85 protein-coding genes (1 of these 85 running past the window's edge) are annotated in these 115,343 nt (G+C 41.7%); 70 read left to right on the top strand and 15 right to left on the bottom strand.

The features are described from left to right. On the bottom strand, positions 1-828 hold the beginning of the coding sequence (locus DK188_RS18275) for a glycosyltransferase family 117 protein (protein ID WP_111672294.1). 2,157 nt of this gene lie to the left of the window's left edge; the window shows 828 of its 2,985 coding nt (coding positions 1-828); it begins with the start codon at positions 826-828; its stop codon lies beyond the left edge, outside the window. Positions 829-997: 169 nt separating this feature from the next. Between DK188_RS18275 and trxA the strand changes: the two genes are divergently transcribed. The 14 genes from trxA (at position 998) to DK188_RS18205 (ending at position 12,596) form a co-directional block, all read left to right on the top strand. Continuing rightward, positions 998-1,318 (top strand): thioredoxin, encoded by a 321-nt coding sequence (gene trxA, locus DK188_RS18270; protein WP_111672293.1) that lies wholly within the window; start codon positions 998-1,000, stop codon positions 1,316-1,318. 174 nt (positions 1,319-1,492) lie between these two features. Further along, positions 1,493-2,917, top strand: coding sequence for an MBL fold metallo-hydrolase (locus DK188_RS18265; RefSeq protein WP_111672292.1), 1,425 nt, complete (start codon positions 1,493-1,495; stop codon positions 2,915-2,917). A gap of 106 nt (positions 2,918-3,023) precedes the next feature. After that, entirely contained in the window at positions 3,024-3,266 is a 243-nt protein-coding gene (locus tag DK188_RS18260; RefSeq protein ID WP_111672291.1) for a hypothetical protein, read from the top strand. A 38-nt stretch (positions 3,267-3,304) separates the two neighbouring features. Further along, positions 3,305-3,724 (top strand): hypothetical protein, encoded by a 420-nt coding sequence (locus DK188_RS18255; protein ID WP_111672290.1) that lies wholly within the window; start codon positions 3,305-3,307, stop codon positions 3,722-3,724. Between the two features lie 24 nt (positions 3,725-3,748). After that, complete coding sequence (locus DK188_RS18250; RefSeq protein WP_111672289.1) at positions 3,749-4,330, top strand: YeeE/YedE family protein; 582 nt, start codon at positions 3,749-3,751, stop codon at positions 4,328-4,330. A 97-nt stretch (positions 4,331-4,427) separates the two neighbouring features. Continuing rightward, positions 4,428-4,916, top strand: coding sequence for a DUF6691 family protein (locus tag DK188_RS18245; protein WP_111672288.1), 489 nt, complete (start codon positions 4,428-4,430; stop codon positions 4,914-4,916). A gap of 248 nt (positions 4,917-5,164) precedes the next feature. Then, a complete protein-coding gene (locus DK188_RS18240) occupies positions 5,165-6,337 on the top strand; it encodes an MFS transporter (protein WP_111672310.1) in 1,173 nt (390 codons plus the stop codon). Further along, positions 6,334-7,047 carry an acyl-[acyl-carrier-protein] thioesterase gene (locus DK188_RS18235; RefSeq protein WP_111672287.1) on the top strand — a complete coding sequence of 238 codons (714 nt, stop codon included), beginning with the start codon at positions 6,334-6,336 and terminating at the stop codon, positions 7,045-7,047. The genes DK188_RS18240 and DK188_RS18235 overlap by 4 nt, the downstream gene beginning before the upstream one ends. Before the next feature lie 117 nt (positions 7,048-7,164). Beyond that, entirely contained in the window at positions 7,165-8,217 is a 1,053-nt protein-coding gene (locus tag DK188_RS18230; protein ID WP_111672286.1) for a c-type cytochrome, read from the top strand. Next, positions 8,214-9,569, top strand: a complete 1,356-nt coding sequence (locus tag DK188_RS18225; RefSeq protein WP_111672285.1) for a hypothetical protein — start codon at positions 8,214-8,216, stop codon at positions 9,567-9,569. Before DK188_RS18230 ends, DK188_RS18225 begins: the two co-directional genes overlap by 4 nt. A gap of 377 nt (positions 9,570-9,946) precedes the next feature. Beyond that, positions 9,947-10,933, top strand: a complete 987-nt coding sequence (locus tag DK188_RS18220; protein ID WP_198673047.1) for a fatty acid desaturase family protein — start codon at positions 9,947-9,949, stop codon at positions 10,931-10,933. 11 nt (positions 10,934-10,944) lie between these two features. Continuing rightward, complete coding sequence (locus DK188_RS18215) at positions 10,945-12,138, top strand: DEAD/DEAH box helicase (RefSeq protein ID WP_111672309.1); 1,194 nt, start codon at positions 10,945-10,947, stop codon at positions 12,136-12,138. Between the two features lie 10 nt (positions 12,139-12,148). Then, positions 12,149-12,409 carry a cold-shock protein gene (locus DK188_RS18210; RefSeq protein ID WP_111672283.1) on the top strand — a complete coding sequence of 87 codons (261 nt, stop codon included), beginning with the start codon at positions 12,149-12,151 and terminating at the stop codon, positions 12,407-12,409. Then, positions 12,402-12,596 (top strand): cold-shock protein, encoded by a 195-nt coding sequence (locus DK188_RS18205; protein WP_111672282.1) that lies wholly within the window; start codon positions 12,402-12,404, stop codon positions 12,594-12,596. The genes DK188_RS18210 and DK188_RS18205 overlap by 8 nt, the downstream gene beginning before the upstream one ends. Before the next feature lie 61 nt (positions 12,597-12,657). Here the strand turns inward: DK188_RS18205 and DK188_RS18200 are convergent, their stop codons facing one another. Next, a complete protein-coding gene (locus DK188_RS18200) occupies positions 12,658-13,653 on the bottom strand; it encodes a 2-hydroxyacid dehydrogenase (RefSeq protein ID WP_111672308.1) in 996 nt (331 codons plus the stop codon). A 217-nt stretch (positions 13,654-13,870) separates the two neighbouring features. On the opposite strand from DK188_RS18200, the gene DK188_RS18195 reads away from it, so the two are divergent. Then, complete coding sequence (locus DK188_RS18195; RefSeq protein WP_394335852.1) at positions 13,871-14,185, top strand: Dabb family protein; 315 nt, start codon at positions 13,871-13,873, stop codon at positions 14,183-14,185. Here DK188_RS18195 and DK188_RS18190 read toward each other — a convergent pair whose 3' ends face one another. Then, entirely contained in the window at positions 14,186-14,593 is a 408-nt protein-coding gene (locus tag DK188_RS18190) for a hypothetical protein (RefSeq protein WP_111672280.1), read from the bottom strand. A 167-nt stretch (positions 14,594-14,760) separates the two neighbouring features. On the opposite strand from DK188_RS18190, the gene DK188_RS18185 reads away from it, so the two are divergent. Further along, entirely contained in the window at positions 14,761-15,366 is a 606-nt protein-coding gene (locus DK188_RS18185; RefSeq protein ID WP_111672279.1) for an alpha-ketoglutarate-dependent dioxygenase AlkB family protein, read from the top strand. Between the two features lie 67 nt (positions 15,367-15,433). Here the strand turns inward: DK188_RS18185 and msrA are convergent, their stop codons facing one another. Beyond that, entirely contained in the window at positions 15,434-16,546 is a 1,113-nt protein-coding gene (msrA, locus tag DK188_RS18180; protein WP_111672278.1) for a peptide-methionine (S)-S-oxide reductase MsrA, read from the bottom strand. Between the two features lie 208 nt (positions 16,547-16,754). On the opposite strand from msrA, the gene DK188_RS18175 reads away from it, so the two are divergent. The 3 genes from DK188_RS18175 to DK188_RS18165 all read left to right on the top strand — a co-directional run bounded on the left by DK188_RS18175 (position 16,755) and on the right by DK188_RS18165 (position 21,507). Beyond that, positions 16,755-17,357 (top strand): outer membrane beta-barrel protein, encoded by a 603-nt coding sequence (locus tag DK188_RS18175; protein ID WP_111672277.1) that lies wholly within the window; start codon positions 16,755-16,757, stop codon positions 17,355-17,357. An 86-nt stretch (positions 17,358-17,443) separates the two neighbouring features. Then, entirely contained in the window at positions 17,444-20,107 is a 2,664-nt protein-coding gene (locus DK188_RS18170) for a PQQ-dependent sugar dehydrogenase (RefSeq protein ID WP_111672276.1), read from the top strand. 254 nt (positions 20,108-20,361) lie between these two features. After that, entirely contained in the window at positions 20,362-21,507 is a 1,146-nt protein-coding gene (locus DK188_RS18165; protein WP_111672275.1) for a DUF4221 family protein, read from the top strand. 179 nt (positions 21,508-21,686) lie between these two features. On the opposite strand, the gene DK188_RS18160 is transcribed toward DK188_RS18165, so the two are convergent. The 4 genes from DK188_RS18160 to DK188_RS18145 form a co-directional block, all read right to left on the bottom strand. Beyond that, positions 21,687-22,220, bottom strand: coding sequence for a hypothetical protein (locus tag DK188_RS18160; protein WP_111672274.1), 534 nt, complete (start codon positions 22,218-22,220; stop codon positions 21,687-21,689). A gap of 191 nt (positions 22,221-22,411) precedes the next feature. Beyond that, positions 22,412-22,927, bottom strand: a complete 516-nt coding sequence (locus tag DK188_RS18155) for a hypothetical protein (RefSeq protein ID WP_111672273.1) — start codon at positions 22,925-22,927, stop codon at positions 22,412-22,414. Between the two features lie 96 nt (positions 22,928-23,023). Next, positions 23,024-24,376, bottom strand: coding sequence for a sensor histidine kinase (locus DK188_RS18150; protein ID WP_111672272.1), 1,353 nt, complete (start codon positions 24,374-24,376; stop codon positions 23,024-23,026). Next, complete coding sequence (locus tag DK188_RS18145; protein WP_111672271.1) at positions 24,366-25,754, bottom strand: sigma-54-dependent transcriptional regulator; 1,389 nt, start codon at positions 25,752-25,754, stop codon at positions 24,366-24,368. Before DK188_RS18145 ends, DK188_RS18150 begins: the two co-directional genes overlap by 11 nt. Before the next feature lie 91 nt (positions 25,755-25,845). Between DK188_RS18145 and DK188_RS18140 the strand changes: the two genes are divergently transcribed. The 3 genes from DK188_RS18140 to DK188_RS18130 are packed head-to-tail and all read left to right on the top strand — an operon-like array spanning position 25,846 to position 28,079. Next, complete coding sequence (locus DK188_RS18140; RefSeq protein ID WP_157963277.1) at positions 25,846-26,064, top strand: hypothetical protein; 219 nt, start codon at positions 25,846-25,848, stop codon at positions 26,062-26,064. Positions 26,065-26,078: 14 nt separating this feature from the next. Then, positions 26,079-27,329 (top strand): efflux RND transporter periplasmic adaptor subunit, encoded by a 1,251-nt coding sequence (locus DK188_RS18135; RefSeq protein ID WP_111672269.1) that lies wholly within the window; start codon positions 26,079-26,081, stop codon positions 27,327-27,329. A gap of 51 nt (positions 27,330-27,380) precedes the next feature. Next, positions 27,381-28,079 carry an ABC transporter ATP-binding protein gene (locus DK188_RS18130; RefSeq protein ID WP_111672268.1) on the top strand — a complete coding sequence of 233 codons (699 nt, stop codon included), beginning with the start codon at positions 27,381-27,383 and terminating at the stop codon, positions 28,077-28,079. Between the two features lie 26 nt (positions 28,080-28,105). Here the strand turns inward: DK188_RS18130 and DK188_RS18125 are convergent, their stop codons facing one another. Beyond that, positions 28,106-28,516: a four helix bundle protein gene (locus tag DK188_RS18125; protein WP_111672267.1), complete on the bottom strand. Its 411-nt coding sequence runs from the start codon at positions 28,514-28,516 to the stop codon at positions 28,106-28,108. Positions 28,517-28,655: 139 nt separating this feature from the next. Here DK188_RS18125 and DK188_RS18120 point away from each other — a divergent pair, with 139 nt between their 5' ends. The 8 genes from DK188_RS18120 to DK188_RS18085 all read left to right on the top strand — a co-directional run bounded on the left by DK188_RS18120 (position 28,656) and on the right by DK188_RS18085 (position 44,789). Beyond that, positions 28,656-31,037, top strand: a complete 2,382-nt coding sequence (locus DK188_RS18120; RefSeq protein WP_111672266.1) for an ABC transporter permease — start codon at positions 28,656-28,658, stop codon at positions 31,035-31,037. 116 nt (positions 31,038-31,153) lie between these two features. Next, on the top strand, positions 31,154-33,556 hold the full coding sequence (locus DK188_RS18115; RefSeq protein WP_111672265.1) for an ABC transporter permease: 2,403 nt from the start codon (positions 31,154-31,156) through the stop codon (positions 33,554-33,556). A gap of 203 nt (positions 33,557-33,759) precedes the next feature. After that, positions 33,760-36,180 (top strand): ABC transporter permease, encoded by a 2,421-nt coding sequence (locus DK188_RS18110; RefSeq protein WP_111672264.1) that lies wholly within the window; start codon positions 33,760-33,762, stop codon positions 36,178-36,180. Between the two features lie 154 nt (positions 36,181-36,334). Continuing rightward, complete coding sequence (locus DK188_RS18105) at positions 36,335-37,861, top strand: alpha/beta hydrolase (RefSeq protein WP_111672263.1); 1,527 nt, start codon at positions 36,335-36,337, stop codon at positions 37,859-37,861. Between the two features lie 243 nt (positions 37,862-38,104). After that, positions 38,105-38,797 (top strand): head GIN domain-containing protein, encoded by a 693-nt coding sequence (locus DK188_RS18100; protein WP_111672262.1) that lies wholly within the window; start codon positions 38,105-38,107, stop codon positions 38,795-38,797. A 113-nt stretch (positions 38,798-38,910) separates the two neighbouring features. Continuing rightward, entirely contained in the window at positions 38,911-41,337 is a 2,427-nt protein-coding gene (locus DK188_RS18095; protein ID WP_111672261.1) for an ABC transporter permease, read from the top strand. Positions 41,338-41,355: 18 nt separating this feature from the next. Then, complete coding sequence (locus DK188_RS18090) at positions 41,356-43,782, top strand: ABC transporter permease (RefSeq protein WP_111672260.1); 2,427 nt, start codon at positions 41,356-41,358, stop codon at positions 43,780-43,782. A 311-nt stretch (positions 43,783-44,093) separates the two neighbouring features. Then, entirely contained in the window at positions 44,094-44,789 is a 696-nt protein-coding gene (locus DK188_RS18085; protein ID WP_111672259.1) for a head GIN domain-containing protein, read from the top strand. Positions 44,790-44,966: 177 nt separating this feature from the next. On the opposite strand, the gene DK188_RS18080 is transcribed toward DK188_RS18085, so the two are convergent. Further along, the gene (locus DK188_RS18080) at positions 44,967-45,953 is read right to left on the bottom strand and encodes a bestrophin family protein (RefSeq protein WP_111672258.1); all 987 of its coding nucleotides are present in this window, start codon (positions 45,951-45,953) and stop codon (positions 44,967-44,969) included. A 217-nt stretch (positions 45,954-46,170) separates the two neighbouring features. On the opposite strand from DK188_RS18080, the gene DK188_RS18075 reads away from it, so the two are divergent. From DK188_RS18075 to DK188_RS17995, 17 genes are all read left to right on the top strand, one after another. Continuing rightward, the gene (locus tag DK188_RS18075) at positions 46,171-48,615 is read left to right on the top strand and encodes an ABC transporter permease (protein ID WP_111672257.1); all 2,445 of its coding nucleotides are present in this window, start codon (positions 46,171-46,173) and stop codon (positions 48,613-48,615) included. A 155-nt stretch (positions 48,616-48,770) separates the two neighbouring features. After that, entirely contained in the window at positions 48,771-51,197 is a 2,427-nt protein-coding gene (locus DK188_RS18070; protein WP_111672256.1) for an ABC transporter permease, read from the top strand. A gap of 134 nt (positions 51,198-51,331) precedes the next feature. Then, on the top strand, positions 51,332-53,854 hold the full coding sequence (locus tag DK188_RS18065; protein ID WP_111672255.1) for an ABC transporter permease: 2,523 nt from the start codon (positions 51,332-51,334) through the stop codon (positions 53,852-53,854). A gap of 167 nt (positions 53,855-54,021) precedes the next feature. Further along, the gene (locus tag DK188_RS18060) at positions 54,022-56,400 is read left to right on the top strand and encodes an ABC transporter permease (protein WP_111672254.1); all 2,379 of its coding nucleotides are present in this window, start codon (positions 54,022-54,024) and stop codon (positions 56,398-56,400) included. Positions 56,401-56,526: 126 nt separating this feature from the next. Continuing rightward, entirely contained in the window at positions 56,527-58,983 is a 2,457-nt protein-coding gene (locus DK188_RS18055; protein WP_111672253.1) for an ABC transporter permease, read from the top strand. Positions 58,984-59,219: 236 nt separating this feature from the next. After that, positions 59,220-61,661 (top strand): ABC transporter permease, encoded by a 2,442-nt coding sequence (locus DK188_RS18050; RefSeq protein WP_232825765.1) that lies wholly within the window; start codon positions 59,220-59,222, stop codon positions 61,659-61,661. Between the two features lie 247 nt (positions 61,662-61,908). Beyond that, entirely contained in the window at positions 61,909-62,853 is a 945-nt protein-coding gene (locus DK188_RS18045) for a DUF4097 family beta strand repeat-containing protein (RefSeq protein ID WP_111672251.1), read from the top strand. 177 nt (positions 62,854-63,030) lie between these two features. Then, positions 63,031-65,448 carry an ABC transporter permease gene (locus tag DK188_RS18040; protein ID WP_111672250.1) on the top strand — a complete coding sequence of 806 codons (2,418 nt, stop codon included), beginning with the start codon at positions 63,031-63,033 and terminating at the stop codon, positions 65,446-65,448. 570 nt (positions 65,449-66,018) lie between these two features. Continuing rightward, positions 66,019-68,490 carry an ABC transporter permease gene (locus DK188_RS18035; RefSeq protein WP_111672249.1) on the top strand — a complete coding sequence of 824 codons (2,472 nt, stop codon included), beginning with the start codon at positions 66,019-66,021 and terminating at the stop codon, positions 68,488-68,490. Positions 68,491-68,752: 262 nt separating this feature from the next. Further along, positions 68,753-71,161, top strand: coding sequence for an ABC transporter permease (locus tag DK188_RS18030; protein ID WP_111672248.1), 2,409 nt, complete (start codon positions 68,753-68,755; stop codon positions 71,159-71,161). 229 nt (positions 71,162-71,390) lie between these two features. Next, positions 71,391-73,802, top strand: a complete 2,412-nt coding sequence (locus DK188_RS18025; protein ID WP_111672247.1) for an ABC transporter permease — start codon at positions 71,391-71,393, stop codon at positions 73,800-73,802. A gap of 114 nt (positions 73,803-73,916) precedes the next feature. Further along, on the top strand, positions 73,917-76,328 hold the full coding sequence (locus tag DK188_RS18020) for an ABC transporter permease (RefSeq protein ID WP_111672246.1): 2,412 nt from the start codon (positions 73,917-73,919) through the stop codon (positions 76,326-76,328). Between the two features lie 314 nt (positions 76,329-76,642). Beyond that, entirely contained in the window at positions 76,643-77,317 is a 675-nt protein-coding gene (locus tag DK188_RS18015; protein WP_111672245.1) for a 3-keto-disaccharide hydrolase, read from the top strand. Positions 77,318-77,328: 11 nt separating this feature from the next. Then, positions 77,329-78,678 carry a Gfo/Idh/MocA family protein gene (locus DK188_RS18010; protein ID WP_111672244.1) on the top strand — a complete coding sequence of 450 codons (1,350 nt, stop codon included), beginning with the start codon at positions 77,329-77,331 and terminating at the stop codon, positions 78,676-78,678. A 330-nt stretch (positions 78,679-79,008) separates the two neighbouring features. Continuing rightward, complete coding sequence (locus tag DK188_RS18005) at positions 79,009-81,411, top strand: ABC transporter permease (RefSeq protein WP_111672243.1); 2,403 nt, start codon at positions 79,009-79,011, stop codon at positions 81,409-81,411. Between the two features lie 90 nt (positions 81,412-81,501). Next, entirely contained in the window at positions 81,502-82,182 is a 681-nt protein-coding gene (locus DK188_RS18000) for an ABC transporter ATP-binding protein (protein WP_111672242.1), read from the top strand. Continuing rightward, positions 82,163-83,506: a TolC family protein gene (locus DK188_RS17995; protein ID WP_198673046.1), complete on the top strand. Its 1,344-nt coding sequence runs from the start codon at positions 82,163-82,165 to the stop codon at positions 83,504-83,506. Before DK188_RS18000 ends, DK188_RS17995 begins: the two co-directional genes overlap by 20 nt. Positions 83,507-84,592: 1,086 nt before the next feature. Here the strand turns inward: DK188_RS17995 and DK188_RS17990 are convergent. From DK188_RS17990 to DK188_RS17975, 4 genes are all read right to left on the bottom strand, one after another. Then, complete coding sequence (locus tag DK188_RS17990; RefSeq protein ID WP_111672240.1) at positions 84,593-85,009, bottom strand: GxxExxY protein; 417 nt, start codon at positions 85,007-85,009, stop codon at positions 84,593-84,595. Between the two features lie 119 nt (positions 85,010-85,128). Further along, positions 85,129-85,971 carry an OmpA family protein gene (locus DK188_RS17985; protein ID WP_111672239.1) on the bottom strand — a complete coding sequence of 281 codons (843 nt, stop codon included), beginning with the start codon at positions 85,969-85,971 and terminating at the stop codon, positions 85,129-85,131. Positions 85,972-86,193: 222 nt separating this feature from the next. Continuing rightward, on the bottom strand, positions 86,194-86,778 hold the full coding sequence (locus DK188_RS17980) for a DUF4136 domain-containing protein (protein ID WP_111672238.1): 585 nt from the start codon (positions 86,776-86,778) through the stop codon (positions 86,194-86,196). A 227-nt stretch (positions 86,779-87,005) separates the two neighbouring features. Continuing rightward, positions 87,006-87,917 (bottom strand): NAD-dependent epimerase/dehydratase family protein, encoded by a 912-nt coding sequence (locus tag DK188_RS17975; protein ID WP_111672237.1) that lies wholly within the window; start codon positions 87,915-87,917, stop codon positions 87,006-87,008. Between the two features lie 118 nt (positions 87,918-88,035). Between DK188_RS17975 and DK188_RS17970 the strand changes: the two genes are divergently transcribed. The 21 genes from DK188_RS17970 (at position 88,036) to DK188_RS17860 (ending at position 112,355) form a co-directional block, all read left to right on the top strand. Continuing rightward, positions 88,036-88,446 carry a class I SAM-dependent methyltransferase gene (locus DK188_RS17970; protein ID WP_111672236.1) on the top strand — a complete coding sequence of 137 codons (411 nt, stop codon included), beginning with the start codon at positions 88,036-88,038 and terminating at the stop codon, positions 88,444-88,446. A gap of 763 nt (positions 88,447-89,209) precedes the next feature. Then, the gene (locus tag DK188_RS17960; protein WP_111672234.1) at positions 89,210-90,019 is read left to right on the top strand and encodes a polysaccharide biosynthesis/export family protein; all 810 of its coding nucleotides are present in this window, start codon (positions 89,210-89,212) and stop codon (positions 90,017-90,019) included. A 2-nt stretch (positions 90,020-90,021) separates the two neighbouring features. Continuing rightward, the gene (locus DK188_RS17955) at positions 90,022-92,469 is read left to right on the top strand and encodes a GumC family protein (protein ID WP_111672233.1); all 2,448 of its coding nucleotides are present in this window, start codon (positions 90,022-90,024) and stop codon (positions 92,467-92,469) included. Between the two features lie 670 nt (positions 92,470-93,139). Beyond that, on the top strand, positions 93,140-93,526 hold the full coding sequence (locus DK188_RS17950) for a four helix bundle protein (RefSeq protein WP_198673045.1): 387 nt from the start codon (positions 93,140-93,142) through the stop codon (positions 93,524-93,526). Between the two features lie 86 nt (positions 93,527-93,612). Beyond that, positions 93,613-94,608, top strand: coding sequence for a mannose-1-phosphate guanylyltransferase (locus DK188_RS17945; protein ID WP_111672231.1), 996 nt, complete (start codon positions 93,613-93,615; stop codon positions 94,606-94,608). 19 nt (positions 94,609-94,627) lie between these two features. After that, the gene (locus DK188_RS17940; RefSeq protein WP_111672230.1) at positions 94,628-95,011 is read left to right on the top strand and encodes a four helix bundle protein; all 384 of its coding nucleotides are present in this window, start codon (positions 94,628-94,630) and stop codon (positions 95,009-95,011) included. Between the two features lie 103 nt (positions 95,012-95,114). Next, a complete protein-coding gene (locus DK188_RS17935; protein ID WP_111672229.1) occupies positions 95,115-96,059 on the top strand; it encodes a UDP-glucuronic acid decarboxylase family protein in 945 nt (314 codons plus the stop codon). 75 nt (positions 96,060-96,134) lie between these two features. Continuing rightward, positions 96,135-97,007 carry a glycosyltransferase family 8 protein gene (locus DK188_RS17930; protein WP_232825767.1) on the top strand — a complete coding sequence of 291 codons (873 nt, stop codon included), beginning with the start codon at positions 96,135-96,137 and terminating at the stop codon, positions 97,005-97,007. 177 nt (positions 97,008-97,184) lie between these two features. After that, complete coding sequence (locus DK188_RS17925) at positions 97,185-98,150, top strand: GDP-L-fucose synthase family protein (protein ID WP_111672307.1); 966 nt, start codon at positions 97,185-97,187, stop codon at positions 98,148-98,150. Between the two features lie 133 nt (positions 98,151-98,283). After that, entirely contained in the window at positions 98,284-99,507 is a 1,224-nt protein-coding gene (gene gmd, locus DK188_RS17920) for a GDP-mannose 4,6-dehydratase (RefSeq protein ID WP_111672227.1), read from the top strand. Positions 99,508-99,605: 98 nt separating this feature from the next. Next, entirely contained in the window at positions 99,606-100,916 is a 1,311-nt protein-coding gene (locus DK188_RS17915) for a nucleotide sugar dehydrogenase (RefSeq protein ID WP_111672226.1), read from the top strand. 78 nt (positions 100,917-100,994) lie between these two features. Further along, positions 100,995-102,509 (top strand): oligosaccharide flippase family protein, encoded by a 1,515-nt coding sequence (locus tag DK188_RS17910; protein ID WP_111672225.1) that lies wholly within the window; start codon positions 100,995-100,997, stop codon positions 102,507-102,509. A 5-nt stretch (positions 102,510-102,514) separates the two neighbouring features. Then, positions 102,515-103,063 carry an acyltransferase gene (locus DK188_RS17905; RefSeq protein ID WP_111672224.1) on the top strand — a complete coding sequence of 183 codons (549 nt, stop codon included), beginning with the start codon at positions 102,515-102,517 and terminating at the stop codon, positions 103,061-103,063. Further along, positions 103,063-104,262 carry a hypothetical protein gene (locus DK188_RS17900; protein ID WP_111672223.1) on the top strand — a complete coding sequence of 400 codons (1,200 nt, stop codon included), beginning with the start codon at positions 103,063-103,065 and terminating at the stop codon, positions 104,260-104,262. Before DK188_RS17905 ends, DK188_RS17900 begins: the two co-directional genes overlap by 1 nt. Next, a complete protein-coding gene (locus DK188_RS17895; protein WP_111672222.1) occupies positions 104,250-105,449 on the top strand; it encodes a glycosyltransferase family 4 protein in 1,200 nt (399 codons plus the stop codon). The genes DK188_RS17900 and DK188_RS17895 overlap by 13 nt, the downstream gene beginning before the upstream one ends. Positions 105,450-105,785: 336 nt before the next feature. After that, on the top strand, positions 105,786-106,805 hold the full coding sequence (locus DK188_RS17885; RefSeq protein ID WP_111672220.1) for a glycosyltransferase family 2 protein: 1,020 nt from the start codon (positions 105,786-105,788) through the stop codon (positions 106,803-106,805). After that, positions 106,777-107,928, top strand: coding sequence for an EpsG family protein (locus tag DK188_RS17880; RefSeq protein WP_111672219.1), 1,152 nt, complete (start codon positions 106,777-106,779; stop codon positions 107,926-107,928). Before DK188_RS17885 ends, DK188_RS17880 begins: the two co-directional genes overlap by 29 nt. Positions 107,929-108,079: 151 nt before the next feature. Continuing rightward, complete coding sequence (locus DK188_RS17875) at positions 108,080-109,237, top strand: glycosyltransferase (RefSeq protein WP_111672218.1); 1,158 nt, start codon at positions 108,080-108,082, stop codon at positions 109,235-109,237. A gap of 45 nt (positions 109,238-109,282) precedes the next feature. Further along, complete coding sequence (locus DK188_RS17870) at positions 109,283-109,921, top strand: CatB-related O-acetyltransferase (RefSeq protein WP_111672217.1); 639 nt, start codon at positions 109,283-109,285, stop codon at positions 109,919-109,921. Between the two features lie 8 nt (positions 109,922-109,929). Continuing rightward, complete coding sequence (locus DK188_RS17865; protein ID WP_111672216.1) at positions 109,930-110,685, top strand: glycosyltransferase family 2 protein; 756 nt, start codon at positions 109,930-109,932, stop codon at positions 110,683-110,685. Further along, the gene (locus DK188_RS17860) at positions 110,682-112,355 is read left to right on the top strand and encodes a capsule assembly Wzi family protein (RefSeq protein ID WP_111672215.1); all 1,674 of its coding nucleotides are present in this window, start codon (positions 110,682-110,684) and stop codon (positions 112,353-112,355) included. Before DK188_RS17865 ends, DK188_RS17860 begins: the two co-directional genes overlap by 4 nt. A 684-nt stretch (positions 112,356-113,039) precedes the next feature. On the opposite strand, the gene DK188_RS17850 is transcribed toward DK188_RS17860, so the two are convergent. After that, a complete protein-coding gene (locus tag DK188_RS17850) occupies positions 113,040-113,444 on the bottom strand; it encodes a helix-turn-helix transcriptional regulator (RefSeq protein WP_111672213.1) in 405 nt (134 codons plus the stop codon). Between the two features lie 360 nt (positions 113,445-113,804). On the opposite strand from DK188_RS17850, the gene DK188_RS17845 reads away from it, so the two are divergent. Both DK188_RS17845 and DK188_RS17840 read left to right on the top strand, forming a co-directional pair. Next, complete coding sequence (locus DK188_RS17845; RefSeq protein ID WP_111672212.1) at positions 113,805-114,059, top strand: hypothetical protein; 255 nt, start codon at positions 113,805-113,807, stop codon at positions 114,057-114,059. 328 nt (positions 114,060-114,387) lie between these two features. Further along, positions 114,388-115,035 (top strand): DUF6266 family protein, encoded by a 648-nt coding sequence (locus DK188_RS17840; protein WP_111672211.1) that lies wholly within the window; start codon positions 114,388-114,390, stop codon positions 115,033-115,035. Positions 115,036-115,343 lie beyond the last annotated feature (308 nt).

Raw genomic sequence — 115,343 nt, 5'->3', positions numbered from 1 at the left:
GACCAAAGCTCCCAGGAAGAGAATAATAAAAAAGATAATGCCTGATCCGAATGGCAATCCGATGCTGTTGACAAAGAAAATCTCAATAGAAGCAGCAAGGCTTGGTAGTCCAGGGATGATCAAGTTATTGATGACGATCAAAGCGACACCACCGAGGAACATGGCATAAATAGCTCCCTTCAGTGTGGCGTTTTCGTATTTTTTGAAATAATAGATTAAAGCCAGAGCAGGTAATGTCACCAAGTTCAACAAGTGAACTCCGATTGAAAGACCAACCAAATAAGCAATGAAGATCATCCAACGGTTTTCCAATTTTGGATCCTTGATCACTTCCCATTTCAAAAATGCCCAAATCACAATGGCAGTGAAGAAGGAAGACATCGCGTACACTTCAGCCTCTACAGCCGAAAACCAAAAACTGTCTGAGAAAGTGTAGATCAACGATCCCACAATGGCAGAGCCCATCAGCGCGATGGTTTGACCTTTGGTTTCTTTGCCTTCTTCGATTGCAAAAATTCTTTTTCCAAAAAGTGTAATCGACCAGAAGAGAAACAGGATAGTGAATCCTGAGAACAAAGCACTGCCGATATTCATCCAATAGGCAACCTGCAATCCATCTCCCATAGCCAGAAATCCAAACATCCGGTACACCAAAAGCATGAATGGTGCTCCAGGAGGGTGTGGTACCTGTAGTTTGTAGGAAACCGCAATAAACTCTCCCGGATCCCAGAAACTTGCGGTTTGTTCCACCGTGAGAATGTATACCAAGGTCGCAACGGCAAAAATTACCCAGCCGGTGACATTATTGATCTGCTTATAATTGAGCATTAAACGGAAAATTAGTCGGGGCGAAAATATGAAAATTTACTCCATTTCAGGTTTTTTTAGCACTTTTTAAAGTTTTTGACCGAGAGGTAAATCTTCTCCTGTGACAAAAATTACTGTGGAATATTGCCAGCTGGTCTATTTTTGTGTCAGTTATAAATCTAGATAAGCCATGAGTACCCAACCAAAAACATTTCAGGAACTAATTGATGGGGAGATTCCCGTTTTGGTAGATTTCTTCGCCACATGGTGTGGGCCATGTAAAATGATGCAGCCTGTCTTGGAAGATACCTCCCGTCAACTTGGTGATAAAGTCAAGATCATCAAAGTAGATGTGGACCGTAATCCACTGGCAGCTGGCAAGTTTCAAGTGAGGGGTGTGCCGACCTTGATTCTTTTCCATAAAGGAAAGACGATCTGGAGACAATCCGGAGTTGTCCCGGCGCATCAGTTGGTACGGCTCATCGAATCCAATTTGTTGACAACTGCCTGATTCCAATGTGACAAAAGTCATTTTGAATTCGGGTGACAGAAAATAACTTTGATCAAGTTAAAAGCAACCAAAAAACCAAGTCAATAAATCGAGCCTATCTGAAAGGATTGACGGAGGGAGACCTTTCTGTAATGCGAGATTCCAAATGGCCATAAAAAAATAAAATATACACCAATGAAAATCGAACAAATCTATACCGGCTGTCTTGCCCAGGGTGCTTACTACATCGAGTCTGATGGAGAAGCTGCGATCATTGACCCATTGAGAGAAGTTCAGCCCTACATCGAAAAAGCGGAGCGTAGAAATGCTACGATCAAATACGTGTTTGAAACCCATTTCCATGCAGATTTTGTCTCTGGACACCAAGATCTGGCAGCCAAGACAGGTGCCAAAATCGTATTCGGCCCTACAGGCATGAAAATGGGATTCGAAGCGGTCATCGCTGAAGACAACCAGTTTTTTCAACTCGGAAAAGCAAAAATCCAAGTGATCCATACCCCCGGACATACTATGGAATCTGCCTGCTATCTACTCTACAATGAAGAGGGTAAAGCGGAGGCGATTTTCACTGGAGATACCTTGTTTATAGGTGATGTGGGTCGACCGGATCTGGCTCAAAAAGTAATCGCTGACTTGACTCAGGATAAACTAGCCGGTCACTTGTATAATTCCCTGAGAAATAAACTTATGCCTTTACCGGATGACTTGATCGTATACCCGGCACATGGAGCAGGATCTGCCTGCGGTAAAAATATGAGCAAGGAAACTTCAGATACTTTGGGTAATCAGAAGAAAACCAATTATGCACTTCAGCCGATGAGTAAGGAAGAGTTCATCAAAGAAGTATTGACTGGACTGACTCCGCCTCCGGCCTACTTCCCGCAGAATGTGATGATGAATATCCAAGGATACGACAGCATCGATGCGGTATTGGAGCGAGGAATTCGTCCTTTGACTCCCGCTGAGTTTGAGGCAGCGGCCAATGAAACTGGAGCCTTGATCTTGGATACCCGTGATCCGCAGACTTTCGCCAAAGGATTCATTCCAAACTCGATCAATATTGGTATCGATGGAAGCTTTGCAGTCTGGGTAGGAGCGATGATTCCAGACCTAAAGCAGGAAATTTTAGTCGTAGCCGAAGAAGGTCGTGAGGAAGAAGTAGTCACCAGGCTGGCCCGAGTGGGCTATGATTATTGCTTGGGATATTTGAAAGGTGGGTTTGCAGCCTGGAAAAATTCTCCGGACCACGAAGTGGACGCTATTACTTCCATCACAGTGGATGAACTGGCAAAAATCAAAGCAGGAGATCCTGAAATTCATATCCTTGACGTACGAAAAAACTCCGAATTCCTGTCAGAGCATGTCGTAGATGCTGAAAATGCACCATTGGACTACATCAATGAAAGCATGCTGAAAGTAAATAAAAACAACACTTATTACGTGCATTGTGCCGGAGGATACAGATCTATGATCTTCAACTCTGTACTTCGTGCCCGGGGTTTTGACAATCTGATCGATGTGGCTGGAGGTTTTGCAGCGATCAAGGCTTCTGAGAAGTTTAAGGTTTCGGACTACGTATGTCCAACTACCCTGCTGTAAGTAGCGTCACCAACAATTATCAAACTAAATGGCAAGCTTTCGAGCTTGCCATTTTTAATTTAAGCCAACCCGATGTGATCAAAGTCACAGGAATAAGTAAATAAACATGGGCAAATTTGAACTTTCTTTGGAAAAGCTAGGACTGATGACGGTTTCGCTAATAAACCTTGCATTTTCTGGAATTTCTCAGCATCACGAAGGAATATCACAGGATTTCTCCTCAAACGAAAAGTTGTTTGGGGATCAATTGAAAACCGGAAGTTTTGGATTTCACCTACGATCCTTTTACAGACATACTGAAAACCAACCGGGACATATACCCTGCCTGGAGAACAAACTCATGGAATAGGGCTTCAAACTGGAATCCATTTGGGAGATTTTGAGTTAATGTTGAATTATCTGGGGATTTCGGACAATGGCAGGTTTCTATTTCCAAGAGAATGGGGAAGGGAAAAGTTCTTCGTAAGTATGCAAAGGGAGCGATTCGAAGGGATAGGAGGAGATCTTGCAACCAGCGTTTTGTTTGACCAAAACTTTGTTCAGGACAAACTCAGCATCACACTTGGAGCCAGCCATGTGCATACGCCTGATTTAGAAAATGTCCTATTGAATAAATATGGTTTACCATCCTACTATCATTTCACCGAATTAATGGATTACAAATTTGGTGGGTTTTTCAAGGGACTGAATTTACAGGTACTGATTGCCGCCAAAAATGAGGATTTCACCCAAAAAATTCCTAAGAAATATGTGATCAACCGGGTCAATATGACCAATTACAAGTTGATTTTAGACTACAGATTTTAAAATAGAAAAACAAGCAAACTACCTATGAACCAATTTATTGAATGGATTTCTCAGCCTTGGCCCTGGTATGTGGCTGGACCGATGATAGGATTGACCGTGCCAGCACTATTGATTTTGGGGAACAAAACCTTCGGAATTTCATCTTCCCTGCGCCATATCTGCGCAGCTTGTGTGCCTGCTGGTATCCCGTTTTTTTCCTACAACTGGAAAAAGGAGACCTGGAACCTTCTCTTTGTATTGGGAACAGCAATAGGCGGTTTCATCGCAATGAATTTCCTAGCTAACCCAGAGACCATCGTCATCTCTGAGGCTACGCAATCCGACCTTGCCGCTTTGGGAATCACTGATTTCAATTCGCTACTTCCTTCTGATATTTTCTCCTGGAGCAACCTGTTCACTGCCAAGGGACTTCTGTTCTTTGTCGTTGGAGGTTTTCTGGTTGGATTTGGAACTCGATATGCAGGAGGCTGTACTTCCGGCCATGCCATCATGGGAATTAGCTCCCTTCAATGGCCATCCTTAGTAGCAACAATTTTCTTTATGGTCGGGGGCTTTCTGATGACCCATGTATTGTTGGAGCCATTGATGAAGTTGGTAGGATTTTAATAGCAAGGGATGGTGAAATACCTGCTTCGAAAGCCGAAATAGTGGATTTTGATAGGCGAGGTACTTTCATTTGACAAAAAAAATAACACAGATTGACATGAAAATAGCAGAAAAAACAATTGTTCAGGATCCACATTGCGTAGCTCCCAATCTTAGCGAGAATCACGACAAAGGGCTCGAACTTCTCAAATATTTAATTTTGGGAACAATCTTCGGGATAGTTTTCGTGAAGGCTGAGATTATTTCCTGGTTTAGAATTCAAGAGATGTTTCGCCTTCAGTCTTTCCACATGTATGGCGTGATCGGGTCTGCCATCGTTACCGGGATAATTTCAATCCAGCTCATTAAGCGATTGAATATCAAGTCTATTAATGGTGAGCAGATCGTGATTCCTGATAAGGTATTCAAAAAAGGACAAATCTACGGAGGGTTTATTTTCGGCTTGGGATGGGCATTGACCGGAGCATGTCCGGGTCCTCTTTTTGCTCAGATCGGCAGCGGATATACGGTAGTTTTGGTGACCTTGATATCCGCTCTGGCGGGGACTTGGACGTATGGTAAATTTTCCGACAAGCTACCAAATTGATCTGATCACAATAAAGTCAAAGCCACTTTCTACAGGAAGTGGCTTTTTTTAGCTAAAGACTTTTTTGATGATGATTCGGATGAAAATGATGATGGTGATCAGTATCACGCCTACTATTACAAATTCCATAAGCTTTGCTTTCAGGCAAAACTCCATCTGAAGCGCAATAGTTTTTGCAGAATCCAAATCAGTCCAAAAACCATTCGATTATTTTTAAATTTGCCAGCCTATTAGACCAGACCAACCATATGAACTACCTTTCCAAACGCCGAACTGCACTGGGCGCTATGTTTTTTTTCGTGGGACTTTGCTTTGCCACTTGGGCGGCCCGAATTCCTGATATCCAATCCAGATTTGACCTCTCAGAAGGGGAGTTGGGTACCCTTCTGTTGTTCTTGCCAATAGGCTCGCTACTAGGATTACCTTTGGCAGGATGGGCCGTACATCACTATGGGAGCAGACGAGTGATCATGATAGGGGGTATTTGCTATGCATTGACGTTACCTTTGATCGGATTGAGTCCCTCGATTCTAATCCTTATCCCGGTATTGATCACCTATGGTCTTTTAGGAAATGTGATGAATATTTCACTCAATACCCAAGCATTAGACCTGGAGGACCAAATGGGGAAAAGTATTTTGGCCTCTTTTCACGGGCTATGGAGCATGGCAGGATTTGTGGGCGCAGGACTGGGCGCAGGCATGATTTTCCTCGATTTCTCTCCTGAACTTCATTTTGCGATCGTCATGGGAATCGCCTTGACGATCATCCTTTCTTCCCATCGATTCATCATCAAAGAACAAAAAGTGAGCGAAGGAGGGGGATTGGTACTGAAGCGTCCAGATGCCTTATTGCTTCGGATTGGGATGATCGCCTTTCTGGGAATGATGTGTGAAGGATGTATGTTTGATTGGAGTGGGGTTTATTTCAAAAAAGTAGTCATGGCAGATCCTTCCCTTATCGCTTTGGGGTATGTGGCATTCATGGGAAGTATGGCTTCAGGCAGATTTATTACTGATAAAATCGCAGCCCGATACACCAAAGTAGCAGTGATCCAAATCAGTGGGATTTTGATTTTTAGTGGATTAGCACTGTCTGTGGCTTTCCCGAGCATTGTGACCGCGACAATTGGGTTTTTATTGGTTGGTTTTGGAATCGCATCCATTATCCCGCTTTCCTACAGCATTGCCGGAAGGTCAAAATTATACAGTCCAAGTGTCGCACTGGCTTTGGTGTCTACGATCTCATTTTTTGGTTTCTTGCTTGGGCCTCCTTTGATTGGATTCATCGCTGAATTATTTGACCTTAAGACATCTTTTGCTTTGATTGCAATCAACGGTCTGGGAATCACCTTGCTTTCAAGCTTCCGAAAAGGGGTTTTTCTTATTCCTCAAAAATTCAAAACATCAACGGTCTCATGAATTTTCCCGAGGGTCTTCAGTTTCGATTAGACAGTGAGGTAAGTTCCTTTCTGGTCAATCCTGACGGCTATTGTTCTTTGACTGCAATCGCGGATCTTTTGCAGGAAATCGCCTGGAAACACGCCGATTCAGCTCATTTTGGTCAAAATCTGAGAGATTCCAATCAAATCTGGATCTTATCCCGATTGGAAATCAAAGTGGATCAATTTCCGAAATGGGGAGATAGGATTCAACTTTTCACAGGAGGAAGAGGAGCAGATAAGCTGTTCGCTTTTCGGGAGTTCTTGGTCAGGGACCAGCAAGACCAGGTTTTGGTCAGGGGCATGTCCTCTTGGTTGTTGGTGAATTCCGAATCAAAACGGATCTTGAAACCTGAATCCGTTCTACCTTCGGAGCTCTTTGATCCTGCTGAGAAGCCAAGCTGGCAACCTGTGAAAATCATTGCCTCAGGAGTTGAAATGGCGTCTGAGACACTTAGAGTCAGGTTTTCTGATTTGGATTTGAATTACCATGTCAACAATACCAGCTACATCCGATGGGTTGAAAATTTGCTTTTCGATCAGGGAATAAAACCCACTACACTTGCCATCAACTATCTGGCTGAATGTCTGGTTGATGATTTGGTCGTGATCACGCTGTTCAAAAATGAATCCGGCTTTGTAGTGGAAGGGAAAGTCGGAAAAAAGCTTGTCTTCACGTCAAAAGTTTAACCTAGAAAGGAGTCTTTTTAATTTTGGCTTTTGTATTTTTTTTCATGTGACCCCAGTCACAGTGTTGGACTCCCGGTTTTTCTGATTTTTGTATATTACCACGTGACTAATATTCCGATGATGCAGCCTTTTGTCAAACTGATCACTTTGTTGGTAGCCCTATTGGGTTTAGCCACGGCTCTAGTGGGAGTGGTTGGTTTTGTTTTATTCTTGTCCTATTCCGGCATTTCACTTCCCACGCTGAATGAGCAAGAAAATGTACTACCTCAAGCCCTTGCTGACCTTCCAGCCGTCAAAGCGCTTATGGATCCTGCAGGAATGTGGCAAGCACCTGATTGGGTTTCTGTAGATTCTGAACCCAACGCGGAGGACATTAAGTACGGAAAAGAATTGGTAGCCAACACCTCGGAATATCTTGGTCCCAATGGCAAGGTTAAAGCAATCTCCAATGGAATGAACTGCCAAAACTGTCACCTGCAGGCAGGTACAGTGCCACTGGGGAATAATTATGGCGCAGTCGCTGCTACCTACCCAAAAATGAGAGCTCGCTCAGGTACTAAAGAAGACATCACCAAACGAATTAATGACTGCTTTGAGCGAAGTTTGAATGGCAAACCACTGGAAAAAGATTCAAAAGAAATGATTGCTATGGCGGCTTACATCAACTGGTTGGGCAAAGATGTGCCGAAAGGTGAAGTCCCAAAAGGAGTGGGCCTCTACGAAGTACCTGCGCTTGATCGAGCTGCCGATCCCCTAAAAGGCAAGCTAGTCTATGACAATCAATGCCAAACCTGCCATGGTCCAGAGGGACAAGGCATGGCCAAACCAGATGGCAAAGGCTATATTTATCCTCCATTATGGGGGAAAAACAGCTACAATCATGGTGCTGGACTCTATAGATTGTCGCGTTTTGCAGGCTATGTCAAAGCCAATATGCCACTGGGAGCTACCTTTGAGAATCCCATGGTTTCCGATGAAGATGCATGGGATGTTGCGGCCTATGTCAACAGTATGGAGCGCCCTGCCAAAGATCTCTCCGGAGATTGGCCTGACATTTCCAAAAAGCCGGTGGATCATCCATTTGGGCCATTTGCTGATGAATTTTCAGAGGAGCAGCATAAGTTTGGCCCCTTTAAACCTATCCGGGAGGCCAGAGCAAAATCCCAATGATCCAGCGAATAATTCTGAGTATCCTTTTCATTTTGGTTTCTTTTTTCCAAGGATTTTCCCAAGATGAAGAGCAGAAAATCATTGTACGTCCTGATCTGCATTTCCGCACTTTCTGGATGAATACAAATTATCCTGGACAAGATTTCAAGGAAGATTATGCCTTAGGCATGAGCTTGAATCTAGGTGCGCTGATCAGCTACCAATCCCATTGGAAATTGAAGTTTGGGTACCGGTCTTTTGGCAATGTGACCAGTTCGGAAATCTGGCTACCGGATCCTACGAGCGGTCAGGCTAACCGGTATGAGACTGGACTATTCGATCTTTTGGATACGAGAGATAGATTTTTCGGTAAACTGGAAACCCTTTCCCTAGAATATTCCACTGCAAAAGTTGGGATCAAGGCAGGCAGAATGGGCATCAATACAGACTGGATTAATGCCCAAGATGGGAGACTTTCTCCTACAGTAGTTGAGGGGCTGCATGTCTGGTTTACGCCTCATTCGCATTGGAGATTTTCCGTGTGGGGAATAGGGCGAATGAGCATCAGAGGGAGTAGCGCATGGCTGGATGTAGGCAGTACAGTGGGAATTTACCCGGCTGGAAGGGCTGTTTCTGGGAAGCCTGCCGAATATTTTGGCAACACAGCAAGTGATTGGCTGAGTATCTGGGAGGTGGAGCGGAAGCTTGGAGAAGATGCGAAAATTCATTTTTCCAATACAATTGCCCAAAATCTCTTTTCGACCTATTGGCTAAGCCTAGAAGAAAACCCACAGTTGAAATCAAGTACTCTCATTCTTGGTTTTCAAGCTGGATTCCAGCATGGATTAGGTGAGGGAGGAAATGAGAATGTTGATCTGAAATACAAAGAACCCGACGATAAGAATTTTGCGCTATCGGGTAGAGTGGGATGGAAGAATTCACGGTGGACGACCCATCTTAACTTTACCCACGTGGGAGGGAAGGGACGCTGGCTTAGTCCTCGAGAATGGGGAAAAGATGCTTGGTATACCTTTATCCCCAGAGAACGAAACGAGGGCTTCGAATCAGTCAATGCCCTAATGGCCTATGCTGAATATCGAATCGACCAAAGTCTTGTCTCTTTATACGGGCATCTGGGCTTTCATTGGTTGACTGATACGCAGGATTCTGCAGGGAATAAATACAATTTCCCAAGCTATCGTCAGGTAAATTTGGGTGTAAAATACCTTCCCAGAAAGGTAAAGAACCTGGATTTTCATCTAGTATTGGTAAGTAAAGAACCCTTGAATGATGAAAATCTCAGTCCAAATCAAATCTATAATAAGGTGGATCTCGTACATTTCAATGCCATAGTAAATTGGAAATGGAACTGAGAATCCGAAACTAAATTAGGAATTCCGGTTTCCTTTCATCACCTTTGTTTCGTCGAAGAAATGTTTTCGGCACTTGGTGACAAGTCAGCATTGGTGTTACACCTGCTTAAGTAGCAAATCAAGAGTTCTCCACTACAGGTATTAATTCTTCTTCTTCTACTTTTTTAATTGCTTAAATAACCTGTGTTATTTTCGGATTAAAACCTGCAGTTTACAATCATTACGAGAACCTTAGATTTCATTTTACCCTAAATACATTTATTATTAAGACGATCCGATTCTCGGAATCAGAATTATCTGATTTCTCGATAACTCTTAAAAGTAGAGTCAATAACTACTTTAAAACAACCCAAAAATCCAAGTTTGCAAATAAAGAAATGGTCATCAAGTCCATTGTGATGATCTCGCTTTATTTTGTCCCTATTGTCCTCATTTTTACCGGAGTAGCAAATCAAACCTGGCAACTATTTGCTTGCTATATCATCAGTGGCTTAGGAATGGCAGGCATAGGTATGGGAGTCATGCACGATGCGATCCATGGATCATTTTCCAAGAATCCCACGGTCAACAAATTACTGGGCTATACCCTTAACATGGTCGGTGCTAACGCATTTGTGTGGAAGATTCAACACAATGTTCTCCACCATTCCTACACCAATATCTCTGAAGGCGATGATGATATCAATGCGCCTTTCTTTCTGAGATTTTCTCCCAACGCAGAGAAAAACGCCTTGCATCCCTACCAGCACTGGTATACTTGGTTTTTCTATGGTCTGTCTACCGTCTCTTGGGTGACTTCCAAAGATTTTATCCGGTTGAAGCGCTATTATGACATGGGACTGATGAAAGGCAAAAATGTCTATAGAAATTCAGTGTTTAAGATTATCGCCTGGAAAGCAGTTTATTTTGCATTTATTCTAGGACTTCCCATCGCATTCTCTCCCTTTGGAGTAGGTCAAATACTACTGGCCTATCTGATTCTTCACTTCATCACCGGTTTGAGCATCTCATTGGTGTTTCAGACGGCACATATTATGCCTGATGTGGAGTTTCCTGGATTTGACGAAAATGGAATTGTAGAAGGTGAACGCATGGTTCACCAGTTGGTTACTACCTCAAACTATGCCGAGAAAAGCAGGATTTTCGCCTGGATGATCGGTGGGTTGAATCATCAGGTAGAGCATCACTTGTTTCCCGATATTTGCCATGTGCATTACCGGAAAATTGCCCCGATTGTAAAGGCCACGGCGGCCGAATACAATATCCCTTATCATACAAAAAAGACATTTTTTGATGCTTTGAAGTCTCATTTTGAAATGCTCAAATTCTTGGGCAATTCTGAAATGGTTCCGGTCAAAGCTTGATTTCCAAAACCATGAATAATACTAGAAAAAATACCGCGCCTTCCACTACTCCCCGAGGCGGGAATATTGATCGTCGGCAGGTAAAAAAGAAAAAAGAATCCACACTGGACCCTAGGCTTTTTGTCAAAAAGGCAATGCCAAGTGGTCAGGCGGGTTTTCGAACAGAGAAGTCTTTCGAAGATCTACCCTTGAATGCCAGACTTTTGGCTAATATTCAGAAAAAAGGATACGAAACACTCACCACCATTCAGGAACAATCCATTTTGCCCCTTCTAGATGGACGGGATATGATGGCAATTTCTAAAACAGGGTCTGGCAAAACAGCAGCGTTCTTGATCCCCATCATTGAACATGCACTGAAGGATCCCAGGAATTATACAGCATTGGTAGTGACACCGACCCGGGAACTTGCCCTTCAGATTGAAGAGGAGTTCAAAAGTCTCACAGCCGGACTTCAATTGTATTCCGCCACCTTCATCGGAGGAACGAATATCAATTCGGATTACAAACAACTGGAGCGCAAACTTCAGGTGGTAGTAGGCACACCGGGGAGATTGTTGGATCTGTCAGACAGGAAGCTCCTGAAGCTGAATCAAGTCAATACACTTGTGTTGGACGAATTTGACCGAATGCTGGATATGGGTTTTGTCAATGATGTCAAAAAACTGGTGAATCTCATCGGAAAGCGAGATCAGACACTCCTATTCTCAGCAACACTCGAGCCCAACCAAAAGCAACTTATTTCTACACTACTGCATAATCCAATTGAAGTAAAAGTGGAAAATGCCGGTGGAACTAACGAAAACATTGAACAGCAAACCATCAGAGTGCCTGAAGGAGCTGACAAATTTGATATTCTCGCAGGGCTGGTGAAAAGCCCAGAAATGGAAAAAGTAATCCTTTTCACAGAAACCAAACGACTGGCCGATAGGCTGGCAAAGAAGCTGAATCAGGTCGGTATAGCTGCTGGCCAGATTCATGGGGATAAATCCCAGAATTTTCGAAATAGAATGATCGAAGAATTCAAAAAAGGGGATATCCGAGTACTGGTAGCCACTGACGTAGCTGCCAGAGGAATCGATGTAGCTGATGTCTCCCACGTGATCAATTATCAGCTACCGATGACCATGGATGCTTACATCCATCGTATCGGCAGGACTGGACGGGCCGGCAAAGTCGGTCACGCCATCACTTTTGTAAACTAAAAACTGGCTAATGTCAAAAAATCAAAACACGTTTATCAAAAAACAAAAGGCAGAGCTTAAGAAGCGGAAACAAAAAGAAAAACTCGAGAAAAAGCTGGACCGCAAGAACCAGCCCAAAGACGGAAGCCTCGACAACATGATCGCTTACGTCGACGAGTTTGGAAACTTTTCCGATACTCCTCCTGAGCCGCCAATTGTTAAAAAAACAAATTCAACACAATCAAATCAAAACCGAGTAAAATCAAATCAAAATTTCAGAAATCATGAATGAAGGAACAGTAAAATTCTTTAACACAACCAAAGGCTTTGGATTCATCACACCAGCAGACAACAGTGAAGACGTATTCGTACATCACAGTGGCTTGGTTCACGAGATCCGTGAAAATGACAAAGTGAAGTATGACCTGGTTCAGGGCAAAAAAGGCATCAATGCCGTTAATGTTAAAGTTGTAGGTTAATAACCTCTACCCCCCCCCATAAAACATCCCTGCTGGTTTTCCAGTAGGGATTTTTTGCTTTTCAGGAAGCTTTGATTTCGTTGGTCAGGGATTCCCCTTTTTCAAATGAGGTGATATTCGATAGGGTGACGCTTGCGATTTGCTCTAAAGCTTCCTTGGTGAGGAAAGCCTGATGCCCTGTGATGAGTACATTCGGGAAAGTCATCAAGCGTGCGATCTGCTCATCCTGAATGATTTCTTCAGATAGATTTTTGAAAAAGATATGCTCCTCCTGTTCATAAACATCGATTCCCAGAAATCCAATTTTCCCTTTTTTTAGTGCTTTGATTACTGATTTGGTTTCGATCAGAGCGCCGCGGCTCGTATTGATGAGTGCGATTCCATTTTGCATATAGGTAATCGTCTCAGTATTGATCAGGTGTTTTGTCTCTGGAGTCAAGGGACAGTGCAGCGAAATGATGTGACTTTTTGCCAAAACTTCCTTTAGTGGGAGGTACTCCACTCCCAAGTCCTTCATCTCATCATTTTCAAAAATGTCGAAAGCCAGAATCTTACACCCAAAGCCTTTGGCAATTCTACAGAAGGCCCTTCCGATGGCTCCTGTTCCGATCACACCTACAGTCTTGCCATGAATATTGATTCCTGTAAGGCCTTCGAGTGAAAAGTTGTTTTCCCGGACTCTGTTGTAAGCCTTATGCGTTTTTCTGCTCAAAGTCAAAATCAAAGCAAAGGCATGCTCTGCCACCGCCTCAGGACTGTAGGCTGGTACACGGACGATTGGGATCCCCAGTTCTTCCGCTGCCTTCAGATCTACCTGATTGTATCCCGCACAGCGCAGGGCTATTAATTTTATTCCAAGCTGATCCAGTTTTTTGAGAATTCCCGCATCTATTTGATCATTGACAAATGAACAAACTGCTCCATGACCCTCAGCTAAATGAACAGTATGCTTGTCCAACTTCGAATCGAAATAGGTGATTTCATGTCCAGATTTTGACAGAAATCGGTCAAAGCTTTCGCGGTCGTATGACTTAGTACTGAAAAATGCGATTTTCATGGTTGAAACTTTTTGAAGTTTAGCTTGGATAAAAATGAAGCTATTCCTCCAATTTAGTTGAGAATAAAGCTGAATTCTTTCTAGTTTCGGAAAAAAAACAACCATGAAAAAACTCAGCTATCTGCTGTTTCTTGCGTTGATTTGGTCCTGTAGCCAGCCCAAATCAGCCGAAGTAATTGAAGAAACAGAAACCGAAACCATTCAAGAAGAAGTAATTATGCCAGATTCCGTACTCCGCCATGTCGTCCTGTTTGGATTTAAAGAAAGCTCCAAGCCAGAGGAAGTGCAAGCAGTAATTGACGCTTTTAAAGCTTTGCCTTCACAAATTTCAGAAATCAAAGGCTTTGAGTGGGGAACAAACTCCAGTCCAGAGGGACTAAATCAAGGGCTAACCCATGCATTCACCCTGACATTTCACTCAGATGCTGACCGGGATGCCTACCTACCCCATCCTGCCCACAAAGCATTCGGAGGAATTGTAGGTCCACACTTGGACAAGGTGACTGTAGTGGATTATTGGACCAAACCCTGATTATTTGTCGTAGGGTAGGGCTGAGCTATCAGCTTTTCCAGGTTCACTTGCGTTGATCACTTCGGTGACTACAAACACACTTGTACCTCTCCAGGGTAGCATTCCATTGTATTCTTGGTAGCGCAGTTCCAGGTGTTTGCCTGAATTGCGCTCCAAAACTGCTGCTACTTCCGGATCAGTGACGCTGAATCGAAATTCATTGCTCTGTAGCGCTCCTGAGGTTGGACTTTGGAAACCCTCCTGGACCATTCTACCTTCCCAAGTTTTGAAGACTACACCTTTTTTTACAAAGTAATTCAAGCTTCCGGCCTTGACCCCTTCACCAAAGACAAAGTAGAATTTCCACCAAAAAAAGATCCCTAGTACTAAGACCAATATCAAACCGGTGATCCAAGCAAATTTTTTCATGAGTTTTGAGCGTTTTTTAAAGTAATCTGGTCAATTTCAAAACAAGAAAAATAACCTGTTTCGATTTCGTGTTCTTGAATTGTTGGACTAAATATAATGCGCTGCAATTTCAAAAATGAGCGCCGCAAAAAAATAAACCTGTTGAATTTTATTTAGTTCTTAGTCCTATGCAACAGTCGATTTTCAATTCAAATGAATCCAATCTCTTGCCTTTTCAGGGGGAGGCGATTTTTTATCCTGAATTTTTCTCCAAAAATGCTTCAGATCATTATTTCGATTTTTTGAGCAAAAGTCTGCATTGGAAAGAAGAACCTATCAGAATGTTTGGCAAAATGGTCATGCAGCCCCGATTGACGGCTTTGTATGGAAATGAAACCAAGCCCTATGGCTATTCCGGAATCTCGATGACTCCTTTCCCTTGGACTCCTGAATTAATGGAAATAAAAAGGAAGCTCTTAGACTTCACCGAAGTCGAATTTACCCATGTACTCTGTAATTTTTATCGAAATGGGCAGGATAGTATGGGATGGCACCGAGACAACGAGTCTGTTTTAGGAAGGAATCCAACCATCGCTTCAGTGACTTTTGGGGCCACTCGGATGTTTCAGATGAGGCACTACGAGACAAAAAAACAAAAAGTCCAAGTTCCTCTCACTCATGGCAGCTTACTCATCATGTCAGGTGAAAGTCAGCATTATTGGGAACATCAGATTCCTAAAACCAAAAGGAATTTGGGGCCCCGGATTAATCTGACTTTTAGAAAATTGCTTTAGGGTAGCGGATGCTTTTTTTCCTGAAAAAAGAAAAGGCCACCAATCTGGTAGCCTCTTCTTGCACTAATTAATCCACCAACCATAAAAATTCTCCATATCCGGCAGCTTCCATTTCAGTTTTTGGAATAAACTTCATGGCTGCCGAATTCATGCAATATCTAAGATTTGTAGGAGCGGGACCATCGTAGAATACGTGCCCCAAATGACTGCCCCCCAGTTTGCTTCGGACTTCTACCCGAGTCATTCCAAATTCTTTATCGATAGGTTTGTCAATTACCCGTGCATCGATAGGTTTGGTAAAACTTGGCCAGCCTGAACCAGACTCGTATTTATCTTTTGAGCTGAACAGCGGCGCTCCAGACACAATGCAGACATAAATGCCATCCTCTTTATTTCCGTTGTATTCATTTTGGAATGCATATTCCGTAGCATCTTCCATCGTTACCTCATACTGCAGCGGAGTAAGCGTTTTCTTAAGCTCAGCTTTTGGAGTCGCCTCGTATTTTTTTGCACTCAACTCAGGCCAATGTGCTTTGATGAAAGCATCTCTTCCGCTTCCATTTCTATAGGCGTAGTATTCAGTCGGGTTCTTTTTGTAGTAATCCTGATGGTAGTCCTCAGCTGCATAGAAATTAGTGTATTTGATCACCGGAGTGGCGATAGGCTTCTTGAATCTTCCTGACTTATCCAATCTGGCTTTAGATTCTTCTGCTACTTTCTTTTGCTCTGCATCGTGGTAGAAAATAGCAGATTCATATTGGGAACCTCGGTCATAGAATGAACCCCCTACATCGGTAGGATCATAGGTCTGCCAGAAAATATCTACCAGCTCAGAATAGCTGATCACTTCAGGGTCAAACGTGATCTGAACTGACTCTTTATGCGAAGTCTTTCCTGAAGAAACTTCACTGTAAGTCGGATTTTTTTCTTTGCCGCCGGCATAGCCTGAAATGACTGAAATCACCCCGTCAAGATCCTCAAATGGAGCTTCAACACACCAAAAACAACCTCCTGCAAAGGTCGCGAGCTGCGTTTTGGATGAAAAAACAACATTCTCATTTTGATCTTCGGAGACCTCAGTCTCAACTACCGAGGATTCGGTGGCAGTATTTCCGCACGCCATCAAAAGGCTTATTAGCAGTGTGATCATCATATTGGGTATGGATTGCAAGTTTTGCATTGAGTGTAAGTTCTACAGTATTAATTCAAAGTTTGGTCAGCATTTTGTTAAGTCATAAACAAACAAGTTAAGGCTTATGTTCGCTTGGAGTTCTTAATAACCCTTAAAATTGACCTGCTCAAATTACGCTTCTTACGCAAGTTTGGATTGTCAGCTGGGTTACATTTTGGAATCCTATTTCGACAAAACCCAAATAACTCTAGATCTTATGAAAGGCTCAGTAAAATTCCCGCTTATTATCTTGTTTATTTTCAGTGCTACCTCCTTCAGCTTTGCTCAGCAGGGTTCTGGTTTTGGTTTTAAAGGTGGATTAAACTACAATACAAGCGGGAAATACTTCAAAGATGCGGGTCAGATTTTTACCAAACCCGGAGAAAACATGGGTTACCACTTGGGGATATTTTTTCAGTTATCCAGTTATGACATTGCAGTGCGTCCCGAATTGATTTATACCAAAACCAAATTTGAAACTGACCTTGGAACTGTAGATTTCCAGAAAGTAGATCTTCCGGTGTTGGTGAAAATGCGCTTTTTTCAGGTAATCGGATTCTCTATTGGACCGTCTTTGCATTATACCTTCGAAGAAAATTTTTCCATTCCTGAAAATTTCGAGAAGACAGATCCCTTTGGTCTAGGGTACCAGCTGGGACTGGGGGTTAATCTCGGTCCTTTAGGTTTGGACCTGCGGTTTGAGCGGGAATTGAATGAAAGAAAATACACTTTTGAAAATGTCCTGGGAAAGGAAGATTACAAAAACCAGCAGTTGATACTCGGTCTTTCATTCCTGATCCCCGGCAAAAAAGTCAAGTAAAATCTTCCAAGGCTTTCAAATAAAAAGGCATTTTGGTTTTCTCCGTTTTCTTTAACTTGAGCAGACCAAAATAACCTATTTCGTTCATGTTCAAGGAAATTAAGGCACTTGGAATCCTCTGTTTGATTCTGTGGAGTTGTGCCAAAAAAGAAGAAGATCCCTTTGCTTCCATCCGACCTGATGAAAGCCGATTTACCAAAATCACCTTGGTAGAAAAACTCAACGAACCCATGGAACTTGAGGTCCTGGACAATCTGGACGTACTTTTTATCGAACGTGGAGGGAAACTCCGAAAATATCTGGCAGAACAAGGGTCAATAGAAGAAATCGGTCAGCTTGAAGTCAATATAAATGGTGAGGACGGTCTTCTAGGTTTGGCCAAAGACCCAAATTTTGCCGAAAACCAATGGATCTATCTCTATTACGCTCCGATCGGTGTTGTTCCAGAGATCAACCGGCTCTCTAGATTTACGTTGGTCGAAGGACTTTTGGACAAATCCACTGAGAAAACCATGCTCGAGGTACCTATCTTCAGAGGATGCTGCCACTCGGGTGGTTCGCTTGAGTTCGACTCAAAAGGCAATTTATTCTTGAGCATGGGAGATGATACGACTCCCTTTGAATCAGCTAATTACAATCCAATCGATGAAAGGTCCGGTCGACCAGCCAATGTCGATGCTCAAAAAACTTCAGGAAATTCCAACGATTTGCGTGGTTCCATCATTCGGATCACGCCTCAGCCAGATGGGACCTATACTATTCCAGAAGGGAATCTCTTCCCAGTTGGTACGCCGAATACGCGTCCTGAAATCTATGTCAAAGGCAACCGTAACCCCTTCCGAATCGGGGTAGACCAACGCAATGGAAACCTCTTCTGGGGTGAAGTGGGGCCGGATGCCTCTGTCGATAGTCTGCAGCGCGGACCAAAAGGGCATGATGAATTCAACATGGCCACCAAAGCAGGATTTTTCGGCTGGCCGTACTTTGTGGGTAACAATAAGCCCTATTGGAAATATGATTTTGAGAAGCAGGAAAGTCTTTTTGAATTTGATCCCAAAGCACCAAAAAATACCTCTCCCAATTCTACCGGGATCGAAATCCTGCCGCCTGCGACTCCAGCGCTGATTTGGTATCCTTATGACGAATCTGAAGAGTTTCCGATGCTGGGAGCAGGTGGCAGAAATGCGATGGCAGGCCCCATTTATTACCGGGAAGATTATCAGGCCTCGGAGGTTCGTTTTCCTGGCTACTTTGACGGAAAGCCGATTTTTTATGATTGGATGAGAAACTGGATTTTCATGGTCAAGCTGACCGAGGATTTCCAGTACGATACCATGGAGCGATTCATGCCTTCCACCGTTTTTGATAAGCCGGTGGATATGCAGTTTGCCAAGGATGGATCACTTTACATTTTGGAATATGGTACCTTTTGGAGTGCGCAGAATGACGATTCGGGAATCTACCGGATAGAATTTGCTCCGGGCAATAGAAAGCCAACTGTGCAGGTCTCTGCTGATAAGTTGGTTGGAGCAGCTCCTCTTACGGTTAATTTTTCATCGGATGGAACTGCTGACTTGGATGCAGACGATTCGCTTACCTTTTCTTGGGATTTCGGAAATGGAGAAAAATCATCCGATCCCAACCCCCAATTGACTTTTGATAAACCGGGTATCTATGCTGTAAAGTTGGAGGCAAAAGACAAATCCGGTGCTAGTGCTTCAAAATCTCTTGAGATCAAGGTGGGTAATGAAGCTCCGAAAGTAGCGATTGATTGGAATGCGAACAAAAGCTTCTATTTCGGTCCCGAATCAGTTTCGTATCAAGTCATCGTGAGTGATTTGGAAGATGGAGAAGTGGATGCATCCCGTATTAGTTTTAGTATTGACTACCTGCAAGGTGGCTATGATTTAATTCAGATAGGACACCAGCAGGAGCAGATTCACCCCGGAGAAAACTACATCACCCAGGCTGGTTGCAAGGCCTGTCATGCGATGGAAAAGGAATCTGTGGGGCCAAATTATACAGCTGTCTCCCAGAAATACCTAAATCAGCCAGATGCCAAAACCTATCTGGCCGGCAGGATCATCAATGGTGGAGGAGGAGTATGGGGAGAGCGAATCATGCCCGGACATCCGCAGCTAGCGGCCGATCAAGTGGAGAAAATGGTAGACTTCATCCTCAGTCTTGCCGATCCCAATATCAGTGGAACTAAGTTGCCGCTTTCGGGCAAATTCAATGTTGACAAAACCCAAAACCGGGAAGGCTACTATCTCATTCAGGCTGGATACGAAGATCAGGGAGCAAACGGAATCGCACCCCAAAAATCAATCACCCAGCTGACCTTGAGGAATAGCCTTATTCCTGCATCAAGTGCAAATGAACTTCAGGGCGTTGCCAAGGCCAATGGAGCTCAAATTTCATTTGTGAAGTTTACTGAAAACAGCGCATGGATTAAGTTTGAAAAGCTGGATTTGACTGGGATAAAATCACTCGACTTGGCTTTGAATCCTGGTAATGTGAAAGGAAAACTTGAGGTAAGAGTTGGAGCTCCGGATGGCAAGCTGATAGGTGAAACCAAGGTCTTGAGCAAAACCGATCGACCAAATAATTCAGAAGGGGGCTATTTCAGTACTGATGTCAAACTGGAGCAGCTAAACGATTTTCAAGACTTGTATCTGGTCTTTATCCCCGAGAGTGAAGTTTCGATCTGGAATACATTTAATCTGAGTACAATTAAGTTCAAACAATAACAAAAAAGCCCGAAACTAACTGATTTCGGGCTTTTCTGCTTTAAGTAATCCTGTATAATCAATAAGCACGGGCTTTGGTAACCAAGAAGTGAATGTATCAGTAGTGGAAGGCCATGGGAAAACATCCTAAAACTTGGCATCAAGTCCTTCTTGCTGAAATACAGAACTTTTAACTTAAAGAATCTTATATCTTTTTGCGAACACATTGAAGGTGAATAGTTTTAGTGGTTCATTTTTCATAAAACCACCTCACCATGAAGAACCTCTACCTAATTGCTTTTACCTTACTTTTCTCCTTTTGCAGTGAAAAAACCGAAACTAAACCCGAATTTATTGATCAGTTTTCTGTTTCCTTTGACACAGTTATAGTCGATTCTAAAGGCGAGTTTATTGACCTTAGAGATAACCTTTTTTTCTCGGGACTTTCCCCTAACAAAAGCTATCTGATCAATTTTAATCGGACAGATGTGCAATCCGAGCGGATTAATTTGAACGAATTGGTTTTTGAGAAACGAATCGAGTATGAAAAAGAGGGGCCTAATGGCATCGGTACAATGATTAGCTCTTTAAATGTGTCTGATAACGATCAGGTTATGGTTTGGTTTTATGGACTCTATGCGTTTTTCGACCAAAATGGTTTAAAAACCAAAGATTTGGCATTGGATAATATCGCGCCAGATCTCCTTCAGGGTTCAGATGTTTATCCTCAAACCATCTATGAAGTTCCCCGAAATAAAGATCGGGTGATTGGGCTTTTCAACAGTTGGAAAGAAAATGACTTCTTCCTTTTAGAATTTGATTTAGCCAATCGCACCTCAAAACGGATTGAGTTGCCGGAATTAGCTAAAATCAACGCGTACAAAACGGAAATCACGGTTAATGGAAATTTTGCTGGTAATTTAGCAGGATCAGTTTTTTCAACTCAAAGTTCTGACAAATTGGTGATTTCTTCCTCTCTTATCAACGAAATTCAGATTTTGGATCTAGTAAACGATAGTTTATATTCTAAAAATTGGGACACTCCATTACTTGGAGCCAAGCGTCAATTTATCGGGCCAAAACAATTTGAATATAACCCTGAGCAAATGGAGGAAATTTCTAAAAACTCAGAAGAAGATATTAATTATGGTGAATTGATTTGGGATGAGGTCAATGAGAAATATTACAGATTTTCCTCCAAAAAGAAATTAACGGAAAGCAAAAATGAAGAAGGACAATACACCATTATCAGTGCAGAGGTGTTTCTCAGTGTCTTCAACAATGATTTAGAACTAATTGGCGAAGCCTTAATCCCTGAAATCACATCAGCTCCTAAAAAGCATTTCGCTAAAGATGGAAAAATCTGGATTTTCGAAAATTTAGATGATGAATTAGCCTTTGTTAGGATGGTTTTGAATTAAAAGGCTTCTATGATTTTATCATCAATCAACCGACTCAAGCATTTAAAAGATTAGCAATCCAATTTGAAGCGAGAGCATAGAAGTTTTCGTTTTTCCAGTTTGATCACTGATTGTACCCTCACTATCAACTTCAATTGATCCTCTTTTTACATAATTGATTCTGTCACCGTATTGATACATCAATTGATAGAAAAAGCAGCCCTTCCATCTGAAGGTTCCTTATCGAATTTTCGCCTATAAAAACCTAATCCAATTCCATATCCCAGGCCTTCATAATTGGTGGATAGAAGTAATGCTAGGTATTCTTGGTCCAGAATAGTATCCAGAATTGAATTGTCTACTTGAGTTCTGCTGTTAAGAATTTTCATCCCTACAAATCCATCCAAAAATGGCACAAACCCCTCTTCGCGCTCACTTAAAACTACTCGGATAACAGGCCCTAGATTGAAATAATTAAAAGTCGTTTTCAATTGAGGAAGAAAAGCTGATGCCGGAGTTTTATCCCTTCCCAAATTCATATAGTTACCTTCAATTCCAATTAATACTGGGCTATATGCACCCCCACTTTTGGGATTAAGGAAAAAATTCACTCCCAAGCCCCAGCCTGTTCCTCCAAAAGAATTACTGACATTTTCCCGAAACTCACCGACAGGAAAACCGATATTTCCATGCAAGCCAAACTGAAATTTCTGAGCTTCTTGAGCTAAGGACACTTTCTAAAAAAGAAACAGAAAGAAAAGCGATTGGGAAGCTTTCATACCCAATTTTTAGCGAAAAATACGGTTTGAATTCTGTTGAGATCCAAAAAAAACAACAGAGTCCCCAAAAATCAAATTTTATTTTCTTGAGAATCAGTAATTCGGGAGATTTCAAATGAGAATTTTTCAATTAGGCCTTGCAGTCCCTATTTCACTAGCTTTGAGAAAAATTCCTTCAACTTCAAGGCTTCTGCATCATCTACTTTTTTGTCCTCTAATACTGCCGAAATGACGGCAAACATTTCAGTGAAAGGGGCCGCGTTTTTCAAGTGTTCGTTTTTTTCCAGCCATTGATTGAGCTTGTATATTTCATAGGTGTTCACATCCCCGCTGGCAAGGATTCCTTTGAAGATTCCGTTTAGAAAATACAGATTGGGAGCCTCCTCATTTTTGGCGTCATTATCTTCCAGAAAATCATTGAGGATTTGTTTTAAATCTTCAATTTCTTCGGAATTGACCTTGCCATCGTCAATGATTGGTTTGATTTGGCTGTGAAGCTTCTGGAAAGCCTCCAACTCACAGAGTGGTTCATTTTCCATACACCAGCTTTTCAGAGCTTCGTACTCATTTTTTGTAACGATTCCGTCTAGGGATACTCCGTATATCAAACCTGCAAGTTGATACGCAGCATTTTTAATCTCTTGGTTAGTTGGGTTTTTCATGGTTTTATTTTTTCAAAAAAATACAACCAATGCGCTGAAAAACAGCGGCAATACCCAATTATTTTTGTGTTAAAATCCGAAAGATTGGAATGGAAGCTATTTGAAACTCATCGTAAAAACAGTCTTCTCACCGGGCACAGATGTGACTTGTAAGCTGCCTCGATGCAAATTCATGATCTGCCGGGAAATAGCCAATCCGATGCCCGATCCCGTTTTTTTGGTCGTGTAGAACGGTACAAAAATACGCTCCAATGCCTCTGGGATGATCCCTGCTCCGTGGTCCTCGACCTGGATCAACGTACCCATATCTCCCTGTCCGATTGCCCGCAGTGTAATGCTGCGGTCAGCTTGATTGAGCACAGATTCAGCGGCATTTTTGATCAGGTTGATCAGGATCATGGAAATCTGATCAGGATCGCATAGGACCTCGAGATCCAGCGGGACGATCTCTAGTTGGATGTCAATCATATTTGATCTCAACTCTTCCCGCATCAGTCCGGTCACATTTTCAAACAGCATTTTCACCTCCACCAGTTCTTTCTTTGGCTCTGGAATATTGGTGTAATCCCTATAGGCATTCACAAAGGTGACCAAACCCTTACTTCGGTTGGCAATCGTGTCCAAGCCTTCCTGAATATCCTGAAATCCGTCTCTTTTGATCAAAAATCCTTCTTGCTGCACATAGCTATCCTCATCGAGGATAGTCCGAAGCGACTCCACCAAGCTCGAAATCGGAGTTATCGAATTCATGATTTCATGCCTCAGAACTTTGGTTAGATTTTGCCAAGCTTCCAATTCATTGGACTGTAGCTCGGCATTGATGTTTTGAAGGGAGAGTAGGGTCCAGCTTTGGCCGCCCATTTTGAGGGATGCAGACTGGACTATCAAATGTAGACCCGAGTTTACCTTAAATGATATCCGCTGCCCGGGTTTCATTTCGGTCACTTCCTTCAGGAGTTTCGGAGAAAGCTTTCCCAAATCTCCGATGTCACGAAACTGTGGAATCTGCAGCAAATGCTTTGCGGCATTGTTGATGATGCCGATTTTGCCATTGGTGTTGAAGGAAATTATGCCGGTATTGATGTGCTGAATGATGACTTGGAGGAATAGCATCTGTTCTTCCTTTTCCGCCCGGGTTTGTTTGAAAACCTCCATGACTTCGTTGAAAGCAAGATTTACTTCACGAAAAGATCCGCCCATTTTACTGTCAGAAGTGAAGGAAGAGGAAAAGTCCGTGAATCGGATGGAATCAAGAAAGCGGGCAAGTTTATGATTGATCGAATTGACATAATAGATCATCTCTCCCGTCAGGATCAGAACTACCAAAAATAAAATCCCTGGGGCAAGCCAAAGTCCCTGTGAATAGTACAGCCATACGATCAAAAACAAACAGATCGTGATCCCAACAATTCTCAGCGAAATCCCGATCGAAAACCGCTTATAGACCATATTTTTCCAGTCTTCGGTAAAGCGAGGATCGGGTCAGCCCGAGTTCGTCGGCAGCCCTTGTGATATGGCCGTTATGCTTTTGGAGGGCTTTTCGGATCAGAATTCGCTCCACATCTTCGATATTCAGATGCTCCAGACTGACAGATTCTTCCTTTTGGTCAGGCTGAGCCATCTTTTGCAAAAACAAGTCCTCAGGTTGCAATACGCTGTGGTTGCTCATGATGACGGCCCGCTCGATGCTATGCTGCAGTTCACGGATATTGCCAGGCCAGTGGTATTTTGACATCCGCTTGATCAGCGGCTCGGACGCTTTGCGAATGTCTTTGTTGTACTTCTTGGAATAGAACGCGATAAAATGATCGGCAAGCACAGGAATATCTTCTACCCGCTCACGCAATGGAGGAAGCTGAATTTCTATGGTATTGATGCGGTAGAGTAAATCCTGCCGGAAGCCGTTGTCGTAGACCATGTCATGGATTGGCATATTGGTAGCTGAAATCAGCCGGATATTCACATCTACAGGTCGATTGGCCCCGACACGTGTCACTTGGCGATTTTGCAAGACGGCCAAAAGTTTAGCCTGAAGGGGGAGGGGAAGGTTACCGATTTCGTCTAGAAAAAGCGTCCCCTTGTGCGCCTGCTCAAATCGTCCCGCCCGGTCTTCTTTGGCATCGGTAAAGGATCCTTTTTTATGACCGAAAAGCTCTGATTCGAACAGAGTAGAAGTGATTGACCCTAAATCCACCCCGACAAAAGCCTCACGATTTCGTCTAGAATGCCGGTGAATTGCGCGGGCGATGAGCTCCTTCCCGGTACCATTTTCACCCAAAATCAACACATTCGCATCCGTCGCAGCTACCCGTTCGATGGTCTCGAAGACCTTTTGCATGGCGGGACTTTGACCGATGATGTCTTTGAATTTATTGTCCAAATCCTGCTGAAGCGTATTTTTTTGATCGGTCAATAAGTTGACTTCAAGCTTTTTTTGGCGAAGATTCAGTGCTGAATTCAGCGTGGCTAGGAGTCGTTCGTTTTCCCAGGGCTTCAATACAAAGTCCGTAGCCCCTTCTTTGATGGCCTTCACCGCCAGATTGACATCGCCATAGGCCGTGATCAAGACGACTACCGCTGCCGGATCTAATTCCAAAATTCGGTCCAGCCAATAGAACCCTTCCTGTCCTGAACTCACATCCTTGGTAAAATTCATGTCCAGTAGGATCACATCGTAGTTTTCATTGTGTGTCAGGATCGGTAGCAGATCAGGATTGGATTCGGTATCCACCTGAGCAAAATGCCGCTTGAGGAAAATCTTTGCTGCTTTCAGCAGATCTTCGTTGTCGTCTACGATGAGGATTTTACCAAATCTTTGATCATTCATAAAATTTCGATTTTAAGGTTTAGCCATGATTCCAAACCTATTCTTACTTGTTCCAAAAGTTTGCCGATTTTTCAAATTAAACCGATTGAAGATGAAAGTGCCATTTTCGGACGATTTTGGCCGTTTTTTACTGCTTCCAAGTACTCAAAAAGATAAGAAGAAAAATTCGGCTATGGACCACTTTTGTTCGGTGGCGGACGAAATTGTTCGAGACTTGAAAATGCAATTTTCTGCAAATCCCAATTTGGAGGGTCCAAAGGCTATTTTTTGCATGGCACATCATTTGGCATATAGGCAGCAAGCCATTTAGGGCATTTTCACACAATGGATAGAAAAATAGAAAAGAAAACCTGGACTCCCCGTAGGATCGCTGCCGTCATCGGTGGTGCAGTTTTATTGGGGGGAATTATTTACCAAATCGGATTTGCAGATCATCGCTCCACAATGAATGTGGACAAAGACCGACTCAGCATAGCTACCGTATCTACAGGAGAATTTACAGATTACATTCTCGTCTCCGGTCAGATCGAACCTGCACGAACTGTATTTCTAGACGCAGTAGAAGGAGGAATGGTCAAAGAAGTGATCAGAGAGTCCGGCGCATTGTTAAAGAAAGGCGATACCATTCTGGTCCTGACCAACTCCAACCTTCAGCTAGATGTGATGCAGCGGGAGACTATGCTTTATGAGCAAATCAATAACCTCCGCCAAACGCGACTTTTACTCGACCAAAATGACCTCAGCCAGCAAGGACAATTGGCAGAGATCGATTACCAGATCAGTTTACTCGAACCTCAATACAAGCGATTCAAAGAACTCCACGAGAAAAAACTGGTCTCTGACCGGGAATTTGAGGAGGTCAAAGAGCAGTATGAATACAATGTCAAACGCAGAAAGCTCACCTATACCTCTTATCGGAATGATTCGATTGCCCGATCTTTTCAATTAAATCAACTTAGGCAGTCGGAAGGAAGAATGAATGCATCGCTCAATGGAGTGGGAAATATCCTTAATAATCTGGTCATCACCGCTCCCATAGCGGGACAACTTGCTACTCCTGAGCAGCTCGAAATCGGTCAGGCCATCAACCCAGGCCAGCGGTACGGGCAGATCGATATTCTGGATGAATTCAAAGTCAGGGTGCCTATCGATGAGCTTTATCTTCCCCGGATCAGCCAAGGTCTGAGAGGGAAATTCACGCTGAGTGGAGCGGATTATGAATTGGAGATATCAAAAATCTATCCGACAATCACCAATGGCCGATTTGAAGTGGACATGGTGTTCACAGGAGAAAGCCCTGCTGGAATTCGCCGCGGTCAAAGTGTGAGAATCCGACTGGAACTCGGTCAGAAAGAACAAAGCCTGCTGTTGCCCACTGGGGGATTCTTCAAGGACACCGGAGGAAATTGGGTGTTTGTCCTCAATGCTGCAGGCAATGCCGAGAAGCGAACCATCCGACTGGGAAGAAAGAACCCTGAATTCTATGAAGTACTCGAAGGACTGGTGGAGGGCGAAAAAGTCATCGTCAGCGGCTATGAGAATTTTGGAACCAATGAAGTGCTTCAACTTAATTAATGCAACGAATCTTTCAAAAACTGCATCTTAATAAAAATCATTCAACCCACTATGGAAAACGTAATCAAAACTGTAAACCTTCGGAAGCTCTATGCAACTGAAGAAGTGGAAACTACCGCGCTGGATGGAATCCAAATTGAAATTAAAAAAGGTGAATTTGTCGCCATCATGGGCCCATCAGGATGTGGTAAATCCACCCTGCTGAATATCATCGGCCTCTTGGATAATCCCGATGGTGGTGAGTATTATTTTCTGGATCAGGAAGTTGCCAAATTCTCTGAAAGACAGCGTTCATCCCTCAGAAAAGGCAACATTGGGTTTGTATTCCAATCGTTTAACCTGATCGATGAATTGACGGTATTCGAAAATGTCGAGCTGCCTTTGCTTTACCTGAAGATTCCTTCCGACGAGCGCAAGAAAAAAGTAGAAGAAGTCCTAACCCGCATGAATATCATGCACCGAAGAAACCACTTTCCTCAGCAGCTTTCTGGTGGTCAGCAGCAGCGTGTAGCCATTGCACGGGCGATTGTGGCTAAGCCCTCTGTGATCCTTGCCGATGAACCTACAGGTAACTTGGATTCTACAAACGGGGAAGAAGTGATGCGACTTTTGGAAGAATTGAATAACGAAGGAACTACTATCGTGATGGTTACGCACTCTCCGCACGATGCGAACTATGCCCACCGAATCATCAATCTGTTTGATGGTAAAGTGGTGACGGAGAATATCCGGGAGCAGTTTCATGTTTGAGGTTGGGGAGTAGGGGAGTATGGAGGCTAGGAAGTTGGTTTATCCTTGAAGTTTTCATTGTCATTTTCGGTAGCCATTTTAGTTTTTAAAGTTGCCCGAAATGCTCCCATGCTGTTCATTAGAGTATATGCCTGAGTGTAAAAAGAGGAAAATTCAGATTCGGTTAGATATTTTCTTCTTTTTGCCTTATGCAAACAAGTAACAAACTCAGCTAGTGATCTTAAGGAATAGCCAATAAACTTTCGGAATTCTTTCGTCGATTGGCCGGTAGATCCTTCTGCGATGTTTAAGGCAATTGAGTCAGATGCACGTCGTATTTGAGAAATCAAATTGAATTTCTCATCCCCTGGGAATGTGCCCGAAGCTTCAAAAATCAACTCCCCAAAATCCATTGCAGAATGCCAGATTCTTAGTTTTTCAAATTTGAAATTTTCCATATAAGGAGGATTTTAACCGGATAAAAATATGAAAATCAATTTATTGAATTGGATTAGATGATCAAAATCTCTCTTTAACCTTAGAACACTTCTTCTTACAAACCTTCAAACTCCCACACTTCCTAACCTCCCAACTCCCATGCTAACCAACTATCTAAAAATCGCATTTCGGGGTTTTGCTAAAAACAAACTCACGTTTTTTATCAATCTGTTCGGACTCGCTCTGGGTCTTTGGGCTGCGATCCTGATCGGACTATGGATCAAAAGTGAATTTGAGGTAGGAAAAGGATTGGCAGAGATTGATCGAGTCTATCGGGTGATGGAGCATCAGTCTTATGGAGATCAGATTTTCACCACCAATTCGACTCCTGGGATTTTGGCAGAGAGCATGAAAGAAAACCTTGCCGAGGTTGAGATTGCTGCAACGTATTCCTGGACTGAGGAGCATCTCTTTGTGCAGGAAGACAACAAAGTGAAGCTCAATGGATTTTATGCAGGAGCAGATTATCTTCAAATCATGCAGTACCCTTTACTGTATGGTAGCCGAGAAAAAGCCCTAGCAGATAAATCTTCGATCATTTTGACGGAAGAAGGGGCAGTGAAACTTTTTGGGAAAACGGATGTGATCGGAGAATCAGTAGAATTGATTTCCAATGAGGAAAAGGAATTATATATCGTTCGGGGAGTGTTGGCAGATTTGGGAAATTCGGTACCATCCCGGTTCGAATATATTCTGCCATATCAGGTGATGTTTGATAAGCCCTACAATGAATGGCTGAAATACTGGGGAAACAACGGCCCCAGCACAGTGATTAAACTTCAGGAAGGAACCGATCCTGATCAGTTTTCTGCCTCGATCAAGGACTATATTCAAAAACAGCGAAGTGCAGATAATGAAGATAGCAATGTGGAGCTCTTCGTATTTCCTCAAAGTCAACTTTACCTCTATGGATCTTGGAAAGATGGATTGCTGCAGGAAGGGAGAATCAAGACGGTCAAGTTGTTTGCCATGATCGGCTTTTTCATCCTGATTATTGCCTGTATCAATTTCATGAATCTCTCTACTTCCAAATCACAAAAGCGGGCCAAAGAAGTAGGGGTTCGCAAAGTGTCCGGCGCTGACAAAAGTTCTTTGGTTTACCAGTTCCTGAGTGAATCGGTTTTGGTGACGATGTTTTCTGGTTTGCTGGCCTTGATTTTAGTACAGGTGACGATCCCTGTTTTTAATAATCTGACCTCCAAAACACTGGAGATTCCTTTTGGAGACCCCGTCTTTTGGCTGCAATTTCTTGGAATTTTGGCTTTCACTGGCCTGGTTGCGGGTAGCTATCCCGCTTTTTATCTCTCAGGCACCAAGGTTGTTTCGGTGTTCAAAAATCACCTGACAGGAAGCAAAAATGTCGTTTTTGCCAGAAAGGGGTTGGTTTTTTTCCAATTTATCTTGGCCTCAGGCATGATTGTATCTACGGTAGTGATCTTCAAGCAAATCAATTATGCGCTCAGTCAGGATCTTGGATATGAAAAGGATCAGTTGCTTCTCGTTCCTTTAGAAGGGGAGCTTTTCTCTAAATATGACATCTTCAAGTCCCGATTGGAATCCAATCCAGACATCGAGTCCGTCACCCGATCCACACACAGTCTTTTGGGAAGAAACAGCAATACTGGCGGAGTGGACTGGGAGGGCAAAGACCCCGATTTCAGTGCATTGTTTGAGCGAATACTGGTGGATTATGACTTTGTGGAGACCATGGGGATGAAGTTGATCGAAGGAACTGATTTTTCGATAGCTAAAGGGGCAGATTCTATCCAGTCTGTAATCATCAACAGAAAAGCGCTTGAACTGATCACTCAAAGTGACTCTGAACTTCGCTCCATTACCATCAATGGTGAAGAAAGACAAGTCACCGGAGTGGTGGAAAATTTTCACTTTCAAAGTTTTCATGAATCCATGGAGCCAGCTTTCATGATCTTGGATCCAACTTTTAGCGCCAATGCTTTTGTAAAAGTGAAACCTGAGCAAATGGAGTCCACACTGTCATTTATTCAGTCGGTCAGTGAAGAATTAAACCCACAGTTTCCATTTACATATCAGTTTGCCGATGAAAATTATGCCAGACTGTATCAGGATGATGTCCGCCTCAGAGATCTAGCCCAATATTTCAGTATTCTTACGATTCTCATTTCCTGCTTGGGACTCCTCGGATTATCTGCTCATATCGCGGAGCAAAAGACCAAAGAAATCGGCATTCGCAAAGTGCTCGGAGCATCCACGCTTTCCATTCTTCAGGTGATCAACCGAGAGTTCATCATCATCGTAACCATATCCATTTTAGTGGGTTCTGGATTTGCCTATTGGTTTATGAATGATTGGCTGGAAGGATATGCCTACCGTATTGATTTTGAGTGGTGGTTTATTCCTTTGTCAGCAGTAGTGATACTCGTTTTGGCAATGGTTACTGTGACAGCCCAATCTATCAGGGCAGCTCGGTCCAACCCTGTCCAAGCGATCAAATCCGAGTAACCTATTTTGCGGGAAGGTGAAAAGCAACCCGATACGAAGGATGGTTTACAAGGTGCCAAAAGAGGATTCAACATTATGCTTAAAAATTACTGCTCACCTTAAACTTGCGCTAACCCATGTTTCTTAACTACCTGAGAATTTCTATTCGTAGTCTGCTGAAGCGTAGACTTTTTTCCTTGGTCAATCTGCTTGGCTTAGTGCTGGGTTTGGTGACTTTCCTAGTCTTGTTTGCTTATGTGGCTACCGAATGGAGCTACAATGACTTTCATGCTCGCAAAGACGACTTATATCGAGTCGTGGTCACCGAGGGAGAGGGTACTTATGAAACTTATTTGCCCCCGGGATACGCATCCATTATCAAAAATAACTTTGATCAGGTAGAATCTGTCAACCGATTTGCAGAAGGGATTGCCAGTGGATTGATCGCTGTGCCGGATACAGACCTCGCGTTTACAGAGGAGCAGATCATTTTTGTAGAAGGGAGTTTTTTCCGTGATTTTTCATTTCCCAAGAAAAGAGGGGAGGCAGATTTGTCAGATCCAAATACGGCCGTGATTTCGGAACAGATAGCGCAAAAACTTTTTGGATCGCAGGACCCCTTGGGTAAAGTTTTTACGCTGAGTAATCAGTTTGGAAAAGTGGAATTAACTGTCAAAGGCGTGCTAGAGGCTATTCCAGATCGCTCAGATCTGAAGGGAGAAGTCTTTGTGTCAATTCATACCCTAGAAAATCCAGCCTACCGCAGTGGAAATGACTGGGCAGATCCCAATGGCCTCGAATCAGGATTTGTTAATCTGTATTTACTCGCGAATTCAACAGGAGCCGCTGAAGATTTGTCAGCCCAATTGACCAGCTTTATTCGTAAAAATCCGGGGTCTGAAAAGGTTGAAATCATCCTCCAGCCGATCGAATCAATTCATTTAGGAAGCAGTATCAGTGATCCATTGCCGACCTTTTCTCGCATGGGTTCGGTTTTGGTATTCTTAGCCATCGCGGTGTTGATCTTGGGGATTGCCTATGTCAACTACCTTAATCTATCCTCTGCCTCCATTCTGACCCGAATCAAAGAGGTCAAAATGAGGAAAGTCTTAGGTGCCCAATCCTGGCAATTGGCACAGCAGTTTATGACTGAAACTCTGGTATTGCTTACTTCGGCAGCCTTGATTTCAGGTCTTCTGATTTATCTTTTTGGCCCGCTCCTGAGCCAAGTATTTGGTCAACCGATCTGGTTGGGATCTTTGGTGCAGCCCCAGATTATCCTGTTGATTTTTGGAATTATGCTGACCTGTGCTCTGATTTCTGGGATTTATGTGGTGGCAATTTCAGGGAGCTTTGACAAAAAATCAAAGCTGAAATTCAAACCTGACTCTCAACTTTTGAGAAAATCCTTGGTGGTTTTCCAGTTTGTGATATCCGTGGGTATAATCATCTGCACCCTGGTCATCAAAGACCAACTTTCATTCATGCAAAATCAAAATCTGGGCATGAATGTGAATCAAAAAGTGGCTATCGCAGGACCAAATGATGCCGGCGAAAACAAGGGATCGAAAATGAATGCCTTCAAAGAAACGCTCCGGTCCAAGGCTTACATTGATCAAATGGCCGGTTCCAACAACATTCCCGGAATTGGTTTCAATTTCTCTGCAGGTGGGATCACTCCGATGGTTCCACGACCTGAGGATGAAAACTACAATTATTCAATGTTGATTATAGACGAGCAGTTTTTTCCAGTGTATGAAATCGATTTGCTGGCCGGAAGAAACTTTACCACTGAAGAAACGGAGGCGAGCTGGAATTCCATCAACAAAGTGATTTTAAATGAAAAAGCTGCCAAGCAGTTGGGATTTCAAAATCCTGAATCGGCTGCAGGACAAAGTATCCTTTGGGGTCAGCCTTTTGAAGTAGTCGGGGTAGTGAAGGATTACCACCACATGTCACTCAGAGAAGAGATCAAACCAACCATCTTTTTGGCTAGTCAGGCGGATGGATTCTTCACCCTGACCATGGAGTCTACCAATATGAAAGCTAATCTTGCAGATATTCAGGCGATCTACCAGGAAATTTTTCCGGGCAACCCCTTCAATTATTCCTTTATTGATGAAGTTTTTGCCAGGCAATATCAGCAGGAAGCGCAATTGAGTCTGGCCTTCAGTATTGCTGGAATTTTGGCGATTGTGATTTCCTGCTTGGGACTTTTTGCACTGGCTGCATATGAGGTTCAGCAGCGAACCAAAGAGATCGGAATCCGAAAAGTACTGGGAGCCAGTAGTCAAAGTCTGATCAAATTAATCAGTGGGGATTTCATGGTTCTGGTGATTCTGGGAATTGTACTGGCAGTTCCGATTTCTTGGTATTTCATGGACGCTTGGCAGCAGGAATTTCCCTATCGCTCAGGCTTATCGACCATGACCTTTGTGCTTGCAGGTTTTTTGAGTCTGCTTACAGCCATATTGACTGTAGGGATTCAGGCCGTTCGTGCTGCTTGGTCCAATCCTGTGGAGGCTATCAAAAATGAATAATATTTCCCATGAGCTAGGAAGGTTTTAAGGAAATAACTAGTTAATAAATTGGTTGACAGGGTCTTTGGGAATTTTCCAAAGACCTTTTTTTTTAAAAAAACTCTGGATATCCGATGCAACCCTTTGGCTTAGGCCTGCATCCAATAGAAAGAAAACTAAACCAACTCTTTTTTTTAAATCTAAACCAACGCCTTACCCAGATTATGTTCAAAAACTATTTCAAAATCGCCTATCGGACACTGCTCAAAAACAAATTTTATTCAGCCATAAATATTCTTGGGTTGAGCCTTGGAATGGCAGCCAGTATTCTGATTGTTATCTTCATTGTCGATGAGTTAAGCTACGACAATTTTCATCCCCAAAGTGAATTGATCTACCGGGTCAATATGCAGGGCAAAATGAACGGCAATGAATTCAATATGGCCTTGTCTCCCGCTCCGGTAGCGCAAGCGCTAAAGGATGAGGTTCCTGAAGTCGCCGATGCAATTAAACTGGGCGCTTTTCGTACTACACCGATCCGTTACGAAGAAAAGGCTTTCACTGAGCCAATGATGCTGGTGTCCGAACCGAATTTTTTTGATTTTTTTGGATTTGAACTGCTTCAGGGCGATGCCAAAACAGCTCTGGTTGGTCCGGACAAAATCGTGTTGACTGAGAGTGTTGCGAGGAAATATTTTGGAGATGCCGACCCGATTGGGCAGCTAATATTTCGGGGATCAGATAAAAAGCTCACCACAGTATCCGGTGTGGTTGCTGATCCGCCTCACAATTCCCACCTTACTTTTGACATGATCCTCTCCGGTGACAGCTGGGAATACATGAAGGATCTACAGTGGTCATCAAATAACCTGTACACCTACTATCGAATCCATCCCGGTAGTGACCCCACCAAGGTTAAAGTTGCTTTGGATTCTTTCATTCAAAAGTATTTCGGACCGGAGATCGAGAAATATCTGGGAATTACGCTGGAGGCATTTGTTGCCCAAGGCAATCAGTTTGGCTACCATACCATGCCGATGAGCGAAATTCATCTGCATTCTGAACTCAGTGATGAGCTCAAACCCTCAGGAAGTATCCAGTACTTGTATGTCTTTGGAGCCATTGCAGCCTTCATCATCGTCATCGCCTGTATCAATTTCATGAATTTGTCAACAGCACGGGCTTCAAATCGGGCGAAAGAAGTTGGCGTCAGGAAGTCTGTGGGTGCAGGTAAAGGCAGATTGATCGGTCAATTCATTTCTGAATCAATGGTCTATAGTTTTGCTTCTGGGTTTTTTGCATTGGGACTGATCTTGCTCGCCTTGCATCCATTCAACTCCCTCTCTGGAAAAGACCTGGGTCTGGAGATTTTCCTCAATCCATTTGTGCTTCCTGGGTATTTGATTTTCATCGTGGCTATTGGGCTTTTGGCTGGTTCTTATCCGGCATTCTATCTGACCTCATTTTCACCGGTCTCAGTCCTAAAGGGGAAAATCCGAAGCGGTGTCAAACGATCCAAGTTCAGGAATGGGCTTGTCGTATTCCAATTTATTATTTCCATTTCCCTAATCATCAGCAGCATGGTGGTCTATAAGCAACTCCGCTACATGCAAGAGATGGATTTGGGTTTTGAAAAAGAAAATGTCCTAAAACTCCTCCATACACGGGCCCTTGGAACCAATGCAGAGGCTTTCAAACAGGAGTTGCTCAGCAACTCGGGATTTGTGTCTGCTAGTTTTGCCAATGCGCTGCCTCCTAATATCGATTGGAATTCGGTTTTCAGAACCTCCGATACCGAGCAGGATTTTCTCTGCAACATCAATTTTGTCGATCATGACCAACTCGAAACCATGAAATATGAATTGGTTCAGGGTCGGTTCTTTTCCCGCGAGTTCCCCAGTGATACGGGAGCAATTCTCGTCAATGAAAGTGCATTTAAACAAATGGGATGGACCAAACTGGACGGAACCCAACGGCTGGGAGGATTTTGGAATGTAAACTCCGAACCTGTAGAGCGGACAGTTATTGGCGTACTTCGGGACTTTAATTTTGAAAGTTTAAAATCCTCTGTCAGACCCTTAATCATGACCCTGGGTTCGATTTCCAATCAGGAAATGGCGATCCGCTTCGGTCCGGGAGAGCTTAAGCCCAAACTGGATTTTCTGGAAGCCACTTGGAGGAAGCATTCCGACGGCGCTCCATTCGAGTATTCCTTTGTTGACCAGAATTTTGAGGCGCTCTTTATTGCAGAGCAGAAAATGGGAAATATCATTCTGATTTTCACGATACTCGCTATCGGTATAGCCTGCCTTGGTCTTTTGGGGCTGGCAGCGTATACCACCGAGCAGCGCTCGAAGGAAATTAGCATTCGGAAAACTTTAGGTGCCTCGATGGCGCATTTAGTCACCATTCTCAGCAAGGATTTTACGATTTTGGTATTGGTAGCTTTTGTGATTGCAGGGCCTTTGGCCTACTACTTTATGACCAATTATTGGCTGGTGAATTTTGCCTATCGGGTAGAGGTGGACATGCTGCTGATCCTATTAGCAGGACTTCTTTCAATTGTTATTTCTTGGTTGACGGTGAGTTATCAGAGTTTCAAAACAGCTGCGAATAATCCTGTTGATTACTTGAAAAATGAATAATCCAGAGGTCTTGGTTTAAAAAAGCATCGACTCCTGTCAGGCCGAGCGAAGTCAAAGAGCTTACCAGAAGGTTTTATCCATCTGCTTAGGCTGGCCGACGTGTAGGGAAGTCGATGCTCCAACTGTAAATTGTACTTGCCAAATGAGAATACTTATGAAACTTCTATTCTGTACCTTCCTTATCTATTTTTTAATAAATCCTTCGTTTGGACAGACCTCTTTGAAAGAAATTGACCTTCAACGTGGGCCGTATACGGTGGGATTCCAGCACTACTTGGCCTCTGACAGCACAAGAACGTATTCGAGAATTTACGATTACACCAATCGGACAATTCCCCGTCCCATTTCAATCAGCATGTGGTATCCTTCCGATCAAAAAATCACTGTTGAGAAGCCAATGTCAATTTTGAATTATTTTGAAATTTTAAAAGAAGAGGAGGAATGGGAAAACCTGCCCAACGAGCTGATTTTGAATTGGTTTACCTATACCAATACTCCTGAAAACCAACAACATCTTACTGAAAAATCATCAGCCTATCCCAATATTGATTTTGCGGAAGGGCAATTTCCAGTGATTGTTTATGCTCCGAGCTTTCAAGCCTCTTCGATAGAAAATTTTGAACTCTGTGAATTTTTGGCCAGTCACGGATACCTGGTTATCTCGAGTACAAGCAGGGGCTCAGAAAACCGCTGGTTTAGCACAAATTCTTTGAAAGAACTAGAAACTCAAGCCAGAGATATCGAGTTTTTGATGAAAGAGGCAGCAAAACTTCCTGTTGATTCGGAAAAAATCGCCTTAATGTCTTTCAGTTTTGGAGGTCTATCAAGTGTAATCACCCAAATGCGAAATGCAAATGTGAAAGCAGTTGTCAGTCTTGACGGTACCGAGCGATATCAATATTCCTTATTGTCGAATGCCCCATTTTTTGAATTAGCAAAGTTTGACGTGCCCTATCTTCATATGGCTCAAAAAGATATTCCTGAAAAAGTTTTGGAGGAAGATAAAATCAATCCGGAGCTCAATACTTCATTTGTTTTTTATGAAAGGATATCAAAAAGTAAGGCGTATCAATTAAAATTTCACAAGCTATCCCACTCCTATTTCAGTACACTAGGAGTGCTTTTCGAAAATAGAGACCAAAGACAAGATAAAAGTGATGCGGAGATAATGGAGTCTTATAAACTTGCTTCAAAATACACGCTTAATTTTTTCAATGCTTATTTAAAGAATGACCATGCTGCTTTAGCTTTTGTGGAGAAAAGTCCTTCGACAAATGGTATCGAAAGCGAGCTTCTTTCTCACAAATCTAAAAATCCCGAAGCACACCTTTTCACATTTCAAGACTTCAATGAATTGGCTTCGGCGCAAAATTATGAAAACTTGGATGCACTGGTTGATTCATTATCGATTCAAAACCCATCCCTGAAACTGCCTGAAGGTAATCTCAATACACTTGGTCTTCAACTTGTTTTCAATTCAACTGCACCAAGTCAAGGTATAAATGTCTTTCTCTTAGCAACCAAAATGTATCCCGGTTCTTCCAACCTTTTTGACAGTTTGGGGGAAGCGTATTTACATACCGGAAATAGGGACATGGCCATTCAAACCTTTGAAAAGTCCTTGACATTGAATTCCCAAAATCAAAATGCAATCGACAGGCTAGACCAGCTTCGGCGATAAAGTGTATAATTAATTTAGAATAGAATCTCGCTCAAATTCTAAACCCTGAATACCAACTTACTACTGAGACTGCAAACTGTGACTGGTAACTGATCACTAAAATCGTTCGCTGACGGTCAAAACTGGCTTTACTCGGACATTACAAAAAGTAATAATTACACTCTGGAGCGCCTAATCAGGTCATTTGACCTTGGCACAATCTCTGGCTTAAATAAATCTGAAAACTATTTCAACCCAAACACTATGCAAACTTCAAAAATTTCCGCACTTGTATTTGCCTTCCTTCTTCTGGGATTTGCTGCTTTCGCACAAAATACCCAAGTCCGAACCCCTGGCTCTTTCACACAAATCGAGAATAACGGTAGCTGGGATGTGGAAATCACCAAAGGATCCAAAGATGAAGTTAGACTGGAATCCCAAGGTTTTGACCTAAGCAAAGTCATCACAGAAGTCGATGGCGATAAACTCAAAATCAAACTTGAAAAAGGCTCCTATAAGAATGTCAACATCAAAGTCTATGTAACTGTCCGCGAACTGGAATCTGTAGGAAACGGAGGCTCAGGGGATATGCAGATCAATTCTGACTTTGGGGCGTCGTCTTTTGCCATTGGGCTATCAGGTTCCGGAAACATTTTCGCCCAGAATATTAATGCAGAAAAATTATCTGTAGGAATGAGTGGCTCTGGCAAAGTGGTCATCAAAGGAGGAAGAGCTGAAGTGGCCAATATCGGCCAGTCTGGTTCGGGGGACTTGGATGCCCTGGATTTCACTGCTGATGATGTCAAAATTGGAAAGTCGGGATCCGGCGATACCTCCATAGGTGTAGTGGAATCCTTCACCGTTGGCTCCTCAGGTTCTGGAAATATCTACTACCGTGGCAACCCGGAAAAGCAGAGTATCGGAATCTCCGGTTCGTCACGAGTGATCAAGCAGTAAGTTTGAGTATCAAGTATCTAGATTTTAGTATCAAGAAAATTAGAGACAAGAACCAAGAGCCAAGAACTAGGATTTGAGAATCTTCAAATTTTCCAATCTTTCAATTTTAGAAAATGTTCAAAAACTACCTGAAAATCGCCTATCGGAATCTGGTCAAAAACAAGGTCTATGCCTCCATCAATATTTTTGGACTGACGCTGGGTTTTGTTTGTTGTATTCTGATCATGCTTTTTGTCAGGGATGAACTTTCTTACGATAAGTTCATTCCCAATGCATCCACCATCCATCGGGTAGCTTTGGAGCGGATTTATCCGGATCATGTCAGCTTTTATGCGATCATTCCGGATAGCTATTCGGAGGTTTTTGCAGAAGAAATCAAGGGAGTGGAGGAGTCTACGCGGATTTTTGGATTGGGAATAGGAACTGTTTTCGAAGTTGGTGCAGAAAAGTTTGAGGAGGATTTTGCAGCTGCGGCCGATTCAAATTTCTTTCGGGTGTTTGACTTCGAAATTCTCCAGGGAGCTTCCAAGTCTACAGCTTTGAATGAGCCGAATACAGTTGTTCTCGCTCAATCGGCGGCTCAACGACTTTTTAAATCCGAAAACCCAGTTGGGAAATCTTTGAAAGTGTTTGGGATTGATTTTGAGGTTTCGGCAGTCATGGCGGATATCCCTGAAAACTCCCATTTGCAGCTGGATTTTCTATTTTCTTCTGTGTCTTTCCCTGGTTTGGATCAGGAGAATTTTACGGGATTTTCTGCGTACACCTATCTCAAGCTCAGTCCTGAGGCTGATCCCATGGAAGTGGAGGCTCAAATTCCACCTTTGGTCGACAAATATGCTTCGGGACAAATTGAGCGGGAATTGGGCGTCTCATTTGCAGACTATACTGCGGCCGGCAATGGCTATCGTTATTTCCTTCAGCCTGTCACTTCCATTCACCTCAATTCCAATCTGGAGGGAGAACTCAAGCCTAACGGCAATTCCCTTTACGTTTATATTTTCATTTCCATTGCCATTTTCATTTTGGTTTTGGCCTGTATCAACTTCATCAATCTAGCCACAGCCCGATCTGCGGATCGCGCCCGTGAAGTTGGCGTCCGAAAAGCCATGGGATCGGATCGTGGTCAGATTATCATTCAGTTTCTTCTGGAAGCCTTGCTTTTGACTTTCATCGCGCTTTTGCTAGGGATTTTATTGGTGAATTTGGCGCTGCCTTTCTTCAATGATTTGGCAGAGAAGTCACTGCGCATAGACTTTGGCTCGGTAGTTTTTGCCCTCCCGATTCTGCTTGGTTTTGGTGTGATGGTCGGGGTTTTGGCAGGTTATTACCCTGCTTTTCACATATCCAAACTGAATACGATCAGTATTCTGAAGGGAAAACTTGACGTGACGGGAGGAGGAAACTGGCTGAGAAATGGTCTGGTTGTATTCCAGTTTGCAATTGCAATCATCCTAATTGCCGGTACCCTGATTATCAATCGCCAGATCAATTACATTCAGTCCACTAGTTTAGGTTTTCAAAAGGAAAATGTCCTCGTCTTGGAGCGCTTTGGATTGCAGGAGAAGAAAGACGCCATCAAATCCGAATTGGAAAAAATCCCTGGAGTGCTGTCTGTGGGTATTTCCAGCAGCCTTCCTGGCAAGGGAACGACAGGGATCCAATTTATCAAACCCGGAGGAGGAGATGTCATGACTGCCAAAAGCTTTGCCGGCGATGACCATTTCTTCGAAACGATGGGAATTCAAGCCTTGGAAGGAAGGGTTTTTAATGAATCTTTCAACGATTCGCTTTCGCTGATCATCAATAAAGAAGCAGTGAAAGTATTTTTTGGAGAGCAATCGGCCATAGGACAACAACTCAAGACCAGCACAGATATCAATGGTCAAATTCAGGAAGTTGTGTTCACGGTTGTCGGTGTGGTAGACAATTTCAACTTTGAATCCTTGCACACACAGGTCACACCCTTGGCCATCTTCCATACAGACAATCCCAGGGGCTTTGAAAATTTTCTTACCATCCGATTCACATCCGGTCAACAGACTTCCTTGGTCAATGAACTGGAAACCAAATGGGCTGAACTTTCGGACGGCAGTCCTTTGGGATACTTCTTTTTGGACAATGACTTAGCGCAATTGTATCGCAGCGAGCAGGTTTCCGGTAAAATTCTGGGGATTTTCTCCATTTTGGCCATTCTGATAGCCTGTATTGGTCTATTTGGACTGGCAGCTTATACGGCTTTTTTGAGAACCAAAGAAATCGGCGTAAGAAAAGTCTTGGGGGCTTCAGTCGGAAGCATCGTCCTGCTGTTAACGCTCAATTTTGCCAAATTGGTAGGAATAGCCTTCCTTTTTGCCATTCCTATTGCTTGGTATGGAATGGATTCCTGGTTAGAATCTTTTGCTTTCCGAACTCCTCTGGATCCGCTTGTTTTTTTGTTAGCAGGTGGAATTACCCTACTCATAGCTATCCTCACCGTCAGTTATCAAGCCATCAGTGCAGCAGTCATCAATCCGGTAAAAAGCCTGAAATCTGAGTAACCACTAAACCAACCTATTATGTTCAGAAATTACTTCAAAATCGTCTTCCGAAACGCCAAAAAACATCCGATGTATGTGCTGATTAATCTGATCGGTCTTGCGATCGGTATGGCGGTGAGTATCGTGATTTTGCTCTATGTGCAGTTTGAGCTGAGCTATGACAAGTACCACCCGGATGCAGACCGAATCTACCGGGTCTCCCGTGCCTGGTTCAACCAAGACGGAGAAGAGAGTCTTCATTTGGGACATTTGGCTCCTCCTTTTGGCCCTTTGATCAAATCGGATTTTTCGGATGAAGTGGAAGCATCTGCACGGTTGTTCAACTTTGACGCCTTGATCAAAAACGGGTCAAATGCCATGGTCGAAGAGCGGTTCTTTTTTGCGGATCCGGAGGCTTTTGATCTTTTCTCTTGGGAAATACTCGAAGGCGAAGGGCAGGCCGCACTTTTGGAAGCTGATGGAATTATCCTGACACAAAGTACCGCCAAACGATACTTTGGCGATGAATCGGCTATTGGCAAGGAATTGCAGGCAGAATTGGCCGGACAGGAGTTTACTTTTCAGGTACGTGGAGTGATGGAAGATATGCCTGAGAACTCCCACTTTCATGTGGATTTTCTGGGTTCCATGATTCCTGTGGTCCAGTTTTACGGAGGTCAGGAGGCATTCATGGGTAACTTCGGATCTAATAATTTTTCCACCTTCGTCAAGCTCGCCGAAGGAGTGGACGGCAAAGCTTTTGAAGCAAAACTCCCTTCGATGATCGATCGGCATATGGGCGAAAATCAAGCTGGAATTCCTGCTTCTAAGGGCACGAAGCTATTTCTCTGGCCGATTGCGGATGTCCACCTCTATTCTAATCTGGCTTCTGAAATCGAAGCAAACGGCAACATCGATTACGTATTTGTGTATCTCGCTGTGGCCCTTTTTATTCTGATGATTGCCTGCATCAATTTCATGAATCTGTCGACCGCAAGATCCTCTTTGCGCTCCATGGAAGTAGGGCTTCGCAAAGTTATGGGTGCGGACAAGATGATACTGATCCGTCAGTTTATGGGTGAATCCTTTGTCATGACGCTGTTTTCCATGATTTTGGCACTCATCTTAGTCTACCTGTTTTTGCCGGTTTTCTCTGATTTTACAGACAAGTCACTCAGTTTGAATTTCTTCAATAATCCGGAATACCTCTTGGGGATTTTCGGTTTGATGGCATTTGTGGGTTTGATTTCAGGAAGTTATCCGGCTTTGTTCCTCTCTGGATTTATGCCTGCAAAAGTGCTCAAAGGTGCTTTTAAGGCTGGAAAAGGCCATGAGAATTTCCGCTCACTGCTCGTAGTAGGTCAATTCGCGATTTCAGTCATTTTGATTGTCGCTGTTTTGGTAGTGGTGCGGCAGTTGGATTATATGCAGAGCAAAGACTTAGGCTTCCAAAAAGAAGACATTGTGATCCTGCCCACCAGTGCGCAAATCAATGAGAATTACCTGATTCTCAAAGATCGACTTGAAAACCACGCCGGCATCAAAGAAGTGAGTTTATCCAGTAGGGTGCCCTCGGGAAGATTGCTCGATTCTCAGGGAACTACTGCCGAAGTCAACGGAGAATTGACCCAACTCAATGTGCGGATTGCAGATATTCATGTCGCGCATAATTTCTTGGATACTTATGGGATTTCGCTTGAGGCAGGAAGGGATTTTGACTTTCTCCGGGCCAGTGACTCTACAGAGGCATTTATTCTCAATGAGACAGCTATACGGGCAGTGGGCTGGTCAAGCCCTGAGGAAGCCATTGGCAAGCAATTCCTGTATGGTGGCAGAAGGGGTTTTGTCACGGGAGTGATGAAGGATTTCCATTTCGAAAGTCTCCATCAGCCCATCGTGCCCATCGTGTTTATGATTTCTCAAGACAGAAATAATCTCGTGAGTATCAAGATTGATGCTGCGCAGCGGGAAGAAGTTTTGGCTTACCTGAAAGGGGAATGGACCCAACTGAGACCGGATTTTCCATTTGAGCCGTACTTCGTGGATGAAGGATTCAACCGGCAGTATGAAGCCGAAGCCAAAGTCAAAACGGTTTTCACCTTCTTCTCTGTACTGGCGATTGTAATTTCTATTCTCGGCCTATTGGGCTTGGTTACTTTTGCCACCGAACAACGCACCCGCGAAATCGGAATCCGAAAAGTCATGGGTGCGGAGACCGGAAATATTCTGGTTTTGCTGGGCAAGGACTTTCTCAAACTCGTCGCCATAGGTTTCATCATCGCCATTCCAATTTCCTGGTTTGGAATGAGTTCCTGGCTGGAGGATTTTGCGTACAGGACCGGGATCAACTGGACAGTTTTTCTCTGGGCTGGCTTGATCGCTGGAATCATTGCCGCAGTGACGGTGACTTCTCAGACTCTCAGGGCCGCATGGGCTGATCCAGTGAAGAGTATAAAGAGTGAGTAATAAGTATCAAGTATCAAGCACGAAGTATCAAGATTCGGAAGCGAGATATTAGAACCAAGATTAAATTAAATACAGTGGAAATACACTAGAAATAGGCTCCCTGCGGTCCCGAAATAGGCTTCGCTAATAGGGTCAAGATATATCAAGAAAAAAATCTTTTGGAATCTGAGGGCAGTAGGTCTAGACCTTCGTAGAACCATTATTTCGCCCGCAGCAGTCAAGCTTATTTCACCTGTATTTCGCCGTATTTCTAACAGATCACCAGTTAAAAAAATCAATTCTAAACCAGATTTTAAAACTTAACCAAACCAATGAAACACTACACAAAATTTTGGGCATTTGGGCTCCTCATTTTCACTTTTAGCTCATGTCTGCAGGCCCAACAGACCGAGACTAGGACTCCTGGATCTTTTTCGGAAGTCCATTCTGGTGGAAGCTGGGATGTAATACTCGAAGAAGGCAACACGGAGAAAATATGGATTGAAGCCAAAGGCGTGGATTTGGATCAAGTTCGGACTGAAATCGACGGAGATGTATTAAAACTGGGTTTAGTTCCTGGAAATTACCGAAATGTGAGTTTGAAATTTCACGTGACTTACAGGAGTTTGGAAGGAATTAAATGTTCTGGGTCCGGGAAAATCATGGTGAAATCCGATGTCAGTTCAGATGATTTTTATGTTTCGTTGTCTGGCTCAGGGGATGTTTTGATGCAAAGTTTAATTGCAGATGACTTAGAGGCAGTCCTTTCAGGTTCGGCTAAACTTTCCATCAAATCAGGTCAAGTGGATGAAGCTGAAATCAAGCAATCAGGCTCCGGGGACTTTGAGGCAGAGTCCTTAGCCATAGGTAAATTGGAAGTATCCAAATCCGGCTCTGGAAATACCTCAGTAGGTGATTTGGGAGAAGTTTCGGTTCATTCCTCCGGTTCCGGTGATTTGATCTATTCCGGATCTCCAAAAATGGGAGATATCAAGGTTTCTGGGTCAAGTAGGATCCGGAAACGATAAGTTGGTTTTAAGAGATATGTTCCTTCGACATTCAATATTCGATGTTTGAAATTCGATATTTAATATGGTTCAAGCTTTCAAACTTGGACCATATTTTTTTGTCTCCAACTGAGTCGGGTATAAACCTTCGAGGTTTCTAAAGACCTCAAAGTTTTTCATTTACGTCGTAAATCAAAATCACATCAAAAATCCATTCTCCACAGGATAGGGGGCTGGTATGTCCTTTTCTCCCAAAAGTTCCAAGAGATCAATTTCAATCACTCGGGTGATCGAAGAAATGGGGACATCGTTGTACGCTCCCTCAAATGGATTTTCAGAATAGTCTCCGATTCGGTCCACCAAAAAGAAAATCCAGATAATCACTGTAGAAAATGGCACGGTGAGCCAATAGTGCAAAATGGAAGATTGGGAGAAAATATCCAGGAGGCCAAAGGGGATTAAGGCACAAAAGATGTAATTGATAAACAAGCCCGTGGAGGCATATTGACGAGGAAACGGGAAGTTTTTGATCCGCTCAGACATGCCCTGATTGTCCGTCAACTTGGCCAAAAGCTGCTGCAGCCAGACATGCTTGTATTCAGTGATTCCGCCTTCTTCTTCGAGTTTTTTTAGTTCCAGACTCTGATTTTTTAAGAGTTGAAAAGGAATATTGGTATAGGATTTAAGCTTTTCGATTTGTGCTTTGCTTAGGTATTTTTCCAATTCGGGATCCAATCCACGCATCCCTTCCTCTCGATAATAGGGGGTGAAAACAAGGTTTTCGACTTTGGCTCCATGCTCCCAGGTTTTCATTTTTCGCATGGAATGCTTCAGTGCAATCACCCACGCCAAGTGTTGAAAGATGAATTCCCTTTTCCATTCCTCTGATACATTCGAGCCTGGTAAACTGAGTATGCCCATAGCCAAAGATCGGCTGTCATTGATGATGGCTCCCCAGATCTTTCGGGCTTCCCAAGCCCGGTCGTATGAACTGTTATTCTTGAATCCCAAATAAAACGCCACTGCAATACCGATCACAGAAATCGGCTGCCAAGGCAGTGAAAAAGGCAATCCTGTGATCTCGTACAGTACGATAACAGCTGCGGAATACAGGAATGCATTGGTGAGGGGTTTCTTGGACCACCGGATCGTGCTCCAAATATGGTAATGCCTATTGACGTACATGAAGGTGGTTTTTATGACAAACTAATCAAAACTTGTTGATTTTCCGCCTCCGGAAAATCGAATTTTGATTTTGCCCGAGAGCGAACAAAAATGTACGGGCTAGAAATGAGCGAAATTCCAAAATGGCTGAAATGCTTCATTTTAGGCCGTATTTGTATGGCATGAAAGTGGAAAAGTAGGATCTGTATCATTCCAATCAATTCCTGTTCACTTAGCTATGCTGAAAAATTACTTCAAAATCGCTTTTCGAAACCTGACCAAAAACAAGCTCCATACAGGAATCAACCTGATTGGACTGTCTCTTGGATTTGGCGTGAGTATTCTGATTTTTTTCTTTGTTCAGTTTGAATTGAGTTTTGATTCCTTCCATTCGGATCAAGACCAGATATTTCGCCTCAAGCGCCTGGAAATGGAGGAAGGTGAACTCCTGTCTTCTTTTTCGACTCCGGTCATTACTGCACCCACTTTTAAGTCTGAATTTTCCCAAGTCACCCATGCTAGCCAATTGATCAATGGCTCAGCACAGGCATTTTTAGATGAAAAAACCACCCAGAATCAACGGTACATGATGGTCAGCCCTGATTTCTTGGAAATTTTTGACTTTGAATTCATCCAAGGGGATCCAGCCGTTGCGCTGAAAGATAAATTCAGTGCGGTTTTGACTGAAAGCACGGCTAAAAAATACTTTGGCGACGCAGACCCCATTGGCAAGGTCATTCGCATGAAAATGGGTAAGGACTTTGAATCCTACCAGGTTACAGGACTTTTAAAAGAACTGCCAGACAACTCAAGCATCCGCTTTGAGCTGCTGATCAACAACCAAAATATGGATTACACCATTGATCAGGAGAATCAAACCTCCTGGTACAATGTCTTCGGGGATACCTATATCAAAACTACCGATCCACAGGCCAAAAGTGGTATTGAGTCAGGTGTGGAAGCCATGATGAAAAATGCTTTGGGCACCGATTACGAGCAGGGTTCTTATGGCTTTGAGCTGCAGCCACTCCGCGAAATTCATCTGGATGAAAATCCCAATTCCGGCATGGCTGAGACCACCCGACCTTCTTTATTGTGGATTCTTTCAGGTATCGCAGTTTTGATTTTGCTCATTGCCAGTATCAATTTCACTACCATGGCCATTGGAAAGGCCACCACTAGAGCCAAGGAAGTAGGGGTGCGAAAAACCATGGGAGCGGAATTTAAGCAGCTTGTCATCCAGTTTATGACTGAAGCTTTTTTGATCACATTGGCTGCATTGGTGCTCGGAGTAATTTTATCCGAGACCTTACTTCCGGTATTCAATGGGCTTTTTGAGAAAAATCTGGATTTGAGCTACGGGCCGCAGCAAATCTTGATCTTGGCTGCTCTGGTGTTTGGCATCACGCTTTTGGCAGGTGCTTATCCGGCTTTTTTCATGTCAAATCTGCGTCCGATCAAAGTCCTGAAAGGAAATCTATCCATGAAATTCGGGAAACAAGCCTTGCGTAAAGGTCTGGTGGCCCTTCAGTTTTTCATTTCCTTTTTGCTGATAGCCACCACCCTGATCATGGTCAATCAGATGAATGCGATCCGAAATTACGATTTGGGCTTTAATCAGGACATGGTGATTTTGGTAGATGTGCCTGAAGTGTCGGATACGGATTTTGTAGTATCGATCAGGGAAGGCTTCAATCAGGCCGAGCTTTATAGACAAGCGCTCACTGCTAGATCTGAGGTAAGCACTGCAGCGATCACCATTTCTACTTATGGGGACAATGCATTCTGGTATGGTGGATTTCCGATGGAGGATGGCAAACAGTTTGAATTTCGGGTCAATTTTGTAGGTGGGGATTACATCAAAACCTTGGGCCTAGAGATGTCCAAAGGTCGGGAGTTTAACCCATTGCCCGGTTCTGATAGCAGCGCGGTGCTGATCAATGAGACTTTTGCAAAAGCCCTGAATTGGGAAGACCCATTAGGGGAATTGCTTCCGAATACCAGATTTAGTCCACATCAGATTGTCGGGGTGGTGAAGGATTTTCACCATAACTCGCTCTATAAAGAGATCGAACCTGTCCTGCTGGCCAAAGATCCCGCGATAGTATTCAGTGGGATCAATTCGCTCATGATCAGCTCCGCTACCAACCCCAAAGTAATGGTCAAGGGGACAGGAACTGATTTTGAAGTATTTAAAAAAGTACTGGAAGAGGAGTGGATGAAGACATTTCCACAGGAGGCATTCAGTTTTAGTTTCATGGATGAAACCGTCGAGTCAGAATATCGAGCCGATGAGCGACTGGGGAAAATGGTGTTTTTCGCCGCAGGGATAGCCATCCTGATCGCCGCAATGGGACTATTTGCCATGGCTGCGCTGAGTATTGCAGGGCGAACGAAAGAAATTGGCATCCGCAAAGTATTGGGGGCATCCAGCCTGAGTATTTCCTGGATGTTTAGCAAAGAGTTTCTCCTCATCACACTCGCAGGCGTGCTGATCGCTCTTCCCCTGAGTGGCTATCTGATGCAGGATTGGATTTCGCAATTTGCGGTGAAGGAATGGCCTTCCTGGGTGAGCTTTCTGATTTTGGGAATGGTGGGAATAGGTTTTACGCTGCTGATTGTCTCTGCCCAATCTTTCCGTGCAACTCAGATGAATCCGGTAGATACGCTGAAAGATGAATAGAGGTCAGTGATACGAGGTATCAGATACGAAAAACGAATTACGAGTTCTCGGAAAGGGATAAAGTCCTTGGCTTCGGGAAACCTAATTCCATTAAAACTTTAGAATCAATGAACCTTAATTTCCTAATCTTCCAATTTTAAAACCTTCCAATCCCGATGTTCAAAAACTACTTAACCATTGCCTGGAGGACACTTCGTAAAAACAGACTTTACACTGTTTTGAATGTTTTCGGCTTGACCCTCGGGATCAGTGGCTTTTTGATGATCATGCTTTTTGTCCAAGACGAAAGGAGTTACGATCGTTTTTATACAGATTCCGAGGATGTCTTTCGGGTCACTTCGCATTGGGGCGACTTTGCCACCGCTAGCTATGCCACTTCACCGCCACCCTTAGGGCCTAGGATTCAATCGGATATTCCTGAGATAGAAGCGGTCACGAGATTGCTGAAATGGAACGATTTTACAGTGCAACCAGCAGAAGGGATAAATAAGGATCAAGTCTTTCGCGAGGCCAAGGTTTTCTATGCAGAACCTAGCTTCTTTGAGGTTTTCGATATGCCTTTGGCAGCAGGAAGTGTGGAAAAAGCCCTTTCTGGACCGGATCACATTGTGATCACGATAGCTTCTGCAAAAAAATACTTTGGGGACCTTAGTCCGCAAGAGGTGGTTGGGAAAGAGCTGCTGATCGGGAGCAACAATCCCGTGCCGAGACAAGTAGCCGCTGTGATAGCAGATATCCCGGAGCAATCTCATATGGAATTTGATATGCTGGTCTATGAGCCCAATATGCATCGTGAGATTTTTTTGATGGACAATTGGAGTTGGGCTATCCTGTATACTTACGTCAAGTTTCCTCAGGAAAAGGAAAATGTGGTCGCTTCAAAACTTGATCAACTGGTCGCCGATTTTGCCCTACCAGCGTTGGAAGGGGATGGGGAAAACGCTGATTACAACCTGAGGCTTATGCCTGTGCAGGATATCCACCTGCAGTCACATCTGCTCAGGGAAATCAAGCCCAATGGCTATGAAAGTTATGTCAAACTGTTTGGTCTGGTAGGGATTTTCATCTTGCTTCTGGCCTGTATTAATTTTATGAATTTGGCTACCGCAAAATCTGGACTTCGGAGCATGGAGGTAGGAGTCCGGAAAGTCATGGGCTCGGGCAAATGGCAGTTGATCTGGCAGTTTATGACGGAGGCCTTTCTTTTGGTTTTGGGTTCAGTGATCGTGTCCTTAATTCTTGTTGAGTTGTCCAACGGGATATTTAACCAGCTTTCAGGAAAAAATATCGATTTCAATCTGCTTCAAAATCCCTTGATTCTGGTCATTGTGCCAGTTTTGATCGTGGTGCTGACTTTCCTCTCAGGGTTCTATCCGGCGTTTTATCTTTCTTCTTTTCGACCGATTTTGGTTTTGAAAAAGCAGCTTACAGTCGGCAAAAACTCCCATAGCTTCAGAAATGGGCTGGTGGTGTTTCAATTTGCCACGACCATGACACTGATTATCTGTACGCTGATCGTGCAGCGCCAGCTCAATTTTATCCAGCAGAGTGATCCGGGTTTTTCGCGTGAGCAGCTGCTGATCATTCACAATGACGGGGAAATTCAAAATCACCAGCGGGAGGACTTTGCAGGAAGATTGGCTTCCAGTACCAGTGTTCAAAATTTGAGTTTTTCCACGGGGATTCCCATGGCTTCGCAATTTCAGATGCGCTCCTTCAACCTACCGACTACTACGCAGCAGCAAGGGATGAACTGGTACGAAGCGGATCATAACTACTTGGAAACGTACAAGTTTAGATTATTGGGCGGAAGGAATTTCACGGCTATATCAGGTGCTGATGCACGCAAAGTAATTATCAATGAAAAGGCTGCCGAAATCCTTGGAATCAGCGAAAATCCAATCGGTCAGCTGATCGTCAAGAACCAGGGAGCTGATGATGAAGCCACACTTGAAGTCATCGGATTGGTGGAGGATTTCAATTTTGAGTCATACAGAAATGAAATCAAACCCTTAGTGATCGAATACCTGCATGAGTATTTTCTCCGGGATTATATCTCTGTTCGCCTACAGGGAGAAAATCTGAAAGCGGGGATCGCAGAACTTCAGGCCGCTTGGAAACTATACGAGCCACGGGTTCCGATGAATTATACTTTTCTGGATGAAGATTTTGGAAAGTTATACCAATCTGAACAGCGAATGGAAGGGCTGCTATGGGCATTGACTATGGGTTCGATTGCCATAGCAATTCTCGGGCTGTTTGGATTAACTTCTTTCACTGCCCATTTGCGGGTCAAAGAAATCGGTATCAGAAAGGTGTTTGGAGCATCTATGCTGGAAATATTTGGACTCTTGTCCAGTTCTTACATCAAGCTTATTTTAATAGCGATGCTTTTCGCTATCCCGCTTTCTATCTATGTAATGAAGGGTTGGCTGGCTGATTTTGCCTACCAGATTGGAGTTGAAATTTGGGTTATTGTACTGGCGGCTGGTTCCTGTCTAATTCTGGCATTAGGGACGATCTTTTTCCAATCCTATAAAAGTCTGCAGGCTAATCCGGTGAAGAGTTTGAAAAGCGAATAAATGTACCAAGTACTAAGTATCAAGAAACAAGAAAGCAGGAATCAAGAGATTGGAGAAAGGAGATAACTGGAACTTCCTAACTTCCAAGTTTCCAGACTCTTAAACTTTCAATTTAGAATTTTCCATTCCATTGTATGTTCAAAAACTACATCAAATTCGCCTGGCGATCCCTGCTAAAAAACAAGGTCTTTTCAATCATCAATATTCTTGGTTTAGCGACAGGCATGGCCGCATGTCTGTTGATTTTTCAGTATGTCAGTTTTGAAAAGAGCCACGACTTGTTTCACGAAAATGCCAATCGGACTTATCGGGTTGACCTGACTCAATATAAATACGGGGAATTGGAAACCAGTCTTGCCACTACTTTTCCTGTTGTAGGAAAGACTTTGGTGGAAAGCTTTCCGGAATCGGTTGAAACCTTTGTGAGGCTAATGCCCCAGCCGGGAGTATTCTCTATTCAAAAGGGAAAAGAACAGGTTGTTTTCGAAGAGAAAAAGGTTTTTTACACGGACAATTCCTTCTTTCAGGTCTTTACATTCCCATTGGTATTGGGAGATTCTAATGGTGCACTGATAGATCAAAATTCAGTCGTAATTTCTGAAACAATCGCGGAAAAATATTTCGGAAAGGAATGGAGATCAGTTAATCCGGTCGGAAAATCTATTCAGTCCAAAACTTACTTTGGCTCCACCGATCTTCAGATTACAGGAGTGGCTGCTGATTCACCTGAAAATTCCCACCTGAAATTTGATTTTTTAGTTTCTTACCCCACAATGTATAATTGGGATGACGGACAAACTGACTATCGCGATGAAACAGAAAATGCGTGGTTCTGGGAAAATTTTTACACCTATATTCTTCTAAAACCAGAAATTGATCCTCATCAACTCGCCGCATCTTTTCAACCCATTATTGATTTCCATACGGCTGACCGAAGAGAGCAAGGCTTTGCTTATGAAATGAATTTCAACCCTGTACCAGAGCTTCATTTGAATTCAAATCTGAAAAATGAGTTGGAAGTAAATGGAAATGCTCAGACTGTCTATAGTCTTTCAGTAGTTGCCATTTGCATTTTGATATTGGCTTGGGTGAATTTTGTGAACCTTTCGACAGTTAAGTCAATGGAAAGGGCCAAAGAATCTGGACTTAGAAAAACAATCGGAGCATCCCGGATTCAACTGGTTTTACAACATATGATGGAGGCATTTCTCTATAATGTTTTAGGATTGGGGTTGGCAATTTTTCTTTCCCACTTGAGTATGCCCATTTTTTCGACTTTGATTGATATCCCATTTGAAAATTCAATTTTGCTTGAGCCAAAAGTAATTTTCGGGATCGTTTTGATTTTCATTTCGGGAACACTCTTGAGCGGATTTTATCCTGCATTTATACTATCAAGCTATCATCCAATTGCTGTCCTGAAGGGAAATCTTTCAAGTTCAGGACAGGGACAATGGATGAAAAAAGGTCTTGTTGTATTTCAGTTTATGGTAGCAGCCGTCTTTATGATGGTGGTATTTACAATCAACAGGCAACTTTCCTTTATGAGAAATTACGATTTGGGAGTGGATATTGAACAGAAACTGGTGATTGAAGGAGCAAGATTTGCCAATAGTTTACCCGAGTTTCAAACAAAAATGTCTGCATACAAGACTTCTCTGAAAAGCTTCAACATGATTGAAAACGTAACCCTTTCACGCAATGTGCCTTCGACGGAAATCAGGGGAAACAATTTTGTGAGGAGGCTTGATGAACCTGAAAACGCAAAATTTTTTCACGTAATGGGCGTGGATTATGAGTATACTTCGGCTTTCGGAATGGAACTGGCAGCAGGAAGATTTCTTGAAGAAGACCAGCCGATAAGTGGCAATGAAATCGCGAAATCAAATGAAAATGCTCCTGATTTCGGGACGCAGGATCATGCGATTCTAATCAACGAAACTGCCGCTAAGCGCCTTGGTTACGAGAAAGCAAGCGACGCAATTCACCAGCAAATCGCTGTTTTTGGCGGGGTAAAAGAAATAGTAGGGGTGGTGAAGGATTACCATCACAAATCCCTGAAGAATGATTTTGAGCCAATCATCTTTTATCTCCAGCCTAATTACAGTGAATACATCACTTTGAATTTTACCAAAACTGGGGACGGTCCGAAAGATCTCACGACGTTAATTGATTTTGCTGAATCCGAATGGAAAAAGTTTTATCCGGAAGAACCCTTCAAATACTTTTTCCTCGATGATTTCTTCAACAGCCAATATAAAGCTGACCAACAATTTTATTTGATTTTCAACTTTTTCACAGGTTTAGCAATTTTTATTGCCTGCTTAGGATTGTTTGGTTTGTCCTCTTATGAATCAATCAGAAGGACAAAAGAAATTGGCATCAGGAAAATCAACGGGGCTTCTGAACCGCAAATTTTAAATCTTCTTACAAAAGACTTCTTGAAACCTGTTCTATTGGGTTTTTTGATAGCAATTCCAATAGCATGGTATTTCATGGAATTTTGGATTCGGGATTTTGCTTTTAGAATTTCACTGGAGTGGTGGATGTTTGTAGTGTCTGGAGGTGCAGGATTGTTGATTGCTCTCTCAACGGTCAGTTTCCAATTGATAAAAACTGCTCGGATGAATCCAGTGAAGAGTCTGAAAAGTGAGTGAAGTGCTGTGACCAAGTACCAAGTACAATGTACAAAGTACTAAGTATCAATAAACAAGAGATTGGAGAAAGGAGATAACTGGAACTTCCTGACCTCCAACCTTCCAAATCCTCCGATTGCCAATTTTAAAATCTTCCAATTTTCCAATTTTAAAATCCTTCAATCCCCGTGCTCAAAACCTACTTAAAAATAGCCTTAAGAAGCCTAAATAGGGGCAAAGTTTTCTCTTTCATCAATATTGGAGGACTGGCTCTAGGGCTGACCTGTTGCATTTTGATCTTGTTGTATGTCAAGGATGAAAGATCATTTGACAGATTTCATCGTAATGGAAATGACCTTTACCGGATCAAAGTGACGATGGTTTCGCCCAATGATTCGGTGACAATAGCCAGTACCAATACCATTCATGGCCCCTCATTTCAGGACGGGATTCCTGAAATCCGAAAAGTAATTCGAACTCAAACACAGCCTTTCGTTGCAAAAAAAGGAGAAGACCTATTGAATACGGATGTACTTTTTGCTGACCCTGAATTTTTTCAGATTTTTTCATTTCCCTTGCTTCATGGAAATCCAGAAACAGTTCTTTCTGATATAGGATCTATTGTGATTTCGGAAGAAATGGCTTTGAACTATTTTGGTAGAACCGATGCCGTGGGTCAGGTGGTGGAATTGAAAGTCAATGATGAATTTGTTCCATTTACCGTCTCTGGAGTTTCTAAGTCAATCCCTCAAAACTCCACGATTCAATTTGATACGATGATTTCTTTCGAATGGCAAGAAGTCAATGGATGGACCAATGAAGAATGGCTGGGCTTCTACATGAATACTTTTGTCCTTTTGGATAATCAGGCAGATTATAGACAGGTGGGGCCAAAAATGGATGAAATTTTTCTGCTTAATGCAGCAAATGAACTGGATGCTGCTGAGGGATTCAATAGTAAGGTTGGGTTTTCATTGCAGCCATTTATGGACATCCATTTGGATAATGGTACGGATAATGAGCGAAATGGAATCACCAGAACCAGCAGTCCAATATACTCCTACATTTTGGGTGGGATCGGTCTTTTTATCTTGTTGATAGCCTGTATCAATTTTGTCAATCTATCTATGGCCAGATCGCTGAAGCGAGCCAAAGAAATTGGCATCAGAAAAGTAATCGGCGGGCTAAGAAAGCAGCTCATTCTTCAGTTTTTGACTGAATCTTTTTTGATGACTTCGATCGCTTTTGTTTTGGCAATTCTCTTGAGTCAATTTGTTCTTCCAAAGTTTAATGACTTGTCCAATAAGTCCTTGTCATTGGATTATCTTTTTGATTTAGAATTGATTCTGGTGTTTGTTGGGCTGTTTTTGATCACAGGGATACTTTCTGGATTTTATCCAGCCTTGATACTTTCGGGATTCAGTCCGTCCAAAAGCCTTCAAAAAAGAGGAAAATTCCTTAAGCAAAGCTTTCTAACCAAAAGCCTGGTAATTCTACAGTTTACGCTTTCAATTTGTCTGGTGGTCGGGACCATTCTGATTTTCTCCCAATTTAATTTTCTCACCTCCAGAGATCTAGGGTATTCTGACGAGAATGTAATGAAAATCGACGGTTTTCGGGGGAATCACCAAGTCAGGGAAATAGTCAAACAAGAACTTTTATCGTTGACCGAAATTCAGTCTGTAGCTGGATTTAATGGGAATTACAACGGGACATTCGCCAAAGTCAATGGTGAAAATGTGGGGTTTCGATACATCGGAATAGATGATGACTTTCTTAAAACGCTGGAAATTGAGTTGGTTGAAGGACGGAATTTTTCAGCTGACTATGCAACGGATAGAGACGAGGCTATCTTGGTAAATGAAGCATTTTTGAAAAAAGTAGGCTGGACCGAGGGAGTAGGCAAGGAAGTGGATTTTGAATGGAAAAACCAAAAAATGAAGATTATTGGAGTAGTAAAGGATTACCATTTTTCCTCTTTAAAAGAAGATATCGAGCCCTTGGTACTTACCCAAGATCCGAAATATGGGTTGAATTCACTTTTTGTGAAATTGAAGGAGAACCAGGCGGCTGAAACTGTCAAAACCATCGAATCTGTCTTCCGAAAGCATATTCCGTATATACCTTTTGATTACAGTTTCGAAAGAGAGACCAATCTGAAGCAATACGAACGCGAAGCCAAATGGAAGCAAATGATCACTGCAGGTGCAGTCCTGTCTATTTTCGTTTCCTGCATAGGTTTGTTTGGATTGGCAGCATTTACTGCTGAATCACGAGAAAAAGAGGTAGGGGTGCGAAAGGTCATGGGAGCCTCCGTTCTAAGTATTGTCAGTCTGCTTTCTTCCGATTTTATAAAGTTGATCCTACTGGCCATGGGGATAGCTTTTCCGATTGCTTACTATGCTGGGTCGATTTGGCTGAGTGAATTTGCCTATCAGGTGGAGATTGAATGGTGGTTTTTCGGTATCGCTGGAGTTTTTGCTATTGGAATAGCCATGTTTACCGTGGGAGTGGAAGCTTTTAAAGCGGCGGTGAAAAACCCTGTGGCTATACTGAAGGATGAATAGAAGTGGGATATACGAAATTTAAGGGACTTGGCCCTGACTAGTGTTTAGGTCCTTGACACTAAGAAACCTTACCACTTTACAACTCATAATCTTCCAATTTTCCAATTTTAAAATCATTCAATCCTCATGCTCAAAACCTACTTAAAAATCGCCTGGAGAAGTCTCATGAAGAATAAAGTGATGTCATTCATCAATATTCTGGGGCTTTCATTGGGAATTGCTACATGTCTGGTGATCGGCTTGTATGTATTCGAAGAGTTGAGCTATGACCGCTTTTTTACAAATTCGGATCGGATTTTCCGGGTGAATTTGGATGCTAAAATCGGAGAGGAATTTCTGAATGAGGCCAGTGTAATGGCTCCGGTGGCCCAGACTTTCAAGGATGAAATTCCTGAAGTCGAAGCAAGTACCCGCGTAATCAAGCTGAATTCAACCACCAAAATCAGAATCGGAGAACAAGTAATCCGTAAGGGAAAGACTGCCTTTGTCGATCCAAATTTCTTTGAAATCTTTGACCTCAATTTTGTCAGCGGAGATCCTGCTACCGCACTGGACAAACCAAACACATTAGTCATCACTGTAGATCAGGCAAAGGCACTTTTTGAAGATCAAAATCCGATCAATCAGGTTGTCAAATTGGAGGATATCGGATATTATACCAGTGAGTACCAAAATTTTGCCGGTGATTATACCGTCACAGGCGTGATTGAAAACATTCCGGAAAATGCACATTTCCACTTTGATATGTTGGGGTCCATGCTTGGAAATCCGGATGCAAAAAATCAAAGTTGGTTGTCCGGTAGCTATGTAACCTATCTGCTTCTGAACGAGGGAGCTGACGAATCCCAGATGGAGTCTAAGCTTCTTGCCCTTTCAAAGAAATACATGGAGGGCCAGATGAAGCAGGGATTGGGGATGGGTTTCGACGAGTTTTTTGAAAAAGGAAATCACGTCTACTTTAAGCTCCAACCGATCACAGCGATTCATCTCAATCCCTTGTATGCGGGGAAAGGCGATTTTGAAGCGGGAGGAGATATGCAAACCGTGATGATCTATTTGGCCATTGCGGTCTTTATGCTGCTGATTGCCTGCATCAATTTTATGAACTTGTCCACTGCCGGGGCTTCTCAGCGTGCCAAAGAAATCGGAGTCAGAAAAGTGATGGGTTCGGATCAGCAGCATCTGGTCTTTCAGTTCTTGTCCGAGTCTTTTGTGGCGGTTTGCATCGCGATGATTTTGGGAGGGCTGATGGCCAAGATCGCCATTCCGTTTTTCAATGATTTTGCTGACAAATCGCTGTCCATGTCGGTGTTGGTACGACCCGGAATCCTGATTTCTCTCGGTGCACTTCTTCTCTTGGTGACTATTCTGGCAGGAGGGTATCCGGCATTTTTTCTTTCCGGATTCAAGCCCATCGAGTCGCTGAAGAAAAAAGTTTCGAAAAGTAGTCGAGGGGCATTGCGAAGCACCTTGGTGGTGTTTCAGTTTGCAGTATCTGTTGCGCTGATCATCGGTGCGCTGGTAGTTTCGCAACAGATGAATTACATCCAAGATAAAGACCTTGGCTATGATCGCAGCCAGCTAATAGTTCTGCGGGATGCAGGTTTATTGGGTGAAAAATTGGATGTATTCCGGGATAGATTGAAGTCTGATCCAAGAGTCAAGAATGTGACCAAATCAGCCTATATCCCTTCAGGCCCTACAGATACAAGTAATGAAAATCTCACTTCGAAAGATGATCCTACCGTCACTTTCCGGATGATTCGATACGGAATTGACGAAGAATATGTGCCTACCATGGGAATGGAAATTGTCGCAGGAAGGAACTTCTCCCTTGATTTTGGCTCCGAGGAAAACAATATTATCATCAATCAAACTGCCGCCAGGGAACTGGGAATTGCCGAGGATCCAATTGGAAAAGTCTTCGAAAAGATGACTGACAATCAAGGTGGGAGACAAGAAGTCCGAGTCGTCGGTGTAGTGAAAGACTTTGTCTCGAAATCGCTCCGTGAACCGATCAGACCGCTGATGATGGTCTATAATCCCTACTATAGCCTGATTCTAAAAGTGGATAGCAGGGATATTCCTGGTTTGCTTTCCGATATGGAGCAGACTTGGGTTGGCTTCAATTCGGGAGAAGCTTTTCACTATGCCTTCCTGGATGAGCTTTACAATGAAACCTACCTGCAGGAAGCCAAAATCGGGTCTTTTCTTACCCTGCTTGCGCTGATGACCATCTTTGTCGCTTGCCTTGGATTATTTGGCTTGGTCACCTTCACCGCAGGGCAACGCATCAAGGAAATAGGTATCCGAAAAGTCCTTGGGTCCACAGTCCCTCAGATCGTGGGTATGCTTGCCAAAGACTTCATCAAGCTGGTGGTGATCTCTTTTTGCATTGCCTTTCCGGCAGGCTTTTTCTTCATGGATCTTTGGCTGCAAAACTTTGCCTACCACATTGATATTGCCTGGTGGATTTATGCACTAGCTGCGGGGATTACCTTGGTAATCGCTTTTGGAACGATCGGGCTTAGGAGTGTCAAAGCTGCTTTGATGAATCCGGTGGAAAGCTTGAAGAGCGAATAAGGCATCGTCTTCATTGCGAGAGAGGCACGAGATAAGCAATTTCTTGAGAGTAGCAGGTTACGAGTATCAAGTAGTAAGAATTTGATGTCAGGAGTCAAGAAGCGAGAATCAAGAGCCAAGAAGCTAGATCCAAGATTCAGGATCCACTCATTTTTTCCAAACTGAGATTGATCACTGACACTGCAAACTGAGACCTCGATTTGTAACCTTTTTCAGCCAATGTTTATCTAATGGATATGCTCAAGAACTACATCATCATCGCCTGGAGGAATCTGTTCCGAAACAAATCATTTAGCCTGATCAATATTTTTGGTTTGGCAGTCAGTATGTCGGTATGCTTGCTTATCCTGATGATCGGGATGGATCAGTACAGCTATGATACCTACCACTCCAAAAAAGATAGAGTCTATCGGGTCCATACCACGCGTTATCAGGTAAACAGCGGGGAGTCTGCTAGCTCTGCTTTGCCTCTGGCTGAAAAGCTAAAAAGTGAATTTCCAAGCATCGAAGCAGCCGCGGCGATCAACAGTGAAATCGGTGGAGATGTAATCTATGCGGATAAATTTGCGACGGGAGGAGGCTATTTTGCCGATGGCAACTTCTTTCAGATTTTGGATTATAGTTTCAAAGAAGGAAACCCCAGTACCGCATTAAATGAGCCCTTTTCCTTGGTGATCAGCTCCGAAGTAGCTCAAATTCTTTTTGGAACGGAATCGGCTTTGGGCAAGTCGGTAAAGTTTCAGGATAAGGACATGCGGGCCATGGATATCGAAGAAGGGAATACAGTGACAGATTTCGGTTACTTTACGATCACCGGGGTATTGAATCCCAATCCGGGCAAAACCCACCTTCCTTTTAAGTTTCTGGCTTCCCTCAGCACCATGAAATCTCTGCCTGAAGGGGCAGTACTCAGTCGTGGAGATGAAGATTGGGATAATGTCTGGAGCAATTACACCTACGTCTTGCTAAAAGAGGGGCAAAGCAAAGGAGATCTTCAGGCTAATCTGGATCAGATCTCGGAAGAGATCTATGGTCCGCGATACGACGACAAACATTCCTTCAAAGCAATGGCTTTACGCGATCTTTCACCGACCGCATTCATCAGCAATACGACGCATGTATCGGTGCCAAAAGTGGTGCTGTTGATTTTGGGTGTATTGTGTTTGGTGGTGATGTTTTCTGCCTGTCTGAATTACACCAATATGGCTGTAGCCAGATCTCTCACACGACTGAAGGAAGTCGGTGTCAGAAAAGTATCCGGAGCGAATAAAGCACAGATTTTTATCCAATTCATTACCGAAGCGGTTGTGATTTCCCTTTGCTCCTTGTTCTTTGCTTTTCTTCTGCTTCAGGTCCTCGAGCAGGGATTTTTGGGCTTGACATTCAATCAGTACTTGAGAATTTCCTTCAGTCAAAGTCTGCCTGGGATTTTCATTTTTATCGGATTTAGTATTCTGGTGGGGATCGTGGCAGGCATCCTCCCTGCTAGCTATGTGGCAAAACTTAACCCAGTCAGCCTCTTCAATAATCTCAGTAACGTAAAGATTTTTAAAAGCCTGGGAATCCGGAATGTCCTTCTGGTTTTTCAGTTTTCCATTTCACTGATCTTCATCATTTCGATCATTTTGATCCAGTCGCAGGCGCGCCATATGTTGAATTTCGATTATGGATTTGACAAGGAAAATATTGTTTCAGTCAAACTTTACGACCCAGCCAATTACCAGCGATTTGCTCAAGCTGTAGTATCCAATCCTCAAGTCTCGGAAGTAGGAGCCACATCCCTGATTCCCGGGGGTGGATGGAATTTGACCTTGGATGCAGTCAATCTCGATTTTCCTACCGATACGATCCTGACTAATTATTTTGACATCAATTCCTCGACATCAGCGGTACTGGATCTGAAACTTATTGCCGGCCAAAACCTTCCGATGGAGGGTAGCGACAATCTGGTTCTGATCAATGAGTTTGCCGTAAAAACCTTCAATCTAGGGAGTAACGAGCAGGCTGTAGGCAAGCAATTGGTATTGGATGAAAATGGAGAATTTAAAAATATACAGGTTGCAGGCGTGGTGCGGGATTTTCAATTTCTTTCCCCTGACCGTGCCATGGAAAGTCTGGTGCTCCGCAATCGAAATGATGCCATGGCATTTGCGCTGGTGAAAGTATCCGGTCAAAACCAACAGGAAACTCTTGCTGCTCTGGAGGCAGTCTGGAAAGAGGTAAATCCGGATTCCAAGTTTTCCTACAAATACCTAGATCAGGAGCTTTTATTTATTCATCAGGTTTTGGGAGATGTCATGAAAGTGATTGGGCTGATTTCTTTTTTGGCCATTTTTGTTTCTTTGCTTGGCTTGCTCGGAATGGCGATGTACACGGCTCAAACCCGCGTCAAAGAAATCGGAATCAGGAAAACTTTAGGTTCAAGCATTCCACAAATCATTTATTTACTCTCTAAGGGTTTTCTGAAACTATTGGGTTTTGCCATACTTTTGGCAGTTCCAGCGGCCTTTTTTATCAATAACCTATGGCTGAATTTCTTTGCTTCCAAAGTGAGTATTGGATTGATTCACATCGGAATAGGTGTAGGATTTATCCTGCTGATTAGTCTTGCCATTATTCTGTCCCAGGCTTATCGAGCTGCCGTGATCAATCCTATTGATAGTCTGAAGAATGAGTAGGGGGATTTCGGATTTTAGATTTCAATGCTGGAAATTCAGAACGTATTCCGCTTTTCATTCCTAGGCAAAATAATCCAAGCTAATTCCCCAGAGCTAGCTTGGGATTTTCCCCTTTTGCCCGTTGGCGAACAAAATTGTCCGAGAACTTTTAAACTATTGTCAAAATACCTTTGAATTGAGATCATAGAGCCACTTTTTCACTGGCACAGAAGTAGGAATAGGAAGGTTGACTATTTCCAACTTCATCATGAAAAATTCAAAATCCCTAGTAATCGGCTTATCGCTTGCCATGTTTTTTGTCTTTGTGCAGCAGGTATCCGCATTCATTCAGACTGATCCCTACCTAAGCAAGGAGTTCACCCTCAGCGGAAAGGGAAATCTCGAAGTGGAAACTTCTGGTGCGAGCGTGGCCGTCACCGGAGGCAGCGGCAATCAAGTCAAGGTGGACATGTTTGTCAAACGAAATGGTAAGGAAATCGGCTCCACAGACGCAGAAGTGGAGAAACTTTTAGAAAACTACATTTTGGATATTTCCAAAAACGGAAATACCATTTCCCTGAGAGTCAAAAATAAAAGCAGTGATAGCTGGAGAAATGGCAACAACCTCAGCCTTTCTTTCAAAATCCAGGCACCGATAGAAATCTCCTCCCAATTTCAATCCAGTGGAGGTTCCATTTCCATTGAAAATCTTAACGGAACTCAGCAAATCTCCACCAGCGGAGGATCTATCCGAGTAGTGAATTCTTCAGGTACGGTGACTTCCAAAAGCTCCGGAGGATCTTTTTCCCTAACTGACTTTGATGGTCAAGTAGAGGCGCAATCCAGCGGTGGTGCAGTGAAAATAGCTGACCTGAGAGGCAGTGTAAGCGTCAATACCTCCGGGGGAAGTGTCACGCTTGAAGACATTACCGGGAAAATCACAGCAAGTACCAGTGGAGGTTCTATCCGTGCCAAACTGCTGGCAGTCGAGGAAGACTTGTCATTCAGAAGCTCAGGAGGAAGTATTTCTGCTGAAGTTCCTGCTGGACTTGGCCTCAACCTAGACCTACGCGGTGGAAGGGTAAATACACAGTTCAGCAATTTCGACGGTGAAATCAAAAAAGATCTGATCGTAGGAAAAATGAACGGAGGAGGCCCCTTGATCTCCATGCAGAGCTCGGGTGGAAGCATCAATCTTGAGTTTATGGATTGAATTGTAGAAACTACGGTTTAGGAAATAAAAGCACGAAATACGAGTTACGAGGACTTGAATAGCATTTGGTCCCTTAGCACTTGGAAGTCGTCATTCAACATTGAACCCTTTACTCTTAACATTTCAACTTACCAACCCATAACTTCCTTACTTCCCAACATCCTTACTTCCAAACCTATGCTCAAAAACTACATCAAAATCGCTTGGCGTGGACTTACTCGAAGCAAATGGATTGGTCTGATCAATATTCTGGGACTGACCATCGGGATTACTGCCGCCTTATTACTTTTTGTGGTAGTGGACTATGAACTCAGCTACGACAAATTTCAAAAGAATTACGATCAGGTCTATCGCATTTACACCCAAAACAAAATAGAGGATGGATTGGAATATACTCCCGGTGTAGCCAATCCCTTTCCCGATGCTTTGATGAGCGAAAAATTGGCTTTTGAAAAAGTAGTCCCGGTGATTGAGCACAATGAAGTCCAAATCAATGTAAAGGATGAAAATGTAGACCAAAGTCAAGGCAAGTATAAAGCGGAGAAAATCTTTTTCTCCACAGCAGAATATGCTGACTTATTTAACATGGAAGTTCTCAGCGGTGACGTAAAAGTGCTCAACCAGCCAGATATGGTTCTGTTGACGCAGACGGAGGCTGAGAAGTATTTTGGAAACTGGGAAAAAGCACTCGGAAAAAGTATTTCACTCAATCAGGGGGTCTTTCTAGAAGTTGGCGGAGTAGTCGCCGACATTCCAGAAAACAGCAATTTCGGCTTTGATCTGCTGGCCTCCTATGAATCACTTCGATCCCATCCAGAGGAATTTGGATACGATCTAAAGGAGTGGGGTAGCACGGGCAGTAATTTTCAAGTCTATGTCTTGACTAACCCGGATACGGACCTTAGCCTGGCTCAAAGCCAGTTGGATGGCTTCTCAAAAAAGCATTTCGATGGCAGAGGTAATTCTGTTACTTCCCATCTCCTGCAGCCGCTCAGTGAGATCCATTTCGGTACAGACTTGGAACCGCTCAGTGGGCGCTTGGTTAGAAAATCTACGATCAAAACCTTAATTCTGGTGGGGGTATTTATTCTGATCATGGCCTCCATCAACTTCGTCAACCTGACTACTTCGCTTGCTATTGGCAAAAGCAAGGAAATCGGGGTAAGAAAAGTGATGGGTAGTTCACGGTCTCAGTTGGTGATTCAATCCCTCGGAGAGACCTTTTTATCCGTACTGATCTCCACGGGTTTGGCGTTGATTTTCGCCAATATTTTGCTTCCTTTTTTGGACAAAATCGCGGATGTTCCTGCAGGGATCAGCTTTTTTGAACCCATCATCCTTGGTTTTATTTTGGTATTGGTGATCATGCTTACTTTTTTCTCAGGATTTTATCCTGCCATGATTATCTCAGGTTTTAAACCTATTCAAGCCTTAAAAAATAAATTTCAGCGGGCTGAGCTCGGGGGAGTTTCCATTCGAAGAGGTCTTGTGGTCTTACAGTTTGCCATTGCGCAGATCCTGATGATCGGTACCTTGATTGCTGTCCGTCAGATGAACTTGGTGCAGGAGACTGACTTAGGATTCAACAAGGAAGCGATCTATTACATGGAAGTGCCCCCAGACAGTCGGGAAAGCGGCAGAATCGAAAGCTTCAAACAGGAATTGCTACGTATCCCCGGAGTAAAAGGAGCAAGCATGGCATCCGATGCCCCTTCCTCAGGCAATAACTCCGCTTCCAATTTTTACTTTGACCAAAAGAACGAGGGAGTGCCCTTTCCGGCCTTTCTTAAGTTTGCCGATGCAGATTATTTCGACCTCTATGAAATGGAATTTGTAGCAGGAGCAGCATATCCCGAAAGCGATACCATTCGAAATGCAGTCATCAATGAGACTATGGCCAAGAAGCTTTTGATTCCCTCGCCAGATCAAGCCATCGGCAGATTGATTCGATTGGGTGGGGGGAATTGGGTTCCCATTACCGGGGTAGTGAAGGATTTCACGGTCAATTCCCTCAGAGAAGATATGAAGCAATTGCTGATCAGCAGTAATAAAGAGCTCTATTTTCAAGTAGCGGTAAAACTCGATCAAAATGCGGGGAAATCTACTTTGGATGCGATTCAGGCAAAGTACGAGCAGATATATCCCGAGCAGATCTTCACCGCCAACTTCTTGGATGAATCCATTGCGGAATTTTATGAATCCGAACAGAAACTTGCCTTGGTGTATAAAATCTTTGCTGGACTGGCCCTGTTGATTTCCTGCATAGGGCTGTATGGTCTTGTGTCTTTTATGATTGGACAGAAAGTGAAGGAGATCGGGATTCGTAAAGTGCTGGGTGCCTCTGTGGGTCAAATTACCTTTATGCTATCCAGAGAGTTTCTCGTCATGGTTTTGGTTGCCTTTGGGCTAGCGATTCCTCTTGCCTATTTCATGATGAAAGACTGGCTGGAGACTTTCGCTTACAAAACTGAATTATCCGCAGGTCTATTTCTGGCAGTTATGATCGCATCCCTTGCTTTGACATTGCTGACGGTTGGTTCCAAAGCCATTCGCGCAGCCGTAGCCAATCCGGTAAATAGCTTGAAGGACGAGTGAGTGATTTTGAAGGAGTAAGTATCATGACATAAGTATCAAGATTGGAGAGGCGAGAGATTGGGATTTACGAAGGACGATTTACGATTTACGAGGTTTTGACTAGTGTTCGGGCTCTTGACACTGAGAAACCTTGCAGAGAAATTACGATTTACGAGTTACGAGGTTATGCCTAGTGTTTAGGCTTCTGGCACGGGGCAACCTCACTGAGAAATTACGATTTACGAAGGACGATTTACGATTTACGAGGTTTTGACTAGTGTTCGGGCTCTTGACACTGGGAAACCTTGCAGAGAAATTACGATTTACGATTTACGAGGTTATGCTTAGTGTTTAGGCTTCTGGCACTGGGCAACCTCACTGAGAAATTACGATTTACGAAATACGATTTACGAGGTTTTTACTAGTGGTTAAGGCTCTTGGTATTGGGAAGTCGTCATTTAACAATTACTCAATTCAATAAATCAACAATTAACCTTTAACGCTTAACTATTAACGCTTAACTATTAACGCTTAACCTTTAACCTTTAACGCTTAACGCTTAACCTTTAAACATCCCAACCTCTAAACCCCATGCTCAAAAACTACATCAAAATCGCCTGGAGGAATCTGATTCGACAAAAATCATTTTCACTGATCAATATCATGGGTCTGTCGATTGGTTTGGCTTGCTGCCTGATCCTTTTGGCTTTTGTCAAGCATGAGCAATCCTATGATTCTTTTCATCCTGAATCGGACCAAGTATATCGTGTGGTTCAAAATGTCCAAGGAGATGAATCTTGGGCTTGGACAGGCGGGGCTGTAGCGCCTATGCTTCGAAAAGAATTTGGAAATGAGCTTGAGGAAGTCGTCAGTGTAACTCAGATCAGTACGTATCTCTATGCGGTAGAAGGCAACTCGCCTGAAGAGCAATTCCGTGAGGATCGCTTTATCTTTTCTGATCCGGGTTTTGATAAAATTTTTGGGTTTGAACTGAGTAAAGGGTCTTGGGAGGGTGTGTTGGAAAACACCTACCAGGTGGTGATTACGGAAGAAATTGCCCAGAAATATTTTGGGGATGTGGATCCGATTGGAAAGACCTTGATTTCAACAGGTGATTTTGCTTTCGAAGTGAAAGGAGTATTGAAGGATCTTCCTAAAAATACGCACATGGCTTTCGACTTCATTGCCAGCATGAACACCTTTAAGTCATTCAATGAATTCCCGGTAACCGCTGATTTTGGAAGTTTCTGGTGGCCACAGACCTACACGTATGCAAAGGTAAATCCAACGCAAAACCCAATAGAAATCAGCAAAAAAATCCCAGAAATCACCCCCAATTACAGAAATCCTGAAGAAGCGAAGTCTTACATTCACTTCCTTCAACCTATCACGGACATCCATACCAACGCCGAATTCTCTGGTGAATGGACTCCTCCGATTTCCAGACAAACGCTTTGGATATTCCTTTCCATAGGAATTTTTGTGTTGGTCCTGGCCTGCATCAATTTCATCAATCTTGCTACAGCGAGAGCGATCAAACGGATGAAGGAAATTGGAATCAGAAAAGTAAATGGTGCCAAGAGAGGGCAGTTGATCGCACAGTTTTTAGCCGAGTCTTTCCTGATCAATGCGATTGCAATCTGTATCGGTTTGGTATTGGTCTACTTGGTGACGCCCTTAATCCAAGCAAGTATAGGATTCAACTTCCCTGTAGACCTAGTAAATGACAGGCAACTTCAAGGATTATTGTTCGCAATTTGGATTAGCTCCTCTCTTTTGGCCGGGATTTTCCCTGCATTCTATCTTTCTGGCCTCAAGCCCGAAATGATCCTAAAGCAAACACCTCTGGGAAGAGGAAAATCCCTGCTTCGAAAAAGTTTGGTGGTCTTTCAATTTGTTCTTTCCACTGGGCTGATTTTTTGTGCTTCTGTGGCTTTTTTTCAGCATCAGTTCATGACCAATTCTTCCATGGGTTTTGATTCTCAAGGGTTGATTTCTGTGAAAATGGGAGAGCGGGCTAAAGAAAAAGGAGAGGTCTTGAAGCAGGAGCTTTCGCAAATTCCGGGTGTAAGTTCAGTTAAGTTTTCGAGTGTCCGTCCCGGAATAGATTCAGGGTGGAATCCCTCGGCAGATTATCCGGGCATCAAAGAAGGACAAACAAAAAACATCAATGTGCAATACGTGGATGCAGGTTATTTCCAGAGTCTCGGCATTCCCATGGTTTCAGGTAGGGAATTTAATGAAGAGGGTTCGGATCGAGGCGTATCGCAATTGATGCGAGGTAGATTTCCCGAGCTTAATCATGTCGCAATGATCGTGAATGAAGCAGCGCTGTCCTGGTTGGAAAAAGATCAGGTTTCCGCTCTTGGATCAGATTTGAGGGTGTTTACCGAGGAAAATGGGGAGCTTTTTTCTAACTATACTGGAAACATAGTAGGGGTCGTTCAGGATTATCATACCCGCGATCTTCGGTATTCCATTCCACCAACGATCTACCTTCCAGTAAAAAATGCAGCCTTTGACGGGACAAATAATATCTTGATAAAGGCTGAAAATGGAATTAATTCTGAACTCTTGGCAGCTTTGCAGTCCAAGTGGAAAGCGGTGAATGAAGGATTGCCTTTTGATTACAGTTTTTTGGATGAAGCTATCGCAATCCAATATGAGCAGCAGGCTAATACCAGTTCGCTACTGGGGACTTTTGCCTTATTAACCTTACTGATTTCCTGCTTAGGACTTTTGGGTCTTTCCATTTTCACTTCAGAATCCAGAAAAAAAGAAATCGGAATCAGGCGGGTGCTCGGTGCCTCAGCCATGACAATTGTCAACAAGCTTTCCGCAGAATTTCTACTGCTTGTCACCATCTCATTAGTGATTGCATTACCCTTAGGCTATTACTTCATGCAGCATTGGTTGGATCAGTTCGCCTTTAAAATTCCAATTTCAATAGGGTTTTTCGTGGCTTCAGCTGCCATATCGATTGTGTTTGCCTATGTGACAGTTTCACTTCAATCAATGAAAACAGCCTACGCCAATCCAGTCGATAGCATTAGGAGTGAATGAGGAAAAATATGAAGGGCGAAATACGAGTTACGGGGGCTTGACTAGTGTTTAGGCTTCTGGCACTGGGAAACCTTGCAAAGAAATTACGATTTACGAAATACGATTTACGAGGTTTTTGCTAGTGGTTAAGGCTATTGGTACTAGGAATTCTTCATTCAACAATTCAACAAATCAACAAGTAACCTTTAACAATTAATCCTTAACCCTTAACTCTTAACATTTCAACTTTCCAACATCCCAACATCCTAAACTCCCAAACCAAATGCTCAAAAACTACTTCAAAATCGCATTCCGAGGATACCTGAGAAATGGGAAGTTTACCGCCTTGAATCTTCTCAGTTTGGTCATTGGACTATTTGTGGCGTATGTGGGGATTTCCTACCTGCTATTTGAAACGGGCTATGAGCGTTTTCACCAAAATTCGGATCGTATCTATCGGGTTGCTTGGTCCTATCGCTCACAGGACTACAGTGTGGTAGGTTTTCCATCTTCGGTTGAGACAGGGGAAGACCAACTTCGTCATGCCGAAGCCATAGCTTCTACGCCCGGAGTAGAGGGGGCTATTCAGTTTATAACTTCTCCTTATCCCGAATTCATTCAGGCTGGTGACTCAAAAATCCAGCAGGAAGGGATCCTGACCACCAATACAGCAAAGTCTTTCAGTCAAATCTTCTCCTGGCAGCCAATCTTAGGGTCGCTTGACAACTTTGGGAGTGGTGTCCGCAAGGTCATGCTCACCGAATCGGTCGCCACCAAACTTTTCGGTCCAGAATTCAAAATCGATTCCCAACTCATCGGATCGACCCTTAAGGTAGGAAGTGAAGACTATGAACTGGCTGCAGTGATCAGGGACGTACCAGTCAATTCCCATTTTGACTTCAAAATCGCACTCAATTCAGAGCAGATCAATTATTGGGGAAGCCGAATCTATATTTTGGCGGAGCCGGAAGTCAATGCATCTGTGCTCACGTCACAGATCAATCAGACATTTGCTAAGATCAACCCAAGGATGGCGCAGGATGAATTATACAGAGGACATTTTTTACAGCCCATTCGCGACATTCACCTTCACTCTTCCCTGCTTTACGAGTCCAAATCACCGGGAAATACCGATTACTTGCTTTTGATCGGCTTTTTTTCCGCCTTTATCCTGATCATCACATTGTTTAATTACACCAACCTGACCCTAGCTATCAAATCCAAGGAAAGCAAAATGATAGGTGTCCGCAAAGCCATGGGAGCGCAAAATTCGATGATTGTTTCCCAGTTTTTAATGGATGCCATTGTCCTTTCGTTGATGGCAGTTCCGCTGGTGGGGATTCTTGTTTCGTTGTTGGTGCCCCGATTCAATTCACTGATGGGTACAGATTTGGCGGATAACCTGCTCTTGGATCCCAAGAATTTCATGCTGCTAGTTGGTATGGCAGTATTTCTTGGGCTTGCGGCAAGTATTGCTCCCTCCATTTATCTCAGTCTCCGAAAGACTGTCAGCCTTTTCAAAGAAGATTCCAAGCAGGTCAGTTTCCAGCAATTTCCGGTGAGAAAATATTTGGTCATCAGTCAGTTTGTGATCCTGATTGCAATCAGTTGTGTATCGGTATTTATTTCCTCCCAACTCAGATTTGTGGCCGAAAAAGACCTGGGCTATCGGAAAGACGGAATTCTCTTTGCCTACACCTCACCGGAGAAGCTGGGTTATTTTCAGGAAAAAATAAGACAAATTCCAGGAGTACTCTCAGTGGGAAATGGCAGTTCCTTAGGAATTGAAACCTTCAATCAGGGGACCTATCGGCTGGAGAATTCGGATCAGGTTTTTGATGATTCCAATCAACTTTATTTTGATTTTGAGGCCTTGAAAGCCTACGGAATTCAGGTCACCCAAGGAAAATTGGAAGGAAGTCGTATGACCCTGATCAATCGGACCGCTGCGGAGCGATTTGCCACGCTTCAAGGCATCAGCACAGAAGAGCTTATCGGCCGACAAGTCATCACCGAACCCGAATACGTCAATGAAGAAACCGGTGAAGCGGGAATTCCCTTCACCATCGGAGGTATAGTTGAGGATATTCATTTATTCTCCCTTCGGGAAAAAGTAGGTCCGTACTTCCTCTCCATTTCTGATTCGCTGGTCATGGACGGAAGGAGTATCGTGGCCTTTGAACCGGAAAACTCCGCCGCTGTGATGCGTTCAATCGCTGAGATATATGCGGGAATGGATGAGGAATTTCCGCTGGAACTGGAGTTTATGAGTGATAATCTCAGCCAACTCTATGCTCAGGAAAGTCAGCTTTCTGAACTTCTGAGCTATTTCAATCTGGTGGCAGTATGCCTTGCCGGACTGGGAATCATCGGAATTACACTATTCATGACCATCTCTCGAAAGAAGGAAATCGGCATTCGGAAGGTCCTGGGCGCGTCTGTGTTGTCTATTATCCAATTGGCGACTAAAGAATACCTGATTATGGTTGGGGTAGCCTTTTTGGTGGCAATCCCTATTTCCTACTACACCATACAGTCATGGCTTGATAATTTTGCCTATCGAATCGGCATCAATCCGCTGGTATTTGTGGGAGTGGGACTACTCACGCTAGTATTTACCGCAGCTTTGGTTTCCTTTATTTCCTATCATGCTGCGAATGCCAATCCGGTCAATAGCCTGAAAGAGGAATAGTGTGAAAAGAAATTATGATTTACGAAATACGATTTACGAGGTCTCAGATAGTGCTAAGGCTCTTGACACTGGGTAACCTTGCAGAGAAAATACGAATGACGAAATGCGATTTACGATTTACGAGGGCTCGGATAGTGTTTGGGGCCTTGGAAGTCCTCATTCAACATTGAGTCTTTAACAATTAACATTTCAACCTTACCAACTTCCCAACTTCCCAACATCCAACCCCATGCTCAAAAACTACTTCAAAATCGCCTGGAGGAACCTACTTAGAAATAAGCTCTATTCCTTTGTGAATATCTCAGGTTTGTCCATTGGCATGGCGGTCTGCATCTTGATTATGCTTTTTGTGAATTTTGAGCGGGATTTTGATGGATTTCATTCTAAAAATATCTACCGGCTAAATGAAGTTCAGAACTGGGAGGGAATGGTTGCTCCCCAAAAGGTAGCGCTTTCCATGTATCCCATGGGGCCAACGCTTTTGGAAACATTCCCCGAGATCAAAAATTTTACTCGACTTAGTCTGGCGGGTGAACTCAAGGTTAAAGATGAAAATAAGGAGACCATTCTTTCAAAAACCGTTTGGGCGGACTCTTCCTTTTTCCAGCTTTTTGATTTTAAACTCATTGAAGGAAACCCGGAAACTGCACTCAAGGATCCTTTCAGTATAGTTTTGACTCAGGAAAGTGCAGCGAAAATCTTCGGAAATAACCCTGCTCTCGGAGAGCTACTTACGCTGACGGATCAAGACACCATTTCCTACAACGTGACTGGGGTGATGGAAGATTTTCCGAAAAACTCCCATTTGCAATTTGATGCACTGAGCTCATTCAATAGCTATGTTGGCCCACAGGCAATTGAAAACTGGGGAGGCAATTGGTTGACTACTTACCTGGAATTGGGAGAGGATGTGAATACTGAAGAGCTAGAGAAGAAGTTTCCGGATTATCTTCTTTCCCACATGGAAGAAAGTGAAGCAAATGGCTACGAATTATTTCTTCAGCCCATATCGGATGTTCATTCCGGATCCTCGGACATTACGCATGATTACATCAATTTTCAGAAGTTCGACAAAGCTTACACCAGCATCTTTTTTTACATCGCGATTCTGGTCATGGGGATTGCTGCGCTCAATTTTGTCAATCTCTCCACCGCCAAATCCATCAATCGTGCCATGGAAATCGGGGTGAGAAAAGTGTCAGGCGCCACAAAATCCAATCTGTATCTTCAGTTCATCGGCGAATCGGTATTTATCAGTTTGATAGCGATGTTTTTTGCCTTGGTTTTGGTCGGATTTTTCCTTCCCTCACTCAATCAATTCAGTCAGCGATCCCTCGTGTTACCGATTCTATCGGAACCATTAACTTTGATTTATATCTTTTCAGGGGCGGTTTTGATAGGGATCTTGTCTGGACTTTACCCAGCCTTGTACTTATCCGGTTTCAGACCTGCGGGAATATTGAAAGGGGCAGACCTGAAGATTGGGAAAAATTCAGGATTCAGGACTACGCTTGTGGTGGTGCAGTTTTCAGCCGCAATATTTTTGATTATCTCCACCATTTTTGCAAGCAGGCAATTGAGCTATATGCAGGAGAAAGACTTGGGTTTTGCCTACGACCAAATTGTGACGATCCCTTTTGGCAATCAGCCGATCGAAAAGTATGAACCTTTCAAACAGCAATTGCTGAGTAATACTTCGGTCCAAAGTGTATCAGCTTCAGGTCAAAGACTGGGAAATAACCTTCACCAGACCTCCATGATTTTTGAAGGAAAAGAAGATACCCGTGAGCTATCGACTTCCCATCTAGTGGTGGATCCTGACTTTGTCAGTCTATATCAAATGGAAGTGGTAGCTGGGAGAAACTTTACCCCCGAAAACAAGGCCGAAAGCGGTAAGGGTTTTATCATCAATGAATCCTTAGCCAAAGAATTACTTTCGGCGGAAAGCGAAAATGCAACCCTGGAATCGTTAATCGGAAAGCCATTTGGCTTTGGTTGGACCGATTCTTTGGGTCAGATCGTCGGAGTAGTCAGAGACTTCAATTTCAATTCACTTCATCACAAAATCGAAACGCTATTTATGGTCCGTGAGGAAAACTGGGGCTATGCCGAGATTTCTGTCAAAATCAACGGCCCACAAGCCCAAGAGGCAATTGCGGCTATCGAAACTGTTTGGAACCAGCATTTTCCGGAAAGAGAATTCGAATATAGTTTTCTGAATACCCATTTTGAGGAATTGTATCGAGCCGACCGCACGGTGAATTACATCGTTGGCTTGCTGACCATACTTTCCATTTTGATTTCCTGCTTGGGCTTGTTCGGTTTGGCCTCATTCGCCACCGAGCAGCGGGTCAAGGAAATAGGAATTCGAAAAGTATTGGGAGCATCAGTCACTAAAGTGGTGATGCTGCTTTCCAAAGACTTCGTTAAACCGGTCTTTTGGGCAATTATCCTGGCTGTTCCGGTTTCATGGTTTGCAGTCAACCAATGGCTGGAAGACTATGCCTACCGGATAAACTTTGAATGGTGGATCGTAGGAATAGCAGGAGGTCTCGCCTTGCTTTTGGCTTTGCTTACTGTGAGCTTTCAATCCATCAAAGCAGCCATTGCTAATCCGGTGAAAAGCCTGAAAAGTGAATGAGAAAAATACGAAATACGAAATACGAGTTACGAAGTCTCAAAAAGTGCTAAGGCTCTTGACAACCTTACAACTTCCAAACTTCCCAATTTCCCAACATTCCAACCCCCAAACCCCATGCTCAAAAACTACTTCAAAATCGCCTGGAGGAATTTGACCCGAAATAGACTCCGAACTGCCATTCATGTCCTTGGACTTTCATTGGGGATTTCGATATGCTTCCTGATCTTCAATGTGGTCTGGCATGCCCATAGTTTTGATAAGTTTCATCCAGATAGGGACCAAATTTTCCGGATCAATACCCTTACCGAGTATGTAGGGGGAGAAAGTTATCCTAATTCAGGAACTCCCGGCCCACTTGGAGAAGTGATCGACTCGGAAATTTCTTCAATTGAAGTCAAAGGAAGACTCTACACCATGTACCAAACTTTGGTGACTATTCCAGAAGGCAACAAAGTCATGGGGAGAACCAATCTGGCGACTTTTGCAGATCCGGGTTTTTTCAAAATTTTCCCAAGAAAATGGCTCGCAGGAAATCCTGAAACGGCCCTCGAAAAACCCAACTCGGCAGTACTGACGCAAAGCCAGCTTGAACTGTATTTTCCGGGAGTCAAAGCAATAGATGCATTAGGAAAAGAAGTCAACTGGATCGATGCGGATACTTTTTCCGCTCAGATCACAGGAATCGTGGAGGACTACACAGCGAATACGGATCTGATTTTCAAAGATTTCCTCTCTTTTTCCACCATTCAGACTGAGGAACAAAAAGAATGGATGGGGCTTCATCACTGGGGAAATGTGAACTCGAGTTCACAACTTTTTGTGAAAATGCAGCAGACAGATCAAAAATCTGATTTGGAAGAATCCCTAAAAGTGATCGCTGACAAAAATTACAGTAAAGAGGCCGATGCTACGACCAGCTTTTCGGTAGAGCCTCTGGAAGATATCCACTTTGGGCAAACCTACAACGACACTTCCGTTTCCAAGGTATTTTTGAATGGATTGATCTATATCGGCCTGATTATCCTCATTTTGGCGGTGTTGAATTTTGTCAATCTCGAAACAGCCATGGCCATTGGCCGAAGCAAGGAGGTAGGCATTCGTAAAACACTGGGAGGAAGAAGATGGGAGCTGGTTTCACAGTTCTTGTCAGAGACGTACTTGCTTGTTATCTTCTCCACACTTGTCGCTCTGGCGTTTGCAGAGATGATTCGGAACCTGTTTTCTGCCTATCTGCCGGAAGGGTTTTCGCTGGATTACCTTCAGATTCAGAATTTGGGATTTTACCTGCTTTTTCCGCTGCTTTTGACGGTTTTATCGGGAGTTTACCCAGCCATAAGTCTATCATCCTACCAGCCTTCCCGAGCGATCAAAGGGGAAAAGAGAGGCAGCACGGGATTTTCCTTGGGTGTCTTTCTGAGAAAAAATCTGACAGTCATTCAGTTCTCTTCTTCCATTGCATTCATCATTCTCGTTTTGGTACTACAAGCTCAGCTACGCTATGTCTCAAGCCAACCCTTGGGCTTTGAAAAAGACGCGGTGCTTTACTCAGGTCTTCCTTGGATGTCTGAAGTAGACAAGATGGATCGATTGCAGCAGATCATAGGACAGGAAAGTACCGTGTCGGGAGTAAGTCTCAGTGGGAGCTTGGTTTCTTCTACCAGTCTGTGGACTTCAGACGCCTGGATTCCGGTGGATTCGACCGAAAAGCAGATTTTCACCCAAGTGATGAATGTGGATTCTGCATTTATCCGGGTAAATGGAATCCCGCTTTTGGCAGGAAAAGTCGCCTCCAACCGGGAAGAAGAACTTGTGGTGAATGAAAATTTTCTCAAGGAAGCGGGATATGCGGACGCGCAATCCGCCCTGAATCAGCGTTTAAAATTCGGGGGGTCCGAAAGGACAATCGTAGGCGTGATGGCAAATTTCCACTCGAGGACCCTTCGGGAGGAAATCAAACCTTTGGTTTTCACCTATAATCCCAAATACTTCCAGACGATCTCGGTGAAGTTGGAGCCAGGTCAAAATCTTGCCTCAGTCAAAATGGCTTTAGAAAGTAAGTACAAAGAAATTTACCCATTTGAGGCTGTCGAGTTTCAATTCTTGGATGAGGTGATCGCCAAATTCTATGAGGAAGATGCACGAATCAGAAATGTGCTCAGCGCGGCCACTGTTTTGGCCATTCTGATTTCAGGCATGGGGCTATTTGGACTTTCTTCGTTCACCATAGCGCAGCGAACCAAGGAGATCAGCATCCGCAAAGTATTGGGAGCCTCTGTAGCACAGATTCTAGGATTGATTTCTAAAGAGTATGTACTCTTGGTAGGCATATCCTTCTTGTTGGCTATTTTTCCTGCGTATTATTTCCTCAGAGACTGGCTCAACGAATTCACCTATCGGGTGGATATGCCTTATCTGTTGTATGCGGTTGCTGGTTTGGGTGTGATGGTTCTTTGCTTGCTGATTGTAGGACTTCATTCGTATACTGCTGCCCAAACCAACCCAGCCAAAGTGCTGAAAGATGAGTAGGTTTCGAAGACGGCAAGCAAAAGTGAGAAAGCTGAAAGGAAGTGGATGAAAAAGCCTTTCCGGGCAACTCCAGGTTAAATTCAATTCCTCGTTTCATTGGAATTCGGGAGTTGGTTTCACTTCCTTGCCAAATTAAACCGAAACTCTTGGGCAGAAACTAGAGTCTTTGGACCATCACTAGGCTACGATTCATGGGGTAATCAATTCAACAAATTACCAATCCTATAAAGCACAAGTATTTCAAAACAAAAACCGGTGAAAAGTCAATTTGTCCAATAGATTTGTATTACTCACATTTCTAAACCCAATTGAAAATGCAATTCCGGTTTTGGCCAAAGCTAATTTTCCTTTTTGTTGTTTTTGCACCTTGTTTTTACTCCTTTTCGCAGGAGACTGAGCAAGGATTCACTCCGCTTTTCAACGGAAAGAATCTTGATGGCTGGGTAGGAAACAAATCCTCCTATCTCGCCAAGGATGGGATCATCGTCATCGAACCCAAAGGTGGGGGAGGCGGAAACCTTTTTACAGCAAAAGAATACGGAGATTTTGTGCTCAGATTTGAATTCCAACTCACTCCGGGAGCCAACAATGGGCTCGGATTTCACGCCCCATTGGATGGAGATGCAGCATATGTGGGTAAAGAACTGCAGATTCTGGATAACGAGGCCGAAAAATACGCAGGGCTTCAAGTCTACCAATACCATGGTTCAGTCTATGGAGTCATGGCTGCGAAAAGAGGATTTCTAAAGCCTGTGGGGGAATGGAATCAGCAGGAGGTCATTGTCCAGCATCCTAAAATCAAGGTGATCCTCAACGGAGAAACCATCTTGGAGGGAGATTACTTAGAAGCAAGTAAAAACGGAACTTTGGATAAAAAAGAACATCCCGGTCTAGCTAGAAGCCGAGGACATATCGGCTTTCTTGGACATGGAGATGTCGTCCATTTTAGAAATATTCGAATCAAAGAATTGACACCAACCACTAAATAATCATCAACGCAATGCATAAGAAAATTCAGTTTATCGACCGGAGAGATTTCATCAAAAAAACTGGTCTCGGAGCTTTGGGTCTAGCTCTGGCACCGTCCATTTTGGCAAAGGCTGCTGCAAATGGCCGCTTAAGAACTGCCCATATTGGCCTTGGGGGAATGGGGATGGCAGATTTGGATGCGATTTCTTCTCACAGCCTGGTGGATGTAGTGGCCCTCTGCGATGTGGATAGCACAGCTCTGGCAGGTGCAAAAGCCCTCCATCCCAATGCCAAAACCTACACGGATTATCGGGTGCTGCTGAAAGAAATGGAAGATGAGATCGATGCGGTGATCGTGTCCACTCCGGACCACACACATGCTCCTGCGTCTCTGATGGCGATGAAGAAGAATAAGCCGGTTTATTGCCAAAAGCCTCTCACACATCATGTGACAGAAGCACGGGAAATGAGGCAACTGGCAGCCAAGAAAAATCTGGTTACCCAAATGGGCATTCAGGTTCATTCTTTTTATGATTACAAACTTGCCACACTCCTGATCCAATCTGGAATCATCGGAAAAGTAAATACCGTCCGCGCTTGGTCTCCTAAAAACTGGGGGTATGATGGCCCTGAGCCTACAGGCAGCGATCCCGTTCCAGCCAATCTCGATTGGAATCTCTGGCTCGGTACGGCCCCTGACAGAGCGTACAAGGAAGGCGCTTATCATCCGGGCAATTGGCGGAAAATCATGGATTTTGGCTGCGGTACTCTGGGCGATATGGGAGTGCATATTTTTGATACTCCATACAATGCACTGGAACTAGACGTACCGGAAACCATCATCAATGAATGTCGACAGCCTACAGGATTCGGGTTTCCTGAGAATAATATTGTCACGTATGAGTTTCCTGGTACCAAACAGACCACCGAGAAATTGAAATGGGTCTGGTACGATGGTCCAGGGGCCCCATCTGACCATGAAGATCTCAAGCTTCCGAATGGAGACAAGCTTCCGGATCAAGGTGCCATGTTTATGGGGGAAAAAGGAAGACTGCTTCTTCCACACTTTCAGCAATTGCCCCGTCTCATAGTGGATGGAAAATACGAGGAGTTTGATGTGACTCCATTCAACCTCGGTGCGCCGGTAAAAGACTATGATGGGGAAAGCAAAAAACACTACCATCAGTTTGTTGATGCTTGCCTAGGTAAAGACGAATGCAGCGCACCATTTGAGTATTCTGCTCGACTCACAGAGACGATACTTCTCGGGGTGATTGCGGGACGGTTCCCGAATCAAATGCTGCACTGGGACTCCAAGAAGGCAAAATTTGCCGAAAAAGAAGCCAATGAGTTTTTGGATGGAAAGTATCGAAAGTTTTGATTGGTTTACGAAATACCAAGTACTGACACTCGAAAATTGAAGATCGATCATTGATCATAGATTTGTTCGCCAGCGAACAAAAATGTTCGAGAAAACCATTCCATCAAAATTCAAAAAATGCCTCTGGAGCTATTTCAGAGGCTTTTTTTGTGGCATAATAGTGGAAAAGGTAATGGCAGTACTCAGTCTCAGTTTACAGTATTCAGAAATTTAGGTCACACCTATTTTTGAGAATATCAATAAACGCTGAATGGATAATTGGATTAGGTTAATCTTGCAATCTTTCAATTTTCCAATATTTCAATTTTAAAATTTTCCAATCGAAAAGTTATGTGGAAAAATTACCTTAAAGTTTCTTTTAGAAACCTCCAAAAGCGGAAGCTTTACACAGGTATCAACTTGCTTGGTTTGACCATCGCTGTGGTGAGTTTTTTGGCAATTAGTCTCTACATCCATCACGAATGGAGCTATGATAAGATGTATGCCGATTACGACCGGATCTACAGATTGAATCAAGAGTTCAGATCAGATGGACAGGCACAACTTGTCTCTTCCACTCCCTCGAGTTTAATTCCTACCTTGATCGATGAAGTGCCTGAAGTAGAAACAGGCACCCTGATTTTTGATATCAGTATTTTTTCTACCGTAATGGTGGATGCAGGGGATGGCAATCAGGAAGAAAAAGCCTTCGCCTATGTGGACGAAAACTTCTTTAATGTTTTTGATTTCGAGCTCATTTCCGGAAATGCAAATCAGGTTTTGGCCGAACCCAATCAAATGGTGTTGACCAAAAGTACTGCGGAACGGTACTTTGGGAATGCCATAGCTGCTGTAAACAAAGCCATAAAAATCGACGGGAAAGACTATCAAATCACAGGCGTAATGGAAGATTTTCCATCCAATAGCCATATCAACTTCGATTTTTTAGCCTCCTTCAAGACCCATCGTCATGGTAAAAATCCCGAATGGTCCCCAAGTAACTACTACACTTATGTCAAGCTGAAGCCGGAAGCGGATCCTACTGTTTTTGAAGGAAAACTGGGGCAGCTTGTCGATAAATATCTTGGTAAAGAACTGGCAGAATATGGCTATCAGACCGATTTTTTCCTGCAACCTGTCACACAAATTCATTTGGGGGATCAGACCTTAGGCGCGATCAAACCCGGTACAGACATTCGCTACCTGTATATTTTCGGAGTTGTCGCTTTGCTATTGATCGCTATCGGCATCATCAATTATGTAAATCTTGCCACAGCAGAAGCCACTGAAAGAAACAAAGAAGTGGGTCTGAGAAAAGCAATGGGAGCGGGGAGAGGGCAGCTCTTTGGGCAGTTTGTTTCGGAGTCTATGCTGTTGACCTTTGCTTCCACGGCCTTGAGTGTTTTGGTCCTTTACCTGATTGCACCACGTTTTTCATCCATCAGTGGCGTTCCCCTCAGATTGGAATTGATCATTTCGCCCATAGGTCTCACCATGATCACAGTATTTATTCTCACCATGGGAGTTTTGGCGGGATTATACCCTTCACTGATTCTGTCAGGAATGGAGCCAATCAAAGCCTTGGCTAACAAAACCAAAATAGGAGGAGGAGCATGGGTCAGAAAATCGCTGGTGGTTTTCCAGTTCTTTGTATCCATTGGTTTATTGATCGCCACCTTTGTCGTGAAAAGCCAGTTGACCTACATGCAAGAGGTCAACCTAGGCTATGAAAAAGAGCATCTCGTCTCGCTCAGTTACCATTACTCTATGCGGGATGGAGTAGAGACGATTAAAAATGAAATGCTGCGCACCGGAGCAGCCACCTCCATCTCCAGAGCTTCAGATATGCCGATTCATGTCAAAGCCGGGTATAAGGTTTTTCCCGGTGGAGATAATCAGCGGGAATTCATGATCACCGGCTATGCAGTGGATCCGGATATTTTGAAGACGATCAATCTTGAATTGATGGCAGGTAATAATTTTTCCCTGACAGATATCAAGCGGAGTGACTTGGAAGACGGGACGGAGCGATTTCCGGTACTACTCAATGAAACCGCAGTGAATGAAATGGGCTGGACAGCTGAGGAAGCTATCGGCAAAACGATCAATCTAGGCTTCAGTTCCAATTCGGAGGTGAAAGGTGTGGTGAAGGATTTTTACTTTAATTCCCTTCACCATCAAGTGTCTCCTATGGTCATTTTCAATGATCCTGACGAAACCAATGTCTTGTTGGTCAAATTGCCGGCTGGAAATCCATCCGACCACCTCGCAACTTTAGAAGGAGTCTGGAAAAAATTGGTACCGGAAAGACCCTTCAACCCTGTATTTGTGGACCAAGCTTATGCTCGGATGTATCAGTCAGAACAGCAGGCTGGGGTGATATTCGGACTCTTTTCCGGAATTGCCATCTTCATCGCCTGCATGGGATTATTTGGACTGGTGAGCTATGTCGCACTTAGAAGAACCCGAGAGATCAGCATCCGGAAAGTTTTGGGCGCAACGCAGCAAAATGTTATTCAGGTGTTAGCTTCCGATTTTCTGAAATTATTGAGTGTGTCAGCTGTCTTGGCCATTGCTTTCGGAATTTGGTTTTCCATCACCTGGCTGCAGGATTTTACATACAAAACCAGCATCACAGTTTGGCCTTTCTTAATTTCCATTTCACTGGTCTTCCTTTTGGCGATTTTGACGATTGCCTACAGAAGCTGGAAGGTCTACACTCTCAATCCCGCCAAAACCCTTAAAACTGATTAATGGCCAGATACCTGGAGTCCACTGACTGAGCTCCGATGATTTCAATCCTGAACGCTTAACCTTTAACTAGCTAACCTTTACCCTTCAAAAATGATCCAACTTAAAGAAATTGATAAATACATTGAATCCCGGTTTCAACGGGTATTCATCCTCAAAGGAATCAACCTGACTATCAACGAAGGCGAATTCATCACCTTGATGGGACCTTCGGGCGCAGGCAAATCCACTTTACTCAACATCTTGGGGCTGCTGGATGAAGACTATGCCGGAGAGTATTTTTTCGGGGATCGTAGCATCAAATCCATGCGGGAAAAGGAGCGCTCCAACCTGCATAAAAGTGAATTTGGATATATCTTTCAAGCCTATCACCTGATCGACGAACTCACAGTGTACGAAAATATCGAGACACCTTTGCTGTATCGTAACGTGTCATCTAACGAAAGGAAATCAATCATTGCCAACTTGCTGGACCGATTCAACATGGTGGCGAAAAAGGATCTCTTTCCGGCTCAGCTATCCGGTGGGCAGCAGCAGCTGGTAGGAATTGCCAGAGCTATTGCCGGCCGGCCACGTGTGCTTTTGGCGGATGAACCAACGGGTAATTTGCATTCGGCTCAGGCACGAGAGATTATGGAGATATTTCAGGAATTGCACAAAGAAGGGACCACCATCATTCAGGCTACCCATGCCCGTGAAAATGCCGATTTTGGTACCCGATTAATCAATTTAGTAGACGGAAGAATAGAAACTGATGAAGTTATTTCAAAATAAGGTCGCCCTTTTCGCAGTATTGGGATCCCTTCTCTTTTTGGGGAAAGTTCAGGCTCAAGACACCATTCCCTTGAGTTTTGACATGGCCGTGGATCTTGCACTGAGTAAAAACCTGGAGTATAGAATTCAGGAAAATAATATGGCCATCCTGCAAAAAGAGAAGCAAGTGGCTATGCTTTCACATTTTCCTTCGGTCGGAATCTCCTCCAATTTTGCCCGACAAAGCGGTCAGCAGTTTCAGCAGATCGAAGGGGAAATCGTTGTGACCAATGTGACCAATGAGATCCTCAGTGGCAACCTGAATGTAAATCTTCCTGTGTTCAATGCAGGACGGAGAATCCTTGATACCCAATCTGCAAACCTTGCACTCGAAGCCGGCGAGAAAGGCCTCAATAGAGCAAAACAACAGGTGATTTTCGATGTATCCAGGAGATATCTTCAAGTGCTTTTAGATCAGGAATTGTTGAGGATTTCTGAACAAAATCTTGAAAATCAGAAAAAGCAGCTGATCCAAATTGAAGGATTTGTGGATGCTGGACTTCGGACTATTTCTGATTTGTATAATCAGCAATCTGAAGTGGCGCGATTGGAGTCGGTCAAAGTGGATGCTGAGATTCAGTTGGAAAATGACCTCTGGCTCTTGACTGAATACCTTCAACTCGAACCGGGCGTGGTGCCTGAGATTGAAGCGGTAGAGCCTATTCGCGAAAGCAGCTCATTCGAAGGGATGGAATTGGCCCAACTTTATGATTTGGCTAAATCCAACCGTCAGGATTTGAGTCAGCAAACCTTACTTGCTACCTCATTCAAAAAGGATATGCAGGCCATGAAGGCAATGTACTTTCCCAGACTCAGCGCTTTTTACAACTACAATACTTTCTTTACCTCCCTGGATGAAAGAAGTCTGCAGGAGCAGTTTTTGAAAATCTATCCTCAAAACACCCTCGGCGTAGGCTTAACCATTCCTATTTTCACCAATTTCCAAACCCGCCTTGATGTAAGCAGAAGTAAAGTGGCTTACCAAAACCAATTGCTTCAAAAGGAAGCTTTGGACCGAAGAGTGTACCAGGATGTCCGGCTTTCTTATCAAAACTACCTGGCGGCAATGCGAAAAGAGAAAAACGCGCAAGTTCAGGTATTGGCGGCAGAAGAGGCCTTTAAAGCAGTCAATGAGCGGTTTAGGCTGGGCTTATCCAGCTTCGTAGATGTTTCCACGGCAAATCAAACCATGGTTAGAGCACAGGCTGATCTGGCTCAAGCTGTATATACCCTTTATTTTCAGGAAGTCTTGATGAATTTCGCTTTGGGAACATTGGAATATTAACTTGGTCTTTACCCGACCTAATTGAATCACAAGCTTTGTTCCCTTTGTGGCTTTTTTTAAGGAATAGAAACACAAAGAATCAAAGCTCACAAAGGAATAGATTCAGAGTTCAGACGGTCTATGTGCCCTTTGTGCCTTTGTGTTTTCAGGAATATAAACACAAAGAATCAAAGCTAACAAAGGAGTTGATTCAGAGTTCAGACGGTCTATGTGCCCTTTGTGTCTTTGTGTTTTAAAAAATGCAAACACAACGAATCAAAGCCCACCAAGGAATCGGTTCAGTATTCCGGAGGTCTATGTGTCCTTTGTGCCTTTGTGTTTTTAAGGAATAGAAACACAAAGAATCAAAGCTCACAAAAGAGTCGGTTCAGAGTTCATACGGTCTATGTTCCCTTTGTGCCTTTGTGTTTTTAAGGAATAGAAACACAAAGAATCAAAGCTCACAAAAGAGTCGGTTCAGAGTTCATACGGTCATATGTTCCCTTTGTGCCTTTGTGTTTTTAAGAAATAGAAACACAACGAATCAAAGCCCACAAAGGAATAGATTCAGAGTTCAGACGGTCTATGTGTCCTTTGTGCCTTTGTGTTTTTAAGAAATAGAAACACAACGAATCAAAGCTCACAAAGGAGTTGGTTCATTATTCCGGAGTTCTATGTTCCCTTTGTGCCTTTGTGTTTTTAAGAAATAGTAACACAAAGAAACAAAGTCCACTAAGGAGTTGGTTCAATATTCCGGAGGCCTATGTGTCCTTTGTGCCTTTGTATTTTTAAATAATGAAACACAAAGAATCAAAGCCCACAAAAGAGTCGGTTCAGGATTCAGGCAGTCTATGTGTCCTTTGTGCCTATGTGTTTTGAAAAAATCTGAACAAAACGAATCAAAGCTCACAAAGGAGTTGATTCATTATTCCGGAGTTCTATGTTCCCTTTGTGTCTTTGTGTTTTGAAAAAATGCAAACACAAAGAATCAAAGCTCACAAAGGAATCGGTTCAGGATTCAGGCGGTCTATGTTCCCTTTTTGCCTTTGTGTTTTAAAGAATAGAAACACAACGAATCAAAGGTTCAACATCTGTTTAAAACAAATATTAATGAGGAGGGAGGTTTTGAAATAGCTTGGTTACAAAGGTCTTCGTTCCTTGAGTAAAAAGATTTACAACAAAGAAATTGTAAAGGATGCCTTTAGGGAGGTTCAGTAACTTAAGATAAGTCATTAGTTGGGCTTCGAAAATCGGTTGGTGTTCCTTTACCGCTTTTAGCTCAAGGCAAATCAAATCTTCAATTATAAAGTCGCACCGAAGATCGGCATTGACTTGAATTCCTTTATAATCAACAGGTATTAAAAGTTCCTGTTGGTAATTAATGGATCTGAGTTCAAATTCCCTGGCAAGGCAGGATTTATAAACTTTCTCCAAAAGTCCAGGACCTAGGCTTCGATGAACCTCAATCGCTGCACCATTGATTTCATAGGTTAATTCGTCGAGAAATGCTTTCGTAAGTTTCATACTGAAAAATTAATAATGAGTTAAAAATCAATTAACTAAAATAATATTTTCTAATAAACAAAAAAAGGCAGGTCTAAAAGACCTGCCTTTTTTATAGGGTTGAATGTGGTTTTGTTTTTTTACAACATGGAGAAAAACATATCCAAATCAGGAATAAGGACGATTCTGGTTCTTCTGTTTAGCGCCATATTTTCTTTGCTGTCATTTTCGACTAGGGGCATATAAGAAGCTCGTCCCGCGGCGATCATTTTTTCAGGCGCAACTTGGTATTTCAACTGCAATTCTCTGACAATAGATGTTGCTCTTTTTACGGATAGATCCCAGTTATCTTCCAAAGCTGGAGTAGAGATGGTTCGCGGGTCGGTGTGACCTTCGATCATGACCTGAAGACTAGGTTCGGCATTGATAACTTCCGCAAGTTTTTTTAGTAGCGGCTCAGCTTTAGAGTTGATTCTATAGCTACCTGTGTTAAAAAGAAGCTTGTCTGATACTGAAATCATCACCACAGTTTGATCAATGTCTATTTGGATATCATCCGGATCACCACCTTGCTCGGTGATGTTTTGTTTGATATTGTGTCCGATGGCAAGATTTACCGAGTCTTCCAAAGTCTTCGCCTGAGCCAATTCAGCAGGGTCTACTTTGGCTAAGGTCTCATTCATTTTGGCTTTAGAGTTTTTGGACATCACCGCTGCACCTTCCAAGCTCAACATGCCATTGTTGGTCTCGGTAAGTTGATCATTGGTTTCTCTCAAGGAATTGATTCTTGAGTTGTACTCAGCTACTCTAGCCTCGATTGCAGACATTTTTTCTTCCAATTCAGCCTTTTCTTGATTAGTAGAGGCTAGTTCGGACTGGGTTTTAAAGAGATTACTCTCCAGTTCAGTGTATTTTTTCTTAGAAACGCAGGAAACCGTCAGTCCCATTCCTATAAGGGTGGCAAAAAGAATTGATTTTTTCATTGGTTTTGGTTTTTGATTTCCTTTTTAAATCCAAATCATTCGCCAGTTCCATAAAAATGAATTGTTGTGGTATATTAATTCTGCAAAAAAGACCTATATGGCTCACTATGACATTATTTTCCTTTTTTTTCAGAAGTTAGAAGACAAAAAAAAGTCCTGACTTTTCAGGACATTCTTGGGAAGATTGTTGCCAATCTCCCCAATTTGAGGTGTAGAAAAACTTTATTCCGATAGCCTATTGATGATTTTGAACTCATTCATCACGCGATAGGCAGCCCGGGTGATGTCAGACTGGAAAGTCGGGGATTCCAAATCAAAACTTGCAGCAGTATATCCCTGCCAAATGGTATTTCCTTTTTTGGAATCGATCACGTAGATGACCAACATTCCATTATTTTCGGCATATTTTACCTGATTGTAGGTTTCATCTTTTTCTTGTTCCCGTTCGATCTCACCTTCCTCATTTCTATAGGTCATGCCTGTGCGATTGAGCCAATAGTCAAACTCTGGCTGCACATAGCCACGGTAGCGAATCGAATCAGAAAAAATCTTGTAACTCACCAGCATATCAGGCTTGTTTTCCTGCTCTCTATATCCTTGGGAACCAAGCCTAGCACCAATAGTTGAATTTAAAATACTCACCAAGGAAGATGAGGTATTTTCACTAGTCTCCACAAAGGCAAAGGTCTTGTACTTTTTGAACGAACCGGTGTAATTGTAGTCGTAATCTGTCACGTAATCCTTTGAAGAAAAACAGGAGGAGGCAATTACCACAAGCAAAATCAGGAGTGTAGAGGAAAATTTCATGGTTGACTTTGGTTTTTTTGGTTATTCGATAAAAAGGTTCTTTGTCTAACCTTAGGGTCTTAATTATTGTTTGCTCAAGTGCTTATTTTTCAGGTTTATACCAGTTCTAATTTATTAAAATGTGATCAATAATTCTGATTTTTTTGATGAGTTCGTGGAAAAAAGTCTTTTCGCCGACTTTTGGGGAATGATTTTTCCGAAAATCAAACCACCAATAACAGGGAATCTCAAAAGCAAGCCTTCAGTCCAACCTCTATTTTTGTTGGCTTGAGGCCATAGACCCGTTCTATTTTCGATGAGTCAAAACAATAGTCCTCGGCGGTTTGATACCTGAGTTCTTGAACTTCACCGAGTACCGGAATAAATAGACCTAATATGGAAACAAGCCATGCAGGCATCACTTGCAGCTTCTTTTCGGTTCCAAGAAGCTGGTTTAAGATGTCCGTAATTTCCTGTCCGCAGGGATAACTTGGAGCGGTGGGTAGATTCCAGGTTTGGTTCCATGAGTCCTCCTGTAGGGCAAGAAAAGCGGTTGCCTTTCCTGCATCAGGAATATAAGTGAAGGAGTGTTTCTTAGATCCGCTATAGAGCCACTGCGGTGATTTTCCTGCTTTCATCCGATTGATGACCAGTTCATTTAAAAAACTATTGCTTGCATCAGGACCGTAAAAATCTCCAGCTCTTGCAACTAGGGCCTTCAGTTTTCCTGCATTCACATCAGCCCAGAGCATTTCCAGAATTTGTTTTCTCACTTTTCCTTTGACGCTTTTGGGGTTCATGGGGGTTTCTTCAGTAAGGTGGGCCACGTGATCAGGATCCAAAGCATACATATTGTCAAAAAAAACCAGCTTTGCCCCGGTGGCAATACAGGCATCCAGCGTATTTCTCATGATAATCGGCCAATCACGCTGCCAGATTGCTTTGGAATATTTTATACCGGCACACAAGAAAACGATAGTAGAGCCCCTGACTGCTTCCAAAACCTGGTTTGCATCGGTTAAATCTGCTGCAACCAATTCATCGCTTGGATGGACAGCCTTTGGATTTCGACTTACTTGTCTTAATTTTTTATCTGCTAATTCTTTAGAAATCGCTTTGGCAATATTTCCATTTGCACCGAGTAAGGTAAATCGCTCCATTTTTTTTCATTTTGGTAAAATTTACAGAAGATCTGATGATTTACCGCACACTGGACGTAAAGGATAACACTGAGGAAATCTTCTTTTATCTTTTGAAAAGAAAATCCCATTGAAAGCCATGAAGGAATTTTGGAATTCATGGTATAGCGCAGAGGATTTTGCTTATGGAATCTTGCCCAATCACTATTTTGCAACCCAAATTCTAGAGTTAAATCCCGGAAAGGCACTTTTCCCAGCGGAGGGTGAGGGGAGAAATGCGGTTTTTGCTGCGGAAAAAGGTTGGGAAGTTTCCGCCTTCGATAGCAATGAAGAGGACAAGGCCAAAGCAGAGAGACTTGCCAAAGATGCTGGGGTTCAGATCAGCTATGCGGTAGCAGCTGTGGATGAATATTCGACCGAAAAGGAATCAATTAATTTATTGGCTTTGATTTTTGCTCATTTTCCGGCAGAAAGCAGGCAAAAGCTTCATCCGCATCTGGTCCAATTTCTCAGACCGGGAGGAAAGTTGATTTTAGAAGCCTTTTCATAAGGATAAATTCAGTTCAACTCGGTCAATGAAAAGGCTGGGGGGCCTAGAGACCTAGCTATGCTGTACTCATTTGAGGAATTGAAGGATGATTTTCATGATTTCAGTTTATTGAAATCTAGAAGAATCAGGTGAAACTTAATGAAAGTCTGTATCATTCGGGTGAATCATCGGTCATTCGGATTCACGCTGAAAAGAAGTGATTTTGACGAATTGTTTTTTTAAACTAATTATGTAAATTCCCTTAAACTTTTTCAATATGGTACAGATACAAAGAACTTGTCTTCATTGCGGCAAACCGATTCAAGGACGATTAGATAAGAAATTCTGCGATGATAGCTGTCGAAACACATATAATAATCAGCAAAATGCAGATAATGTAAATTTGATCAGGAGGATTAATCATGCTTTAAAAAAGAACCGAAACATTCTCCAAACTTTGATACCACAAGGAGAGGAATTGGTTAAAATTCCCAAAGATAAGCTGATCAGGGAAGGATTTGACCTCAAATTCTTCACCCATGTATACCAAAATAAAAAAGGGAGTTTATACCATTATTGTTACGATTATGGATATCTGGAATTGGAGGGGGATTGGTTTTTGATTGTGAAAGGGAAATAGAGATAATTAAAAAAATCTAGAAATAAATGCCGAATAGACTGAGTTTTGCCATAGTAGATTTCCATTTTGTTAAAAAGTGGGACTTTTTTAAGGAAAACTCTTAAGTTTGCTCAGTTTTTGAGAAGAGGGAATAAAAATTCATATATGCGTAGACTGACCAGTTTATTAAGTCTTGGACTTATTTTTTGGGCTTCAATGGCCTGTGTTTCAAATGAGAAAATCATTTATCTGCAAAATTTAGAAGGAAATCAGGCGATACCTGAAGGTGAACTTATTTCCTATGAAATTCCTGAGTATAAGCTTCAGTACAATGATATCGTGGATGTGAATATCCAGACGGTAGAGGACCTTTTACTTAATGGTTTCAATAATAAGTCTGTCAGTGGAAACCAACAAATGCAGGTGGCAGGTCAAAGTGGTGGGGATATCTATTACATGACAGGTTATACCGTGGACATGAATGGAGATATACGATTGCCTATCATAGGTACAGTGAATGTAAAAGATAGAACAATAGAAGAGGCCCGAATTCAAATAGAAAAGCAACTTCGGGAATATGTGACCACTGAGGTTTACGTAAAGGTAAAGCTGGGAGGTATCCGATATTCTGCTTTAGGGGAATTTAGAAGGCCGGGAAAATTTGTAGTGCTTCAGGACAGAATGACCATTTTTGAAGCAATTGCCAATGCAGGGGATCTGACCAATATCTCCAAGCGGGATGAGGTCCTTTTGATCCGTCAATATCCTGAAGGGACGAGATTACACCGCTTGAATCTCAACGATCGCCAACTGATCCGCTCTCCTTATTATTTCATTCAGCCAAACGATCAAATCTATGCAGAGCCGATGAAGGTAAGAGAGATCGGAGCTGGAGAAAATGCTGCCCAATCTTTGGCATTAATCATTTCTGCGATTACAGCAGCTGTTTTGATTATTAACACAGCGACTCGATAACTATGTATCCCAATTCACCACAGGTAAATCAATCCCAGCAATCTCCATTCATGGTCAATCAGGAAGACGAGATTGATTTGAAAGTAATCTTATTCAATTACCTTCAGTACTGGCCACTGATCCTCATTTTTGCGTTTTCTGGCCTAATTGCAGCGTTCCTTTTCAACAGGTTTGCCACTCCGGTTTACAAAGTTGAATCTACAGTAATTGTAGAAGATGAAAATGCCGCTTTGGGTGCTGACTTATTTGAGTCTGCCGGACTTTTGGGTCTTCAAGGTAAAAGCAATATTGAAAACGAAATTGGAATTTTGAAGTCCTTTTCTTTAGCCCAAGCCACCTTAGATAAGCTAAACCTTAATGTCAGGTATTTCAAAGAAGACTTTTTTAAAAAAACAGAGGCTTATGCAAATTTTCCAATTTTTGTAAAAGTAGATTGGTCCAAGCCTCAGGTAGTGGGTGGACTTTTCAAAGTGGAAGTAATCGACGAAAATTCATTTCAGCTTTCGATTGAAGAGGATAAGTTTTCCATTTTTAACCCAAACGATCCCTATTACAAGACAGAAGTTGAAGAATTGATTCTGCCGTCTCAAGTCTATAGCTATGGAGAATTGATCAAGGGAGATTCCTATGAATTTTCAATCGAAAAAGTATCAGCACTTACAGACGAAGTATTTTATTTTCAATTAATGGATACGCCAAGTCTCGCACTTGGATTAAGAGAAGATCTTTCGGCTGCTCCTTCTAACAAGCAAAGCTCTATTGTAAATTTAAGCTTGGAAACCCCCCTCCGAAGAAAAGGGGAAGATTACCTAAACACCCTGATGGAGACCTATTTGCAGCGTGAATTGGATGATAAAAACCGGACTGCTGAAAATACCATCAATTTTATTGACCAGCAGCTAAGCGGCATCACAGATTCGCTCAGAGGTTCAGAAAATAAGTTGGAGAAATACCGTTCCGAAAATAAAATCTTCAACCTTTCTCAGGAAGGTTCCATCATTTTTGAAAAGCTCTCTGAATACGAGAAAGAAAAAGGACTGAATGAAATTAACCTAAAATATCTCCAAACACTCCGGGATTATTTATCCAGCGGGAAGGCTGGAGAGTTGGTAGCACCTTCGGTAATGGGTACAGCCGATCCACTACTCAATGCCCTGGTACAAAGCTTATCTGAGATGCAGGCTGAGCGGGTTAGAATTACCGCAAATTTCTCGGAACAGACTCCACAGGTACGGGATATCAATTCCCGAATTCAAAATACCACCAAAGCATTGCAGGAAAACGTCAATTCCGCTATAACCAACACACAAAATGTATTGGCCGATTTGAATAGCAGAATCAGAACCATTGAGCGAGAAATCAATGCCCTTCCGCAAACCGAACGGGAACTGCTCAGCTATACCCGACAGTTTACCATCAACGAGAATATCTACATTTACTTTTTGCAGAAAAAGGCCGAGGCTGAGATTACCAAAGCCTCCAATATGCCAAGCAATAAAATCTTGGATTTTGGTAAATCTGGACAACTTCCAATTGCACCCAAGCGCTCCCTGAATTTGCTGATTGGTTTGATTTTAGGTCTGATTCTCCCAATTGGTTTTATCACAGTTAAGGATTTCCTTAACACCAAAATCGAAGACCCTAAAGAACTCGAAAAACAAATCAAAGTTCCGCTGATCGGTATGATCGGCCGAAATAATTCCGAGGATGCTCTGCCGGTCTTTAATAACCCGAGATCAACTGTAACAGAATCATTCCGTTCTTTAAGGGCTGACCTCGCATACCTTAGTCCTCAGCGTGAAAATCTGACCTTGCTTTTCACCTCTTCGATTTCTGGGGAAGGAAAAACTTTCGTTTCACTGAACATGGCTTCTGTTTTCGCCTTGATGGGTAAGAGGACCATGTTGATTGGACTTGATTTACGGAAACCAAGAATTGCACAGGATTTTGGTTTAGTCAATGACAAGGGAATGAGTACATGCTTGAGCTCTGATGTTCCTTGGCAATCCGTAGTCAAACCTTCTGGGTACGAAAACTTGGATGTTATCCTTTCCGGTCCCATTCCACCTAATCCTGCAGAATTGCTTCTTCAGGATAAATTCAAAACTATAGTTGAGGACATCAAAGCAAACTATGATGTAATTGTATTTGACTGTCCTCCAGTGGGTTTGGTTTCTGAGACTAAAGAACTGTTTTCCTTTGCTGATGTGAATTTCTTCGTATTCCGACAGGGCTATTCAATGAAAGGAAATAGCCAAATTTTGAATAATCTGGTTGAAAAAGGAGGAGTCACTAAAATCTATGGTATCCTTAATGATCTCCATATTGATAAAGGGTATGGTTATGGCTATGGATACGGCTATGGATACGGCTATGGAAGTAATTCCTACGGATATCACGAAGAGGTACAGCTTCCTTGGTGGAAGCGTGCCCTCCGAAGACATAAATAGCTTTAATCCTGAATCAATAGTCGCATTTAAAAAATGTAATCCCACTAGGGAGTTTGTTCCATTTCCGAAATTGAAACCAATAATGGGGCATGTTTTTCCTGATCATATCCAAAAATTTAAATTAAAATTGATCTGGCTGCATGTGTTGATGTCTGTTTGATCGGAGAGGCAGCTTTTTATTTTTGAATAAAAAAATCAGATCAAATGCATTTTTTTTTATATGAAAAAACAGGAAAAATATAGGATTAAAAATGAGTACAAAAACTACTCAGTTTTGTACCTTTACCAAGCCAACTGATTCAAAAACGGCTAAATTTTGAATCTACGGCCTTTTTTGATTACGATTAACCCAAAATTAACTGTAAGTCTTTCAAAGATTTGCATCTAAAATTTTAAAAGCTAAGACCAGCAGGAAATAGGTAGAGTTAGCAGATTAGGTCGCATTTTTTGGGTCACTCCAATCTTCCCACTTTTGCGATTTTGATCCACTCTCATTCCAATGGGACTGAAAGGGCGAAGCTATGTTTAAGTTTTAGTTTCTGGTTCCTTGTAAATAGATCATTCATTTTTCTTATATGTTCAAAGTTCAGGGTTCAATGTTGAAACCTAATCCTTTAATCAACAATTCAAAAGTTTTGCATCTTTTCTCTATTTTTTTAAATAGAAATTGATGAAAATAAGTCGATTTGAAGATTTAGAAATTTGGAAAGAAGCTAGGGAGCTTTGTAAAGTGGTTAGAAGAATCACAAAAAAAGACAAATTTTCAAAAGAATTTAGGTTTGTTTCTCAGTTAAATAGTTCATCTGGTTCAATTATGGATAATATTGCAGAGGGATTTGATCGAGATGGAAACAAAGAATTTATTCAGTTCCTCTCAATTTCTAGAGGTTCCAAAGCAGAAACAAGATCCCAAGTCTATAGAGCATTTGATGCGGAATATATCACAATAGCAGAGCTTGAAGATCTTTTGATTCGAACCGAAAGTCTTAGAATTAAAATTAATAATTTGATTATTTATCTAAGGAATTCAGATAAAAAAGGCAATAAATTTAGCTGATAAGATTAAAGGGTTACTTTTTAAGTTTCTTTGAACCATGAACATTGAACTTTTAACTTTTTACTTCCAATTTTTACCTAAAATATATGAAAACAATTAATGTCATCCTTTCGGGCGGAGTAGGCTCCAGGCTTTGGCCCTTATCGAGAAAATCCAGGCCGAAGCAATACCTCCCAATTTTTGGAGGACAAACCTTATTTCAAAAAACTGCTCTCCGGAATAATCCTTTTTGTGAGAAGGTTATAGTAGTAGGGAATCGCGATAACTACCAGCTTTCCCGAAAGGATTTAGAGGCCTCCAAAATCTCCGATTTTAAAGAAATCATTGAGGCTTGTCCAAGAAATACAGCCGCTGCAATTGCATTTGCGGCCTTTGCAGCTGATCCTAACGATATTTTGTTTGTTACACCTTCGGATCATTTGATTGATTCCACGAAGGAATACCAAGCATCGGTAAATCGGGCTGTCCAATTGGCAAGCGAGGGTTTCATTGTAACATTTGGACTCCAACCAACCAAACCCGAAACTGGCTTTGGCTATATCGAAGCAAGTGGGGAAGAAGTGAAAAGTTTTCGGGAAAAACCCAATCTGGAGACTGCCGAAGAATTTCTTAAAAAAGGAAATTTCTTCTGGAATTCGGGAATGTTCTGCTTTAAAGCTGGAGTCTATTTGGAAGAGTTATCCAGATTCGAACCTGAAGTTTTTGAGGCTTCAAAAAAAGCTTTTGAAATCTCCGATTCAGGGAAATTGGACTTTCACCTATCGATGGCTATTCCTTCTATTTCAGTAGATTACGCAGTGATGGAGAAAACGGATAAAATCAAAGTCGTACCCTCAAATTTTCAATGGTCGGATATGGGATCTTTTGAATCCATATATGAATACCTGGAGAAAGAAGGACATCCCAAAGATGAATTTGGAAATTTAGTTATCGGTACTGATATCCATACCGAGTTTTTGGGAATGACAGACACGATTCTTATTCAGACACCAGATGCTATTCTTTTGCTGAAGAAAGATAAGGCTCAGGACGTCAAAAAAATTTATGAACGTCTAGAAAAAGAAAGGCCTGAATTGGTCTGAAAAAGTTAAAAGTTAAGAGTTGGCTAGAATCGAAAATTTTGAAGACCTAGAAATTTGGCAACTTGCTAGAGAGCTTTGCCAAATTATTAGGAAACTTTCGAGGGTAGAAATTTTTGCAAAAGACCTGAGGTTTGCTTCTCAAATAAATTCAGCATCTGGATCGATTATGGATAATATCGCCGAAGGATTTGAAAGAGATGGAAATAAAGAATTTATCAATTTTTTGTATATCGCAAAAGGTTCGAATGGTGAAGTTAGATCCCAATCATACCGAGCATTTGATGCTGAATTTATTAACAAGGCATCCTTCGAAGATATCCTTGCAAGAACAGAAACATTGAAAAGAAAAATAAACAATCTCATTCTCACTTTGAAGTCAAGTGGCCCCAAAGGTTACAAGTAATATTAACTTTTTTGACTTATCTTTTAGTATTTAACTACTTAACCCTTAACCCTTAACCAATTAACTCCATATCCCAATAACCCTTAACCTTAAACCCCAACCTATGAAACGAATTCTTGTTACCGGAGGAGCCGGATTTCTAGGCTCTCACCTTTGTGAGCGATTGCTTAATGAAGGCAATGAAGTTCTTTGTGTGGACAATCTGTTCACAGGAAGAAAGTCTAATATCCATCACCTTTTGGATAATAAGAATTTTGAATTCATGCGGCATGATGTCACCTTCCCACTTTTTGTAGAGGTGGACGAGATTTACAATTTGGCCTGTCCTGCTAGTCCGGTTCACTATCAGTTTGACCCGGTTCAGACGACTAAAACCTCCGTCCTTGGAGCGATCAATATGCTTGGTTTGGCCAAAAGATTGAAAATTAAAATTTTGCAGGCCAGTACCTCAGAGGTTTACGGTGATCCTGAAATTCACCCTCAGCCTGAATCGTACAAAGGAAGTGTCAGCACCACAGGAATCCGTGCCTGCTATGACGAAGGGAAGCGCTGTGCGGAAACCCTGTTTTTCGATTATCACAGACAGCATAAGGTCGCCATCAAGGTCATGCGAATCTTCAATACCTATGGTCCACGGATGCATCCCAATGACGGAAGAGTGGTGAGCAACTTTATAGTTCAGGCCCTCCAAGGACGCGATATTACAATTTTCGGAGATGGAAAACAGACGCGTAGCTTCTGTTATGTAGATGACAACATCGAGGGAATGTATCGCTTGATGAATTCCAGAGATGGATTTACCGGACCAGTCAACATCGGTAATCCAGGTGAATTTACCATGCTGGAACTTGCCGAAATGGTCATTGAAATGACAGGGAGCAAGAGCAAATTGATATTTCTTCCGCTTCCTCAAGATGATCCGATGCAGCGAAAGCCAGTGATCGAACTAGCCAAAAAGGAATTGGATTGGGAGCCAAAAGTAGAACTTAGAACGGGTCTTGCTAAAACGATCCAATACTTTGACCAACTCTTAACCCTTAACCCCTAACTTTAAACTATCCACTTTAAACTTTAAACTCCCGAATTTTTTTTGAATCCATTTATTCCTTCTGTCCTGTTCACAGTGGATATAAAATTTATCCAACCGTTAACAGTTACCATTTTTTCTCTTCTTAAATCAAATCCAAGTGTAAGTTTTAAGATTTATCTCATCACTGAAATAGAGGATGAATCAAGATTGGATTCTTTGAAATCGCTTGTCCTTTCCAAAGGGAGTCAATTGATTACGAAGAAAATCGGAGCCAGCTCCTTTTCGAATCAAAAAATAAAATACCATTACTCAATTGCTAATTATTATCGCTTATTGGCAGCTGAGATGATTCCAGAAGAGCAAGTTTTGTATTTGGATTCAGACATTATAGTTCACGGACCCATTCAAGAATTATACGCAACAGACCTTGCAGAGTACCCTCTCGCAGCAGTTTACGATCCTCAGGTACAAGACCTGGATCGATTGGAATTAAGTGCTGAACAGGGCTATTTTAATTCTGGAGTAATGTTGCTCAATTTGAAAATTTGGAGGGAACAAAACCTCGGATACAAGGTAATCGAGTATTTGACGAATTTTCCTACCCGAATTCAATATGCTGATCAATGTGGTTTAAACGCTGTCCTCCAAGGTAACTGGCTTCGCTTAAATCCCAAATGGAATGTGATGACCTCCTTTTTCAATCCAAAACATAGAAATACTGCTCTAAGGTATTTTGGAGAAGCATTCGATTTGGCTGTTCAGAAACCAATCATTCTTCATTATTCTGATTCCCCAAAACCCTGGGAGTTCAGAAATAACCATCCCTTAAAGAAATTGTATTGGGATTATCTGAACCAAACAGAATTCAAAAGGAGATTTCCAAAGGACCTGACTTTCTCCAATCTTCTCCGTTGGGCAGTACCGAATAAACTGAAGAAGAAATATTGGAAGTTGAGGCAAAAGTAAAGTCTGTGAAACCCATAAAATTCAGGTTAACTGACCACTGAAGCTCAACGATTAACCCGAATCACTGTCGACTGAGACTGAATACTTTAACCAGCGCCTGACTACAGGAACCTTAAAAAATTTTAGACTTTGAAGTATCACTTCACCGATTAATCAATTCAACCTACTATTTTGAGCATTAATCACAATTCCAAAATATACATCGCTGGTCACCGAGGAATGGTAGGCTCAGCGATTTGGAGAGCGCTGGAAGCCAAAGGATATTCCAATTTGATAGGGAAAACATCCTCCGAATTGGACCTAAAAAATCAGCTGGCGGTTTCCGATTTTTTCGAAAATGAAAAGCCTGAAGTTGTAATTGATGCAGCTGCAAGAGTAGGGGGCATATTGGCAAATAATAACTTTCCCTACCAGTTCTTGATGGAGAATATGCAGATTCAAAATAATCTCATTGACTACTCCCTCAAGGCAGATGTTAAAAAGTTTATCTTTTTGGGTTCATCTTGTATCTATCCAAAGCTTGCACCTCAGCCTCTTAAGGAGGAGTATCTTTTAACAGGTCCTTTGGAACCTACAAACGAATGGTACGCAGTAGCTAAAATAACTGGGGTAAAAGCTTGTGAGGCGATTCGAAAACAATTTGGAAGGGATTATATCTCCTTGATGCCTACCAATTTGTATGGACCATTTGATAATTTTGATTTGACCTCATCCCATGTTTTGCCTGCTATGATTCGGAAGTTTCATGCCGCTAAATTGAAAAGTGAAGAAACTTCGGTTGCTGAGCCGGTCGAATTGTGGGGATCGGGTAAACCGATGAGAGAGTTTTTGTTTGTGGAAGATTTAGCAGACGCAGTTGTTTTCGCTTTGGAAAATGAATTCAGAGACAACCTCTACAATGTGGGTACTGGAGAAGACCTGACGATAAAGGAATTGGCCGAAACAATCCAAAGAATAGTAGGACATACCGGAGAAATTAATTGGGATTCCAGTAAGCCAGATGGCACTCCAAGGAAACTTATGGATGTATCCAAAATGACCCATGCAGGTTGGAAAGCTAAAGTTGGACTAGAGGAAGGAATTCAAAAGACCTATCAATGGTTTTTAGAACACCAGAACTCATATAAGGAAGTAAAAATCTAAAAATTTTTAGGGGTTCGATGTTCAAAGTTCATCAACCCCGAAATCCCAACTCGAAACAACCCCTCAATTCGACAATTAAACAGTTTCCCAGTTCGGCAACAACCCCGAACTTCGAATCCTGAACACTCAAACAATGACATCTTTTAAAAACGATAAGGTCGCACTTATCACCGGTATCACCGGCCAAGACGGATCATACTTAGCTGAACTTTTACTTGAAAAAGGTTACCAAGTTCATGGAATAAAGCGTAGGGCTTCTTCATTTAATACGCAGCGTATTGATCACCTATATCAGGACCTTCACGAAGGTTCTGTCAATTTCAAATTGCATTACGGGGATTTGACTGATTCCACCAATATCATCCGGATCATTCAAGAAGTCCAACCTGACGAGATATACAATCTCGGTGCAATGAGCCATGTAAAGGTTTCTTTTGATTCCCCAGAGTATGTCGCCAACGTAGATGGTATAGGAACTTTAAGAATTCTAGAAGCAGTTCGGATTTTGGGTTTGGAGAAAAAGACCCGAATCTATCAAGCCTCAACTTCTGAGTTATATGGAGGAATGCCTGAAAATAAGAATGCGGCAGGATTCTATGATGAAAGCTCTCCATTCTATCCCCGTTCCCCATACGGTGCGGCCAAAATCTACGGGTTTTGGATCACTAAAAACTACCGGGAAGCCTATGGAATGTTCGCCTGCAATGGGATTTTGTTCAATCACGAATCCCCAAGAAGAGGGGAAACCTTTGTTACCCGGAAGATCACCATGGCGACTGCAGCCATCGCTTTAGGCAAGCAGGAATGCTTATACCTAGGAAACCTAGATGCACGTCGAGACTGGGGACATGCCAAAGACTACGTCAAAGCCATGTGGATGATTCTTCAGCAGGATAAGGCGGAAGACTTTGTGATCGCTACAGGTAAAACCACCAAAGTGCGTGACTTTGTCCAAATGTCCTTTGCCCACGTGGGCTTTACCCTCCGCTGGGAGGGAGAGGGAGTTGAGGAAATTGGGGTTTTAGTAGCTGTAGATGAACAAAAGTACTTTGAGGCAACAGGCCTACAGTTCAGGGTTCAAGGTTCAGAGTTAAGCACACTGAACACTGAACACCGAACACTTGTCAGCCTGAGCACCTTAGCGACAGGTGTCGATAAGTTCGAAGGCCTTAAAGTAGGTAGTATTCTCGTTAAAATCGACCCCGCCTACTTCCGACCAACCGAAGTAGACCTCCTTCTCGGCGACCCAACAAAGTCCAAAACTCAATTGGGTTGGGAACCGGAATATGATCTGCAAGGGTTGGTGGAGGATATGATGGTAAGCGATCTAGATTTAGCCGCAAAAAATTTCAAATGAAGAATTAATTATAACTATTAACTATTAACTATTAACTATTAACTATTAACTATTAACTATTAACTATTAACTATTAACTATTAACTATTACTTTTTTTATGTTAAAACCAATTTTCGAAAATAAAATAGCCATCATAGGCCTAGGATACGTCGGCCTACCATTAGCAGTGGCATTTGCTGAAAAATTCAAAACTATTGGTTACGATATCGACCCAAAACGGGTAGATGAACTCCAAAAAGGACATGATAGAACCCTCGAGGTAGAGGATACAGAACTTCAATCAGTTCTAGTAAAAGCATCCTTGGACCTTGATCAAAAAAGCAAAGGCCTTTTAATTACAGATGCTGTCCTGCCGATTTCCTCAGCAAATATCTTTATCGTCACAGTTCCTACTCCTACGGATAAGCATAACCGGCCAATTCTTACTCCGATGCTGAAAGCTTCGGAAGCCATAGGCAAAATCCTTAAAAAAGGTGATGTGGTGATCTATGAATCGACTGTATATCCCGGTGTTACGGAAGAAGAGTGTGTTCCTGTACTCGAAAAAGTTTCTGGTTTAAAGTTTAATATAGATTTCTTTGCAGGTTATTCACCGGAACGAATCAACCCAGGAGATAAAGAGCATACAGTCACAAAGATCTTGAAAGTCACATCAGGCAGCACACCTGAAGTAGCAGAGTACGTGGATCAACTCTATAAGGCAGTAATTACTGCAGGCACGCATAAAGCATCCTCCATCAAAGTAGCCGAAGCTGCCAAAGTAATCGAAAATTCCCAACGGGACATCAATATTGCCTTTGTCAACGAACTGAGCAAGATCTTTAATTTGCTGAATATTGACACCCAGGAGGTGTTAGAAGCTGCCGGTACCAAATGGAATTTCTTGCCATTCCGTCCAGGGTTGGTTGGAGGGCATTGCATTGGCGTAGATCCGTTTTACTTGGCACAAAAAGCCCAGGAAGTAGGATACCATCCGGAGATTATCTTAGCAGGTCGTAGACTAAATGATTCGATGGGCAAGTACGTCGCCACTGAGACGATCAAACACATGATGCGGAAGGACTTGAAAGTAATCGATGCAAAAGTCTTAATACTTGGTTTTACTTTTAAAGAGGACTGTCCCGATGTGCGAAACACCCGTGTAATAGATATCTACAATGAGCTGAAGTCCTTCGATATGGATGTAGATGTGTATGATCCTTGGGCTGATGCTGCTGAAGTCAAACATGAATATGATATCGATATTATTAATGGTGGTTCCAAGCCAAATCTGAGTGATTATTCAGCAATCATCCTTGCGGTAGGTCATCAGGAATTTAAGTCATGGGATATCCGAAAGTCTGATTCGAAGGTTGTGTATGATGTGAAATCGGTATTGAACAAAGAATTGGTGGATTCTAGACTTTGAGAACTTTTTGAAAAAATTATTTTATAGCACAACTTCAAAACCGTCTTTGATAAAACGATTTAGTTATTTTCATAATAAATGGTAGGGAAGAATAGAGGGTTATTAAGTAGTGGAGTATGGAATATCGTAGGCATAATAGCAACTGCATTAGGAGCTTTTGTGTCTATGCCGGTGGTTATCAATGGTATTGGAACCGACAATTATGGGTTATTTAGTGTGATTTTGATGATTGGCGGGTTTGCGGCATTGCAGGATTTTGGATTAGGAGAAGCAACATTAAGATTCATCTCATTTTATTCATCTAAACGAGATTTGGTAGGGATTAATAGGGTTATGCAATCAACATTGGTTGTTTATCTTATTACATTAGTTCTATTTTTCTTACTATTACAACTCTTTTCTAGTCAAATTATCGGTTTATTTAAGTTAGAAAAGTCTCAAATTGCCATTGGTATAAGATCATTCAAAATCGCAAGTATAAGTTTTCTGTTTGGAACCTTAGGACAAGCGTTACAAAAAGTTCCAGAAGCAGTTCTTAGATATGATATTTCGAATATTGTAAATATAGGTTTTACAATTTTTAGATTTGTGTCTATGATTTTGGTGGTAAACCACGGATTTGGCTTAGAAGGCCTCGTCTGGGTACTAGTGGTTGTCTCTATCTTACGATTAATAGCCTTTTATATTGTTTCCATTAGATTAGTTCCAGGGATTACAATATATCCCAAGTATAATAAAGATGGTGTTAAAGAGGTGTTTAGTTTTAGTGTCTACTCGTTTTTCAATCAAATTATATCGCAAGTTTCCCAAAACACTGATAGAATTGTGTTAGGAATGTTTTTCAGTGTAACTTCTGTTGGATTCTTGTCTGCTCCCAAGGATATTATTCAGAGAGTTTCGGGAATTACAGGGGGCGCCGGACAAGCGCTTTTTCCAAAATTTAGTTCAATGAGTGTCAATCATGAAATGGCTCAGTTATATCAACATAGCCTATGGATACTCTCTTTTTTATCACTCGTATTGCTTATCCCCCTAGCGATTATTATTCCTGGATTTTTGAACGTCTGGATTTCTCCGGAATTCTCAGAAAATAGTGCTGATTTCGCCAGTCTTTTTTCATTGGGAATGGCTTTTAATGGGGGAGTTGTGGTGTATTTCTCCCTTTTGAAGGGGATTAATAGAATAAAATGGCTGACCAATATCATGTCCACCTTCACAATTGTATCGATTATAGCTACTGCTATCTTGGTGTATAGGTATGGAGTCGTTGGTTCAGGAATAAGAACTATATTGTTTTCTTGGATAGGGACTATTATTTGTATTGTAGTTGGAAAGAAGGTTTTTAGGGAATTTTTCAATTACCGGTCAATTTTTGAATTTGCAATAGTTTTACCTATAACTGGGATATTAGTATATCTTTTGGGAATTAAATCACTCCATTATTACTCAATCGACTCGTGGATAAGTGTGATTGTTAGTTATTCGGTATATGCTATCGTCACGTGCTTCGGTATTTCATCTATTAATTATTTAATTTTTCGAGAAACTGGCTCCAGCTACTACTGTTGGATCTTACTTAAATCTAAAATTTGAAGATAATGATTGTCTTATTAAAAAAGCTTTATATTTTATTCAAACTTTCAGGAACGTTTTTATTTGATACTCTTTTTCGAATTCTGGAAATTTCTTCTCAAGTTTTTCCATCATCAGCCTGGGGTTGTAATATTAGAGGTTGGGTATATAAGCCATTCCTTCGAAAATGCGGAAATAATTTTCAAGTTGCATTGGGTGCGAAACTTGAGCATTGTAGAAATATTGAAGTAGGAAACGATGTATATATAGGACATGGTTGCTGGATAAGCGGTGTTAGAGGTGGTATAATCTTTGGTGACGAAGTTATGTTAGGCCCTGGCGTTAAAATGGTGAGTAGCAATCATACTCCTGTTAATGGAAGTTATCGATTTGGACCTGGAATTGGTAAAGAGATTAAAATAGGGAAGGGTACATGGATAGCGGCAAATGCGGTAATCACAGCGGGTGTATATATAGGTGATGGCTGTTTAGTTGCCGCGGGCGCTGTAGTTACAAAGAGCTTCGACTCCAATTCTGTTATCGCAGGAATCCCTGCGAAAAATCTCTCAAAGTAATGAAAAAGATAATTTTAAGTCTCGCATCAAAGCTTTTTTATAAACCTTTATTTGTTAGATATTGCAGTCAAACGATCTATCAGGTATTAATTGGCTGTATTCGGCTCTACGAAGCAACGAATAAGGATATTTGGTTAAAACGCGCTCATAGGGTGTGTATAATCTTGGTTTCAACGCAACAGGAAGACGGTGGGTTTGATATCGGATATGAATTTAACTTTGGTCTTTTACATAAAAAGGGGGAGAGTACTTCTCCGGAACTAGTAGGTTTGTCTGCGTTAGTGCGTTATTACAAAATTTCTGGAAATCAAATAGCCGCGGAGGCTGCTCATAAAGCAGCAAACTGGATTAAAAATAATGCCGTAAAAGTTGATCAGAACAAATGGATGATACCTTATGCACCTCGTACCATCAACCAAGTTATGGTTTATAATGGAACTTCATTCGCTGTGGGGGCATTAGGAGAATATCTTTCAGTTTTCCCAGATGTAGAATTAGATGTTATTTATCATGGTATGGTAGTATATTTGGAGTCTGTAATGTCTTCGGATCAACATGGCTTAGGGAAATTTTGGTTTTATTCTGATCAAATGCGTGATGATCTTTCAGAGGAAGCACTAAACAAGATTGATTATTATCATCAAATGCAACAAGTTGAAGCACATTGTGAATCTCAATTTGTCAAACCCACTGATGAACAACGTAGGATAATTGCTTCAGCAAGCATCCATGTGTCCTCCAAACAAGAGGACGATGGTAAAATACCCTATCTGAATAAGAGAACTGATATTCATCTGTGGGGCTATTGTTCTTGCGCTTCGGGGTTTCTTCTGGCTGGAAAAGTTGTAGAAGATATGAATGAAGAATTCAGGAACAGAGCGAGGCTAATTTATGCATGGATAGAAAAGTACTCTTGGAATGGGAAGTATTTTTTTCCTATTGTTTCTCATAGGAACCAAATTGTAGATAATTCTTTTTATGTGAGAAGTGACGCTTGGGTATTTAATTCATTTGCACTTGCAGTGAAGGAAAATATAGAATATGATAAATACTATAGTATTTGCGAACTAAGTTATCAAGCTATGTCTGCAGCTGATTTTTCTGGACCTGAAAATCATGCATCTAATCGAAGTAAAAGACTATATATTTACGTTCTGAATAGTCTGGGTAAAATCAAAAGGACTTTATGGCGAAAATAGCAATTCTTCATGAGCTGCTGGGGAGATCAAAAGGGGGCATTGAAGCTTGGATCTTTCATTGTTCGGAGGAACTTGTCAGGCAAGGACACAAGGTCGTTCTAATCCATACGATGGGTGATAATATTCCAGATGATGCTGCTCCAAGAGATGTAGAAACTGTAAGTCTTGACACGTCAAAAGTGAGACCTTCAGTTTTCTTTTTAAGATCTGTTTTTAGTTACAAAAAACAATTAACTGGAGTATTAGGTTTGTATGATCAAGTCTGGTCGCGTTCGTTCGGAATGGCATGGGCAGCGTCGAGATTGGTCAAAGAAAAATCAATATATATTAACGCTGCTCCATATTCCTATTATACCTATCGTTCAATCTGGTCTTTATTAAGACGCGCTAGGAGTGTCAAAGATATAAGAATAGCAATATCTTCCCAGTTTTCATATATCGTAGCATGGTACTTTGAGAAAAATGCGATTCAAAGTAGCGTTAATATCTTCCTTAGTAAAAAAAGGAAAGATCATACCCTCAACTTTTTTAAACTGAATGAGTCAAGAATGAAGGTTGGAGTTGTACCGGCTGGAGTTGATTACAATCGATTTCACCCAAGAACGTCCTCGACAGATATACTCGCAAATAGTGTCTTTAATATTATAAGTGTTTGTCGCATTGACAAATTGAAAAATATACAATGTGTTATTAGAGCGGTAAAGATCCTTACAGATGAAGGCCATAGTATCAATTATTCAATCGTCGGGGATGGAGCCTACCAAGTGGAACTACTGAAGCTGGTAGAAGATTTGACCCTAAAAGAGTTTGTTTCATTCGAAGGGAAACAGAAGAATGTCGAGAGGTGGTATCAAAATAGTCATTTGTTTGTACTTCCTTCGTTGTATGAAGGATTTGGTAGTGTATATATAGAAGCTATGTCCTGCGGTTTGCCCTGTATCGCTATTAGTAACAGCAGTGGGGAGTTTAGCGTTGCGTCCGATGAAATTATTTCACATGGGTTGAATGGTTATTTAATGACAAAAAACTCCGAACATGAGTTGGCGAATTATATTAGGAATCTTATGGTTAACCGAAAATTGTTAGCTCAATTTGGCGTTTCAGCTCGAGAGACTGTGTTAAGGGAATTTACATGGGAAAGGACTATTTCTCAAATTTTGGAATCCATTAAAGTGAATGAAAATTAAGATTGGCCAACAAACTATCAATTATTATTTCCGTTTATAATACGGAATAGTATATAGAAGATTGTTTGAATTCTGAACTTATTATAACTGATTCTTTTTATGATATAGTATTTTTGATTTTTTTAACAAACCTTTCATAGCTATTGTCAAGGAAATGCGAAGGCCTGCAAGGTTTCAGTCACTATTGAGGGCTTTTGGTCTAGAAAATAGGGTAAGCACTCAAGACGAATCAATAATAATGCATATTCTATCGAAAAATAATAACTTTAGTAAAGTCAATAGTGTTTTAGAAGCTCAAAGAGAGAAAATTTTCTATATTTTTACAAAAGCATTTAAATGACTAGACCTAAAGTTTCTATAATAATTCCGGTATTTAATGTTGAAGGCTATATTTCCGATTGTTTACAATCAATTTTAGGCCAAAGTTATAGAAATTATGAATTGTTGTTGATTAATGATGGCAGTACAGATCAATCGGGTAAAATTTGTAATAATTTTGCTTCAAGTGATAGCAGAATACAGATATTTAATCAGGAAAATAGAGGTGTTAGTGAGGCTAGAAACTTTGGTTTAAAAAAGGCTCTTGGGGACTGGATTTGTTTTGTAGATGGAGATGATGAACTTTACCCTAACTGTTTAGAAGGTATATTTGGAAGTGTTGATAGTCTTAAATCCGAAGTAATTGTAGCACGTTCCTTCACATTTAAAGATGGAGTGGTTCAGAATGAGAGATACAGTTTTGATGATTCCTTTTTAATCGTCCAGTATGACGGAAATCACCTAATTTCTAAGAAGAGCTATATAAGAGGTTCTGTATGTGGATGTTTATTTAGTCGGAAATTTTTATTTGATAATGACGTGGTCTTCCCCATTGGTCTAAAGAACGGAGAGGATAGCATATTTATGTTTTTAGCATATATATATGCGAAAGAAATTCAATTTATCGACCAGATATTTTATTTGGTCAAGGAACGTGAAGGTAGTGCATCAAGAAAGAGATCGGTTAACAATGTGTACCGAATGATAGATAATATTAAGTATATCTATCAATATATCTATTTACATCCAAAATTAAATAGTCTTCAAATAAATATTTTAAATTATAGTATTTATTTGGTTGTTTCTTCAATTTTTAACAAATTATATTATTGTTTTAGTCTAAAAAACTATTTTGGGGTTTTTAATTCTGTTCGAAATGAACTTTTAACGAAATTGAATATAGGCACTATTAAACAAAGTAAAACAAAAGTAAATCTATTAAATTGTTCTTTGTTTCTATTTTCAATTTCGGTTCTTTTAAAAAATTTTATTAGGGACTTACAAAACAATGGTTTTTCAAAGTCTAATAGTTTATAGTATATTAGTGGCAGTAATGGTTGCATTTGCTTGGCTATACTCCCTGCAACGAAGTCATCAGTATGCTTATTTTAATACTAGAGTTTCTAACGATAGTAAGCGAATATACTTGATTTTAATTATTTGTATTTTTTCTTTGGTTATGGGTTTGCGTTATAAGGTAGGAGCCGATTATTTAACCTATTACGAGGGATATTTTTATAATATTGATGTCGGAAAGGGAGAGGTATTTTTTGTTTGGATTAGAGAGTTGTTTAATAGCTTGAATTTTCATTTTACCATTTATTTTTCCTTTTTGGCTTTTTTAAATATCACATTTTTTGTATTAGCGTTCAAAAGAGATGCTTTTGTGCTTCCTTTATTGCTGTTCTTTATTTTTGCAAATGGTGACTGGCTATTTTGGATGAATGGAATTCGTCAATCGATAGCTATGTGTATATGGATATATGCACTTAATTTTATCGAAAAGGAAAAGTTATGGATGTACTTTGGTTTTTGTTTATTGTCTATAGGTTTTCATACAAGTGCTATTATTTTAATTCCATTATATTTTTTTTTAAAAAATGGTAAAGATTATTTTAGGAGTATTAGAATTCAATTGATGTTGTTTTTGACGGCTTTTGTTATTCAGTATTTGTTTAACTCCTTTTTGGCTAGAGTTGCTCCGGTAATTGAATTTTATCAATCAGAAATATCGGGCGGATTATATGATTATTCAATGGAAAGGTTTCAAGAGGAGGCTTCATCAACCGTTGGTGGTTCTGGAATTGCCTATTATTTTAGATTATTATTAAATACGTTGGTAATTTTTAATAGTAAGAAATTAAAGGATTACTTTTATAGTAAATGGTTTTTAATAATCTATTCATTGTTTTTTATTGGATTACTAACTGAAAATATTTTTCCAGTAGGATCGATAGTTATCACGAGACCATTTCGTTACTTCTTTATTTTTGAAAGTATAGTATATTCTTATTTTTTATTTTATTTATTTAAAAATTCACTGTATACTAAGGGCTTTGCTTATGTGTTAATTTTGACTTTCATTTCTATATTTTACTTAAACATTATTACGGCTAATGTTGATTCGAATATTTGGTATCAATTTTATTTTGATCGTTAAATTTTGATCTGAGATTTATTTTTTATTGATATTTTTAAATAGTAAGTTGTTTTTATTATTTGTTATTTTTCTTAAAACTTTATAATTTTTATTAAGTTCATTACGTGGTTTATTTATATTTATTGGTTATTAATTTTTATCATAATTTGTTGTGAAAATAGCTCATATATGTTTAGCAAGTTTCTATATTGATAATTATTCTTACCAGGAAAATATTTTGCCTAAGTATCATAAGAAACTTTTATTTGATGTAGTCATTATTGCGTCAACAGTCTCTTTTGATAGTCAAGGTCAACCCTGTTTATTGGAACAGATGGAAACAGAATATATTTCTTCCGACGGTATAAGGGTTATTCGATTAAAATTTAAGAATTTCCTCTTTTATTTCAATAAGATACTTCGTAGGTATTCAAATTTCGAGTATCGGCTATTTGACGAAAAACCTGATATTGTTTTTCTACATGGAGGCCAATTCTTAGATATTGATATAGTAAGAAAGTACAAGTTAGTAAATCCGAATGTTAAAATATTTGTAGATAATCATGCGGACTACATTAATAGTGCTAGGACTTGGTTTTCAAAGAATATTTTACACAAGATTGTATGGAGGTTTGTTATTAAAAGATTGGAGCCATATGTCACTAGATTCTGGGGTGTGACTCCCTCCCGTTCTGATTTTTTAGAGGAAGTTTATAAAATCAACAGACTTAAAATCGATACTTTGATAATGGGTGTAGATCTAGATAATGCGGATTTTGCTCATAAAGATTTACATAGGCGGAGTTACCGTGAAAAGTTGGGATTTAATGATGATGATTATGTGATTATTTCAGGAGGTAAAATAGATTCACATAAAAAAGTGGACCAATTATTAAAAGCGTTTACTTCTGTCAACGCCAAAAATTTTAGACTATTGGTTTTTGGTGCGATAATGAAGGATTTTGAAAACCAATTTTTTGATTTAGTTGCTAGCGATAGAAGAATATGTTATTTAGGATGGCAAAATTCTTCAGAAATTTATAAATATTTGTTTGCGTCTGATTTAGCTGTCTATCCAGGTACTCATTCCGTGTTATGGGAGCAGACAATAGGTATAGGAGTTCCTGTAATAATAAAGAAGTGGTCAGGATTCCATCATTTGGAGGTGAATAAAAGTATCATAGCCTTAGAGTCGACATCAAGTTATAACCTTAGGAAGTATATATTAGAGTGTTACAATAATAAGAAACTATTGAGCGAGCTCGCTTCAAAAAATTATGTATTATTTTCCTATGAGAACATTGCCAAAAAATCTATTGATATTGATTAGTATTTTGTTTTGTATTTCTTGTCAAGCTTTATAAATAATTTTCTCATGCATTCATTTTTAAGATTTTTTTTCAATTTTTTTTCTATATCTAAGAATAGCACCATAGAAAGCAGCGCGGTGGTATATCCATTTTCAGTTGTTAGCAATTCCTATCTTGGAAGTTATAGCTATGTAAGTTATTTTTCAAAAATTAATAACACAAAAATTGGTAAGTTTTGCTCTATAGGGCAAAATTCAAAAATGGGATTGGGTAGACATCCTACAAATTTTATATCTACCAACCCTGTTTTATATTCTGCGCTTAATCCATTAAAAGAATCTTGGACTTCTAATGACTCAGGTTTTGAGGAACATTTACCAATTTCAATCGGTAGTGATGTGTGGATAGGTGCCAATGTTACGATTTTGGATGGTATTACTATTGGTGATGGGGCAATTATTGGAGCGCACTCGCTAGTTACGAAAGACGTTTCTCCTTATTCAATAGTTGGGGGTGTTCCTGCAAAAGTCATTAAAATGAGATTCAGTTCTGACATTATAGCGAAATTATTGGAGTTAAAATGGTGGGAGTGTTCCATTGAAACCTTAAAGAAATGTGCTTCAATGGGTTTATTTTCAAAAGACGTAAATTTGGATCTATTGTCTAGAGTTTCAGATTTTATTAAAGACAGCAGTTCTAATTAGGAAGTATAATGAAAGTAAGTATTATCACTGTTACGTATAACTCTGCGGCTACTCTTCAAGATACGATCGATAGTTTGGAATTTCAGGATTACTCAGATATTGAGTACTTAGTGATAGATGGTAATTCTATTGATGATACCGTGGCTATTGTAAGAAAAAATTCTAAAAGTATTAGCAATTGGATTTCCGAGCCGGACAAGGGGTTATATGATGCCATGAATAAAGGTATAAGAATGGCTTCTGGAGATATTGTCGGTATAATTAATTCTGATGATTTTTATCATAGATCAGATTCTATTTCACAAATAGTTAATGCATTTAGAGATTATAAAACAGAATGTGTATATGCTGATGTCCGTTTTGTTGATCCATCAAATTTGGAAAAGACAGTACGATACTATCGTTCCGGAAGGTTTTCACCCGAAAAATTTAGAAAAGGATTGATGCCCGCTCATCCTACTTTTTTTACTTTTAAGAGTAACTTCGAGAAGTTTGGTTATTATAAAACTGACTATAAAATCGCTGCTGACTTTGAATTGTTAGTTCGTTTTCTGTATAAACACAAATTGAGCTATCATTATCTGCCCATCGATTTAATGAAAATGCGAACTGGCGGTTTGAGTACCAAATCATGGAAAAGCAATTGGATTATTAATCAAGAGGATTTAAGAGCTTGTAAAGAAAATGGACTTAAAACCAATTACTTTTGGTTGTATTCCCGCTATTTTAAGAAAATTTTAGAATTATTTCCTAGCCTGTTTTGAGAATTTTTATTTTTCTTATTTTCTCCCTTTTAACTCAGGTAATTCTTGCTCAAGGAATACCTGCTGGTTTTCCAGTTCTTGAAGAAAGAACAAGAATCAATCAGTTGCTCAAGGATTCTACAACAAGTTCATTTCTTTTAAGACCAAATACTTCTGTATCTTTTGATTCAGTTTTGCCTTTTTATGATCCTGTTGGATTAAGTAAATATGGAATAGAAGTTAATACTATTCCTTTAATTACTACTATTCGAATTAATACCCAAAGGCCGTATGGTTGGGGGAATTATGGCATGGTTCCGAATGTGGGATTCCAACAATATGTCTCAACTGGGATACATGCAAAATTTAAATTTGTCAGTTTTCAATTCCAACCTGAATTTATCTGGGCATCGAACAACGATTTCCAAGGCTTCGGTGAAAATTTATCAGATCAAGAAATTCGAGATAGATTTCATACACTTAATGTTGGTGATCACCCAGAAAGATTTGGTACCGATATTTATTCAAAGTTTTGGTGGGGTCAATCAAAGCTGACTTTCCAATTCGGAGCTTTTGAAATAGGGGGGTCTACTCAAAATATCTGGTGGGGACCAGGTCAGTTTAATTCTTTAACTTTTTCCAATAATGCAAGTGGGTTTCCGCATTTGACATTTAATACAACGAAACCTGCCAAAACTTTCCTGGGTAGTTTCGAAGGTCAGATTATTGTTGGTAAACTCACGAATTCAGGAATTGCCCCTCTTCAAAATCAGGAATTAAATGAAAGATTTTTTAGGCCTCTGAGAGATGATTGGAGATATTTGAATGCCATGACCATCACTTATAGTCCAAAATGGTTAAAAGGAATTCATGTTGGGCTTTCGCGTACTTTCCAACAATATAGTAGTATGATGCAAAACGATTTTGCTAGCTATTTTCCTATTTTTGATCCTTTCCAAAAGGAATCTTTATTTGATGAAAATGGCACTACAGTAGAGTTTGATGGTTTAGGAAGGGATCAGAGTGCTTCATTTTTCTTTCGAGTATTCTCCAAAAGATATAAAACTGAATTCTATGGTGAATTCGGTAGAAGAGATCATGCCTTTAATTGGAGAGATTTTATTTTAAGTCCAGAGCATGCAAGGGCTTATATCCTTGGTTTCAATAAAGTTGTTTCTTTAGAGAACCCTAACCGATTTCTTCAAATCAGGGGAGAAATTACGCATCAGCAAGAATCTATTAATCGATATATTCGGTATAGTGGGTTAGGAGGTGAGTTTTCTTGGCACACTCATGGGATTGCCCGGGGTTTTGTTCAAAATGGAATTCCTTTGGGAGTGGGAATTGGAATGGGATCAAATGTCCAATCTATCGAGTTTGCCTTAGTCGAGAATTACAACAAAGTCGGGATATTACTTGAACGATTGGCAAATCAACAAGACTTTTATTATCGAGCTTTTGGCCAACAATCAGAACGTAAACCTTGGATCGACCTTTCCCTCGGCTTTTTATACGACAAGCAGTTCAATAACCTCCTTGTCAGTTCTAAGCTCCAACTCATTCACGCAAGAAACTACCAGTGGCAACTTGACCCTGCCAGTACGCCAGAGTTTCCGAAAGGGGAGAACCTGACTAGTGTAATGGGGCAGCTGAGCTTGATTTATTTTTGGAAGAAAAGGGAAGAGAAATAAGTCAAAGGCGAAATACAATGGAAATAAACCTCCCTTCACTCGGTGAAAGAGTAAAAAGGAAAAGAGCTAGAATAGTAAAAGTATAAGCCTACAAATATTTTAGATCTAAACGCCCCCCGAAACGGAGGCGTTTTTTGTTTCTAGGAATTTATAATTATGAGGTCTTGTTAAAGGATTTTTATTCCTAAATGCTAAACCCTTCTAATGGAAACTATATCCCGGAAACAGGAGTAAATATCGTCCGGCATTTTCAATTCAACAATTACTCAATTCACCGATTCAACAATTAGTAAACTCAACCCTTGAACATTGAACTCCTGAACCTTGAACATTTTATCCTTGATCACCATACATTCAACAATTCAACAAGCCATTTATCCCCCATCAGTCCCGTATCAATTCCATACCAGTCCCATAGCAAAGGCATAGATACTTAACCTTTTTAGCAGTGCCGAAATACAAGTCAAGTAAAAAGGGGAATATTTTTTATTTTTCATCGGGTTCGGTTCTTCGAGATTTTTGTTTCTTCGAATCCCGATTGCATCGGGAGCAATTGCGAAGTCCTGCCATAGGATTTGAAATCCGGCAAAAATTTCATTGCTTTTAGGACTCCTTCCCACAGGAGGGAGACAAACTTATGGATTCTTCTGTCTTAAGTCTCCAGTCTTCCGACTCCTCTCTACCTCATTTCCCCAACAGCTTTTCCAGCCTTCCCATCATCTCATCCTTCTCCTTTAGCATCCGCTCATAAAGCGCAATTTTTTCTTCGTGGAGCTTTTTGATTTCTTCTAGTGGATTGAATTGGAAAGTTCCACCAGAATTTGCAATAAATGCTTCTTTGTTAAATGTATTGGCTATAATATTTACAGCCTGTTCCTCATCAAAATTCTGAAAAGCCTCTACCGGAATTCGTAAGATCTCACCCACCTGACGAAGCAATTCTACCTCTACTTCTTCTTTCTGCTCCAGCAAACTGATCTTCTTTTGGGACCACTCTTCCCCAAGTTCATGAGCTAAGGCCTCCTGCTTAATTCCCATCATCTCGCGAAAACGCTTGATATTTCTGCCGTGGTGAATTTTCTCGTTCATAGTCTTTATTTACTTTGGAAAAATAGGGAATGCCCTGATAAAGCAATAAACTAAATTATCCCATTTTCCGAATTTTAACAAGAATGGACAGAATTTAGAATTTGTACAACAGTCCATTGCAGCGTCTTAGAAAGCATAAAGCCAAAATACTTAATTAAATCTTTTTACTAAAAAAGGCTTTTCCCATCGGTAAAACTGAAAACTTTTTTTCTAACTCTTCAAAATAAGCATCCTAATTGGCGGGTTTAGAATATTCGTTTGTGATAATTCATTTCGTATTCCGGATTTTTCATTCCCCAATGGAATAGTTTATTCTTTTTCATTCTCGGAAATTAGGCCTATCACTAAACCTCTAAGGACATGCTCACTTTAGAAACGGAATACCACCAAAATGAACTTTTTGACTCTTACCTCGCTCATACTCGGGATGTGTTTCTTTGGGAGATCCTTCAAGGCTGGATCGTTTTCCTCGCCAAAAGAGAAAAATCACCCGATGAAATCGAGCAACGACTCTATTTTTTCGAATTGCTATCAAATCACCTTCATTTTGCACAATCCGAATTTGAAAGAAATCGCTTAGTGAAAGCGGAAAAGCTTTCGGAAAGAAATCCTTAACGTCTAAAAAAGGGTTTGAGAATTTCTTTTCATAGCGGGGTAATACCTATTTCATGGCTAAGTAAGGAATTAAAAAGCTCTCCCTAAAAGTAACTTTAAGCACTTTTTTTCCTTATTAATCCCAGAATAAATTCGAGCAAAATTCAGGGTTAATTCGGACTTTATTAGGCCTTTCTACTCATATTGACTGTATTAAGGTAGATGTAAAGCTGGAGTAATGTAAACGCATATTTCCGCAAAATCCGTCAATTCCGCACATTCAATTGCAGCATTTCTCAGCTTTGTTTTTTTTGGTCCATACTATTGAACACAGTAAATAATCAATACTATGGCTAAAATAATGAGTTTTGGAGGGCTTCGGCCCCAAGGAAAATCGGGTGGTTTTACATTTTATGAATTGGATGGGCAGACAATCATGAGAAGGCTACCTACACCCAATCACCGAAATAAAACCCATCCATCACCGCTTCAACTTATCAATCGAAAGCGATTCAAGGATATCAATGCATTCCTGAAACCCTTTAAGCAGGTGTTAAACTTCGGATTTCAGAACCAATCTACCCTGTCAAAAAGTGGGGTTCACTGCGCTTTCAAAGAATTTCTACAGAAGGGATATAATTTTGGGGTAAATCCTCCTATTGATCCGGCATATCTGAAAATTAGTTCTGGCCCATTACTTGGACCTGAAAATGCGGAAGCTAAGCGAAATGGGAACCTCATTGAGATTTTCTGGGCTGATAATTCAGAAAAGGGGACTTCCTTTATGCCTGAACAAGCGATGGTTTTCCTTCTTCATCAAGACACAGGAAAATTTCACTGGATAAAAGAAGCAAATTCAAGATCCAAATTACAGGCTAACCTACCATTGTCTGAAGCGGACCTTGAAAAATCATGGTTCGTTTACCTGGCCTTTTATCGTAAGGTAAGTTCGAATTCCTATCTGTTTTCGGATTCTGTTTTCGTGGGTAAGGTTTAATATGTTAGTATAGTTATTCAATGAAATACTATACTAACTCCATTTGGCCCAAGTTTTCCAACTTGGGCCCTTACTATTGCTGACTTCGAACTGCAATTGGATCGGGATTCTATTTTCAGGATGGTTCCGTTCAAACTCCCTGTTCCATTGCGCTGGCACCAACATCCTTTACCTATTAGACATCTTGCGCCAGCACTAAAATCTATTCTATTCCTAAATCACGGGGTTGAAACCCCGGGCTATGCCTACGGCACGCCTTGGTTGCTGCCCTAATGTATGAAAATATTCTCCTTACGAGAAGGAAGTCT

This window comes from Algoriphagus litoralis (genome assembly GCF_003259255.1).
GTDB lineage: Bacteria > Bacteroidota > Bacteroidia > Cytophagales > Cyclobacteriaceae > Algoriphagus > Algoriphagus litoralis.
The sequence above is the reverse complement of the archived record's forward strand: the minus strand, read 5'-3'. Positions and strand labels throughout refer to the sequence as shown.

Coding starts and splice junctions, on each gene's coding strand:
- trxA (WP_111672293.1), top strand. CDS start 998: ATGAGTACCCAACCAAAAACATTTCAGGAACTAATTGATGGGGAGATT.
- DK188_RS18265 (WP_111672292.1), top strand. CDS start 1,493: ATGAAAATCGAACAAATCTATACCGGCTGTCTTGCCCAGGGTGCTTAC.
- DK188_RS18260 (WP_111672291.1), top strand. CDS start 3,024: ATGGGCAAATTTGAACTTTCTTTGGAAAAGCTAGGACTGATGACGGTT.
- DK188_RS18255 (WP_111672290.1), top strand. CDS start 3,305: ATGTTGAATTATCTGGGGATTTCGGACAATGGCAGGTTTCTATTTCCA.
- DK188_RS18250 (WP_111672289.1), top strand. CDS start 3,749: ATGAACCAATTTATTGAATGGATTTCTCAGCCTTGGCCCTGGTATGTG.
- DK188_RS18245 (WP_111672288.1), top strand. CDS start 4,428: ATGAAAATAGCAGAAAAAACAATTGTTCAGGATCCACATTGCGTAGCT.
- DK188_RS18240 (WP_111672310.1), top strand. CDS start 5,165: ATGAACTACCTTTCCAAACGCCGAACTGCACTGGGCGCTATGTTTTTT.
- DK188_RS18235 (WP_111672287.1), top strand. CDS start 6,334: ATGAATTTTCCCGAGGGTCTTCAGTTTCGATTAGACAGTGAGGTAAGT.
- DK188_RS18230 (WP_111672286.1), top strand. CDS start 7,165: ATGATGCAGCCTTTTGTCAAACTGATCACTTTGTTGGTAGCCCTATTG.
- DK188_RS18225 (WP_111672285.1), top strand. CDS start 8,214: ATGATCCAGCGAATAATTCTGAGTATCCTTTTCATTTTGGTTTCTTTT.
- DK188_RS18220 (WP_198673047.1), top strand. CDS start 9,947: ATGGTCATCAAGTCCATTGTGATGATCTCGCTTTATTTTGTCCCTATT.
- DK188_RS18215 (WP_111672309.1), top strand. CDS start 10,945: ATGAATAATACTAGAAAAAATACCGCGCCTTCCACTACTCCCCGAGGC.
- DK188_RS18210 (WP_111672283.1), top strand. CDS start 12,149: ATGTCAAAAAATCAAAACACGTTTATCAAAAAACAAAAGGCAGAGCTT.
- DK188_RS18205 (WP_111672282.1), top strand. CDS start 12,402: ATGAATGAAGGAACAGTAAAATTCTTTAACACAACCAAAGGCTTTGGA.
- DK188_RS18200 (WP_111672308.1), bottom strand. CDS start 13,653: ATGAAAATCGCATTTTTCAGTACTAAGTCATACGACCGCGAAAGCTTT.
- DK188_RS18195 (WP_394335852.1), top strand. CDS start 13,871: ATGCCAGATTCCGTACTCCGCCATGTCGTCCTGTTTGGATTTAAAGAA.
- DK188_RS18190 (WP_111672280.1), bottom strand. CDS start 14,593: ATGAAAAAATTTGCTTGGATCACCGGTTTGATATTGGTCTTAGTACTA.
- DK188_RS18185 (WP_111672279.1), top strand. CDS start 14,761: ATGCAACAGTCGATTTTCAATTCAAATGAATCCAATCTCTTGCCTTTT.
- msrA (WP_111672278.1), bottom strand. CDS start 16,546: ATGCAAAACTTGCAATCCATACCCAATATGATGATCACACTGCTAATA.
- DK188_RS18175 (WP_111672277.1), top strand. CDS start 16,755: ATGAAAGGCTCAGTAAAATTCCCGCTTATTATCTTGTTTATTTTCAGT.
- DK188_RS18170 (WP_111672276.1), top strand. CDS start 17,444: ATGTTCAAGGAAATTAAGGCACTTGGAATCCTCTGTTTGATTCTGTGG.
- DK188_RS18165 (WP_111672275.1), top strand. CDS start 20,362: ATGAAGAACCTCTACCTAATTGCTTTTACCTTACTTTTCTCCTTTTGC.
- DK188_RS18155 (WP_111672273.1), bottom strand. CDS start 22,927: ATGAAAAACCCAACTAACCAAGAGATTAAAAATGCTGCGTATCAACTT.
- DK188_RS18150 (WP_111672272.1), bottom strand. CDS start 24,376: ATGGTCTATAAGCGGTTTTCGATCGGGATTTCGCTGAGAATTGTTGGG.
- DK188_RS18145 (WP_111672271.1), bottom strand. CDS start 25,754: ATGAATGATCAAAGATTTGGTAAAATCCTCATCGTAGACGACAACGAA.
- DK188_RS18140 (WP_157963277.1), top strand. CDS start 25,846: ATGAAAGTGCCATTTTCGGACGATTTTGGCCGTTTTTTACTGCTTCCA.
- DK188_RS18135 (WP_111672269.1), top strand. CDS start 26,079: ATGGATAGAAAAATAGAAAAGAAAACCTGGACTCCCCGTAGGATCGCT.
- DK188_RS18130 (WP_111672268.1), top strand. CDS start 27,381: ATGGAAAACGTAATCAAAACTGTAAACCTTCGGAAGCTCTATGCAACT.
- DK188_RS18125 (WP_111672267.1), bottom strand. CDS start 28,516: ATGGAAAATTTCAAATTTGAAAAACTAAGAATCTGGCATTCTGCAATG.
- DK188_RS18120 (WP_111672266.1), top strand. CDS start 28,656: ATGCTAACCAACTATCTAAAAATCGCATTTCGGGGTTTTGCTAAAAAC.
- DK188_RS18115 (WP_111672265.1), top strand. CDS start 31,154: ATGTTTCTTAACTACCTGAGAATTTCTATTCGTAGTCTGCTGAAGCGT.
- DK188_RS18110 (WP_111672264.1), top strand. CDS start 33,760: ATGTTCAAAAACTATTTCAAAATCGCCTATCGGACACTGCTCAAAAAC.
- DK188_RS18105 (WP_111672263.1), top strand. CDS start 36,335: ATGAAACTTCTATTCTGTACCTTCCTTATCTATTTTTTAATAAATCCT.
- DK188_RS18100 (WP_111672262.1), top strand. CDS start 38,105: ATGCAAACTTCAAAAATTTCCGCACTTGTATTTGCCTTCCTTCTTCTG.
- DK188_RS18095 (WP_111672261.1), top strand. CDS start 38,911: ATGTTCAAAAACTACCTGAAAATCGCCTATCGGAATCTGGTCAAAAAC.
- DK188_RS18090 (WP_111672260.1), top strand. CDS start 41,356: ATGTTCAGAAATTACTTCAAAATCGTCTTCCGAAACGCCAAAAAACAT.
- DK188_RS18085 (WP_111672259.1), top strand. CDS start 44,094: ATGAAACACTACACAAAATTTTGGGCATTTGGGCTCCTCATTTTCACT.
- DK188_RS18080 (WP_111672258.1), bottom strand. CDS start 45,953: ATGTACGTCAATAGGCATTACCATATTTGGAGCACGATCCGGTGGTCC.
- DK188_RS18075 (WP_111672257.1), top strand. CDS start 46,171: ATGCTGAAAAATTACTTCAAAATCGCTTTTCGAAACCTGACCAAAAAC.
- DK188_RS18070 (WP_111672256.1), top strand. CDS start 48,771: ATGTTCAAAAACTACTTAACCATTGCCTGGAGGACACTTCGTAAAAAC.
- DK188_RS18065 (WP_111672255.1), top strand. CDS start 51,332: ATGTTCAAAAACTACATCAAATTCGCCTGGCGATCCCTGCTAAAAAAC.
- DK188_RS18055 (WP_111672253.1), top strand. CDS start 56,527: ATGCTCAAAACCTACTTAAAAATCGCCTGGAGAAGTCTCATGAAGAAT.
- DK188_RS18050 (WP_232825765.1), top strand. CDS start 59,220: ATGCTCAAGAACTACATCATCATCGCCTGGAGGAATCTGTTCCGAAAC.
- DK188_RS18045 (WP_111672251.1), top strand. CDS start 61,909: ATGAAAAATTCAAAATCCCTAGTAATCGGCTTATCGCTTGCCATGTTT.
- DK188_RS18040 (WP_111672250.1), top strand. CDS start 63,031: ATGCTCAAAAACTACATCAAAATCGCTTGGCGTGGACTTACTCGAAGC.
- DK188_RS18035 (WP_111672249.1), top strand. CDS start 66,019: ATGCTCAAAAACTACATCAAAATCGCCTGGAGGAATCTGATTCGACAA.
- DK188_RS18030 (WP_111672248.1), top strand. CDS start 68,753: ATGCTCAAAAACTACTTCAAAATCGCATTCCGAGGATACCTGAGAAAT.
- DK188_RS18025 (WP_111672247.1), top strand. CDS start 71,391: ATGCTCAAAAACTACTTCAAAATCGCCTGGAGGAACCTACTTAGAAAT.
- DK188_RS18020 (WP_111672246.1), top strand. CDS start 73,917: ATGCTCAAAAACTACTTCAAAATCGCCTGGAGGAATTTGACCCGAAAT.
- DK188_RS18015 (WP_111672245.1), top strand. CDS start 76,643: ATGCAATTCCGGTTTTGGCCAAAGCTAATTTTCCTTTTTGTTGTTTTT.
- DK188_RS18010 (WP_111672244.1), top strand. CDS start 77,329: ATGCATAAGAAAATTCAGTTTATCGACCGGAGAGATTTCATCAAAAAA.
- DK188_RS18005 (WP_111672243.1), top strand. CDS start 79,009: ATGTGGAAAAATTACCTTAAAGTTTCTTTTAGAAACCTCCAAAAGCGG.
- DK188_RS18000 (WP_111672242.1), top strand. CDS start 81,502: ATGATCCAACTTAAAGAAATTGATAAATACATTGAATCCCGGTTTCAA.
- DK188_RS17995 (WP_198673046.1), top strand. CDS start 82,163: ATGAAGTTATTTCAAAATAAGGTCGCCCTTTTCGCAGTATTGGGATCC.
- DK188_RS17990 (WP_111672240.1), bottom strand. CDS start 85,009: ATGAAACTTACGAAAGCATTTCTCGACGAATTAACCTATGAAATCAAT.
- DK188_RS17985 (WP_111672239.1), bottom strand. CDS start 85,971: ATGAAAAAATCAATTCTTTTTGCCACCCTTATAGGAATGGGACTGACG.
- DK188_RS17980 (WP_111672238.1), bottom strand. CDS start 86,778: ATGAAATTTTCCTCTACACTCCTGATTTTGCTTGTGGTAATTGCCTCC.
- DK188_RS17975 (WP_111672237.1), bottom strand. CDS start 87,917: ATGGAGCGATTTACCTTACTCGGTGCAAATGGAAATATTGCCAAAGCG.
- DK188_RS17970 (WP_111672236.1), top strand. CDS start 88,036: ATGAAGGAATTTTGGAATTCATGGTATAGCGCAGAGGATTTTGCTTAT.
- DK188_RS17960 (WP_111672234.1), top strand. CDS start 89,210: ATGCGTAGACTGACCAGTTTATTAAGTCTTGGACTTATTTTTTGGGCT.
- DK188_RS17955 (WP_111672233.1), top strand. CDS start 90,022: ATGTATCCCAATTCACCACAGGTAAATCAATCCCAGCAATCTCCATTC.
- DK188_RS17950 (WP_198673045.1), top strand. CDS start 93,140: ATGAAAATAAGTCGATTTGAAGATTTAGAAATTTGGAAAGAAGCTAGG.
- DK188_RS17945 (WP_111672231.1), top strand. CDS start 93,613: ATGAAAACAATTAATGTCATCCTTTCGGGCGGAGTAGGCTCCAGGCTT.
- DK188_RS17935 (WP_111672229.1), top strand. CDS start 95,115: ATGAAACGAATTCTTGTTACCGGAGGAGCCGGATTTCTAGGCTCTCAC.
- gmd (WP_111672227.1), top strand. CDS start 98,284: ATGACATCTTTTAAAAACGATAAGGTCGCACTTATCACCGGTATCACC.
- DK188_RS17915 (WP_111672226.1), top strand. CDS start 99,606: ATGTTAAAACCAATTTTCGAAAATAAAATAGCCATCATAGGCCTAGGA.
- DK188_RS17910 (WP_111672225.1), top strand. CDS start 100,995: ATGGTAGGGAAGAATAGAGGGTTATTAAGTAGTGGAGTATGGAATATC.
- DK188_RS17905 (WP_111672224.1), top strand. CDS start 102,515: ATGATTGTCTTATTAAAAAAGCTTTATATTTTATTCAAACTTTCAGGA.
- DK188_RS17900 (WP_111672223.1), top strand. CDS start 103,063: ATGAAAAAGATAATTTTAAGTCTCGCATCAAAGCTTTTTTATAAACCT.
- DK188_RS17895 (WP_111672222.1), top strand. CDS start 104,250: ATGGCGAAAATAGCAATTCTTCATGAGCTGCTGGGGAGATCAAAAGGG.
- DK188_RS17885 (WP_111672220.1), top strand. CDS start 105,786: ATGACTAGACCTAAAGTTTCTATAATAATTCCGGTATTTAATGTTGAA.
- DK188_RS17880 (WP_111672219.1), top strand. CDS start 106,777: ATGGTTTTTCAAAGTCTAATAGTTTATAGTATATTAGTGGCAGTAATG.
- DK188_RS17870 (WP_111672217.1), top strand. CDS start 109,283: ATGCATTCATTTTTAAGATTTTTTTTCAATTTTTTTTCTATATCTAAG.
- DK188_RS17865 (WP_111672216.1), top strand. CDS start 109,930: ATGAAAGTAAGTATTATCACTGTTACGTATAACTCTGCGGCTACTCTT.
- DK188_RS17850 (WP_111672213.1), bottom strand. CDS start 113,444: ATGAACGAGAAAATTCACCACGGCAGAAATATCAAGCGTTTTCGCGAG.
- DK188_RS17845 (WP_111672212.1), top strand. CDS start 113,805: ATGCTCACTTTAGAAACGGAATACCACCAAAATGAACTTTTTGACTCT.
- DK188_RS17840 (WP_111672211.1), top strand. CDS start 114,388: ATGGCTAAAATAATGAGTTTTGGAGGGCTTCGGCCCCAAGGAAAATCG.